Origin of the sequence: Flavobacterium sp. XGLA_31 (assembly GCF_051547105.1) — a bacterium.
In the GTDB taxonomy this organism is placed as follows: domain Bacteria; phylum Bacteroidota; class Bacteroidia; order Flavobacteriales; family Flavobacteriaceae; genus Flavobacterium.
This window is the reverse complement of record NZ_JBPTTM010000004.1, coordinates 171036-274330: the sequence shown is the minus strand read 5'-3', so window position 1 is coordinate 274330 and position 103295 is coordinate 171036. Positions and strand designations below refer to the sequence as shown.

Below are 103295 nucleotides of genomic sequence, written 5' to 3'. Positions count from 1 at the left end.
TAATACCAATGAAGATGCTACAATAACGATTAATTTGTCTGCGATGCCAAATGCGGGAACAGCAGTTACGGTGTCACCGATTTGTAGTTCTATAGGGGTTTTAGATTTGAATACATTATTGACTGGTCAGGATCCCGGAGGTTCTTGGTTGGACAGTGCTTTGCAGCCTGTAACTTCACCAATCAATATTTCGACTTTCATTGCAGGGACTTATACTTATACTTACAGAGTGACTAATGGGTGTGGTAGTGACGAGCGTCAGGTTCAGTTCACCGTTTTACCTACGCCAACTTTAACCTCGTTAAATGTTACCGCAGCCACAATTTGTATTGGAAACAACGGTATAATTAACTTTAACGGTATGACTGACGGTGTTTATACTTTAAATTATGATTTAGGAGGGGTTAATCCACTGGCTAACCAACAAATTACAGTAACAATTATTGGAGGTATCGGAAACTTTACGATTCCAAGTGCCTTGTTGTCAAATTCAGGAATTACGGTTATCTCATTTACAAAAATAACAGATAACGCTACAAATTGTTTTAGTCTGCTAGGAGTTACAACCAACTTATTGGTAAAACCTTTGGCGGATATTACACCGGCCAATTTGAGTATAACCAACGTTTGTTTCGGTAGTCCTGTTATAGTTAATATTAGTGGAGCAAGCGGGTTGTCTGATGGTATTTATCAGTTCAATTATTCTATTCCGGGAGCCAATCCAACCGGAGGGACTACAGTCAATGTTGATATCATAAGTGGTGTCGGACAATTTGTTTTACCGGCTTCATTGTTTGCCAGTTCGGGAACATATACCATCACCATTGTTGGTATAGTAGCGGTGAGTTCAGGCGGTTGTACCAATCCATTAGAAAATGCAGCGGCTAATTTTGCCATTAATCCAATTCCGGATTTACTAGGAGCAACGGTGACTGTACAAACCACTTGTCCGAATTTTGACAGTGTCGCAACCATCAGCGGAGCATTGAATCTGAATGATGGTATTTATAACATTGAATACAATCTTACCGGGGCCAATACTTCCGGTACAGTGACTGCTACTGTTACTATTGCCGGTGGAATGGGGACATTGACTATTCCTGCAGCAAGTTTGGTAAATTCGGGAACAACAACAATTACTATTACATCAATTGTTTCGACAACCACAGGTTGTGGTGGACCTTTAACGACCCAGGGCACGGCAACATTTGAAGTGATAGCTTTAGCTCCTCCAACCTTGATTACTGACGGAAACATCTTCTGTGATGATAATCAGCCTACGGTAGCTAATTTGACAGCAAATATAACAGGAGGTCAAACGGTTATTTGGTACAATGCTCCAACCGGTGGAACCGCTTATAATGAAACTGATTTATTAGTAAATGGGACTATTTATTATGCGGCTGCTGTAGCGTCAAGTGGTTGTGAAAGCACTGCCCGTTTACAGGTAATTGCTGACTTAACAGGTTGTCCTGACATCATAATTCCGGATGGATTCTCTCCAAATAATGACGGAATCAACGACACTTTTGTGATTAATAATTTGCCGGAATTGTATCCGAATTTTAAATTGGAAATCTATAACCGCTATGGAAATTTGGTTTATCAAGGAAATATCAACACGCCAAATTGGGATGGAACTACCACCGAAGGCGGATTAAAATTGGGAACTAATTTATTGCCAACAGGTGTTTATTTCTTTATCATTAATTTCAATGACGGAAACAGAGCACCTCTTCAAGACAGAGTATACTTAAGCAGATAATGAGAACCACTATGAAAAATAAAACTATAAAATATATCCTCTTAGCGCTATTTGCTGTGCTTTGCTCTTCGTTGATGCGAGCGCAGCAGGATCCACAGTTTACTCATTATATGTATAATATGAGTGTGATTAACCCCGCTTACGCAACCGATAATCCAGGCGTGCTTAATCTGGGAGGGATTTACCGTGCTCAATGGGTTGGTATTAAAGGTGCTCCAACCACTCAATCCTTTTTTGCTCACAAACCTTTATCCAAAAAAGTAGAAATGGGAGTTTCTGTAGTTCACGATGAAATTGGTGATGTAGTGAAGGAAAGCAATGTCTTTGCTGATTTTGCTTATGTATTGGATGTTGGAGAGGAGACTAAACTGTCTTTCGGAGTAAAGGGAGGAGTAACACTTTTCAGTACTGATTTTAACGGATTTGTTTATACGGATTCAGCTGTTGATCCGGCTTTTCAAAATAATATTAGCAAAACGTTTCCTAATGTCGGAGCCGGAACTTATTTGTTTGGATCCAATTATTATTTTGGTTTTTCCGCTCCCAATTTGTTGACGACTAAACATCTTGAAAATCAAAACGGAGTCAAAACCACCGGAGTAGAAGCCATTCATTATTTTATGACGGGGGGATATGTATTTACGTTTAACAACAATGATAATTTCAAAGTAAAACCTGCTTTCATGGCCAAAGGCGTTGAAGGTGCTCCGATTTCTTTAGATTTAACCACCAATATTTTGATTAACAATAAATTCGAGGCCGGTGTGGGATATAGATTGCATGATTCAGTCAGCGGATTGGCCAGTTTTTATGTAACTCCAACACTTAGAATAGGGTATTCTTATGACTATACCTTAACCAATTTGAGAAATTTTAATACCGGTTCCCATGAAGTGTTTGTCTTGTTTGATTTAGGTTCAAGCCGAGATAAAGACGGTTCCGGTAAAGGGTATGACAAATCACCACGATTCTTTTAAAAATGAAAATGATGAGAAAACTATACATACTTTTTGTTTTTTGCAGCGTTACCACTCTTTTTGCCCAAAAGAAAGCCAGTGTCAAGGACGGAAATGCATTGTTTCAAACCCGCTCTTATGTGAAAGCAGCTGCTATTTACGAGCAGTTGCCTGCAACTAAAGAGATACTGCAAAATCTGGGTGATTGTTATTATTATAATTTCCAAATGAGTAATGCGGTTAAAGCCTACACTCAACTGTTTACTACCTTCAAAGACAGCGTTCAGAAAGAGGTCTATTTCCGTTTTGCGAATGCGATGAAAGGAACTAAAAATCTTGAGAAAGGAGATTCTATTATGAAAATCTATTTGGGATACGAACAGAATACCCAAAAGTTTATGAAAAGTGCTTCCCGAAATTCAAAAGACAGTTACAAACTGGAAATGATGTCCAAAGGTCAAAACAATGGTGATTTCGGAATTTCATTCTATGGCGATAAAGTTGCTTTTTCCTCCGCTCGAAATGGACAGGGAAAATCTTATGGTTGGAATGATAAACCCTATTTGGATTTGTTTTCGGCTACTGTCAATGAACAAGGACAACTGGTAAATGTGGAAACATTTCCAGATGAGATTAACAGTAAAAATCATGAAAGCTCGGCTACCTTTACCGCAGATGGTAAAACGATGTATTTTAACCGAACTGCCGATAAACAAATTAAAGTAGGTGAGGAAGTAGTGGCCAACATCAAAATTTTCAAAGCGGAACTAAAAGGCGGAAAATGGAGTAATGTCACAATGGTTCCTTTTTCGAGTGATACCTATTCAGTGGAGCATCCTTGTTTGAGTAAAGACGGAAAACAATTATTTTTTGCCAGTGATATGCCCGGGACTTATGGCTCTTTTGATATTTATGTGGTCGATATTAATGAGGATGGGACCTATAGTTTGCCTCGTAATTTAGGCGACAAGATAAATACGCCACATCGGGAACAATTTCCTTTTGTGACTTCAGACGGTACGTTATACTTTGCTTCAGACGGTCATCAAGGAGGAGGGAATTTGGACGTTTTCTCAAGTAAAAAAATAAGCGATACGGAGTACGATAAACCGGTGAATTTAGGTTCCACCATTAACGGTGAAATGGACGATTTCAATTATATTTTGGATGAAGCCAAAAATCAAGGCTACTTTGCTTCCAATCGGGAAGGAGATGATCATTTATACACTTTTGTTAAAGAACCGAATAAGTTGCAATATTTGGTAGAAGGGGAAGTTCGTGACAAAAAAACGATGGAATTATTACCGGGTTCTACGGTAAAACTGTATGATCAAAACGGCACTTTGCTAGAAGAAGTTTTGGTAGGCAAAGACGGCGACTTTACGTTCAATACAGAGCCGAATAAAAAATACAAAATCATGGCCTTCAAAGATTTTTATATTCCGGCCGAATCAGAGTTTGAAACCAGTCAAAGCGGTAAAGTGTATTTAGACCTACAAATGAAAGTAGAGTCTTATTACGATGCGGAAGATATTATCAACAAAAAAGAGGATGGAACGGTATTGATTGAATTGGAAAATATTTATTTCGATTTAGATAAATGGGATATCAAGCCACAGGCAGCCACGGTGCTGGATGTATTGGTAGGTTTGTTGAAAAAGTATCCGTATATGGAAATCCAAATCGGCTCTCATACTGATTCCAGAGCTACTGCTTCTTATAACCTCAAACTTTCTAATAAAAGAGCGGCTTCGGCTTTGGAGTATTTAGTGAAAAACGGAATTGATAGAAAACGATTGTCTTCGGTTGGTTATGGCGAAACAAAACCATTGGTGGTTTGCCCTAAAAATGATTGTACCGAAGAAGAGCATGCCATAAATCGTAGATGTACTTTTATGATTTTGAAATAGCGAGTTAGTTGTTATTATAGTTGTTAAAAATTGGGAATTTTTCAGGTGCATACAAAGTATTGTATGCACTTGTTTTTTATAAACTATTCATCACAATTCTGTATTTTTGTCCATCAAATAATGACTTATGAAAAAGTTTCTCGAGTTAAGCCTTCTTTTTGTTGTATTAACGGTTTCTGCTCAACAGCGCCCCAAACTGGTTGTGGGTATTGTTGTTGACCAAATGAAAATGGAATATTTATACCGTTTTCAAAATGATTTTTCCGATAACGGATTCAAGCGACTGATGCGAGAAGGGTATACTTTTCAGAACACCCATTACAATTATGTGCCTACCTATACTGCTCCCGGACATGCGTCAATTTACACGGGGACTACACCTGCTACACATGGCATAGTAGGGAATGAGTGGTTCAGCCGAAAACTGGGAAAAGAGATGTACTGTACCGATGATGCTTCAGTACAAACCGTAGGTGACGGAATCAAAGAAGAGGGTATGATGTCGCCCAAAAACCTGCAGGCCACGACCATAACAGATGAATTACGATTGGCCACTAACTTCAAAGGAAAAGTCATTGGCGTAAGTCTGAAAGACCGAGGGGCAATACTACCGGCCGGGCATTTTGCCAACGGAGCTTTTTGGTACAGCAAAACCGGAAGTTTTATTTCGAGTACTTTCTATGGGAATGCTTTACCCAATTGGGTTACTGAATTCAATAACGAAAAGCATTTTATGACTTATATCAACAAAGGATGGAATTTGTTGAAATCAAAGGAAAATTATACTGAAAGTTTGGCCGATGAGAACAACTACGAAGGAAAGTTAAACGGTGCCAATCCGGTTTTTCCATATGATTTGAAAGCGATGTATTCAGTTAAAAATGATGCGGGTATCCTGCGTTCAACTCCTTATGGCAATGATTTATTAGAAGAATTTGCTAAAAGAGCAATCGAAAAGGAGCAATTGGGGAAAGACAGCATCACAGATTTCCTGACAGTAAGTTTTTCTTCCACAGATTACATTGGACACATTTTAGGTCCCCGTTCAATAGAGCTGCAGGATACATATATGCGTTTGGATCTTACTTTGGCTGACTTTCTGAAGTACTTAGATCAAACGGTGGGCAAAGGTAATTACTTACTGTTTTTAACGGCTGATCATGCCGGAGCCGAAAATGCGAAATTCTTAAACGATAACAAATACAATGTGATTAATGTGGAATACAAAGACATCGCGAAGAACCTAAAGAAATTTTCAACAGATACTTTTGGTGATGATTTGGTGTTGAATTATTCCAATTTCAATGTGTTTTTTGATAAAGAAAAAATCAAAATCAAAGGATTGGATTTGACTAAAATAAAGCAAATGTTCAAAGAGTATTTGCTGACTCAAGATCAGGTGAAAAGAGTATTTACCGAAGAAGAAATCCTGAACAACAGTGGTAATGATTATTATCTGAATTGTATTGCCAAAGGATATGATAATACTCAAGATGGCGATTTAGTAATCTTGGACAAACCAGGTTATATTGAATACGGCGCTACCGGAACTTCCCATGGAACGCCCTATAGTTATGATACTCACGTGCCTTTGATTTTCTTTGGTTGGAATATTAAAGCCGGAGAAACCCACGACAGAAAAGTGATTACGCAAATTGCTCCCACACTGGCTCAAAAAATCAAAACGGCTTTTCCAAATGGCACCGAAGCGGAGGTATTAACCGAAGTGTTGGATAAATAATCAAAATCAAAAAAGCACCGTTAATCGGTGCTTTTTTAGTTGTGTAGTGTGTAGTTTAGTTATAATTCAATCATAATTTGATTCTGTAGCAAATCTTCAAATCTTTCTCTTTCGCGAATTAAATGCCCTTTACCGTCTTTCCATAGCACTTCTGCGGGTTTAAAGCGAGAGTTATAGTTGGATGACATAGAGAAACAATAGGCTCCGGCATTGCGGAAACACAAAATGTCTCCTTCGTGAATTTCAGAAATTCTTCGGTTGTTGGCAAATGTATCCGTTTCACAGATATAACCAACCACGGTATAGAAACGTTCTTTGCCTTTTGGATTGGAAATGTTTTCAATGGTATGTTGTGAACCGTAAAACATCGGACGAATTAAATGGTTGAAACCACTATCTATTCCGGCAAAAACAGTTGAAGTTGTTTGTTTGATAACATTTACTTTGGCCAAAAAATAACCGGCTTCACTTACCAAAAATTTTCCTGGTTCAAAGGCTAGGGTTAATTCGCTACCGTACTCTTTTTCAAAAGCCAAAAATCGTTTGGTTAGTTTTTTTCCCAGTTCTTCAATATTGGTTTCGATATCGTCTTTTTTGTAAGGCACTTTGAATCCGGATCCAAAATCCAGAAACTCCAGGTTTTTAAATTGTTTAGCGGCATCAAATAAAATTTCGGCTGCATAGAGGAATACTTCGATGTCTAAAATATCAGAACCCGTGTGCATGTGGATACCGTTGATGGTCATTTTGGTGTTTTCCACAATTCGTAAAACATGCGGAATTTGGTAAATAGAAATCCCAAATTTACTGTCGATATGGCCAACGGAAATATTCTCATTGCCTCCGGCCATTACATGAGGATTGATTCGGATACATACCGGAACTTTCGGATGTTTGGTTCCGAAATGTTCCAAAACTGAAAGATTATCAATATTAATTTGAACTCCCAGTTTAGCTACTTCTTCAATTTCTTCAAAAGAAACGCCATTGGGAGTAAAAATAATTTTATCGGGTGTAAATCCGGCGTGTAATCCCAATTGCACTTCTTGGATGGAAACGGTATCTAAGCCTGAACCGAGCTTCTTCAGTAGCTTTAGTATGGTAAGGTTAGACAATGCCTTCATCGCATAATTGATGCGAAGCTTTTCTACTTTAGAAAAGGCAGTGGCTAATCGGTTGTACTGGGATTCGATTTTCCCAGCATCATACACATACAATGGATCTCCAAATTCTTGGGCCAAGGCTACTAATTCTGATGGTTGCATAACTTTGTTTTAATTTTGTACAAAGCTAGGGTGCAGTAGTCTCAAAACCAAAGAAAAAAATAACAGAATTCGTCCATTTTGAAAGTTAATGCACCAAAGTCATGGCAAAACCATCAGCAATGGCTTGGTCAATAACCAGTGTGTCGTTGGTTGTTGAATAACAGCCATATATGGTTCCGTTGATTTTAATACTTTCTCCGCATGGAGAATCCGGATCGTTCACAAATTGATAATTGTACACGCCCGTTTCTAAAACATCCCAAAGTTCTGGATTTGGATTGTTATTGACCACGGTAACGGTTTGTGTAATCGGATTAAAACTCCAGTTGATAACTCCAGGTGAGAAAGTATTGTGGATTCCTGCAAATGTTCCGTCAACGGCAACCAGTTTCCATTGTCCCTGAACAGGGTCGGTATTAGTAGAATTAGAATCAGTACCACAACTACTGAAAAACAATACCAATAAAAAGGCGAAGGGGATGATTAGATTTTTCATTTTTTTTAGTTTTTTGATTTTAAACTAATGATGGGATTTTAAAAAAAGGGTTGCGTTTTCAGAAGCAAAATAATCAAAATCAAGAAATATACTAAATTGGTATACATTTCTTTTAGGTTTGATTCTAATTAATTACTTTTGTGGCACTTTATACTGAAGCTGTTTCAGTGTCTAACAAACAAACTCTTTATTATGAACATACACGAATATCAGGGAAAAGAAATATTGGCAGGATACGGCGTTCGCGTGCAGCGTGGTATTGTTGCTAACAATCCTGTAGAAGCAGTAGCTGCAGCCAAACAATTAACTGCAGAAACCGGAACCGGTTGGCACGTTATCAAAGCACAAATCCATGCCGGAGGAAGAGGTAAAGGAGGCGGAGTGAAATTGGCTAAAAATCTGCAACAAGTTGAGGAATTGGCTGAGCAAATTATCGGAATGCAATTGATTACACCGCAAACCCCACCAGAAGGAAAAAAAGTACATAAAATTTTAGTGGCTGAGGATGTTTATTATCCGGGTGAAAGTGAAACTTCAGAATTCTATATGTCAGTTTTACTAAACAGAGCCAGAGGAAGAAACATGATTATGTATTCTACTGAAGGAGGAATGGATATTGAAGAAGTTGCTGAGCATACTCCTCATTTAATCTTTACTGAGGAAATAGATCCTTCTGTAGGATTGCAAGGTTTTCAGGCGCGCAGAATTGCTTTTAATTTAGGGCTTTCAGGAAATGCGTTCAAAGAAATGGTGAAATTTGTGGATTCGTTATACAATGCTTACATTGGTTCAGACGCTTCTATGTTTGAAATCAATCCGGTGTTGAAGACTTCAGACAACAAGATTTTAGCGGTGGATGCCAAAGTAAATATTGATGATAACGCTTTGTACCGTCAAGTTAAAATTGCTGATATGCGTGATATTCGAGAGGAAAATCCAATTGAGGTGGAAGCAAAAGAAGTTGGCTTAAATTATGTTGACTTAGACGGAACTGTTGGTTGTATGGTAAACGGAGCCGGATTGGCTATGGCTACCATGGACTTAATTAAATATGCAGGTTTTGAACCGGCTAACTTTCTGGATGTTGGAGGAACAGCAGATGCGAAACGTGTGGAGACAGCTTTCCGTATTATTTTAAAAGATCCGAATGTAAAAGCGATTTTAATCAATATTTTTGGAGGAATTGTTCGTTGTGACCGTGTAGCACAAGGAGTAGTAGATGCCTACAGAAACATGGGAGATGCTATCAAAGTACCTATCATTGTGCGTTTGCAAGGAACCAATGCAGAGATTGCCAAAGAATTAATTGATAATTCAGGAATGCCAATTTTGTCTGCAGTACAATTCCAGGAAGCAGCAGACCAAGTAAAAGCAGCTTTGTCATAATCTGATACAATTAAAGTTTATATATGGAAATCCCGGGCACAAACCCGGGATTTTTTATTTTTCAAATTCTCGGTCAAAATAGCGAAATACTCATTTCCTGATTTTTTACCCAAAAGGAAATGCTATTTTTGTTTGCAACAGGAGTAAAAAATTTCCTTGATGAAAAGAATTGAATGTATAGCGATGTATTTGCTGCTGATTTTTTCGGTGGTGAGTGCGGCGCAAAATAAAAAAGCCGATAGTTTAGTGGCAGTTTTGGGTAAAACCAGAAATGATATTGATCGTGCACAATTGTTTAATACTATTGCAGACGAATATAAGGCAAGTGATCCTAAACTAATGCTGCAATATGCCAATCAGGCTTTGGCATTGGCAACGAAAATTAAATTTAATACAGCCAAGGGGAATGCTTTTTTAAATTTAGGAAATGCTAATATTCTTACCGGAGATTATCCTCAGGCATTGCGTTATTTTTCGAATGCACAAAGTGTTTTTGAAGAAGCTTTGGAAAATGCATCCAATGATAACAATAAAGAAATAAAAAATGGTCTGGCTCGTGCATACGGAAGTTTGGGTGTGGTTTTTTCAGAGCAGAGTAATTATGCAAAAGCCTTGCAATTTCATCTGAAAGCGGTAAAGCTTTATGAGGAAAGTAATAATTTGGAAAAATGTGCCCGAGTGTACAACAATATTGGTGTTGTGTACAAATCACAAGGAGAAGATTTTAAAGCCCTGAATTATTTTATTAAATGTTTAAAAACTCAGGAAAAAATCGGCGACAACACGATTGGGATTACCATGACCAATATTGGTACAATATATTTAAACCAGAAAAGTTACCTGAAAGCGTTTGAATATTTCTGTAAAGCGGAAATGCTGTTTGAAAAATATCCGAATCAACGAGGTTTGGGCGAGTTGTATAACAATTTGGGATTGTATTATGTAGCTATTCAAAAACCGGCAGAAGCATTGGTTGCTTACAATAAGGCTATAGCGACTTTTAACAGTATAGATGATAAGTTTGGGCTTTCGGATACCTATTATTTTATCGGGGAAGTTTATTATGCCCAGAAAAATTGGGATGAAGCTTTGACGTATACCAATAAGTCGTTGGCCCTGGCTAAGGAGTTAGACGTATTGGACCAAGTGCAGATTGCTGAAAAACGACTGAGTGAAATTTATGAAAAACTAAACAAACCCAATGAAGCTTTAGCGCACTTCAAGTTGTACAACATAGCCAAAGACAGCATCAGTAATAACGAAAACATTCGAAACAGTGTTAGGGCTGAAATGAACTTTGAGTTTGATAAAAAAGAAGCCTTACAGCGAAAAGAGCAGGAGAAAAGAGAAGTAGTGTATAATGAGGAGTCTAAAAGACATCAACAGCAAATAGTGTTCGTTATTTTGTTCATCCTGCTTGCTTTTGGAATTGCGTTTTTGCTCTACAATCGTTTGCAATTAAAAAAGACATTGACTTTACAGAAAGATTTAGCCGAATACGAACAAAAGGCCTTACACCTGCAAATGAATCCACATTTTGTATTCAATTGTTTAGGGTCAATCTCAAGCTTTATTGTACAGAACGGTACCGACTCTGCGATAAAATATTTGTCAAAGTTTTCAAAGCTGATGCGTTTGACCTTGGAATATTCTAAAGAGTCATTAATACCAATTGATAAAGAAGTAGAGAGTTTGCAAAATTATTTGGAACTCGAACAATTGCGCTTTAATAATAAATTCACTTTTACCATCTATAAAAGTAACGAAATAGAGGACGACATGGCGATTCCACCGCTCTTGTTGCAACCTTTTGTTGAAAATGCCATAATACACGGAGTTATTCCGAAAAAAGAAATGGGAAGTATTGCTATCCGATTTGAAATTGAAAAAGAAAGTTTGCTTTGCACTGTTGAAGACAACGGCATTGGTTTTCAGCAGTCCAAAGCGCAAAAAGTGAACTCAGTTGTGGCTCACAAATCTATGGCATTAGATATTACTAAAAAGCGATTGGAAATGATCGAATCTGTTACAAATCAAAAAGCTAATGTAATAATTGAAGAAGTTACGACAAATAAAGCTGAAGTATTGGGAACTAAAGTAACTTTGCATTTACCGATACAATATGCAGAATAAAATATGATCACAGCTGTACTTATAGATGACGACGAAAATTTACGCAACGGAATGAAATCGTTACTGGCGCGTTACGCTCCGGAAATCAACATAGTTGGGGAAGCCGATAGCGTGGAAAGCGGAACAACACTCTTGTTGCAAAATCAGCCGCAAGTAGTTTTTCTCGACATTCATTTGGGTGACGGTTCTGGGTTTGATTTGCTCGAAGAAGTAAACAAAAAGGGCAAACTGAATTCGCAAATTGTTTTTATTACCGCGCATGAGCAATACGCCATTAAGGCATTTCGTTTTAGTGCGTTGGATTTTTTGTTAAAGCCTGTTGATCCTGATGAATTGAGTAAAGTTATCGGTAAAATTAAAAATGTATTGGATAAAAATGACAGTGTAGCACATATCGATTTGCTTTTGGAAAATATCAGAAAGAAAGTGGATAACTTCAAGCGCATTGCTCTGTCAACTGCTGACGGAATTCATTTGTTTGATGTGAGTGATATTATACGTTGCGAAAGCGAGGACAATTACACTAAGTTTTATATCAAAAACAATAAGCCGGTTTTGATATCCAAAACGCTGAAAGAATATGAAGATTTATTAACCGAACATGGTTTTGAACGCATTCATCAATCGCATTTGATTAATTTGTCTTATTTGAAATCGTATATCAAAAAAGATGGTGGGTATGTGATTATGGCGGACAACAGTAACTTGCCGATATCACAACGAAAAAAGGAACGATTACAGGAGATTTTGATAAAGCAGTTGAGCAGTTAATCGCAAATTCTAATTGAAAACACAGTTATACTCAATTGCTCAAAAAACAATAAATATTTATAATATATTTATACGAGTAATTAAAGTTGAAAATGGTTAAAAATAAAAAATTGGAGTTAAGTTAGAACGTCATTATCCTCTTCATTTGAAGAGGATTTTGAGGTTTTACATCGTCAAAAACCAACCAAAACCAAGATTATGAAAAAACTATATATTTTGCTGCTGTTTTTTGCCGGAATGGTAAATGCGCAGATTGTGAATATACCCGATGCAAATTTTAAGGCACACCTGATTACACTTGGAGCAGATGCAAATGCGGATGGCGAGATTCAAGTAAGTGAAGTCTCTGGAATACCCGCTTTGGACGTTCACAATTTGAATATTAGTGATTTGACTGGGATTGAGTATTTTAGTAGTCTAACTTTTTTAATGTGTGACCACAACCAAATTACATCGCTCGATTTAAGCCAGAATCTTTTATTGGACCATTTGGAGTGTGATAGCAATCCGTTGCAGGCATTATTTATAAAAAATGGTTCAAGTTTAAATACAAACAGTATATTAGGCAATATTCCGTTCATCTGTGCCGATGATTTCGAGATTGCCGGTTTGAGCGCTTTTTATCCTTCTTCATATATTACGTCTTATTGTTCTTTTACGCCCGGCGGCAATTATAATAGTATAACCGGGTCAATGATTTTTGACAGCAACAATAATGGTTGTGATGCTTCAGACAGTCTTCAGCCGAATATCAGAATAAATCTTAATGACGGAACGAGTGCCGGAGCAAATTTTACAAGCAGTTCCGGTACTTATACTTTTTATACTCAAACCGGGAATTTTACTTTAACTCCAAGTATGGAAAACTCGGCATGGTTTAGCATTTCACCAATCAACGCTGCCATTCCGTTTACCGATACCAATAACAATGTGGCTACACAAAACTTTTGCATCACTGCTAATGGAGTTCATCCAGATATCGAGGTTATTGTTACCCCTTTGATTCCGGCTCGACCAGGGTTTGATGCAGTTTATAAAGTGGTTTATCGAAATAAAGGAAATCAAACGGTTTCCGGAAATTTAAGTTTTGAGTTTGATGATGAAGTATTGAATTTTGTTACCGCATCGATTGTCCCCAATAATCAAAGTTTTGGGAATTTAAGTTGGAACTATAACACTTTGTCTCCTTTTGAAAGCAGAAGCATTACAATCACTTTGCATGTTAATACCCCTACCGATAATCCCGCTGTAAATATTGGAGATGTGTTGAGTTTTATAACAACACTCAATCCGTTTGCCGGGGATGAAAATCAGTCAGATAATACATTTGCTTTCAATCAGACGGTAGTTGGGTCCTATGATCCCAATAATATCATTTGTCTTGAAGGGAGTGTAGTACCACCATCTGAAATAGGGAATTACTTGCACTATGTAGTTAACTTTGAAAATACAGGTACTGCAGATGCTGAAAATGTAGTGGTTAGAGAGGTTATTGATATTACTAAGTTTGATGTGTCTTCGTTGCAGGTTCTTGATGCTTCACATCCGATAACAGCTAAGTTAACAGGTAATGTAGCTGAGTTCATTTTTCAGAATCTTAGTCTGCATTCTGGTGGTCATGGGAATATATTGTTGAAAATCAAATCAAAAGGCAACTTGGTAGAAGGTGATATGGTCAGTAAAAATGCCAATATTTATTTTGATTATAATGCTCCTGTATCCACCAATATTGAAAATACAGTATTCCAAACCTTAAGTAATCCGGCTTTTGAAACGGATGTGACGGTTAAAGTTTATCCAAATCCAACCAAAAATACGATTACAGTTCGCGGTAATTTTGCAATTAAATCAGTTCAGTTGTACGACGTGCAAGGGCGTTTGTTACTGACCAAATTGACAGAAGGAAGTGAAGCGATCTTAGACGTAACGGCACATAACTCAGGCGTATATTTTGTTAAAGTCATGACTGATAAAGGCATGAAAGTTGAGCGAATAATTAAACAATAGAGTTGCGTAATTGTGGTAGAGCGCACTTCGGTGCGCTTTTTTTTTGTGTCTATACCAACTTTGCAAAAATTATCACAAATTTAACGAAAACGCTACTGTAATTCTTTTTTATTTCATTTTGAATTCCCTAATTTTGTTAAATTATTAATTTATCAGATTTAATTCCCTTATTTATATCATGTCTAAAACAGCAATATTAGAATTTGATGGCAATAAATATGAGTTTCCGGTGATTGTCGGAAGCGAAAATGAAGCAGCTATCGATATCGACAAATTACGTGCTTTAACAGGCGCTATCACACTTGATCCGGGTTATAAAAATTCAGGTTCGTGTAAAAGTGAAATCACATTTTTGGATGGAGAAGAAGGAATACTGCGTTATCGTGGTTATGCCATCGAGGACCTAGCCGAAAAAGCTGGATTCTTGGAAGTTTCTTATCTGGTCATTTTCGGAGAGTTGCCAACTCAAGAGCAATTGGTACAATTTGAAAATGATATTCGAAAGTACACATTAGTAAATGAAGAAATGAAGAACATCATTGATGGTTTTCCTAAAACGGCTCATCCTATGGGCGTTTTATCTTCGCTTACCAGTGCTTTGACAGCTTTCAACCCGAAAGTGGTTAATGTGGAAAACGAAAAAGAAATGTATGAAGCCGTATGTAAAACCATGGGGAAATTCCTTGTTATTGCCACATGGACTTACCGAAAAATGATGGGCTTCCCATTGAATTACTACGACAATACTAAAGGTTATGTAGAGAACTTTTTGCACCTAATGTTTGAATTACCTACCGGTCCTTATAAAGTGAATCCGGTGGTAGTGGATGCTTTGGATAAATTATTCATCCTACATGCAGACCATGAACAAAACTGTTCTACATCAACAGTTAGAATTGTTGGTTCGTCACATGCCGGTTTATTCGCCTCTATATCTGCCGGAGTTTCCGCGCTATGGGGACCATTACATGGTGGAGCTAACCAGGCAGTTTTGGAAATGCTCGAAGCGATTCAGAAAGATGGTGGTGATGCAGAAAAGTATTTAGCTAAAGCAAAAGATAAAGATGATCCTTTCCGTTTAATGGGATTTGGGCACAGGGTTTACAAGAATTTTGATCCAAGAGCAAAAATCATAAAAAAAGCAGCTGATGAGGTTTTAAATACTTTGGGTGTGGATGATCCTATTTTAGATATTGCTAAAAAATTGGAAGCTTCCGCTTTAGTTGATGATTATTTTGTATCCCGAAAATTATATCCAAATGTAGATTTCTATTCCGGAATCATTTATCGCGCTTTGGGCATTCCAACAGAAATGTTCACCGTAATGTTTGCTATTGGACGCTTGCCGGGTTGGATTGCTCAGTGGAAAGAAATGCGTATTAATAAAGAACCGATTGGAAGACCAAGACAAATTTACACCGGATATCCTTTACGTGATTTTAAACCGATGAATCAGAGATAAATAATACTCCTTTATACAAAAAAAACTCCTTGCGAAAGCAGGGAGTTTTTTTTTGAATGTGATTTTGAAGAAAGAAGCAATGCAAGTTCGGTATCAGCTGCAACTTTTTTTAAATATTGATGTCATTCGGAAAGAAATAATAAGGAAAAGAATAATAGAAATTTATCGATAAAATTTGTTGGTTAATTTAAGATTAACGGTTTTTAAAGGGTAATCTTATTTAATTTATAATTTGTAAGATAAATTCTTTTATATGTATTAAAAAGATGTATTTCATCGATTTTATGTGTATTTTATAGATTATTTATAAAAAAGCAATTTATATTTGAACCATAAAATCAAAGCAAAATGAACTGTGTGTCGACCTACTGATTCGTTCGTTGAAATTTGATGTTAAACCAAATTTATTTGCCCCAAATTATATAAGTTATACTCCATCCTGAACTATAATAATTACCAAATGAGTTTTTAATTGATTTTTAACACTAAATCGTTCAGTTATGAAAATGAAAATTACTTTTTTCTTTACAACATGTCTACTCTTTGGAGCTATGTTTGTAAGCAATGCACAAGTCGCATGTACTTTTGTAGGAGATGGAGCCGGAGCTAGCAGTACGGGAAATTTTAATACGGGTTTTGGGGTGAATGCCTTACTTCAGAATACAGCATTCAGCAACAATGCTTTTGGAATGAACGCTTTAAAATCAGCTACAGGAAGTTTTAACTGTGCTTTTGGAAATGATGCAATGATATCCAATACCTCAGGATCATTGAATAGTGCTTTTGGTACAAGAGCATTATCAGGAAACAGAACTGGTGAACGAAATATTGCTTTTGGACACAGAGCTTTGGAAGCCAATGTAGATGGAAGCCTTAATACCTCAATAGGTTATGCCTCTTTGTTGTCTACAATCGGAAGCGGAAATGTTGCTTTGGGCTATTTTACTCCAAGAAATCTTTTATCAGGGGATTTTAATACCTTTTTAGGGACAGAAACTGCAGTAAACTTATTAAATGGTAGTTACAATGTTTTTTTAGGAAGAGTAATGGTGTCTCCTAATCCATCAGCCGCTGCAGTAGCAGGAAACGATACCAATGGAACCATGATTTTTGCTGACGGTAGAGGAAATCAAAAAATGCTAATCAGTGAGAGCGGGAATGTTGGAATCGGACTCGGAAATAATATCATACCGGCAAACAAAATGGATATCGGCGGAGGAATTGTGATTGGCAGAAATTACGCTTCCAGACCTTATCCTATTCCTACACTTGGGGCTACTGCTCCTTTAAACGGTATGTTAGTTGAAGGAAATGTGGGTATTGGAAATACAAATCCAAAAAACAAATTGGAAATTACACAAGGAACAAACGGAAACTCCGGGCTTCGTTTTACAAATTTGACCAGCGAGTATGTGCCAACCAATACACAAACAGCGACCAAATTCTTGACAGTAAATGGTGCCGGTGATGTGGTGTTACAAAATGTAGTAAACGGTTACCCACAAGTACTTACCCAATCAGGAAATACTATCACACTTTCTGAAGGAGGAGGTTCTTTTACTCTGCCTACTACCACTCCTCAAACCCTTTCCCAATCAGGAAATACCATAACTTTGTCTAACGGAGGAGGGTCGTTTACTTTACCTACTTTTACCGATACTGATTCACAATCTTTAGCTTTAAACGGAAATATACTTTCTATTTCCAATGGGAATAGTGTAACACTTCCCAACGTAATGCCGCAAACTATTTCTCAGTCGGGGAATGTTATTACCTTATCAAATGGGGGAGGTTCTATTACCCTGCCAACGGTAACAACAACAGATACCGATCAACAAACTTTATCACTGACAGGAAACGTTTTGAGTATATCTAACGGGAACAGTATTGTATTACCTGCACACGGACCTCAAACCGTAACGCAAAACGGAGCCATTGTGACTCTGTCTAACGGAGGTGGATCTTTTACCATACCAAATACTGTTGTGACTGCCGGAAACAATGTTACTGTGACCGGGACCGGTGATGCCGCCACTCCTTATGTAGTTTCTGCTACGGATACCAGTCTTTATGCCAATAACGGAACCATTAACTCCGCTACAACTACCAGTGGAAACAGAGTGGTAACGATGAATAATAATAATCTTTGGTTTAAATCAGCAGCCACTGATACCAATGGAAAATTGTATATCGGAACAACGGCGACTTATCCAACAACTACAGGAAATTATAAATTATTTGTAGAAGGCGGCATTATGACTGAAAAAGTAAAAGTGGCTTTGCGCAGTACTGCAAACTGGGCGGATTATGTATTTGATGAAAACTACAAATTGATGCCATTGAAAGAAGTTGCACAATATGTAGAAGTTAACAAGCATTTGCCAGGTATTGACTCTGCTGAACAATTAGCCGAAAAAGGACTGGATGTTGCAGAAATGCAGTCAAAACATATGGAGAAAATAGAAGAATTGACACTTTATATTATTGATCAGGATAAAAAAATAGAAGCACAAAACAAAGCTATCGAAAACAATAATAAAGAAATTGAAGAATTAAAAGCGCAAGTAAAAGCACTAATCGAAAAAACGAAATAAGATGAACAAGGTATTTAAAATAGCGTTCTTTTGCTTGCTGTGCCTTAGTTCTACCAAAATTTCGGCTCAATACAATGAGTATATAAAATCTGAAGAAGATAGAATAACCGCTACACAGCAAACAGAAATAGAAATTCAGAACTTCATTCGCGATAATTTTAATAAATACAAATTGTCACAGGAAGTGAATGAAAAAATATTGAATCACCTTAGAAGTGAGGATGAATTTACTGATGCTGAATTGGAAATAGCAAAATCAGAAGCTAAAAAATATGAGTTGAGAAAACTCTTCTTTGTCGAAAATCCGATTAAAAAGCAAGAGTATATCGCTCGTCAACTGCCTCAGGCGTTATCACAACAGTGTGTGAACGGTGATTTTGAAAGTGGAATTGCAGGATATACTTTTTGGTCAGATGCACATCCGCAGCCAGCCTCTGGAACTGACTTTTTCTTGTCTTGTGCAACTCCCACCGCACTCACTGCTACCAATGTGATTGCACCGGCTACCAATAATTTCAATGCTACAATTACTCGAATAGACAGTAGCAGTCCGGGTTACCAACAATTTGATCCGGTATTGGCCAGCTTTGGAGTAAATATGCCCACGTTACCATCAAACGGTGGAACCAAATGTATCAAACTAAACAATACGGCCGGCCTCGGTTCTTCAGACTTGAGTACAGTTTCCCGTTATTTTCCGAGTATTAATCAGCCTACTATTGATTTCAATTTTTCACTGATTATGGATAATAAACCCGCACATGGTCAGGATATTCAGCCTTATTTCAGAGTGAGAGTATTGAACCAAAATGGGAATGTGGTAGATGAGATTTGTATCATAGCGGATCCTGATAATTGTTTGTTTAACAGAATTAACGTGGCAGCCGACAGAAGGATACTTTACACCGGATGGGTATGTGCTCGCTTGAATGTGGAAGATATTATGAATCAACCCGGAACGATTGAATTCAGTGTGAGTGATTGTCAGCCATCCAAACACTTCGGAACTGTTTACATTGATAATATTTGCGGAACAACCTGTGCTTCTCCTCAATTGGGCGCAGTGAGTATGGCACCAACAAATTTAACTTGTCCTGATGTTAGTAACAATGCGCCTTTTCAGGTATGTGGTACATATACGGCACCGGTTAATGCTTCATTAAATAATATAACACTGGATATAACCCAAAACGGCGTAGTTATTGGAACTATTGCAGCTCCGACACAAATTACTGCAACGACATTCTGTTTTACTGTTTATCCTAGTATTTTTGGAGTTACTCCTACAGGTAATTTTGAGTTTGATCTTCATGCCACTTTTAATGTCAATTGCCCTGCCGGTAACTTTGTCTACGATATCTACGACCATTCGGCCAATGCAGGACCCGATGTGACTTTTGATAATTGCTGTGAAGCCACTTTAACACTGACAGCACCGTTTGACAATACCAATAATTTGGCTCCGGTCATTAATCGTAAAAAAGAACGGTCTAATTGGATTAAAGCTGCCAACATCATATCAGTGGGAGACAATACACAAGCCAACGGGGTGGTTTATCATGCCACTAATTATGTAGAGTTGAATCCTGGTTTTGAAGCCATACAAGGAGCTCAGTTTATCGCTTATCCTGAAGGCTGTACCAGTAACTTTGTGTACAAAAATCAAACAGCAGCAGATGCAGATTCTGACGGCAAAACAAAACATGATCTTGTTGAAGATACAGATGTGAATCTGGAAAGAATAGTCAATACTTTTGCAATTATTCCTAATCCGTCAAGTAGCGCTGTAGAAATTTCTATGAAGCAGGCGATGTTTAATAAAATCAGTATTTCTACCATTGATGGGAAAGTAGTGTATGAACGAACTTTAGAGCCTACTGACAGAGCCAAAGTGGACGTAAGCGGTTATGCAAACGGAATCTATATCATCAATGTGACTTCGGAAGACGGACTATTACTCACCGAAAAACTCATTAAAAATTAAATTAACCTTATTCATTAATACTTATAAACAAAGCTTCTCCTAATCGGGAAGCTTTTTTATATTTGCCTAAAGCCAAAAGCTATTTTATGCTACAATTAAATGTTAAAAACGAAACCTCAAGACTAAGGGCCGTGGTGCTCGGTTCGGCCGTAAATAATGGTCCTACACCTACTGCAGCTGAAGCTTATGATCCTAAATCATTAGAACACATATTAGCAGGGACTTATCCTGCGGAAGCAGATATGGTTAATGAAATGGAGGCCTTTAATAAGGTCTTTCAAAAATATGATGTGAAAGTCTTCCGCCCGGAAATGATTGAAAATTACAATCAAATTTTTACCCGGGATATTGGTTTTGTAATTGATGATATGTTTATCAAAGCTAATATTTTGCCCGACAGAGAACGGGAATTGGATGCGATTCAATACGTGCTGGATCAAATTGACCCGAATAAAATAGTACGTCCTCCAGAAGAAGTCCACATTGAAGGAGGCGACGTGATGCTTTGGAATGACTATATTTTTATTGGCACCTACAAGGGTTCTGATTATAAAGACTATATCACAGCCCGAACCAATATGGAAGGGGTAAATTATATCAAAGCATTATTTCCACATAAAAAAGTGAAAGAATTTGATTTGGTAAAATCAAAATTAGAAGCTCGTGATAACGCCTTGCACCTGGATTGTTGTTTTCAACCGGTGGGTAAAAACAAAGGTATTATCTACAAAAGCGGTTTTCGGGAAGAATCGGATTATGTTTTTTTAGTCAAATTGTTTGGCAAGGAAAACCTGTTCCACATTACTCGTGATGAAATGTATAATATGAACTCGAATGTGTTTTCTATAGATGAAAATGTCGTGGTTTCCGAAAAGAACTTTACAAGATTGAACAACTGGCTGCGAGACAATGGGTTTACCGTTGAAGAAATCCCGTATGCCGAAATAGCTAAGCAGGAAGGGTTGTTGCGATGCTCAACTTTACCATTAATAAGAGATTAAAATGAAACAAACTACCAATTCCATATTGATGATTCGCCCGGTGGCGTTTCGTATGAACGAGCAAACAGCCGTAAATAATTATTATCAAAAAGTACTTGACGGACTTTCGCCGGAAACAGTTAATGCCAAAGCTCAGGCCGAGTTTGATGCTTTTGTAAACAAGCTACGAAAAGTAGGTGTGAATGTAGTAGTGGTAGAAGATACTTTAGAACCCAATACTCCCGACAGTATTTTTCCAAACAACTGGATTTCGTTTCATGAAAATGGTGATGTAGTATTGTATCCTATGTTTGCCGAAAACCGAAGAGCCGAAAGAAGAGAAGATATTCTTGATATCTTAGAAGATGACGGATTTGAAATTAATGAAATCATGGACTATACTCTGGCGGAAGAAGATAATGTTTTCTTAGAAGGCACGGGAAGTTTGTTGTTGGACAGAGAAAACGGAAAGGCTTATTGCGCGCTTTCGCCCAGAGCCGATGAGGAGCTAATGATAGAATTTTGTGAAGACTTCGAATTCACACCTGTAATTTTTGAAGCCTATCAAACTGTAAACGGTGAGCGCAAACTCATTTATCATACCAATGTAATGATGACCTTGGGGGATACTTTTGCCGTGATTTGTGCCGATTGTATTGATGATAAAAAAGAGCGTAAAATGGTACTCGACAGCCTTCGGGGTGATGATAAAGAAATCATTCTGATTACTGAGGAACAGGTAAATAATTTTGCTGGGAACATGCTTGAAGTCAAAGGCAAAAACGATGAGCGTTTTTTAGTAATGAGCGAGTCAGCTTATAAAAGCCTGACAAAAAAACAAATTGCTCAATTGGAAGCGCATGTCGAAATCATTCATTCCAGTTTGGATACGATTGAGGCTTGCGGTGGCGGAAGTGCCCGTTGTATGATGGCCGAAATTTTCCTCCCGAAATCGTAATCGTTTCAGATAAACATCAAAATAAAATCCCAAACTCTGTATTGAATTTGGGATTTTGTATTTAAAATGAGATGGGATTATATTCCTCTGACAATAGCTAAAACGGAACTGATAATGTACTGAATTCCTATGGCAATGGTAAGGAAGCCTACGATTCTGGAAATAGCTACAATTCCCGAGGCTCCCAGGTATTTGGCCAAGTAGTGAGCACTTCTCAAAATAATATAAATCATTACACTTACGGTCAAAATCGCTATGCTGGAAAAAATAATTTCATTGGGCGAATTGTGTTCCTGATAAAATGCAATCAGCAACGAAATTGAACCCGGTCCTGCCAACATCGGCATGGCTAGTGGTGTGAGAGCAATAGCATTGCGACTTTGGATGTCTTCTTCCACTTTTTTGTTGATTCCCCTGTTTTTGCTGAATTTTCCGTTTAATAAAGAAAATCCGGAACTGGCAATAATTATTCCCCCGGCAATTCTAAGTGCTGTTATGGTAATTCCGAAAAAGGATAATACATATTGCCCAACAAAAAAGGAAATGATTAAAATAATAAAAACATTAACGGCGGTCCACAACGAAACTTTGGAACGCTCTTTCTGGTCGTAATCCTGAGTCAGACCCACAAAAATAGGTACTGTCCCAATAGGGTTCAATACTGAAAACAGTGCGGCAAATAAGAAAATAAAAAGCTCCATAGTTTTTTTGGCAAAGATAAATTCTGATGTTAAGTTTATCTATTAAATAGAAGTTAAATATACTTCCTGAAATATAAAGTTAGCATTATCTTTGACACAAGAAACGGAAATCATGAAAAATAAGAAAACGCTGGTGCTTGGCGCCACAGTAAAACCTGAAAAATATGCCAACTTGGCCATTAACCGATTGGTGGAAAAAGGCCATACAGTTCTTGCTATTGGACAAAATACAGGGGAGGTTGCCGGCGTTAAGATTCATACTAAAACTATCCCGCTGAAAAACATCGATACCGTGACTTTGTACTTAAATCCGTTGCGTCAACGCGATTATTACAACTACATCATTGAAACCAAACCTAAGCGTGTTATCTTCAATCCCGGCACTGAGAATCCCGAGTTTTACCAATTGTTGCAAGGAAACGGGATTAAAGTTGAAGTAGCTTGTACATTGGTTTTGTTAGCTACAAATCAATATTAATAGCGCGTGTTTTCAGTCGCCGGTTTGCTGATTAAAAGCAATCCGACGAAAGTAATCAAACCGTTTACAATGATTAATTCTTCGGCAAATTCGTATTTGTCGAAAATTTCTTTCGAATAAAAGCTCAATAAAAAAGTCAATGTTGGTGCTATGATGCAAACTAAGGGAACTAAGTACTCGTTTACGGTTTTGGTTTTTACAAATAATCCAAAAGTGTACAATCCCAAAAGCGGCCCATAGGTTAATGCCGCAATTTTGAATATTAGACTCACCACCGAAGCGTCATTAAAAAAGTTAATCAGAAGAATTACAATGAACATTAAGAATGAAAATCCGATATGCACCAAATGACGTGTTCTGACAATGTTGGGCTTGTTTTGATTTTCGGCTTTGTCCATTCCCAAAAAATCAACACAAAAAGAAGTTGTCAAGGCAGTTAAAGCCGAATCGGTTGTGGCAAATGTTGCTGCGGTCAGCCCCAATAAAAATATTACAGCCGGAATAATGGTCAAATGATTGAATGCAATTTCCGGAAATAATAAATCGGTTCGTGCCACACCATCCACCATAGGTACAGCAATCCCATTTTTCTCGGCATACATATACAGTAGAGCACCAACACTTAGGAAAAAGATGTTGATGACGACAAAAATCCCGGTAAACGTGAACATGTTTTTTTGTGCTTCGCCAATGGTTGCGCAGCTTAAGTTCTTTTGCATCAAATCCTGATCCAGTCCAACCATTGCAATAGTAACAAACATTCCGCCAAGGATTTGTTTGACAAAATGGGTGCTTTTCAACCAATCTTCAAAAAAGAAAATTTTGGAGTAATTACTGTTTTTAACTGCTTCAAATGCCTGTCCAAATGAAAAATTCATGCTGTCACAAATAAAATAGATTGTCAGGAATACTGATGAAACCAGAAAAAATGTTTGTAAGGTATCGGTAATGATGATTGTTTTTAATCCGCCACGGTACGTGTAGGCAAAAATCAACCCCAAGGAAATAAATACGGTAGCATAAAACGGCACTCCGAACGCATCAAAAAGATACCGTTGCAAAACTAAAACCACCAAATATAAGCGGGCAGCTGAACCAATCGTTCGGCTGATTAAGAAAATAAAAGCAGCCGTTTTATAGGACACATTTCCAAGCCTCTGTTCAATGTAACCGTAAATAGAGGTGAGGTTCATTCGATAATATAGCGGAAGCAAAACTTTAGCTATCAGTAAAAAACCAAGCGCATTTCCCAGTACAAACTGAAAATATTTGAATTGGATGTCAGGGGAACCAACTTGTCCCGGCACCGAGATAAAAGTGACCCCGGAGAGCGCTGTTCCAATCATACCGAAAGCGACCAAATACCATTTGGAGTTTTTATTGGCTTTGAAAAAAGTATCATTGTCAGAACTTTTTTTACTGACCAGATTGGAAATCAAAATCAATAAACCAAAATAAAGAATGATGATAATGAGAATAGTAATCGGAGACATAAGCTTAGTTTTACAGTTAGCCAAAATACATAAATTATTTTCAAATTGTATCATTTTCAAATTTTCAAAATGACTACTTTTGTCACATGGAATTTTCATCAAAATTGCTCGAAAATGCAGTCAATGAAATGGCGCAATTACCCGGAATAGGGAAGCGGACGGCCTTGCGGTTAGTGCTGCATTTACTGAAACAACCCGAGGATCAAACCCGTTTTTTGGCCGAAGCTTTGACTACAATGCGAGAAGAAATTAAGTTTTGTACTTCTTGTCACAATATTTCCGATGTCGCAATCTGTGAAATTTGCAACAATCCAAGCAGAAATCACAAAATTATCTGCGTGGTAGAAGATGTTCGCGATGTGATGGCTATTGAAAACACCAATCAGTTCAAAGGCATTTATCATGTTTTGGGGGGTAAAATTTCTCCCATTGACGGTATAGGGCCAAGTCAGTTGAATATCAGCTCGTTGGTGGAAAAAGTAAAACTGGGCGAAACAGAAGAGTTGATTTTTGCTTTGAGCTCAACGATGGAGGGGGATACCACCAATTTTTATATCTTCAAACAAATCAAGGATTTTGAAGTTAAAACGTCTACAATTGCCCGCGGAATTGCCGTTGGTGATGAATTGGAATACGCTGATGAAGTGACTTTGGGACGCAGTATTTTGAACAGGGTTCCTTTTGAGAATTCATTGAAAAATACTTAACAAAATAATACATCACTACATTTTTGTAATTAGAATTGAAAAACTATCTTTGTTTGCTAATTTTTTTAAAGAAATAATGAACAATACCAGATTATATTTATTTATTCTGTTGAGTATTTTAACTGCTTCCTGTGTTCCAACCAAAGATTTGATTTATCTGCAAAATAAGAACGATGCCTCTGCTGTTTCAGTAACACCATCCAATAATAAACCATATCGTCTTCAAACGAATGATGTTGTATCGATTACGATCAAAGCACTTGAGCCCAAATTGGTTGAGATTTTTAATAATTCCAATACAGGAAACGCCAACATTGCCTCAGATCAAGGAATGTATTTTACAGGGTATTCAGTAGATGACCACGGCAACATCAGATTGCCAATGCTGGGTGAAATAAATGTACTGGGTTTTACTACTGATGAAGTTCGTATTAAAATAGAAAATCAACTGAAAGAGCAGTATTTTAAAGAGCAGGCAGGTGTTTTTGTAACGGTTAAACTGTCCGGATTTCGATATACTGTAAACGGCGAAGTGGGAAGTACCGGAACCAAAGTCCTATATCAGGATAAGGTCAATATCATGGAGGCTATTGCCAATGCGGGAGACATTAGTGTTACCGGTGACAGAAAAGATGTAAAAGTAATCCGAAGATATCCTCAAGGAAGTGAGACGTTCAGTATAGATTTGACTACGAATAAAGCCATGGAATCTCCGTGTTATTATCTTCAGCCTAATGATTACATCTATGTAAAACCGTTGAAACAAAAAACGTGGGGCACCGGAAAAACCGGTATAGAATCTTTGACAACAGTCATTACGGCATTATCATTGGCTACCACCATCTATTTATTACTTAAGAATTAATACGCACTTTCATGCTCGACATAAAGGATTTTACTTTTTTTGATGACAAAAACAGTTTTGATTTTAAGGGTTTTCTAATCAAGACAACCAGTTATTGGAAATGGTTTGTGATAGGTCTGATAATTGCTTTTTCTATTGCGCACCAAGTTAATGTGAGAAAGCAAAAAATTTACGGAATTGAAACCACTATTGCAGTAAAAGAAGAGAACAACCCTTTTTTCACGGCCAATACGAGTTTGGTTTTCAATTGGGGAGGGACCTCAGACAAAGTTCAGATGATTTCCACTACTCTGAAATCAAGATCCCATAACGAACAAGTGGTTGATCAATTACAGTTTTACATTGACTACCTCAAACAAACAAAATATTTCCTTCAGGATGTTTACGGACAAGTACCTTTCAAAATTGTTTTGGACAAAGGACAAAATCAGTTGTTTATGCAGCTGATTACCGTTAAAATGATTTCAAAGGATACTTATGAGATTAGAATACCATTTCAAAATACAACTCAAAATGTAATCAACTATAACAATAATTTGATTACTCCTCTAACAGTTGAAAATAAAGAAGTTGTTAAGCGTTACCGAATAGGACAAGATGTAAATCTTCCGTATCTGCATTGGCGATTGGAGTATGCAAATATGTCAATGTTACACCCCGGAGAAGAGATATTGGTTCGTTTCAATTCCTTTGATGATACAGTGGGAAGATGCCAAGGGATTAAAGTATCAATTGATGAAAAAGCCGGCTCTATTCTGAAATTAGGAATGGAAGGAACCAACAAGAACCGCATGGTAGATTATCTCAATGCCACGGTAGATTGTTTGATTAAAAAACAGTTGGATAACAAAAATAAATTTGCTGACAATACCATCAATTTTATCGATAAGACCCTTATTGAAATGGAAGGGCAATTAAAAAATTCGGGCGATGATTTAAAAGATTTCAGCAAAAACAACAGCATCCTTGACTTGGAAGATAAAGGTGCCAGTTTTAAACAACAATTGCTTGATTTTGATGCCCGAAAAGATGAAGTTGAGCGCAAAATAGAATATCTTAATACACTGAAAAATTACCTTAAAAACAGTGTGGATTTTTCAAAACTGCCTGCGCCTACGGTGGCCGGTATCGAAGAACCTAATATTATTTCCAATGTATCAAAATTAATAGCACTCTCTATCGAAAGATCAGAATTGTTGTATTCTGCCAAAGGGCCTGTTTTTTATGAAAGAGTAGACAATGAAATAGCATCTGTTAAACGGGTTTTATTAGAAAATGCCGGTGCATTGAGAGGGGTCTTACAGTTTGACTTAAATAATGTCAATGCCAGATTAAGCGCCATAGAAAACGAAATCAAAAAAATGCCGGAAACTAGTCAGGCTTATTTGAATATTTCAAGAAAGTATGACTTGAGCAGCAGTATTTACAATACTTATTTGCAAAAAAGAAGTGAGGCTTCAATTGTAAAAGCAGCGAATCTTTCGGATATACAATTTATTGATCCGGCCAAAGATGTCGGTGGTGGGTTGTTAGGACCAAAAACCAGTGTTAATTATGTCTTGGCTTTCTTTGTTGGGATTTTGATACCTTTAATTCTGGTGTTCTTGATATTCTTTATCAATAATACCATTCAGAACATTGCCGATATATCGAGTTTGACCCAATTACCCTTATTAGGGATTGTGGGAGTGAAACATTCTGATTCCAATTTGTCGGTATTGGAAAGACCAAAATCTGCTTTGTCCGAATCCTTCAGAGCTATTCGTTCCTCACTTCAGTTTATATATAAAAAGCAAAGTATAGGAGGATCTAAAACCCTGATGTTAACTTCTTCTGTCAGTGGAGAGGGAAAAACATTCTGTTCCATTAATGTCGCTACCGTATTTGCTTTAAGCGAAAAGAAGACCATCATACTTGGACTTGATTTGAGAAAACCAAAAATCTTTGATGATTTCAATATTAAGAATGACACCGGGGTTGTTAATTATCTGATTGGACAGAAAACGTTGGATGAAGTTATTCAGAAAACGCACGTACCTTACTTGGATGTCATTACTTCAGGTCCTATTCCTCCCAATCCTTCGGAGTTGATTTTAGGCGAAAGTATGAAAGAAATGATGACAGAACTCAAGAGTCGATATGATTATATCATCTTGGATACACCACCTGTAGGATTGGTTTCTGATGCTTTGGAATTGGCTCAATTCAGTGATGTAACCCTGTATATTGTTCGTCAGAATTTCACCAAAAAGGAAATGCTGACCTTATTAAACAACAGAGTTAAAAGAGGCGAGTTAAATAATGTCAGCATTGTCTTTAATGGTTATGAAAATAAAGCCAAATACGGAGTAGGCTATGGCTATGGTTATGGCTATGGTTACAGTTACGGTTATGGAAACGGAAGCGGATACCATGAGGAAGAAGAGCCAAGAGGATTCTTCCCGAAACTTTATTACAGCTTGTTCAAAAGAAAGTCCCAAGAATGATAACTACTAATACATCCATACTAATTACAGGAGGTGCAGGTTTTATCGGTTCCAATCTTTGCGATTACTTTTTGGCAAAAAACTATAAAGTAACTTGTCTGGATAATTTTGCAACCGGACACCAACACAATATCGAACCGTTTTTGTCGCACCCGAATTTTAAATTAATCGAAGGTGATATACGAAATTCCGAGACTTGTGCCAATGCTGTTCAAGGTGTGGATTATGTTTTGCATCAGGCAGCTTTGGGCTCGGTTCCCCGTTCTATAAATGACCCATTAACAACCAATGAAGTTAATATTACGGGTTTTTTAAATATGCTGATAGCTTCCCGCGATGCTGGTGTAAAGCGGTTTGTTTATGCTGCCAGCTCATCAACTTATGGGGATTCAGAAAGTTTGCCCAAAGTGGAAGAAGTTATCGGAAAACCGCTTTCACCTTACGCGATTACTAAATATGTAAACGAATTATATGCCGATATTTTTGCAAGGACTTACGGATTGGAAACAATAGGTCTGCGCTATTTTAATGTTTTCGGCAGACGACAGGATCCTAATGGCGCTTATGCTGCTGTTATTCCGAAATTTGTAATGCAATTCATGAAGCACGAAAGTCCGGTAATCAATGGTGACGGAAACTTTTCCCGTGATTTCACTTATATTGACAATGTGATTCAAATGAATGAATTGGCCATACTTACTGAAAATCCGGAAGCTGTGAATACAGTTTATAATACTGCTTTTGGTGACAGAACTACACTAAACCAAATGGTTCATAGTCTTAAAGAATATCTTTCTGAATTTGATGCGACTATTGCAGCGGTGCCGGTTTTATATGGACCTAATCGTGCCGGAGACATTCCACACTCTTTGGCCAGTATTGAAAAAGCTAAAAAATTACTTAATTATACTCCCAAATATTCGTTTCAAAACGGCTTGAAAGAAGCAGTGAAATGGTATTGGGAAAATCTGAAATAAAGAATAAAATGAAGATTACAAATATTTGTTGTATTGGAGCGGGTTATGTTGGAGGTCCTACTATGGCGGTTATTGCTGAAAAATGCCCACATATTAAAGTTACCGTAGTTGATTTAAATGAAAAAAGAATTGCTGCTTGGAATGACAAGGATATCAATAATATTCCAATTTACGAGCCGGGTTTACACGAAATCGTTGCCAATGCCAGAGGAAGAAATTTATTTTTTTCAACCGATGTAGACAAAGCTATTGACGAAGCGGAGTTAATTTTTATTTCTGTAAATACACCTACCAAAACTTACGGAACAGGAAAAGGAATGGCAGCCGATTTAAAATATATCGAACTTTGCGCTCGCCAGATTGCCCGAGTAGCCAAATCGGATAAAATAATTGTAGAGAAGTCAACGCTGCCGGTAAGAACTGCAGAAGCCATAAAATCCATTTTGGATAATACCGGTAACGGAGCGCAATTCCAAATTTTGTCCAACCCTGAATTTTTAGCCGAAGGAACTGCAGTGCCTGATTTGTTAATGCCCGACAGAGTATTAATTGGAGGAGAGACATCTGTTAACGGTCAAAAAGCAATTGATGCACTTGTCGACGTTTATGCTAATTGGGTTCCAAGAGAACGCATTCTGAAAACCAACGTTTGGTCTTCTGAATTATCAAAATTAACTGCAAATGCTTTCCTCGCACAAAGAGTTTCCTCTATAAATGCTATTTCTGAATTATGTGAAAAAACGGAGGCCAACGTAAATGAAGTCGCCAAAGCAATAGGAATGGACAGTCGAATTGGGCCTAAGTTTTTAAAGGCCTCAGTAGGTTTCGGTGGTTCTTGTTTCCAAAAGGATATTCTGAATTTGGTGTATATTTCTAAAGCTTTTGGGTTAAATGAAGTTGCGGATTATTGGGAGCAGGTGATTATCATGAATGACCATCAAAAGAGACGTTTTTCAAAGAACATAGTGCAGACACTTTACAATACCGTTTCCGGTAAAAAGATTGCTTTTCTGGGATGGGCCTTTAAAAAAGACACCAATGATACTCGAGAATCGGCAGCCATTTATGTAGCCGATGATTTGATTAATGAGCAAGCCAATATTGCCATTTATGATCCCAAAGTGTCTCATCAGCAAATATTGTCTGATTTAGATTATCTCGAAACCAGAGCTTCTTCAGAAAATGATAAATATACTACCGCTTTCGAAAATCCTTATGATGCATGTAAAAACGCACATGCTATAGCTATTTTGACAGAATGGGATGAGTTTAAAGAGTACGATTGGCAAAGAATTTATGACAGTATGCTCAAGCCTGCTTTTGTTTTTGACGGACGAAACTTATTAGATGCCGGAAAGATGAAAGAAATCGGGTTTGTCTACCAATCAATCGGTTCAAAATAAATTATATTCGCAAAACTTAGGTTTTAGATTTTTCTAGAAAAATATGGGTACAAAAATCGCAATAATAGGACTTGGATATGTCGGTTTGCCTTTGGCAAGGTTGTTTGCTACGAAATATCCGGTCGTAGGATTTGACATCAATCAAAACAGAATTGACGAATTGAATTCGGGCAATGATGTTACATTGGAAATAAGCGAAGAATCACTGAAAGCCGTTTTAGTAACTTCCTCCACCGCTGAAAAAGGACTTTTTTGCAGCAGTAATCTGGAGGATATAAAAGATTGCAATTATTACATTGTGACTGTACCCACACCTGTGGATAAAAATAATCGTCCCGATTTAACTCCTCTATACAAATCCAGTGAAACGGTTGGAAAGGTTTTAAAAAGAGGCGATATCGTAATTTATGAATCTACGGTTTATCCCGGAGTTACAGAAGAAGAATGCATTCCTGTCTTAGAAAAAACAAGCGGATTGAAATTCAATATCGATTTCTTTGCAGGCTATTCTCCGGAACGCATCAATCCTGGGGATAAAGAGCATACAGTGGAAAAAATTCTGAAAGTGACTTCAGGTTCCACTCCGGAAATTGCCCAAAAAGTAAACGAGTTATACAAATCAGTCATCACGGCCGGAACGCATTTGGCTCCGTCTATCAAGGTAGCTGAGGCTGCCAAAGTAATCGAAAATTCGCAACGTGATATCAATATTGCATTCGTGAATGAGTTGGCCAAAATTTTCAATTTATTGGAAATCGATACGCATTCGGTATTAGAAGCAGCCGGAACCAAATGGAACTTCTTGCCTTTTAAACCAGGCTTGGTTGGTGGCCATTGTATAGGAGTAGATCCTTACTACTTGGCGCAAAAAGCTCAGGAAAAAGGCTATCATCCCGAAATTATTTTGGCAGGAAGAAGATTAAATGACAGCATGGGCGAATACGTTGCCTCGCAAGTAGTGAAACTGATGATAAAAAAAGGGGTTACAATCAATGGAGCCAATTTGTTGATGTTAGGGCTGACTTTTAAAGAAAATTGTCCCGATGTCAGAAATACTAAAATCGTTGATGTCGTAACTGCTTTAACCGATTACGGTATACAAGTGACTATTTATGATCCATGGGCCAAACCGGAAGAAGTTTGGCATGAATATAAATTGAAGACCACAAACTCATTGCCAACAGATACTTTTGATGCTTTGGTATTAGGCGTGGCACATCAAGAATTTGAAACTATTGACTACACTAAGTTGAGAAAAACCAACAGCGTATTATTTGATGTTAAAGGAATTTTAAAAGAACAAGCAGACGGAAAATTATAATGAAAAAAATACTGATAACAGGCGGAGCAGGATTTATTGGGTCACATGTTGTGAGACGATTTGTGACAAATTATCCATCCTATCAAATTTTTAATTTGGATGCGTTAACCTATGCCGGTAACCTTGAAAATATCGCAGATATTGAAAGTTTACCCAATTACAGTTTTGTAAAAGGGGATATTACGGATGCTGATTTTATTAATGATTTATTTCAAAAACACAGTTTTGATGGGGTATTGCACTTGGCTGCAGAGTCGCACGTTGACCGTTCTATAACCGACCCGCTGGCGTTTGTAAAAACCAATGTTATCGGGACGATGAATTTGTTGAATGCAGCTAAAACCAGTTGGAAAGACAATTTTGAAGGAAAACGTTTTTATCATATTTCTACTGATGAAGTTTACGGAAGTTTAGGAGCAACCGGTCTTTTTACGGAAACAACTCCTTATGATCCGAATTCTCCTTATTCCGCTTCTAAAGCGAGTTCAGACCATTTTGTCCGAGCCTATGGAGAAACGTATGGTTTACCCTATGTGATTACAAATTGTTCTAATAATTACGGCCCGAATCATTTTCCCGAAAAGTTGATTCCGTTGTTTATAAATAATATCATTCATAACAAACCATTACCGGTTTATGGTGATGGAAAATATACCCGCGATTGGTTGTATGTTATTGATCACGCTATTGCTATTGATTTGGTTTTTCATAAAGGAGAAAACCATGAGACCTATAATATTGGCGGTTTTAATGAATGGCAAAATATTGATTTAGTGAAATTGCTTTGTCAAAAAATGGACGAAAAATTAGGTCGTGCCCAAGGCGAATCAGAAAAATTGATTGCATATGTCAAAGACCGACCAGGACACGATTTACGCTATGCTATTGATGCTTCTAAAATAAACAAAACATTAGGATGGAAACCTTCTGTTACTTTTGAACAAGGATTGGAAAAAACAATAGATTGGTATTTGTCAAATGAAGCGTGGTTGAAAAATGTGACTTCAGGAGAGTATCAAAAATACTATGAGAAACAATATCATTAGAAACAAATAAAAATGTTACACGAAAAACACATCAAACTTTGGATTGATACTGCCATTGAAGCCGCAATTGAGGCAGGCGCTGTTATCATGAAAATTTACAAAAATGAAATTGAGGTGGTTTTCAAAGCAGATGAATCTCCGCTAACTCTTGCAGACCAAAAGGCCAATGCTTGTATAGAAAGTAAACTAAAGCCTTTAGGAATTCCTATTATTAGTGAAGAAACCAAGCAACTTCCCTTCGACGAACGTAAGAACTGGTCAAGCTGTTGGATTGTAGATCCATTAGACGGAACCAAGGAGTTCATAAAAAAAAATGATGAATTTACAGTAAACATTGCCTTGGTCGAAAATGGGAAGCCTAAATTCGGAGTGATTTATGCCCCGGCATTAGGGGAGTTATACTATGGTCTGGTTGATGACAGAGAGGCATACAAAGCTAAGGTAACTGAAGGAACAACAGTATCAGATATTATACAAAGCAGTCAAAAAATTGGTCCCAAAAAAGATGCAACTACAATTCGTGTTGTGGGAAGTCGTTCGCACATGAATGAGGAGACGACCGATTTTATTGAACAATTAGAGCAAAACTCAGGCAAAAAAGTTAGCTTGATATCGAAAGGAAGTTCCCTGAAATTGTGCTTGGTAGCTGAAGGTGCTGCAGATGTTTACCCGAGATTTGCACCTACCATGGAATGGGATATAGCAGCGGGACACGCCATCTGTAATGCTGTCGGGTTACGGGTTGTACAACAAAATTCAACACAGGAATTGCAATACAACAAAGAAAATTTATTAAACCCTTATTTTTCAATAGCAAATGATTGATAAATCACATAAGCGCCATGTTGCCAAAGCCATTACCTGGCGTATAGTGGGAACGATAGATACTATGCTCTTGGCGTGGTTTATCTCAGGAAATCCCATGATTGGTTTTAAAATCGGGATGACAGAATTTGCCACCAAATTCATTTTGTATTACATACATGAAAGAGTTTGGTTTAAAATTAATCTCTCTAAAGATGGTGTTTTGCGCGAAAGTAAAAAACGTCATATCGCCAAAACTGTGACTTGGCGTTTAGTTGGGTCAATGGATACGATGATGGTAGCCTGGTTCATATCCGGTAATCCTTTTATTGGATTAAAAGTGGGTTTGGCGGAAGTATCGACTAAAATGATTTTGTACTATATGCACGAACGTGTTTGGTATCGCAGTAAGTTTGGTTTACCTCAAAAAGAGAATGTGACTGTTGTTGATACTGCTGAGTTAATTGTGGAAGAAATACCGATTGAAAATGAGCACTAACATTACACAACAAAACTATTCTGTTACCCGGGAACTAAGAAACAAATTAAACCAACATTCATCAATGGTATTATGGTTTACAGGACTTTCAGGTTCGGGGAAATCAACCATAGCCGAAGCCGTAGAGCAGGCACTTTTTGAAATGAAATTCAGAACCTATACCTTGGATGGGGATAATTTAAGAGGAGGTATTAACTCCGGATTGGGTTTTACAGAATCAGATCGCAATGAAAATTTGAGACGCACTGCCGAGATTGCCAAACTTTTTGTCGATGCCGGTATGATAACGGTGGCGGCATTTGTTTCTCCTTTGGAAAAAGACAGAAAAATGGTGAAAGAAATTATAGGCGAAAATGATTTTGTTGAAATTTTTGTAGACACTACTTTGGAAGAATGTGAGCGACGAGATGTCAAAGGGTTGTATCAAAAGGCGCGTCAAGGGCTGATACCTAACTTCACAGGTATAGATTCTCCTTACGAAAGTCCTAAACATCCTGACATTTGGATTAAAACTGATAATGAAAGCATAACAGTAGCCGTGGAAAAAGTTATTACTTTTGTCACGCAAAAAATAGAAACCTTTAGAAATGAGTAAATTTTATTTAAACTATTTAGATGAATTAGAGTCGGAAGCCATATTTATTCTTCGTGAAGTATGGGCACAATTCCAAAATCCGGTAATTCTTTTCTCAGGAGGGAAAGACTCAATTGTAGTGGCTCATTTGGCTAAAAAAGCATTTTTTCCATCAAAAATACCATTTGCTTTAATGCATATTGATACCGGACATAATTTCCCGGAAACAATCCAATTTCGAGATGATTTAATCAAAGAATTGGGAGCAACGTTACTGGTGGGATCGGTACAGGAATCCATTAATACCGGCAGAGTTTTGGAAGAAAGAGGCAAAAATGCCAATAGGAATGCTTTGCAAACGACTACACTTTTAGATGCCATTGCACATCACAAGATTGATTGTGCCATTGGTGGAGGTCGTCGTGACGAAGAAAAAGCCAGAGCTAAAGAACGTTTCTTTTCGCATCGTGATGATTTTGGTCAATGGGATCCTAAAAATCAGCGACCGGAATTATGGAATTTATTGAACGGTAAATATTTTGAAGGAGAGCATTTCAGAGCTTTCCCTATAAGCAACTGGACAGAGATGGACGTATGGAATTACATCAAAAGAGAAAACATTGCTATTCCTTCTTTATATTTTGCACATGAAAGAGAAGTTTTGTGGAGAAACAATTCCTGGATTCCGAAATCAGACTATTTAATACTTGATGGAACAGAAGAAATTCTGACCAAAAAGATTCGATTCAGAACCTTGGGAGATATTACGATTACGGGCGGAATAGAATCCGATGCTGACACGTTGGAGAAAATTGTGGCTGAAGTAGCCTCGCTGCGTCATACTGAAAGAGGGAACAGAGCCGATGACAAACGCTCGGAATCAGCAATGGAAGACCGAAAACGTGAAGGATATTTTTAAGATTTTACCATTAATTAGCAAGCACCAGCATTATGATTATAGATAACAACCAATTATTGCGCTTTACCACAGCCGGAAGTGTTGATGACGGAAAAAGCACCTTGATAGGCCGATTATTATACGATTCGAAATCGATTTTTGAAGATCAATTGGAAGCGATTGAAACCACCAGTAAGCGAAAAGGACATGCCGGAGTAGACTTGGCCTTATTCACTGACGGATTGAGAGATGAGCGGGAGCAGGGAATTACGATTGATGTAGCCTATCGTTATTTCACTACGCCAAAGCGGAAGTTCATCATCGCGGATACTCCCGGACACATTCAGTACACACGAAACATGGTTACGGGAGCTTCAACAGCTAATGCTGCCATTGTGTTGATAGATGCCCGTCACGGAGTAATAGAACAAACCAAAAGACATGCATTTATTGCTTCATTATTACAAATTCCGCACATTATTGTTTGTGTCAATAAAATGGATTTGGTAAATTACTCTGAAACAGTCTTCAATGATATTGTCAATCAGTTTGAGGAGTTTTCATCCAAGTTAAATATTAAAGATATTCGTTTTATTCCCATTAGTGCTTTGGATGGAGACAACGTGGTAAACCGTTCCGAAAATATGGATTGGTATCAGGATTCTCCCTTGTTGCACTTGCTGGAAACCTTACACATCAGCAGCGACATTAACAAAATTGATGCTCGTTTCCCGGTGCAAACGGTGTTGCGTCCGCAAAGTGAAGGCTTTATCGATTACCGCGGATATGCCGGTAGAATTGCGGGGGGGATTTATCGTGTAGGGGATTCGGTTACGGTGTTGCCATCCGGATTTGTGTCCAAAATCAAATCCATCAATGCGGGAGAGAAAGAGATAGAAGAAGCCTTTGCTCCCATGTCGGTTTCAATGACCTTAGAAGATGACATTGATGTGGGTCGTGGGGATATGATTGTAAAGACCAACAACCAACCCGAAATGCAGCAGGAATTTGACGTGATGATTTGTTGGTTCAACAACGGAGCCGCACGTCCCAATGCCAAGTATACCATCATGCATACCAGCAACGAACAAAAGGCCATCATCAAAAATGTGGTCTATAAAATTGACATTAATTCCTACCAACGCATAGAGGCGGATAAAGAATTAAAAATGAACGACATTGCCCGGGTAACTGTTCGCTGTACACAACGTTTAATGTTGGATTCCTACCGAGAAAACAGAATCACGGGAAGCATTATTCTTATAGATGATGCTACGAATGAAACGGTAGCTGCCGGTATGATTGTTTAGGCACAAAATTTTGAAAAAACCAATTAAAAATTATACATAATGAATGGTATTTGGTACTCATTTTCTAAGATTATTATAATTTTTACCAGGATTTTTCTTTTGATGTGGACTTCAAGACATTTATCTCCCCATGATTTTGGTGTCTTTCATGTCTTCAATATACTGATTACACTTTTTATGGAAATCCCCAACACAGGTTTGGGGGCAAGCCTTATTAAGCAAAAGAATGTCAATCAGAATCACATCAATACGGCTTTTTTCTCCTATATGGTTTTTGCCTTGGTTTTTTCAGGGATTCTCTGGTTTGGGAATGGTTTGGTGGCTAACTTTTTCAGTATACCCGAGTTGAGCAATATATTGCAATCTATTTTTTGGTTGCCGTTGTTCATTGCCCTCTCTGCCATTTCACGAAACATTCTGCTAAAGGATTTGGAAGTTAAAAAAATCAGCCTGATTGAGCTTTTTAGCTTTACCTGTATTTACATACCCGGGGTGTTCATTGTTTACCATTATACCCATAATTACTATGCACTGATTTACCCTTTAGTAGCCCAAGTACTTGTAGAATCTACAATTTTTTATCTGGTTAAAACACAAAAATATTTCTTCCGGTTTGACAAAGCAGCCTGGAATGACCTGATACATTTTGGAGGTTGGAATACGGCCAGCCGTGTGGTAGGTATGCTTGGTAACCAATCAGACGGTATTATTATTGGTAGGGTTTTAGGTTCTTATTCTTTAGGAATTTACAATCGTTCGTATAGCATTATGAGTACAATGCAGAACCTGTATGCTCAATATCTGGATAACATTATTTTTGCCGATTTTGCCAAAATGGATGAAGATAAGAAACTGCACCTCAAAAAACTACTTCGAGTAGAATATCTGCTCAATCTGCTCATTTTTCCTGCTTTGTTGATAGTATTAACATCGTCATCTGAAATCGTTTCGATATTACTTGGGAATAAATGGCAACAGGCCGAAGGGCTTTTAAAAGTCCTTACCTTAGGATTGCTTTTTAGGATAAATTATAAGATTACACTACAATATTTGAGGTCACAAGGTTTTATCAAAAATACATTTTATTATTCCTCCTTATACTTGGTGGTAACCGTTTGCCTGATGTATTCATTGTCTTATTTTGGGTTAATCGGCGTAACAGTAGGTTATTCCCTTGGTTTAATATTTCAGTACTTTCAATTGCATTTTAAAGTAAGCAAAGAAATTCCCGGATATACCTGGATTGAATTTCTGAAAGTGAATAAAATTTTGCTGTTAAAATTTGTCTTGCTGTTAATTATTCTTAGCTTGCTTAACTTAATTTTAATTGGAAAAATCAATATTTTTATTACCATAGCCATAAAAGCATTGATAATTGGTTCCTTTTTTATTAAACAAATTTATCATGAAATTAATTCACTTCTTAAAGCAAAAAAATAAAGGCTTAAAGAAAAAATGGAAGTTGGCACGAAACTCCTATTTTGTATTGAGAAAATTAGGTTCTGCCGGAAAAGGTTGTGAAATCAAAGGAAAAATCTATATCTCAAAAAAGGAAAACTTGTTTCTTGGCAGAAATGTTCACATAGGAGACAATGCATACTTCAAAACTGAAGGCGAAATCCACATCGGGGACAATTGCCATTTTAGCCGTAATATAACCATTTACTCGGTCAATCATAATTATGAAGGGAAAGCTTTGCCATATGATAACACCACTATCAAGAAGAAAGTCATCATTGGCAAAAACGTTTGGCTTGGTATGAATGTAAATATTGTTCCGGGTGTTGAAATTGGTGACGGAGTCATTATTGGCATGGGGTCAACCGTAACTAAGAACGTGCCCGAACTAGCCATTGTTGGAGGTAATCCGGCTAGGATTATTAAATACCGTAATAAAGAACATTACGATACTTTAGAGAATAATAAACAATATGGCGGAAGTGGCGGGAAGCCTTTAACAGAATAACAAATCTTTCGGAAATGAAAAAAATATTTGTCATCGGAGGAATGAAATGCGGGACAAGCTCTTTGTACCAAATGTTCAAGTCTAACGATGAAGTTTGTCTCTCTAAATTCAAAGAACCTAGTTTTTTTACCAAGCGATTTCAAAATGGGATGGATTGGTACCAAAACCAGTTTGAGCCCACAGAAAAAGCGAAATACCTGATGGATGTATCACCGAGTTATTCAAAAGTACATTTGTTTCCACATTGTGCCAAACGAATTCACGAGTATGATGCAGATGCTAGGATTATTTATATTGTTCGCGATCCGCTGGAGAGAATTGTTTCCAATATTTATCACGATTTACTCAGAGGTAGATTGACAACGAAACAGATAGTCCAAGTTCTGGCTTCCGATGAAAACTACATCAATACCAGTGCTTATAACTCACAAATCAAACCTTATATTGACCTATTTGGAAAAAAAAATGTATTGATTTTACAATTTGAAGAGTTAAAGTCTAATCTTCCGGAATTCAACAAGAAAATATCAGATTTTCTCGGAATAGATTTTTATGTTGATGTGGTTGCTGCACAAAACGTTTCGGAAAACCGCTATTTAATCAAGTATTATGATGTCATACATTCACGTTTCGGGAACAGTTTTATTTCTAAAATGTATTTTCTTTTGTGGCGCCTTATCAATAAAAAAGTAAGCAAACCAAAACTCAGTCAAGAAGAATTAAATTTCATATACAATAAACTACAATCGGATATCGAAGAGTTTATCCCAAAATTTCAAATCAATGAAAGCCTCTGGAAAGTTTGGAGCGCAGCTAAAAACAATGAATAAATGAAAGTATATATTCACATAGGGCTGCACAAGACAGGTACAACTTACTTGCAGTACAATATTTTTCCCAGCCTGCAGAATTTTCATTACGTGCAATTGCCGCCTTGGCGCATACTGACCAAAAATGATTTAACGGAACAGGAATTGACTCAATATAAAGCGGAAACCTTAAAAGACTGGGATCAACAAAAAAATGTCATCATCAGTAATGAGTATTTCTCGGGTGCCATTGAAAAGTTTACCAAACGGGAAACAGTCCATATTTTAGATAACCTTAAACTAATGTTTCCCGAAGCGCAAATTATCATGGTGTTGCGCAATCCCAAAGGGTATTTCAATTCATTATACAATTTCAGAGTGGTTACCCGAGGTTTTTGCACTAAGTCAATGAGTGAGTATTATAGTGAAAACAGAAAGCATTTTGTTGAAAAATTTGATTATGATTATCTGTTAAAGGCTGTTAGTGAAAGATTCGCAAAGAGGCATATTATCAAGTATGAACAAATAAAAGACAACAATGAATATGTTGCCTTTGTTTGCAGAACGTTGGATATTCCTGTTTTTGAAGTGTCTAATGAGGTTAAAGAAAACACCAGTTCCAAGAAAGGGACACAGGTGAAAACACATTTAGTACTGAACAAAATTTTTATGACGGGCCTTTTAGAGTATTTCCCAGAAAGCCGTTTAAAGAATTACTTAAAAGTAAAATATTTCAACTTCAAACAATCCAAATCGATTAAAAAAATATCGAAAAAGATTGAAAAATCAGGATTTATGATCAACAAAGAAAACAAGTTAACTGCCAAACAAGAGCAAGAACTCGATGCCTTTGTAAAGCGATATGACGAACTCCAATTTTAATCATGACAAAGTTTAGCTTGCCCAATACTGTAGTTACGTATCACGATTTTGTAGACGTTTCTAAATTTGAGAAACAACTTCAGCTTTTGGCACGTCGTAAAGATGTTTTGGTTACTGTTGATGACGGAGATTTGAGTTTTTATGACAAAGCCTTTCCCTTATTGCAACAATATAAAATACCGGCTGTTTTATTTATTATTCCGTCTTTAATAGGTACTGAAAAGCCATTTTGGTGGAACGAAGTATATTATTATTTGGGTCCTAAAGAAGCTTCGGGAGTCATTAAAAGATTAAAATCTATTCCGAATACAGAAAGAATAAATGACCTGGAAAAACTAAGAAAGAACTCTGACAAACCACTGCTAAAACAACGACAACTGACAATTGACCAATTACACGAAATGCAAAAGTTCGGAGTTGTTATTGCTAATCACAGTTTTTCCCATCCGATGTTTGACCAATGCAGTGAATCTGAAATACGTAATGAGTTGCAAAAAACTAAGGTTTTTTTCGAGGAAAACCAACTGAATGGATATGAAATTTTTGCTTATCCAAATGGTAGTCACAATGCTCTGTCTGAAAAAATACTGAAAGAAGAAGGAATAGAATATGCTTTTCTTTTTGACCACAAACTTAATCAAGGAAGCCCTAATCCGTTGCGTATCTCTCGTCTAAGTGTAAATGAAACTACACCGCTTTGGAAATTCAGGTTTATCCTTTCGGGCTGGCATTCCAAAATAGTGCCCTTGACCAAAATGCTTCATAAAATTTTAAAAGGATGAATTATATAACATTCAAACAAAAGGTCTTTTCCCGTTACCGAAAATCAACTTTGATAAGTAAGCTGTATGCCTTTTTCGGCAAAGAGTTGCAACCCCGAAAATGGGTTTTTATTCTGGGCTGTTACAATTCGGGAACGACACTTTTGGCCGAAATTTTCGAAAAGCATCACCAATTGGATGTGTTGCCGGATGAAGGTGTTATGCTAACTGATCAACTACCGAGACCGGAGGATTTTGGATGGCGCAGAATGTGGTGGCAATGTGAAAATGAAATGCAAATTGATAAGAACAAAGCGTCCCAAGCAGCTAAAACCATAAAAAAACATTGGTCCCATTTCCTTAAAACCAATCCGGAGATTGTGGTCGAAAAATCGATAGCTAACGCTACCCGTATTGCTTTTTTTGAAAAGCATTTTCCCAATAGTTATTTCATTTATATCGTAAGAGATGGCTATGCCGTTGCTGAAGGAATTAAAAGAAAGGCAGTAGTTATGCCGGAACACCAGTCTGAATTAGGCAAGGATTACCCGATTGAATTTCCGGCAGAACAATGGCAAAGGAGTTTGGATGTCGTAGCACAACAGAAAGAGAACACAAAATTTTTTTTAGAAATCAGTTACGAGGAATTTACAACTGATGTCAAAGAGACAAGTTTGAGAATTAGCAATTTTTTAGGCATCGACCCGTTTGATGACCAGTTGTTGCAAAGCGATTTTGAAGTACATGGGAACAAAATGAAAGTAACCAATCAAAATCACAAAAGTTATGTGCGTTTAAACGAAGATGAATGGAAAGCCATCAATAAAATTGCTGAAAAAGGATTAAAACAGTACAATTATTTCAGTGAAACCCCCATCCGCTAATGAGAGTATTATTCATACAAGACAGCCTGGGAACCGGAGGCGCTGAAAGATCCAACGCTGAGTTGTGGTATTTTTTGCGTAAAAAAGAGGTGGAATTAAAAGTAGTGGTCTTAGAACATCGCCAAAAAGGGATTGAAAAAGAAATTCTCGAAAATGGTTTTGACGTTGTCTTTATAGATCATCAAAATATTTGGCAACAGGTAAATAACATTGCTGAAATTATCAATGATTTTAAACCGGATATCGTACACTCTGTTTTGTTTAGAGCTACCATGCGGACACGTTTGGCAAAATTTAAAACAAAGTTTTTTCATGTGGAAAGTTTAGTGAATTGTACCTACGACCCAATTCGTTTTTCTGACCCGAAAGTTAATAAATGGACGTTGCATTTTTATCAGTGGTTGGACAAGAATACCCAGATTAAAGGCACGGATAAATTTATTGCCATAACCAATGAAGTGAAGGAGCATTACATCCAAAAGTTGGGAATTAGTTCTGAAAAAATAAGTGTTGTTTTCCGTGGCCGAAAAGAAAATGATTTTATAGCCCATCAAATGGAAATAAGGCAAAAGCTGGCAGAAGAATTGCAGTTTGCCACCGCTGATATTATCATTACTCATGTAGGAAGACAAGAATTTCAAAAAGGGCATCTCGAACTGTTGCAAGCCATAAAAAGCATAGACAGCCAATTGTCACAGTTGAAAGTGCAATTCCTATGTTGTGGCAGAGATGGTAATAATACCAATGAAATTGAAGCTTTTTTGAGCAAAGAAAAATTACAAACTCCGATTCGTTTTTTGGGTCACCGACAGGATGTTAACCAAATTATGGCTGCTTCGGATATTTTTGTTTTTCCTTCTAAATATGAAGGTTTGGGCGGTTCATTGATTGAGGCGCAAGCGGCTGGTTTGCCAATTGTTTGTTCGGATATCAAAGTGTTTAAAGAGGTTGTGAATAAAAATGAAAATGCTTTAATGTACCAACTTGGAAACTGCAACGATTTAGCTGAAAAACTGCTGACACTTATTCATTCAGAAACCTTAAGAGAAAAAATGGGTCAAGCGAGTTTGGTCAATTTTCACAAAAAATTTCAATTAGAAAGCGTAAACTTGCAAATGTTAGAAAGCTATCGTAGCTTCCTGAACTAAATATAAAAACTATGTGGGAATTTATCAAAGCAGATTGTAAAAGGCACGGCAGTAAAAATTATTTTTTGCTGTTCTTTACCAATCCTATTTTGCGATTTAGTGTCCTTTTTAGGTTAAATCAAAAAATAAAAAGATTCAATCCTCTAATTATTTTTTTACGTCTTTGGCTAAAAAATGTCAAGCAGAAATACAATATTCAAATACCAATCCATACCAAAATAGGGAAAGGTTTTTTACTCAATCATTTTGGAGGTATAGTGATTAATCAAAATGTAATTCTCGGCGAAAATTGTAATGTTTCTCAGGGGGTAACCTTAGGAAACGTCAGCCGAGGTAAACTCAAAGGGACACCAACTATTGGTGATAGAGTATGGATTGGGGCTAATGCAGTTGTGGTGGGAAATATAAAAATTGGAGATGACGTATTAATTGCCCCGTTGAGTTATGTGAATTTTGATGTTCCCGATAAAGCGGTAGTAGCTGGTAATCCGGCGGTTATTGTTAACTATAACACGAGTGCCGGCTATCTTAAGAATTTGTCCTAATAAAAAAGCAATTGATTATCTTCCAACTCATACAAAAATTTCAACTTCGGGGAGCCGAAATGTTTGCCGCTCAATTGTCGCAGCATTTGGAGGCCTCCGGAAATCAGGTTTTCTTGGTTTCGCTTTTTCCGGGCACGGTCGAATTGCCTTTTTCGGGAGTCAAAATAAGTTTAAATAGACCGATTGACAAACGTTTTTTTGACTACCAAGGTTGGAAAGAACTATCCGAATTGATTGCCAAACATAACCCTGATGTGATACAGTGTAATGCCGGAGATACTTTAAAGTTTGCTGTATTGTCTAAAAAAATATTCAAGTGGAAGCAACCAATAGTGGCCCGAAATGCCAGTATGGTTAGTCTTTATATTAATAATCCAATAACCAAAGCAATCAATCACTGGCTGTATAGAAACGTTGATTTTGTCATTTCGGTTTCTGAAAATTCCAAAAAAGATTTAAATACGATATTCCCTGAAACGATTGCAAAATCTACCGTAATTCCGGTTGGGATTGATCCCCATGAGTGTAAAGCTGTCGTATGGAGAGGTGGAGCCGATGCACAAAAACACATCATACACGTAGGTGGGTTCAGTTTTGAAAAAAACCATGAGGGGCTGCTTTCGATTTTTAAAAAGTTTGTCGAAAAACGCCCAAATGTTCATTTACACTTATTGGGTGAGGGCCCTAAGAGAGCGGCAATCGAGCAACTTGCCGTTAACCTGAAACTTAACGATAAGATGACATTCTATGGCTGGGTTTCCAATCCGATGGATTATATTTGTAAAGCAGATGTTTTGGTGCTGCCCAGCATTATTGAAGGGTTACCGGGCGTAATTTTGGAAGCAATGATTTCCAAAAAACCGGTTGTTGCTTACAATGTCGGAGGGATTTCTGAAGTTGTTCAGCTGGGTGTGACCGGGTATTTGGTTGAAAAAAATGAGGAATCCAACTTTGCGGAAGCCTTAGAAAAAGCAATTTACCAAGACAATGAAAAGTTGATTCAAAACGCCTATGATTTGGTCAGCCAAAAATATAATAACATCATTATCGCCCAGCAATTTGATCGGATTTACCATCAACTGAAGCGATAAATTAATTGGAGAAACCTGATTTTGGAAAAAATAAAAATACTGCATATTATCAAATCGTTGGGTCGCGGAGGCGCCGAAATGTTGTTGCCCGAGACACTGAAGATACACAATACCACAACCTTTGAATTCCATTATATTTATTTTTTGCCTTGGAAAAACCAAATGGTGTCTGCTATTGAACAGGCAGGAGGAAAAGTAACCTGTTTTCAGGCCAAAAACAATCTTACCTTATTGATGCAATATGCTAAAATTGCAAAGTATTGCAAAGACAATGGCATACAAATTATCCATGCTCACTTACCTTGGGCAGGAGTTGTGGCCCGAATGGCAGGAAAAGTGGCCAAGCTTCCGGTATTGTATACCGAGCACAATAATTTTGATAAATACCATTTTTTGACACGTGTTTTGAGTGCCGTTACTTATAAATATCAAACCAAAGTTTTGGCCGTTTCTGAAGATGCCAAAGAAGCTCTGGAACGACGTCGATTATTTCATGATATTGTTTATGTTCCAAATGGAGTAAATACTGCTTTTTTTTCTAAAGAAAGCAGTTTTAGAAAATTAAATGACGTTGAGACTTTTGTCGGAGAAGACAAAGTTATTGGTACAGTGGCGGTGTTCAGAAAGCAAAAGCGATTGGATGTTTTTGTGGAAGTAGCCCGTTTGGCCCAACAAAAAAACTTGCCTTTCAAATTTTTGATGGTGGGAGAAGGTACTGAAATGCCTTTGGTCAAATCGCTGATTGCACAATATCAGTTACAGAATATTTATCTTGCAGGCTTGCAGGAAAGTCCGGCTGATTTCATGAAATACATGGACGTTTTTTTGATTACGAGCGATTTTGAAGGATTGCCTGTTGCGTTGTTGGAGGCGATGAGTATGGAAATTGTTCCGTTTTGTACTCCGGTAGGTGGTATTCCTAATGTAGTCAAAGACAATCAAAATGGTGTTTTACTGAAGAGTCAAGAGACAACCGAGATAGTATCGCAGTTGGAAGCTAAAGTCTTGGGCGAAATTACTAATTTTGGAAGCTTGCAAAAAGCAGCACGAGCTACCATTGTTGCCGATTACAGTATTCAACGCATGGTTCACCAATTAGAAACGATTTATACCGAAGTGCTTCATGAGCGAAAATAAGTTTGTTTATCAACTGGCTAAGCCTACTGATGTAGAGCAGATCGTTTCACTTTTTGAGCGCTGTCTCGGGTCAGATGGAGGTGCGCCAACTACGGAGTTTTGGAACTGGAAGCACCATCAAAATCCGGCTGATGTTTCGCCTGTGGTTTTGGCTTGGGATGGTGATAAACTAATTGGGATAAGAGCTTTTATGTGCTTTAAATTCCAAGGGAAAGACGGCATGTATAAAGCGTATCGTCCCGTGGATACTGCTACACATCCCGACTACCAAGGAAAAGGGATTTTTAGAAATCTGACGTTATCGTTGATAGAGGATTTAAAGACCACTGACGAAAAAGCGTTTATTTTTAACACACCCAATTCGCAATCCAAACCCGGTTATTTAAAAATGGGCTGGATAGAGTGGGGCAAGCCGCTGTTACAGGTTTTACCGGCATTTCCGTTTTCAAAAAACAGCTTTGACTTAGACCACAGTCGGTTACGAGTATATGATTTTTCAAAAATTAAGCCGATTGCGACAAATCATTTGGCGGTTTACAAAGATTCGGATTATTATAAATGGCGTTATCAGCAAATAGCGTTACAGTCTTATGGTTTGAAGGAGATACAATCAGGAGATGATCAATATGTTATTATTTACCGTCAAAAAAACATCAGATTTTTGAAAGAATTTCGGATTTGTGATGTGATAAAAAACAATAGCAGTTGCTCTGGTATACCGGTTTCGGTTTTTGTAAAACTCTTTTTTGCTTTTGGATTCGGATTTATTTCTTTTATTGATAAAACCCAAATTTGGCTGAGCATAAAGCTTAAGAAAAATGCTCCCATGGTGACTTTCAGAAAAATTAACGACCATGACGATACACTCCGTTTTCAGGAGATTGATTGGAACATTGGTGAACTTGAACTCTTTTAGGTATGTGTGGAATTTTTGGTTGTATCGGAACACTGAATACAGAGCAAAAGCAAAAGGTTACGAGTGCTTTAAAGCATCGTGGGCCTGACGGTCAGTATTTTAAAGAGATTGACGGATTTACTTTTTTTCATGCCCGATTGAGTATCATTGATGTGGCCGGAGGAAATCAACCTTTTGAAACCGATAGAATTGCGATGGTTTTTAATGGTGAAATCTACAACTATAAAGAGCTAATGCAAAAGTATCAACTGCAAATGCGAACGGCTTCAGATACCGAAGTAATTGTGCAGTTGTTTGAAAAAATGGGTACTGCTTGTTTTCAGGAACTGGATGGGATGTTTGCCTTTGCCTTATATGACAAACTGGATAAAAAAATCTTTTTAGTACGGGACCGAGTGGGTAAAAAACCACTTTATTTTTCACAGAAAAACGGTTTTGCTTTTGGTAGTGAGTATAAAGCAATTACTTCTTGTTTTCCCGGATTTCAGATTAATGAAGAACATGTGAAATGGCATTTGCAAAAAGGTTTTGTCGCAGGAGAGAATACTGTGTATCAAGATTTGTTTGAAGTATTACCGGGCCATTTTTATTGTTATAATGTTCACAAAAAAAGCTTACAAAAAGAACAATTTTGGAACTTTGAAAACTACTTTGCCAGTCCGAAAATTAAAAATCAAAATGAGGCGCTGCAACAACTGGATATTCTTTTTGAAAATGCTGTCAGAAAGCGCATGTTATCGAGTGATTTTGAAGTTGGAGCTTTTCTGAGCGGTGGGATTGACAGTAGTTTGGTTTGTGCCATGGCAGTAAAAACCAATCCGAATCTGAAAACCTTCACGGTGAAGAGTAAAGATGGTTTTGACGAGTCGGCAGTAGCGGCAATGATTGCCAAACAATTGAAAACGGAGCATCATGAATTATATGTAGATTATGATTCTTTGCCTAATGATTACGAAAAAATCCTATTATCATATGGAGAACCTATTGTAGATGAAAGTATCATTCCATCTTATTATGTAGCCAAAGCCGCTTCTGAACATTTGCGTGTAATATTGAACGGCGACGGAGGTGATGAGTTTTTTGGCGGGTACAGAAGGTATTCGCTATATAAAAATTACAACAAGTTAAAGGCGGTAAATTCGCTTTCGGGCGGATTGTCAAAATTTTTACCTGCTTCAGACAAGAACAGTCGTTTGGCAAAATTGAATCGCTTGTCGGATTTTTTCAGTTTAAAAGGAGAAGCACAATATTTTAGCGCTTCTACGGATTTGTTTTTTGATGCTCCCGGATTTGAATCGGTTATGGATCTGAATTATATTTCGCAGGCTGATTTTTCGGACTCAAAATATGATGCTTTAGAGCAAACCATGTTGACCGATTTTTATGGAATTTTGCCCAAAGTATTGTTCAAGAAAATGGATATTGCGACCATGCAAAGTGGGTTGGAAGGGAGGTCTCCTTTTATTGATAAATCGTTGATAGAGTGGAGTGCTTCTCTGGATTCCAATCTTAAAGTAAATGGGTTTACTACCAAATATTTATTGCGCGAGCTGAATAAAAAATACATTGACGGGGCGGTGTATAAATTGCCTAAAAAAGGTTTCGAAGTTTCGGTAAAAGATTTGTTGCAACATCAACTCAAAGAATTATATCAGGATTATTTACACAGCAGTAATCCTTATTATGCTACCTTTATCGACAAAAAATATATAGCCGATTATTACCTCAATGCCGGCAAACTTAATGATGTTAAACGATATAAAGGATTGTTAGCATTATTAAATTTGGAAATTTGGCACAAAAACATAACCAAAGTGTAAATGGGATTTGTAGTTTTACTAGTTGTTTTATTTTTCTTAAACGAGCAAATTTACAGGAGAATTGCGGCCAAGAAACCATTGGCTTCTATTAGTTTGTTGAGAAAGCTATTCCTGTATCATTTGTTATTGGCTGGGGTTTATTTTGCTTATGCTTCTTTTAATCCAACCGATTCCAAACACTACTTCAATGTGTTGAGCCAATTGGATATCAGTTGGGGCGAAACGATAGCTTTGACCAATTGGGGTGTTTTCTTTATAGAATTTCCGTTTGTAAAATATCTTGGATTTGATTATCCTCTTTGTATGCTTCTTTTTTCTTGGTTCGGATACATCGGATTTGTTTATGCCTATTTGTTCTTTATCGAAAACATTAAAGAAAAAATCATTGTTTTTCGTAGATATGATTTTTTAACCTTACTGCTGTTCTTGCCTAATATGCATTTTTGGTCAGCTTCTTTAGGAAAAGGATCTGTCATTTTTATGGGAGTCATGATGTTTATTTATGCCATTCAGTTTCCCAAACAAAGAATAGTAATATTGATTTTAGGAGCTTTTTTTATTTATTGTATCCGAGCGCATGTAATGTTTTTTATGATAGTTGGGGTCATGTTCGGACTTTTTTTCGGAAGTGATCAGAAATTGTCAAAAGGGATGAAGTTTTTTTTGATTCTTTCAGGGGTGTTATTTATTTATCTAGCTTCAAGTTCTATTTTGGCGGTTGCCAATCTGGAGAAGTCAGATGATTTAGTAAACGATTTTACAGAGTTTGCTTCCATACGTTCTGAAGGGTTATCAGAGAATGCGGGATCCGGTATCGATATGTCAAGTTATCCGCTTCCGTTCAAATTATTTACTTTTTGGTTTAGACCGTTGTTTGTAGATGTGCCTAATGTATTAGGTTATTTCAGTTCGTTTGAAAATCTACTTTATTTAATGTTGTTTTTTAAAATTTGTAACAAATCCTTTTTAAGTTTTATTAAAAAAGCCCCTTCAGTTGTTAAAATGAGTGTAATGATCTTTTTGCTTACTTCGTTTGCTATGACTTTTGTGATGTCTAATTTGGGGATTATCATGCGGCAAAAATCACAGGTAATGTATTTTGGGTTCTTTGTAATCTATTATTATTTGGCAGATAAAAAAATCAGAGAACGGAATCATTGGGAAAAAATAGAAGCTCAATCGCAAGAAGTTTACGAAAAGCAAAACAAAGAGTTTTTAAATTATTAAAAATATGAAGACAGGAGCTTTAGTTATTTCTCTTGATTTTGAATTGGTATGGGGTATTTTTGATCACATTGAGATAGCCGATAAAGTCTCTTATTTTAACAATACCCTAATAGCAATACCTAAAATGCTCGAGTTGTTTGAGCAACATAATATCAATGTGACTTGGGCTACGGTTGGCATGCTTTTTAATGAAAATTGGGAGGAATGGCAGGCTAATGTTCCGCAACAAATTCCCACTTACGATAAAACAATTTTAAACGCATATGCTTATGGTGAATTGCATAAAAAAAGCGGTTTTGACCAATTCTTTTTTGCTCCTCATTTGATTAAAGCTATTCAAAGTGTAAAAGGACAAGAGTTAGCAACTCATACTTATTCCCATTATTATTGCTTGGAAAAAGGGCAAACTGTCGAACAATTTGAAACCGATATAAAACTGGCTGTTAAAATGGCTGACCAATTTGGGGTTCAATTGCGCTCGCTGGTTTTTCCCCGAAATCAATTTAATAAAGATTATTTACAGGTTTGTACAGAAAATCTACTGACAACAGTACGCAGTAATCCCGGAGATTGGTATTGGGATACCACAAGACCGGATACGTTATTGTCAAAATTGGCCCGTACCGGAGATGCTTATTTTCCAATAGGAAAAAAATCATATTCCATTTATGGTATCGATAAGCAAATGCCTTTTTGTCAACCATCAAGTCGCTTTTTTCGGCCTCAACACAAAATAGAATTACTTAATAAAGCCAGATTAAATCGTATCAAGAATGAAATGATTCAGGCGGCTAAGAGAGGAGAAGTCTATCACTTGTGGTGGCATCCGCATAATTTTGGTATTGATACCCATAATGCTCTCAAAGCTCTTCAGGAAGTCATAGCAATATACCTGGATTGTCAGCAGACTTTTGGTATGCAAAGCCTGACGATGCAGCAACTCAGTGATAGTTTTGTAGGTTAAACAGAATCCTGTGAATGTCGGTTTTTTAACTATACCTACGTTTTAATAAATATTTTTATTTTTGTTTTAAACTGCCCTATAAACCAATATGTAGATAATGATTTTCAACTCATACGCCTTTGCCCTTTTTTTACCGATAGTTTTTGTTCTGTATTGGTTTTTATCAAAAAAAGATATACGCTACCAAAACATATTATTGCTTGTGGCAAGCTATGTCTTTTATGGCTGGTGGGATTGGCGTTTTTTGTTTCTGCTTATTTTTTCCACCTCCCTCGACTATTACACAGGCTTAAAGATGTATCATGCAGCAACAGCTGTAACAAAGCGAATCTGGTTTTGGATAAGTGTAGGAGTTAATCTGGGGTTTTTAGGATTCTTCAAATACTATAATTTCTTCATTACTTCGTTGCATGATTCCTTCAAAAGCGTAGGGGTAGATTTTAATTTTTATACACTGAAAATTATCTTACCAATCGGAATTTCGTTTTATACTTTCCACGGTTTATCCTATGTGATCGACATTTATAAAGACAAAATCAAGCCTGAAAAAGACATCATAACTTATTCTTTATTTGTTAGTTTTTTTCCGTTGTTAGTTGCCGGCCCTATAGAAAGAGCCACTCATTTATTACCTCAGTTAAAAACCAAACGGTTTTTTACTGATAAGTTTTTTCGCGAAGGAATACTCCAAATTGCTATGGGATTTTTTCGAAAAATGGTCATTGCCGATAGTTTGGCCGTATATGTAGACAGCATTTATGGCAATTCAGAAATTCACAACTCCAGTTCGTTAGTCTTGGCTTCCGTTTTTTATGCATTCCAAATATATTTTGATTTTTCGGGTTACTCAGATATTGCGATTGGTACCGCAAAATTATTTGGCATAAAACTGTTGGATAATTTTAACTTACCATATTTCTCAAAATCGCTAACCGAGTTTTGGCGACGATGGCACATGTCTCTTTCTTTTTGGTTGAGAGATTATCTTTATATTTCATTAGGAGGCAACCGAAAAGGAATTAAAATTACTTATCGAAATTTAATGATAACAATGTTGTTAGGAGGTTTGTGGCATGGAGCCTCATGGAATTTTGTGATTTGGGGAGGTATACACGGATTAGTTTTGAGTTTTGAAAAATTTTCTTTTCAAAAATTGAAAATAAACGATTTTGGTTTTTTAGGAGGAATAATAACATTTGCTATAGTAGTTTTGGCATGGGTATTCTTTCGATCACCCGACATACACACGTCTTTATTTATTATTCATAAGTTTTTCTCCTTCGATTACGGAGCACCGTTTATTGGTGACATTAATATTATGATTAACTCAATAGTGGTGTTGCTCATTGGTCTGAGTTTCGATACTTATCTGTTTAAAAAAGAGATTGCTATCGAATCCTTCGGAAGTAGGATAAGTACGTTTAGCTTGGTTGCTTTGGTTTGCTTTTTGACCATGTTGGTTGTGTTGTTTTATTCGAATTCTACTAACTTTATTTATTTCCAATTCTAATGAAATCATTCAAATTATTCATCATCGTTATTTTGTCGATTTTTATATTGGATAAAATTGTCTTTTTCTGTTTGTTGCAGGTAGATAAAAGAGTTTTTGTAGGTGAGGGAGTAGGGAAATTAAACCAATTTTTAAAGCTGAAAGACACTACCGAAATTATCTTTTTTGGGAATTCCAGAACCAATCATCATATCAATCCTAAAATGTTTGGTAAATCGTCCTACAATATGGGGGTTAATGGCAGAAAAATGGCTTTTAGTGCCACGCTAATTCAAACCTTGCCAAAAAACAAAAAACAATTCGTGGTGTTGCAATTGGATCCTAATAATGTTTTCGAAAAAGACTATGCAGGTGATGACATGGATGCTCTTTTGGTGAAATATCATCAGAACAGAATCATTCGAAAGAAACTGATTGAAATGAGCCGGAATAATTATTTTTCAAGCGTCATGTGGTCCTTGGATTATAATGGATTGGTCTTGTCATTGCTGCGGAACTTTGTCAAACCCAAATACAATTATAAGAAGTATAATGGTTATGATCCAATCAAAAACAACAAAGCACAGAAAGCCATTTTTCTTAAAAAATTGAAAAGAAACGGAAGAAAAAACAAATGTGAGGAAACCTATCAAGCTTCTGATATCAACAATACATGTTTGGATGAAATCGTCGCTTTTTGCAAAGTAAACAACAAAGCACTCATTGTCTTTACTTCTCCGGTTTACAAAGACAAATGCAAAAAAGATAACACAGCCATGAAGCAATTAATGGAATCCAAAGGGATTAAATATTACGATTTCACCGATTTTTACGCTAAAAATGACAATCTGGATTATTGGAAAGACGAAGAACATCTGTCAAAAATTGGAGCTGAAGAGTTCTCGGTTTACTTGGCTGATTTTCTTAAAAATGATTTAAAATAAATTAGCATCTTGAAACAAAAACAAGTCATATTACTCTTTCTCTATCATCTGATTTTTATTGTTTTTGCTTATGATTTTAGAGTCTTAAAAGGAATTTCGGATGCGCATTTGTATTGGGCTCAAAACTTTGATATTCATAAATATGTGTGGTTGGATTTTGCCAATTACGGCACCGATTTTATTCTTTTTCTGAACTACCCGTTGCTAAAGCTGGGATTGCCTTTCTGGTCCGGTTTTTTGATATATGGATTGATCGGTTTTTTCGGAGTTTTAAAATGGATGCAATGGGCCGTTTTGGTTTTGGGTAGCAGCACCATATACAAAAAAGTTAATCTTGTCTACCTGTTGGCTTGGTTGCCCAACCTGCATTTTTGGACTGCTAATCTGGGGAAGGAAGCTTTGGTTTTTTATGGATTGGCTGGTATTTTTTATGCGATGGCAAGTCATCATTACAAAACGTTTAGTTTTATTACGGGCTGTCTGTTGGTTTTAATCATTCGACCGCATGTGGCATTGATGCTTTTGACAGCTGTAGCATTGGTTGTTGCGTTTCAAAAAAATCAATCGATGAAAAAGAAAATAATCATGGTCTTTGTTTCGATTTCGGGAATGCTGGTGTTGTTTTATATGGTGTTGCAACTTACTAAAATTCGCTATTTTGATTGGAGCAGAATTCAGCGGTATAACGATTTTTCGGTTTATTCATTCCGGCATTCCGGGTCATACATTCCAATGCAGGAGTATGATTATTTTTCCCGAATTTTCGCTTTTAACTTCCGACCCTTGTTTTTTGACGTTAAGTCTATTTTAGGTGTATTGGCCAGTGTGGAAAATGCATTGGTGCTTTTCGTCTGTTTATTGGGGTTGTTTTTCAGCATTCGATATCTTAATAAGATTCATTATTCTAATTGGATGAAGGTTGCTTTTGGGTTTGCCTTAATCTCAAGTCTGTTATACGTGCAGCGTTATGCCAATTTGGGGATTTTTATGCGAACCAAGATGATGTTTCAGCCTTTTATGATGGTCGCATTATTTTGTATCATTAGTCAAGGTTTGGTGCTTTACAATTCAAAAAAGTAAATGAAAAAACAAAAACTTATCCGGATTACAACAGTTCCTATCTCATTGGACAAACTGCTCACAGGGCAATTGCGTTTTATGAGTGCTTACTATGAAGTTACCGCTGTTTCATCAGAGAAGGAAAACTTAGAGAAAATTGGCAAAAAGGAAGGCGTGAAAACATTTCATGTTGAGATGTCAAGGAAAATTACTCCGTTGGCTGATTTGTTGGCCGTTTTTCGTTTGTTTTTGTTTTTGAGAAAAGAAAAGCCTCTAATAGTACATTCTCATACGCCCAAAGCCGGAATAGTAGGGATGCTCGCGGCACGATTGGCAGGGGTTCCGAATCGATTACATACTGTGGCTGGGTTGCCACTGTTGGAAACCACGGGTTTAAAAAGAAAAATACTCGATGGAGTTGAAAAGTTAACTTATGCTTTGGCAACCAAAGTTTATCCAAATTCCCAAGGATTACAGGAAATTATTATTCAGAACAACTACTGTAAAGCAACCAAATTGAAAGTTATAGCCAATGGGAGTTCTAATGGAATTGATACTGATTTTTTTACTCCGACATTATATTCTGATGAATCGAAGAACATATTGAGAAAGCAGTTGGCTATAGCCGAAACGGATTTTGTTTTTGTGTTTGTTGGGCGATTGGTCAAAGACAAAGGGTTGAATGAGATGATAGCTGCTTTTGAGTTATTACAAAAAACGTATTCTCATGCCAAGCTACTTTTAGTAGGGGATTACGAAACCGATTTAGACCCCTTGTTTCCTGAAACAATGACTGTTATTCAGCAAAACGAGAATATAATTAGCGTTGGGTTTCAATACGATGTACGGCCTTATTTCAGTATAGCTAAAGTTTTGGTTTTTCCGAGTTATCGCGAAGGGTTTCCTAATGTAGTTATGCAGGCAGGCGCTATGGCACTGCCTTGTATTGTATCTGATATTAATGGTTGTAATGAAATTATTGAAGAAGGGATTAACGGGACAATCATTCCAGTCAAAAACAAGGAAGTGCTCCTGGAAAAAATGACTTTGCTCATGGAAAATCAGGAATGGTATCTTCAATTGCAACGTAATTCAAGGCCCATGATTACTTCACGGTATGACCAAAAAGTTGTTTGGGAGTCCATCTTGGCAGAATATCGTAATCTTTAAATAATTAAGTTTTTTTCTTCTCTGTTATTTAGTCTTTCTTAAAAAAAAAGAGAGACTGGATACTGTTTTTTATAGTACATAATAACGAATTATTTAACGCTTCAAATGCATCTTTTTCAAGTGTCTTTAAATGACGAATTTTCTATGCTAAAAAGATTATTTTCTTTGGAGTGAATATGGTACACTTTTTTTAAAAATCAATTAATCGATATTTAATTGCATTTCGTCTAAGCTTAACGACTTAAAATCGTTATAAGTACGCATTTAATCGTTTAAAAAATTTGTTTTTCATAAAAACTATCTCTTCCTTTGTCTGGACTATGGAGACGGAGGATTTTTCTTTTGTTTTTTAGGTTAAGAATCTGTGGGTCAATGATGATTTTACAGTTGAACAAAACGTTTTGTTTGATCTGTAAAAGCATGGCGCTCCGGAATAACGTTTACAAGTCTAAAAATTCTAAATTTTGAGCATATGAAAACATTTTTACTTTCAACCCCAAAAAAAATAAATGTTTTTGGAATACTAGCCAAGAAAGCTGTTAATCAATCATTCCAAAAAGGCTATTTTGTGATGATGCTAATTCTGGGAAGTTTTTCTGTACAGGCGAATGTGGGAATTACTACTGCAACAGGCGGAACCAATATATCTGCGGACAAAGCAGCCAATGCTGCTTCACCGGCTTATACAACTTTAGGAACAATAGTAATTGCTGAAGGTGTTAATAAAGATTTAAAAAATGGAACCTTTATTTTGAGCGCGCCTACAGGTTGGACTTTTAATAATACAGGAGTGTCTGTAACAGGCGGAGCTTCAGGAAGTGTTGCTTATACGAACAGTACAACTATTACCTTAACCATCAGTGGGCTTTCAAACGGAGCCTCCGAATCATTTAATATAGTAGGAGTATCAGTAAGAGCGATTGATGGAGCTAATGTAACTGCTGCAGGAAATATTACTTTTGGAGGTGGTACAATAGTACAAGATGCGACTAATTTAACTGTTGGAACCAATTTAGGAAGCTTGTCACAAACTTTCGGAACGATGACTAAATTATTAGTTACTCTGCCGGGAGAAACTTTTACGGATGGTACTACTGTTGCCGGAAGCGGAAACACAGGGACGCCAACAGCCCAAACGGTAGGGACTTCTTTCAATATCAGTAATCTAAGAGCTATTGATCAATTTTACAATGTAGTAACCTCTTATACAGGAGCTAAAACGATTGCTTACAGTGGACCGGGTACCAGTTCAGGAGGTAGTCCTACTTACACAACCTCGGTTACATTTGCTTCAGGGGTTTCTACAACAACATTGGCAACCTCATTAAGAAAAGCCGAAACTACTACGATAACGGCTACACAAGGAGGTTCTTTTGGTTTAGCAAGTTCGAGCTTTGTTGTCAATGCCAAAGCGTTAACCGTGAGTTCTCCGGCAGTAACTTCAAAAACTTATGATGCTACTACTGCAGCAACAATCACGGGAACTCTTTCCGGTATATTAAGCGGAGATACTGTTACGTTTAATGGAACAGGAACTTTTAATGACAAAAATGTCGGAACCGGAAAAGCAGTAACTTCAACCAGTACTTTGGGAGGGACCGATGCCGCCAATTATACTTTGACACAACCAACAGGCTTAACCGGAACGATTACTGCCAGAGCTTTGACCATTACCGGAGCGGCCAACAGTAAAACATACGATGCAACAACCAGTTCGGCAACGAATCCAACAGTAACTTCAGGAACTATCCAATCGGGAGATACTGCCGCTTTTACTCAAACCTATGATACTAAAAATGTAGGCACCGGAAAAACGATGACGCCTTCAGGAATTGTTACTGACGGAAACAGTGGAAACAACTACAGCTATACTTTTGTAACCAGTACCAACGGAACGATTACCGCCAGAGCTTTGACTATTACCGGAGCGGCCAACAGTAAAACATACGATGCGACCACCAGTTCGGCAACGAATCCAACAGTAACTTCGGGAACTATTCAATCAGGAGATACCGCCGCCTTTACTCAAACGTATGACAATAAAAATGTGGGAACTGGAAAAACCATGACACCTACAGGAATCGTTACTGACGGAAACAGCGGTAACAATTACAGTTATACTTTTGTAAACAGTACTAACGGAACGATTACTGCCAGAGCTTTGACCATTACCGGAGCGGCCAACAGCAAGACGTATGATGCAACAACGGGTTCGGCAACGAATCCAACAGTAACTTCAGGAACTATTCAATCAGGAGATACTGCCGCCTTTACCCAAACGTATGATACTAAAAATGCAGGAACCGGAAAAACGATGACACCGACAGGAATTGTTACTGACGGAAACAGTGGTAACAATTACAGTTATACTTTTGTAACCAGTACCAATGGAACGATTACTGCCAGAGCTTTGACCATTACCGGGGCGGCCAACAGCAAAACTTACGATGGAACAACCAGTTCGGCTACGAATCCAACGGTAACTTCAGGAACTATTCAATCGGGAGATACCGCTGCGTTTACTCAAACGTATGATACTAAAAATGTAGGAACCGGAAAAACGATGACGCCTTCAGGGATCGTTACCGATGGAAACAGCGGAAACAATTACAGCTATACTTTTGTAAGCAGTACCAACGGAATTATTACCGAAGCTGCTTTAACAATTACGGCTGACAATGCCTCAAAGTGTTTTGGTACTACTTATACTTTAGGAACAACAGCTTTTACGACTTCGGCGTTACAAGCAGGGGAAACCGTTGGGAATGTCACTTTGACAAGTTCAGGAGCAGCTTCAGGAGCAGCAGTTGGTTCATATACTATTGTGCCATCAGCCGCAACAGGAGGAACATTCAGTGCTTCTAACTATTCAATTACTTATACAAACGGAACATTGACGGTGAATGCTTTGCCAAGTGCTCCATCAGGAACTGACGGTTCAAGATGTAGTACCGGAACCGTGAATCTTTCAGCCTCTGTCAGCGGAGGAGAAACCGTAGACTGGTATAGTGCGGCTACTGGCGGAACACTGTTGCAAAGCAGTTCTACGTCGTATACAACACCAAGTATTTCTACGACTACAGTTTATTATGCGGAAGCAAGAAATACGACTACAGGTTGTGTTTCGGCAACAAGAACAGCTGTCACAGCCACTGTATATTCTGTTTCAGTAGGAGGAACAGTGACAAACAATCAAACCATCTGTTACGGAACAGAACCGGGAGATTTAACCTTGTCAGGAGAAACCGGTGATATAGTGAAATGGCAAAGTGCCACCGATGCCGGATTTACTTCGCCAACAGATATTGCTGAAACATCAAATACTTTAAGCGGGGTTACAATAGGTACTCTAACTGCCAATACATATTTCAGAGCAGTAGTGCAAAACAATATTTGCTCGGTAGCTTATTCTTCTTCCGTATTGATAACAGTAGATGCTTTGACCGTAGGAGGAACCGTCTCAAATGATCAAACTATTTGTTCGGGAACACAACCTGCGGACTTAAACTTATCCGGTCATACCGGTTCAGTAATTAAATGGGAATCATCCCTAGATGCCGGGTTCACTTCTCCAACAGATATCTTTGTCACTTCAGCTACTTTAACGGGTGCTACTATCGGTACGCTAACTCAGGATACTTATTTTAGAGCCGTAGTTCAAAACGGTTCTTGTGATACAGCAGAATCGGATTCCGTTTTAATTTCAGTGGATGAGGCTCCGGTTGGAGGATCGGTAACGGGAGGTACAGCCATTTGTGCCGGTTCAACCAGTGAGGAATTGACTTTAGGGGGGTATACGGGTAGCATAGTTCGTTGGGAATATTCAGTTAGTCCATTCACAACCTGGACGACGATTGCCAATACTCTTGATACATATACATCAGGACCATTAACTCAAACCACTCAATTCAGAGCCGTAATTGAAAACGGTACTTGCCCGGAAGCTTTTTCCAGTGCAACAACCGTAAGCATTAATACCACTACCTGGAGCAGCGGTGCTTGGTCAAATGGGGCGCCTAATGCTACTACTGCTGCAATCATCTCGGACTCCTACACTTCAGGAGGTGTTGATATGGAAGCTTGTTCTTTAACAGTCAATAATAGTGCTACGGTAAGTATTACTTCCGGAGATAGCGTAACATTGAGCGGACCCATCACGGTAGGAGCAGGATGTTTGGTTACTTTTAATAACAATGCTAATTTAATCCAGTCCGGAACTACAAATACGAATACCGGAGCTGTAATTATCAAACGCAACAGTTCTGCTTTGAAACGTTTGGATTATACTTTATGGTCTTCTCCGGTAGCGAATCAACAGTTGGCGGCATTCTCTCCACAAACGTTAACGAACCGTTTTTATACCTATACTACTATAGATACGAATCCGGCAGCTCCTGATTATACGAATCTGTATGAGCCGATTGATCCAACCACTAATAATTTCGCTACAGCGAAAGGATATTTGATACGAGTGCCAAATAATCATCCGTTGACCGCCACAGTTTGGACAGGGCAGTTTGCCGGAGTTCCGAATAATGGAAATTACAGTTTTAACCTGGTTGATGGGGGAGCAGGAATGCGTTTTAACTTGGTAGGTAATCCTTACCCGTCTCCAATTGATGCGACAGCATTTGTAGGGGATGCAAACAATAGTTCAACAATAACAGGAACCTTATATTTTTGGAGAAAAACCAATAATGCGTTGAGTCCTTCTTACTGTACCTGGACTCTGGGAGGCTTTGTTAGCAATGGCGAAGCACAGGTTTTTGACCCGAATGATATCATCCAAACAGGTCAGGGCTTCTTTGTGGAAGGTACCGGAAGCGGAACAGTAAATTTTGATAATACTATGAGATTGGACAATCATACCGATCAGTTTTTCAAAAATTCAAACACAACTTCTGCTGCTGTGGAAAGAAACAGAATTTGGTTAAACGCTACGAACAGTTCCGGATTATTTTCTCAGGCAATGGTAGGTTATATGACCAATGCTACTCAGGGAGTGGATGCGACTATAGACGGGAAATACATTAATGATGGTGATATTGCGCTGACTTCTTTAATTGATGCAACTCCTTATGCTATTCAGGGAAGAGCTTTGCCTTTTGATGCTACTGATGTGGTGCCGTTAAGCTTTAAAGCCAATGCAGCCGGAAATTATACTATTGCTCTTGATCATGTTGACGGTTTATTTACCGGATCACAGGAGATTTATTTAAGAGATAACACGACTCAAACCATTCACGATTTGCGTGCCGGAAGTTATAACTTCGCTTCAGAAGCCGGTAGTTTTACTTCTCGATTTGAACTTCTGTACCAAATGCCGTTAGGGGTTACTAATCCGGTATTCAATGCAAACCAAGTGGTGATTTATAAAAATCAAACTAATGATTTTGTAATCAATTCAGGAAATGTGACTATGGCTACCGTCAAAGTCTTTGACCTGAGAGGAAGGTTATTAGTAGAGAAAAAAGGTGTCAATGCTACACAAACTACCATAGGAGCAGGATTGGCCAATGAAGTGCTTTTGGTGCAAATCACTTCTGAAGACGGAATCACGATTACCAAAAAAGTGATGCGATAGTTCCTGTAAAAATCAATTGTAAGCCTCAAATTGCCGAAAAGCAATTTGAGGCTTTTTTATATTCTCTTCTTGTACATTTTGTAAAGCCGATGATTTTACTTTTCAGTTGACTGTCAAGCGATTTTTTAAAATAAACAAATAAAATGTATAAGAAAAATAGTTAAAAAGATAAGATTATCAAAAGCACTTGTATTTATGTAAGAAATTAACTTCATTGATTTGTCGATGAAAGACATGGAAAATCGATGAAAGAAATCTAGCGGGTTACTTAACAATAAGTTAATATCTTTTTATGAGGAAGCCTGATTTTATCTATATTTTTGTCTTCAATTAAATACTTATTTATGAAAAACATTTTACTATTGAAAAATGCAAGGCTCTTTCATGTGTTGAGTTTTGCATTATTTTTATTGGTTATTGGTTCAGGAAAAAGTTTTGCTCAAACAACCTTTTTCTTTTATCAAAACACTACAGCAACCATACCAACAGGTTGGGTGTTGACTAATAATGTGACTGCCAATGCAATTGATAAGTCAACTTATTTGCACTTGGAAGCAGGAAATCCTTCGGATCAAATTGTAACTCCTAATTACGATTTGACAGGGTATACCAATGTTACTTTGGCTTATTCTGTTGCAACCTTTGGAACTGTAACAGCGAATCCTGCACTTAAGGTTGAAGTTTCAACCAATGGAGGGACTTCTTGGTCAGCAACAACCTATACTTCTTCTGCGCCTACATCGTCAACCTATGTGAATGGAACGATAAGTATTACGGGGCAGACCTTTACAAGTACAACAAAATTCAGATTTTCAAATACACTTACCTCAGGAACCGGACTAAGAAATCAAAATTTGAAGTTAACAGGTTCTTTACCAGCCGTAAACCCAACTTTTGCATCGTATCCCAATGTTTCCAAAACCTATGGAGATGCCGGGTTTTCTATGGTAGCTTCTTCGGATAGTCCGGGAGCTATATCTTATACGAGTACAAATTCTGCTGTGGCAACGATTAACAGCAGTACAGGAGCAGTAACGATTAAAGGAGTGGGGTCTACCACTATTATCGCCAATCAGGCTGCAGCTACCGGATACAATGCCGGAAGTACTTCTGCAACCTTAACTGTTGCTCAGGCTACAACCGGGTTGACCATTACAGCGAACAATGTTACGAAATCATACGGAACAACATTGAGCAATGGCTCATCCTCAAATTTTAGTGTTTCAGGTTTACTCTATACCGATAGTTTAGGTACCGGAGCTACAGTAACCAATACTTATGGAGCTGGTGCCTCAGGGACTGCTGCTCCCGGAAGTTATGTAGGTTCTATTGTACCTTCTGCTTTGGTCAATGGTACCGGAGCTACTTATAATTCAGCTAACTATGCTGCTACTACTTATGTAAACGGTGATATTACCGTTAACCAAGCATCACAAACAATTTCATTGACTCCTTCGGTAACTAAAACCTACGGAGATGCCGCTTATACTTTAAATGGTGTAGCTACTTCCGGATTGACCGTATCGTACAGTAGTTCAAATACAGCTGTCGCTACTGTTTCAGGAAATACAGTTACCATTGTTGGGGCGGGTACCACTACGATTACCGCTTCACAAGCCGGTGATGCTAACTATAGTGCAGCCACTTCAGTTACTCAAACACTTACCGTAAATGTTAAGAATTTAAATGTAACCGGAATTACAGCTAACAGCAAATACTATGACGGAAACACCACGGCTACCTTAAGCGGTACCGCTGTTTTATCGGGAGTTGTAGGAACAGATGACGTTACTTTGACCGGAACTCCAACCGCTGTTTTTGTCAGCTCATCAGTAGGTACGGGTATCACAGTAAATGTTACCGGATATGCTATAACCGGAGCGGCAGTAGCCAACTACCTGTTGGTTCAACCAACCGCATTGAGTGCTGATATTATTGCCAATACCCCAACCTTGTTTGCCAGCGGGACTTTATCAGCAGTGTCAACTACTTACGGAACGGCAAGTGGAACCACTTCTTTCAGTTTAAGTGCGCAATCTTTAAATGAAGGCGTGCACGTAAGCGCCCCTGCCGGATTTGAAGTTTCTGATGGAGGAGCCTATGCTACTGCGATAACCGTGGGTGGTGCAGGAAGTTTATCTGCTACAACAATTAACGTTCGTTTGGCAGCTACTACCGCAGCCGGAACTTATTCAGGTAATGTTACCTTATCCAGTGATCAGGCTACTACCATTACGGTGGCTACAGTTAGCAGTACCGTTTCACCAAAAGGATTAACCATTTCCGGTTTAACAGGAGTGGACAAAACCTATGACGGGACTACAGCGGCATCAGTTACCGGAATAGCTACTCTTAATGGAGTTGTAGGTTCAGATGATGTTACTCCTAATGGGACTTCAGCGACCTATAATTTTGTAACGGCGACTGCCGGAACCAACAAGTCAATTACCGTTTTAGGATTTACGTTAAACGGGGCTTCAGCAGCTAACTATACCGTGGCTCAGCCTACAGGAATAACGGCTACGATTAATAAAGCAGCTTCTTCTATAGCGGTTACCGGTGCTCTTACCTTTACCTACAACGGAACGGCTCAAGGGCCAAACACTTCCAGTGTAACCGGTTCTACAGGAGCAATAGCGTACAGCTACAACGGAGTTTCACCAACCGTTTATGGTCCTAGTGCAACAAGACCAACGAATGCCGGAAATTACACTGTAGTTGCTACTGTAGCTGCCGATACTAATTACGAAAGTGCTGCTTCAGCAAGTGCTGGTTTTACTATTGCTAAAGCTGACCAAACAATTACTTTGGCCGCTACAGATACTAAAACGACCAATACAACTACTTATACTTTAGCCTTAAATGCCAGTTCAGGTTTAGCGGTAAGTTACTCCAGTTCAAATACAGCTGTCGCTACTGTTTCAGGTAATACCGTTACCATTGTTGGAATTGGTACTACTACCATTACAGCAAATCAAGCCGGAGATGCTAACTATAACGCTGCTCCGCAAGTTACTCAAACTTTAACGGTAACCCAGGGAGCTTCAGTTTTAGCAGGTTGGGATTTCTTTGGACAAAGTTCTCCGGCAACTTTTGCTGCGACTACTTACAACACCAATTTAAATAATACTGCCAGTCAAAGTACAATGACCAGAGGGGCAGGAGCTGCTTCAAGTTCAGGAAGTAATTCATTCAGAACCGTTGGTTTCCAAAATAACGGAATTTCTACGTCTAATACCGATTACTTTGAAGTAAAGGCAACAGCTGTAGCCGGAAAAACCTTAACATTGACAAGAATCGATGCTAATTTAATAGGAACTAATACATTCTATGCTTCACCGGGTGTTACATCTCAGTTTGCTTACAGTTTAAACGGATCTACTTTTACATTGATAGGTTCACCTGTTACCACTACTTCGTTGTCTATTAATTTTGACCTTACCGGAATTACGGCCTTACAAAATGTACCGGCAGGAACTACGGTAACTTTGAGATATTATGCCAGTGGTCAGACTTCTACCGGAGGTTGGGGATTCTCTTCACCTGCAGCAGGAACGAATGGTTTAGCCCTTACAGGATATACGTCTTTACAGCCGGCACCTTCAATCACCAGTGCTTTAACGGCAAGTGGTACAGTGGGAGCTGCATTTAGTTATGCTACAACAGCAACGAACAGTCCTTCTTCGTATGCGGCTTCAGGATTGCCTTCAGGTTTGTCCATAAATACTACATCAGGAGCCATAACAGGTACTCCAACAGTGGCCGGAACATTCAATGTTTCTTTGAGTGCGACTAATTTAACCGGTACCGATACTAAAACTTTAGTAGTTACCATCGCTAAAGCGAATCAAACAATTTCATTGACTTCTTCGGTAACTAAAACCTACGGAGATGCAGCTTATACTTTAAACGGTGTAGCTACTTCCGGATTGACAGTATCTTACAGCAGTTCAAATACCGCTGTAGCAACAGTTTCAGGAAATACAGTAACTATAGTGGGTGCGGGTTCAGCCACCATTACTGCTTCTCAGGCAGGGGATGATAACTATAATGCCGCTACAGCTGTAGACCAGGCATTAGTGGTTAATAAAGCCAATCAAACGATTACGTTTGCGGCTCTTTCTCCTAAGAATGATGTGGACGGTCCGTACACTTTAGCCGCTACTGCTTCTTCAGGTTTAGCTGTTAGTTATTCAAGCTCTAATACTTCTGTATTGACTATCAGTGGAAACACTGTAACTATCGTTGCTCCGGGAACTTCTGTAATCACTGCTTCACAAGCCGGTAATGATAACTACAATGCGGCTGTATCAGTAGATCAGGAACAAAATATCATCAATACTTCATTAGCGAATCAAACCATCACTTTTGGAGCTTTATCTCCGGTTACTTATGGAGATGCACCTTTTGCTTTAACAGGTTCTGTTAATTCGAGTTTGACAATTACCTATACCAGTTCTAATCCTGCCGTTGCCTCAGTTTCAGGAAATACGGTAACCATACATGCACCGGGTACTACAACTATTACCGCTTCACAAGATGGAGACAGTACACACAATCCGGCTCAGGATGTTGCGCAGTCTTTGGTTGTAGCTAAAAAAGGATTGAATGCGGTAAATGTAAGTGTGGCGAATAAAACTTACGATGGTACCACTGCTGCTACCTTAACCGCTGATTTAGACGGTGTAGTAGGTACAGATGACGTGACTTTAAGTAATGCTGCTGCTTTTGCTACAGCTAATGTTGGAACCGGAATAGCGGTTACGGCTAATCTTTCTATCAGCGGTGCTCAGGCAGATCGTTATGTGTTGTCACAACCAAGCGGCTTGTCAGCAGATATTCTTATGGCGGATCAGGTAATTTCATTTGATCCATTAGCTGATAAAACGTATGGAGATGCTCCGTTTACAGTATCCGCTACAGGTGGTGCTTCAGGTGCTCCAATTGTTTTCACAAGTTCTGATCCTTTGATAGCCACTGTTTCTGGAACTACAGTAACTATAGTTGGTGTAGGTACAGTAACGATTACCGCTTCTCAGGCTGGTGACAGCAATTATAATGCAGCTGCAGATGTGTCACAAACCTTTACCGTTAACAAAGCGAATCAAACAATTACTTTCAATGCTTTAGTGAACCGCACAACTGCGGATACGACTTTCACATTGAACGGATTTTCATCTTCTGCGCTTTCAGTAGTTTATTCAAGTTCTAATCCGGCTGTAGCAACTATCGTTGGAAATGTGGTTACAGTTGTTGGTCCGGGAAGCACTACAATTACCGCTTCACAACCAGGTAACGATTTCTATAATGCTGCTGCAGATGTGGCACAAACACAATTAGTGTTGACTGCCATTGCCAAATGGACTTTTGAAGGGGTAACTATTGCTACTCCGGGAAGTACTGCAGTTATTACTGCCGGTTCAGCAGTAGCTGACCAGGGATTACAAACTTCAGGAAGTTTATTCAGCTCAACTCACGCCAGTACTGCCACCATTTGGTCAACTCCGGCCGGAAATGGTTCAACAAAATCAGCAACTTCTGATCATTGGGCTGTTGGCGATTACTACCAATTCAAAGTAAACACTTCAGATTACCATGATTTGGCTATCGCATTCGATCAAACCGGAAGTGCTACCGGGCCTGCCTCATTTAAAGTACAATACAGTTTGGACGGAACCAACTTTACAGATTTAAGTACTTATGCTGTTACTAACGATAGCTGGAGTGCTACGAATTTCAAATCCATTTCAAACCGCACTTTTGACTTAACTGCTCTAACGGCTTTAAATAATAAAACAGCTGTTTATTTCAGAGTTGTAAGTACCGGAACTGTAGCTATTAATGGTAGTGCAGTAGGTACAGGCGGAACTAGTAGAATAGACAATTTTACAGTAACAGGGATTGCTTGTGAAGCAGCTACAGCTGCTATCACTGCTGACGGAGCGACTTCTTTCTGTGAAGGGGGTAGCGTAACGTTAACAGCTAGTGAAGGTCCTAGTTACTTATGGTCAACTGGTGATACTACGCAAAGCATCACGGTTGCTGCTTCAGGAAATTATTTCGTACAGGAATTAAGCGCTAATGGATGTGGCGCCACTTCAAACACGATTGCGGTGACCGTAACACCTAATACAAGCAACACTACTACTGCAACTGCTTGTGACAGTTATGTATGGTCTGTAAACGGACAAACCTATACTGCATCAGGAAATTATACTGTGGTTAACGGTTGTTCTACAGAGAATTTGAACTTAACCATTACACCAAGTACCAGTCATACCACTACAATAACAGCGTGTGACAGTTATACATGGTCATACAATGATCAGGAATATTTTGAATCCGGAACGTATTCAGTAGTTACAGGATGTCATACCGAAATTTTAGCGTTGACCATTACACCAAGTACCAGTCATACTACTACCATTTCAGCTTGTGATTCTTACACTTGGGCAGCTCCTCTGGGAGATGGACAAACTTACAGAGCCAGCGGTACGCATACCTATACTTCAGGATGTCATACAGAAACTTTAGTCTTGACGATTATCCCAAGTACAAACAATGTGACCACTATTTCAGCTTGTGACAGTTATACTTGGTCAAACACCGGTTTAACCTATACAACAAGTGGTACTTATACAGGAACTACGGCTAATTGTGTAACGCAAGTGTTGAACTTGACTATCAATACAACTCCAACGGTTTCTAATGTATTCCCATCGGCTTATAATGTATGTGACGGAGTTACCAGTACGCCACTAACTTTAACTTCATCAACGTCCGGAGATGTTACTTTTGATGTGACCGGTGGAGCTGCAATCGGATTGAATGATCTTACAGATGTTACTGTGGTTCCTCCATTTACTACTACATTAGGAAGTGCTACAATAACTATTACACCAAAATTACACGGATGTGTAGGTAATTCGGTATCGTTTGGAATTACGGTTAATCCTGTTAGCTCTAACACTACTACAATTACAGCAACAGGAAGTTATACTTGGCCTGTTAACAATGAAACCTATACAGCTTCAGTAAATACCATGTATTCAGCTCCAAACAGTTGTCATACAGAATACTTGAACTTAACCATTATTCCGGTAGCTGAAATTACCACGCAACCTGCTAATGCCATTCTTTGTTCAACAGTAGGTGCAACGGTGAATTATACCGTGGCTTCTACGATGCCAAATGCTACTTATCAGTGGCGTTACAGAGTGGCTACGGCTGCTAACCCTAACCCGGCTTGGATTGCGATTACATCAGCGAATGCCGGTCAGGTTTATAGCAACTACACTTCAGCTACTTTAACAGTAACTAAAACGACTACGTTGCCTGCAGTAGGAACACAATACAGTGTGGTGATTTCAGGAGACTTACCAAGTTTAACTTCTGACGTGGCTACGGTTACCGTGTTGTCTACTCCTAAAGGAGGTACTATTACTTCGCCTACATCAGTATGTTTAGGCAGTGATATTACGTTTACTTTAACTAAACAAGCAGGTACTTCATTACAATGGCAGTCTTCACCAATTTCAACTTCGACTGCACCGGGTGTGTTTACTGATATTCCGGGAGCTACAGGTACTTCGTATACTGTGGTAGGAGCTACTGCAGATATGGATAAATCGTATCGTGTAGCCGTATACAGCGAATGCAGTAATACCACAGTTTATTCACCAACTAAAACCATCAAAGTAGATCCGACTTCTGTTGCGGGTAACCTTACTTCAGGTGGTGGTGTAGTTTGTGCAGGAAGCAACGGTACTTTGAAAGTAGCGGGTTATGTTGGAAAAATCCAATGGGAATACTCTACTGACGGAGAAAACTATGTGAATGCACCAAAAGCAGCTGATGGTCAAACTGTACCGTTTGGTACTACCTCTGTCAGCAGCACTGCGGCTACTTACTTAGTAACCGGAATTGCTACTGAGTTGTGGTTCAGAGCCAGAGTGACTAGTGGCGCTTGTTCTTCAAGCTATACCAGCGCTGCTCATTACACTATCGGAACGGCTGCATTGGTAGGTGCTATTACACCGGCCAGTACTACTTTATGTCCGGGTACCGGAACTACTTTAACGTTAAGCGGAGCGGTAGGAGTAATTACTTGGCAAAAATCAACGACTTGGACAGCTGCTACACCAACATGGATTTCTTCAACGAACCATACGGATACGTTTGCTACCGGAAACTTAACAGTTTCTACGGCTTACAGAGCGATGGTTACTATCGGATCTTGTTCTACTGTGTACAGCGATTTAGCTTTTGTATATGTAGTAGCTAAACCATTGGCTAAAACTATCGTAGCCAATACCACTACACCGTCAGGTAAAACAGCGTTAACAGCCATGTGTACTAACGATGCTTCCAAAATCTTAACTGTAGGTGCCGGATCAGTAGGTTCAGTACAATGGCAGTGGTCTACCACTTCAACTACATCAGGATTCACAGATATCGCCGGAGCTACCGATAACAGTTATGTAGTGACTAATCCTGCAGTAGGTGCTAACTACTTCAGAGTTAAAATGAGCAACACTTGTGGTGTTGAAGTATTCGGAACTGCTGTTACAGTTTGGTACAAAGATTGTACACCGGCGAAAGCTGAGGTGAAAGCACCATTCAATGTGGTAGCGTATCCAAACCCTTATACAGCAAACTTCAACTTGAGTCTAACAACTTCAAGTGTGGATACTGTAGGTGTTTCTATTTACGACATGACCGGAAAACTAATCGACCAACGTACGGTGAGACCAAGTGAGGTTTCTGACCTACAGGTAGGTGATCGTTATCCGTCAGGTGTATACAACGTTGTGGTAACACAAGGAAGCGAAGTGAAAACACTTCGTGTGATCAAAAGATAATCCGTATCAATAGATTTATTTTTAAAGCCCTCTCCGGAAACGGAGAGGGCTTTTTTTATGAGTCCACCGCAGGATATTGTTGGCGGGACAGGAGGTGTTGGGAAAAAGATGTACATCATTGGAGTAAAAGATGTACATCTTTTGGGTGAAACATGTACATCTTTTGGATAAAACATATATATCTTTTTAGGGAAACATATATATCTTTTGAATGAAACATATATATCTTTTGAATAAAACATATATATCTTTTGAAAAACACTTACGTACCAATTAAAAAAGACTTCTGCAATTCTCTTCAAACGCCTCCATATTGGTTTAAAAAAATGGTCGGAGCTCACAGGGGCTTGCTATTGATTTAAACAGGGAAGGATAAGCAGTCTGAAAAGGGATGGAAAGCTACAAACTTAAAAGGATTGAATTGGATGCGTTTTGATTTATAAACAATGACTTATAAAATCATCTGTTCCGGCGGTTTTTTAACTATAAATCAATAATTTATCAACACGAAAACGTTTGCGTAGCGCTGCAAGTTCAATTAACAAAATATTTTGTTAATTTTAACATTCCCTAAGTCGCAATAGTATTGTTTTTATTGAGAATGCTCTTTTTTTAGTTTCTTATTTATTAGAAATAGACAAGAAAAAGAATAAAAAATTGAGTATTCTGTAATTGTTACATCTACAATACGGTAATCATTAGTAATCATTATTTAATCCAAAATTTATGAAACAGTTTTACTTGGGTAAAAAAATCCTTTTTACTTTATGGCTAGCACTTATAGGATTAGCTTCATTTGGACAAAACTCGTTTAATTCCGGCGATGGCTGGGGTGCAGGTTGGGGAACAGGAAGCTCATTTTCAAGTAGCGCAGGTTCTTCATTAATTTATACGGCCACCAATTCGAGCGGGGCAGGAAACCGGTATTTCAGATTCTACGGAAACGGAACACCTTGTGGGGAATATGGTCCTTCCGGGTCCAATGATGTACAGTTGTCTCCGGAAACAGCTTATACCGGCACCACCATTACTTGTGGTTCTTCTAAAGCATTTTATTTGGCTGTTGCGAATAGCACTGATAACTGGGTATTCAAATCGGCCGGAATCAGCAGTGCCAAGATGATTATCTTCAGAGTGCAAGGTGCCATTCGTAGCATAACCGGTGTCTCGAGTTCGCTTTCCACGGTATATGCCAATCAGTCTCCTACGATTACCGCCACCCTCAACGGAGCTTTGGCTACAGGGCAGGGCGTATACCTTCGTTATACCAATGATGGCTTTGCGACCAGTACAGTGGTTCCTATGACCAGCGCAACTTCTACCACTTATACGGCTTCCATTCCGGGTCAAATCTCAGGAAAGACAGTCAACTATTATTTGTTTACTGCAGGAACAACCACGCCTTCGGGAGCGGATGCAGACTGGTATACCATAAATTTAAACAACAACGGAGGGTCTAACTATTCGTATACGGTTCAGACACCACCTACGCCTACTATAACACTGGGGACTAATCCGACTGTTTGTCGCGGAGTGACCAGTGCTAATATATCCTATAGTGCCACTACTAACAGCCCAAATCAATACAGCATTACTTTTGACGCTACGGCTTTAGGGCAGGGTTTTGCCAGTGTCTCGAATGCGGCTTTGCCTTCGTCTCCTATTGCTATTACTGTTCCGGCAGCGGCAGCGGCAGGAACCTATAATGGGACTTTAACCGTAAGAAACACTGCAACAGGTGGTGTTAGTTCAAATTATGCTATTACAGTAACAGTGGCCGCCTTGCCCGATGCGGGTTCGCTTAGCGGGACATTGTCTTTTTGTTTAAACGGGACTACTACCTTAACCAGCAGTGGTACTTCGGGAGGCAGTTGGTCCTCTTCCAACACCAGTGTGGCGAGTGTCAATTCCTCAGGTGTTGTTACCGGAGCAGGAGTGGGCACGGCTACAATAACCTATACGGTTACCAATGGTTCAGGTTGTTCGGCCTCCGCTACGGCCAATGTTACGGTGAATGCCAACACTTCGTCGTCTCAAACGGTTACGGCTTGTGATACGTATACCTGGTCGGTCAACGGACAAACCTATACAACGTCGGGTACCTACACTTATGTTAATGCCTGTGATACTAAAACATTAAACCTAACCATTACGCCAAGCAGTAATAACAGCACTACCGCCAGTGCCTGTGGCAGTTATTTATGGTCGGTAAACGGACAGACGTATACGGCAAGCGGCACTTATACTTCAGTGTCGGGCTGTCATACCGAAACCTTGAACCTGACCATTACACCGAATACCAGCAATACTACGACAACATCTGCTTGTGACAGTTATACTTGGTCGGTGAACGGACAAACCTATACGACAAGCGGTACCTATACTTCAGTATCGGGCTGTCATACTGAAATCTTGAACCTGACGATTTATGTGAGTACTCCTTCCAGCCAGACCGTTTCAGCTTGTGACAGTTATTTGTGGAGTGTTGACGGCAACACTTACACTACTTCGGGAACCTATGTTTTTGAGGGAACTAATGCGGCAGGGTGTCCACAGGATCAGACTCTTTATTTGACTATTAACAGCAGTTCGGCCTCTTCACAAACCGTAACGGAATGTGACAGCTACACTTGGTCAGTCAACGGGCAAACCTATACTACCAGCGGAACCTACACCTATGTAGGAACCAATGCTTCGGGCTGTCCGGATACCAAAACGTTGAATTTAACCATCAACAACAGTTCGGCATCCTCACAAACCGTAACGGCTTGTGACAGTTACACCTGGTCAGTCAACGGACAAACCTATACTTCCAGTGGTACTTATACTTATGCGAGTACCAATGCTTCGGGTTGTCCTGATACCAAAACGCTGTATCTTACAGTCACTCCGTCAACCAGCAATACCACAACAATCAGTGCCTGTGGCAGCTATTTGTGGTCCGTTAACGGACAAACCTATACGGCAAGCGGAACGTACACTTCAGTATCCGGCTGTCATACCGAGACCCTGAACTTAACGATTACGCCAAACACCAGTAACACTACTACGGCAGCCGCATGTGACACTTACACTTGGTCTGTGAACGGACAAACGTATACTACCTCGGGAACCTATACTTCAGTATCAGGCTGTCATACCGAAATATTGGCATTAACCATCAATAACAGTACTTCATCCAGTCAAACGGTATCCGCTTGTGATACCTATACCTGGTCAGTGAACGGACAAACCTATACCACGAGCGGTACTTACACTTTTACAGGGACCAATGCTTCAGGCTGTACCGATACTAAAACCCTGAATCTGACGATTAACAATACTACAGCATCCAGTCAAACGGTTTCTGCTTGCGGAAGCTACACTTGGTCAGTGAACGGACAGACGTATACTACCAGCGGGACCTATACGAATGTAGGTACCAACGCTTCAGGTTGTACAGATACCAAGACATTGAATTTAACCGTATCGCCAATCAATAAAAGTAATGCCGGAACCACTTGGGTTAATGGTCAAAATGACAATACTGCCGGATTAGGTGCCTGGAATTTATCTACAGTAGGAACTACAGCCGGTTTCTTTTCGGGCAGTTCTGATATCAATAATGGTGGAACCCGTTCTTGGGGAATGTTTGCCAGCGGAGGAAGTAATGTAGCCAGCGCGGTAAGACCGGTTTCGATGGGAGTAGGGAATACCATATCGTTCTCTATGGATAACGGATTTATTGATACCGGTAAAACCATTGGTTTCGGACTTCAAAACAGTGCCGGGCAGAACCTGGCCGAATTGGTTTTCATTGGAGGACAATCCACTTACAGAATGTTGGATGCCAATTCAGCCAACACATCCATAGGGTATACAGCAGCCGGATTGGATATTTCTTTAACGTACACGGGAACCAATACCTATACCATCACCATAGCGGCCAGAGGAGGTTCATCCGCAACCTATACCGGCAGAACCTTTACCACCCAGTCCGGTGGACAGGTGCCGGCACAAATTCGTTTCTTTAATGCAGGAGCCGGTACCGGTTCAAGTTATGATTTGTTTTTCAATAGCTTGGCCATTACAAATCCGATAATTACCACACAACCTGCTGCAACAGCTCAGAATATTTGCGTAGGAACTACACCAACCAACCTTACAGTAGCTGCCGGCGGAGCCGGGCTGACCTACCAATGGTACAGCAATACCTTAAACGGATATACCGGAGGTACCTCTTTAGGAAGTGCGAACGGAGCCCAAACCGCCACATTGACTCCGCAAAATACAACTCCGGGAATCTTATATTACTATTGTGTTGTAACCGACCCTTGTGGGTCTGCCTATTCGGCTGTTTCCGGTGCGGTAACCGTAACGTCTCCGCCAAATGCCGGAGCCTTAAGCGGTACTCAGGAGGTTTGTGTAAATGGCTTAACTACTTTTTCTACTAACGGAACTACAGGAGGCTCATGGTCTACATCAAATTCAGCAGTAGCAACCGTAAATACTTCCGGTGGCGTAACCGGAATTGCTTCGGGTTCAGCCACTATTACGTATACGCTTAACGGTACCGGAGGATGTAGTAATGCTACAGCTACAAGAACCGTTACAGTGAATGCTTTACCCACAGCCACCATTACGGCTGACGGGCCAACATCTTTTTGTGAAGGTGGAAGCGTAGTTTTAACTGCCGGAGAGAGCACCAGCTACTTGTGGTCAACCGGAGCAACTACCCAAAGCATTACAGTTACTGCGTCGGGGAATTATACGGTTCAGGTGACCAATGCCAATGGTTGTTCTGCGACTTCAGGAGTTACCACAGTGACGGTTACCCCTAATACGACACACACAGTTACCACTTCTGCCTGTGATACGTATACTTGGTCGGTTAACGGTCAAACCTATACCGAAAGCGGAACTTACAGTTCGGTTTCCGGTTGTCATACAGAAGTTTTAGTTTTAACGATTACGCCAAGCACAAGCAATACCAATGTCGTTTCGGCTTGTGATACGTATACTTGGTCGGTCAACGGACAAACCTATACTACCGGGGGAACGTACAATTTTGTTTCCGGTTGTCATACTGAAATTTTAGAATTGACTATCAATCACAGTACTTCATCGAGCCAGTCAGTAGCCGCTTGTGACACTTACACTTGGGCGGTAAACAATCAAACCTATACCGAAAGCGGAACGTATACTTTTGAGGGAACCAATGAAGCAGGCTGTACGGATACTAAGATTTTAATCCTGACGATTAATAAAAGTACCGTTTCAAGTGAATCTGTGACGGCTTGTGACTCGTATACCTGGCCGGTTGACGGACAAACATATACTCAAAGCGGAACCTATACTTATGCGAGTACCAATGCATCAGGTTGTCCTGATACCAAAACTTTGGTGTTGACTATCAATGAAAGCATTACCGACAGTCAAACGATTACCGCTTGTGAAAGTTATACCTGGTCACAAAATAATCAAACATATACTCAGAGTGGAACTTATACTAAGGTAGACGGTTGCACTACGTATGAGTTGAATTTGACCATCAATCCGGCAATTCAAATCAATGCTCAACCGGAAAATACCGTTTTGTGTAGTGATTTAGGCTCAACAGCGGTTGTGGAAGTAGGTCTTTTACAAGGAGCAGCAGGCGTAACTTATCAATGGCAGTTTTCTGAAGATAATGGAGGAAATTGGACTACAATTGATGAATCAAATGCTGCAGGTGTATATACAACATTTACCACTAATTCGCTAACCATCACCAAAACATTGACCATGCCTGTAGATGGTACTCTTTACAGAGTTATTATCAGCGATGGAATTTGTGATGATGTAATATCGAATAGTGCTGTTTTAAGAATTTATGGATTGACAGCTTCCGAACTTTCGGGAGCTACCCGGGTTTGTGCCGGTGATAATTCGACCACATTGACTTTAGCGGCAGGTTCAGTAGGTGATATTCAATGGAAATATTGGGATGAGGCAAATCAGGTTTGGGTTGCATTAGGAGCTTCTGTTCCGGCAGCCTCTTTGGGAGCAATCAACCCTCAAAATACGCTTACTGTTACCAATTTGACGCAAGGAACTTGGTATAAAGTGGTGCTGTCCAATGGTTATTGTCAGCCTATCGAAACGAATTCAGTCAGAATCAGTGTAAGTCAACCGGCTGTAGGAGGTACTATTACCGGTGGGGGAGTTACAGTTTGTTCGGGAGACAATGCAACTACTTTGACTTTGGAAGGTTCTTCCGGGACAAGAGTATGGCAAAAATCTACGGATTATGATGTGAATAACCCAAACAATGCAACTTGGCTTCCGGCAGGCAGCTCAGCGCTTACATTAAATGTAAATAATAGTAATGTGACAACTTGGTACAGAGTGGTTTTGAGCAGTGAAACCTGTCCTACGGCTTACTCTAATGTAGTGACCATTACGGCTGCTCCGGCTTTGGTTAAAAAGGCAGTCTCAGGAACCGCCACAGTTTGTTACGGAAGCAATAGTACCAGTTTAACTTTGGCCGCCGGAACAGTAGGTAACGTGCAATGGCAGTCTTCAACTGATGACGGATTGAACTGGACAAATGCAGGTTCTCCGGTGGCAGCAACAGCACCAACGAATCCGGAAATAACCTATACTGCTGTAGATTTGACTCAAACTACTTTATTCAGAGTATTACTGACCAATGAAGTGTGTACTCCGCTCACTACGGTTACGGCCGAAGTTACGGTAACACCGGCGGTAGTAGCAGGAGAAATTTCAGGAGGAAATGTAAGCGTGTGCAGTGCTAATAATTCTACGGTTTTAAGTTTGCAGAATTATTCAGGTGCCGTGATTCGTTGGCAAAAAGCCACGACACAAACAGGGACTTATACTACCATTTCCGGCGCTACGACAGCCACTTATACTCCTTTGAACTTAACAGCTACGACTTGGTTCAGAGCACAAGTTTCCAGTCCGGCTTGTACAACGGTTTACACAACACCGGTTGTGTTGACTGTGGTTCCTAATGTGAAGGGAGGAACTATTTCCTCTGCCACTTCGGTATGTTTAGGTAACGACATTACCTTTACGTTGACCGGGTATGCAGGTACTTCATTCCAATGGCAGTCTTCGCCAATTTCAACTTCGACAACACCGGGTGTGTTTACCGATATTCCGGGAGCTACAGGTACTTCCTATACCCTTGTAGGAGCTACAGCTGATGTAGATAAATCGTATCGTGTATTGGTTACCAATTCATGTAACAACACTACGGCTTATTCAGCTGTTAAAACCATCAAAGTGGATCCGACTTCCGTTGCGGGTAACCTTACTTCAGGTGGTGGCGTAGTTTGTGCAGGAAGCAACGGTACTTTGAAAGTAGCGGGTTATGTTGGAAAAATCCAATGGCAATACTCTACTGACGGAGAAAACTATGTGAATGCACCAAAAGCAGCCGATGGTCAAACCGTACCGTTTGGTACTACCTCTGTCAGCAGTACTGCGGCTACTTACTTAGTAACCGGAATTGCTACTGAGTTGTGGTTCAGAGCCAGAGTGACTAGTGGAGCTTGTTCTTCAAGCTATACCAGTGCTGCTCATTACACTATCGGAACGGCTGCATTGGTAGGTGGTATTACACCAGCCAGTACTACTTTATGTCCGGGTACCGGAACTACTTTAACGTTAACCGGAGCGGTAGGAGTAATTACTTGGCAAAAATCAACGACTTGGACGTCAGCTACACCAACATGGATTTCTTCAACTAACCATACGGATACGTTTGCTACCGGAAACTTAACCGTTTCTACGGCTTACAGAGCGATGGTTACTATCGGATCTTGTTCTACTGTGTACAGCGATTTAGCTTATGTATATGTAGTAGCCAAACCATTGGCTAAAACTATTGTGGCGAATACCACTACACCATCAGGTAAAACAGCGTTAACAGCTTTGTGTACTAACGATGTTTCCAAAATCTTAACTGTAGGTGCCGGATCTATCGGTTCAGTACAATGGCAGTGGTCTACCACTTCAACTACATCAGGATTTACAGATATCGTTGGAGCTACAGGTAACAGTTATGTAGTGACTAATCCAGCAGTGGGTGCTAACTACTTCAGAGTTAAAATGAGCAACACTTGTGGTGTTGAAGTATTCGGAACTGCTATTACCGTTTGGTACAAAGATTGTACACCGGCGAAAGCTGAGGTGAAAGTACCATTCAATGTGGTAGCGTATCCAAACCCTTATACAGCAAACTTCAACTTGAGTCTAACCACTTCAAGTGTGGATACTGTAGGCGTTGCTATTTACGATATGACCGGAAAACTAATCGACCAACGTACGGTGAGACCAAGTGAGGTTTCTGACCTACAGGTAGGTGATCGTTATCCATCAGGTGTATACAACGTTGTGGTAACACAAGGAAGCGAAGTGAAAACACTTCGTGTGATTAAAAGATAATCTTTATTTAGATTCTATAGAAAAGACCTCTTCGAAAACGAAGAGGTCTTTTGCATTAATTAATTTAATTCAATAGAGGTTGACAACCTTTTTTTGCTAATTTTACACAACAAAAAAAGGAACCTACCGTTGTTATATACCAACTATCTGAAACGACTCTTTGATTTTACCGCCGCTGTAATCGGCTTACTTATTTTATCCCCTGTCCTGTTAATAGTGGTAATATTGCTTTATTTCGCCAATAACGGAAAACCTTTTTTTACCCAATTGCGTCCCGGAAAGAACGGTGTGATTTTTAAAATTATCAAGTTCAAAACCATGAATGATAAAAAAGATGCTCACGGGAAATTGTTGCCTGATGCTGTTCGATTGACAAAAATAGGAAGCTTTGTCCGTAAAACTTCTTTGGATGAAATTCCGCAGTTGTTCAACGTTATCAAGGGAGATATGAGTCTGATTGGTCCCCGACCTCTGCTGCCCAGTTATTTGGAATATTATACTCCTTTTCAGAATCGAAGACACGAAGTGAAACCGGGGATTACCGGTTGGGCACAAGTGAACGGAAGAAACACCATCAGTTGGGATCAGAAATTTGAGTATGATGTTTGGTATGTGGATCACCTTTCGTTTCTTCTGGATGTAAAAATCATTATTAAGACCATTGAAAAAGTAGTCAGAGCCAGTGGGATTTCACCTGAAGATCAGGTGACCATGCCGCGTTTTGACGATTTGCATAAAAAGAATATATGAGAAAAAATATTTTAGTTACAGGAGCAGGTGCTCTGCTCGGTCAAGGGATTCTACGCCTACTGCAGATTGCGGCTTTCGATAAAAAAATCTTTACTGCAGATCCTGACCCGCGTTCTTCCGGACATTGGCTGGGCGATTATGCAATTACCATTCCTAAAGTTAACGAGCAACATTATATTGACGTTTTGAAGAAAGCAGTTGTTGATTACAACATCGATGCTATTTTGGTAGGAACGGATGTGGAGTTACCCATTTTAGCCCAATACAAAGATGAATTTCAAGAGGCTTTCCGCTGTAAAATAATTGTAAGTAGTGAAGAAGTCATCGCTATTGCTAATGATAAATTTTTGACAGCAGCTTTTTTAGCAAAGAACAATTTTCCGTTCCCGGTATCGGTTATGGCAAATGATAAAAGTAAATTGATTGAAATAGAACAGCAATTGGGTTTTCCGTTGTTTGCTAAACCCTTTGACGGAGCCCGCTCTTTAGGCATTCGCAAAATTCACAATCATGAAGAATTGATGGAGATTTACCATCCCGAAAGTAATTTAGTGGTTCAGCAGTATTTACCCGAATCAGAAGGAGAATACACCTCAGGATGCGTAGTAGTGGACGGAAAATGTAAAGTGGTGGTAACCTTAAAGCGGGATTTGAGAGATGGCAACACATATAGGGCCTACCGCGATGCGGAAACATCAAAGTACGATGCATTTATTATTCCGATAGCGGAAAAGCTCAATGCGGATGGACCGGTTAATTTTCAGTTTCGAATTTTTGACGGCAAACCGGTAATCTTTGAAATCAATGCAAGGTTCAGTGGTACGACTCCTTTACGTCATTTTTTCGGTTTTAATGAAGTGGAAGCTTTGTTAGCGTATTATTTGTTTGGCAAAGAAATTCAGGTGCCTGAGTTGCAGAATGGCATAGTGCTGCGCACCTGGTCTGATCTTTTTGTAGATGAAAAGGAATTTAATACACTAAAAGAAGAAGGGAGATTTGAGAAGTTGACTCCGAAGTTTTATAACTTTTCATTAAAAGAATAAGAAATGAAAACAGCAGTAGTAGTTGGGGCCAATGGTTTTTTGGGAAGTGCTTTGGTAAATGAGCTAATTGCCAAAGATTTTGAGGTAACTGCCGTTTACCATTCGGCTACTGACAAAATCAACCCGAAAGCACAGCTGTTAACCAACGAATCCATGCTGAAGTCAGGAACCCAACCGGATTTTATTTTTTATTTATCGGGAAATTATGCTAATCCTCATACTAAATTGTTGGAGATTAATGATACGTTGTATCACTATTCGCTAACGTTTCCCAATGCTAAAATGATTTACATTTCGAGTACCAATGTCTATGGAAATCCCAATGGAGTGGTAACCGAAAACTCACCCTATCACAATCCCGGATTATACGCCCAATCCAAATTAGCAGGAGAATTTATTGTCAAGTCCATGAAACAGTATGCCATTATTCGTTTGGCTTATATTTATGGACCGGGTATAACCAACAGCTCATTTATTCCGGCGATTATAGCATCGGCAAAATCCAACAACAAAATAACCTTGTTCGGACAAGGTGAAAGAGAACAAGATTACATTTATATTGATGATGCTGTGGCTCTTTGTTTAGCTTGTGCCTTAGCAAAAGAAAATCAAACCTATTTAGGGGCTACCGGAATTTCGGTTTCCAATAAAACTGTTTCGGAAGAAATTCAAAAATGGATTCCGTGTAGTATCGAATTTACCGGAGAGGAAACCGGTCAGTCGTTTTATTTTAATCCACAGCAAACTTTTGCTGCATTGAACTGGAAACCACAAATAACGATTTCAGAGGGAATCAAGAAGATGCTGACATGAAAATTATAATTTTTGGGGATGTTCACGGCAATTTGGTTGCATTGGAGCGATTATTTCAATTGGAAAAATCGGAAACAGACGGGTTTATTTGTCACGGAGATGTGGTGAATTACGGGCCTTGGACTAATGATTGTATTCGTTTTTTAAATGATGTTCCCAATTGTGTACTACTCAAAGGCAATCATGAGCACTATTTTACAGATGGTCATTATGATGGGACCAATGTGATAGCACAAACATTTTTTAAACATTGCTATCAAAATTTTGACAAGACACTCATCTCTCAAATTTCAAATTACGGGGTAGCTACTACCATTGGAGATTTCACGGTACAGCATACCATAAACAAGCAATATATTTTTGCCGATACCGATATTTCTGATTTGCTCATCGACAGAAATTATATGATTGGGCATTCTCATCAACAATTTTTCAGGGAAAAGGATAACTTTAAACTTTACAATACCGGAAGTATTGGACAAAACAGGCAATTTATCAATCAGTCTTGTTATCTGAAATATGACACTGATACTCAAAAAGTCGAATTAAAAAGTTTTTTGCATGATATAGATAAAGTCATAAATCAGATGAAAACTGAAAATTATCCTCAACTTTGTATTGATTACTATTTGAGTAAAAAAACTTTATAAGTAAAAGATGCTAAAACGGATTTTTGATATTTTTTTTTCAGCATTTGCTTTGATTTTTTGCTCTTGGATGCTAGTTTTGTTTTGGGTATTATGTAGCATTGACACGAGGGCCAACGGTATTTTTACCCAAGAGCGCGTTGGACAGTTCGGGAAATTGTTCCACATTTACAAGTTGAGAACCATGAAGGTTCCCGATAATAGTATTTCAAAGTTAGGTGCTTTTTTGCGCAAATATAAAATTGATGAATTGCCACAGTTGTGGAATGTGTTTGTGGGGGAAATGAGTATTGTGGGACCAAGGCCTGATGTGCCCGGATATTATGATTTGTTGGAAGGTGAAGAAAGAAATGTTTTGAAATTAAAACCCGGAATTACCAGTTTGGCTTCACTCAAATACGTTGATGAAGAGTGTCTTTTAGCGCAACAACCCCACCCGAAACAATATAATGATGAGGTGATTTTCAGAGATAAAGTCAAAATGAATTTGGACTATTATAATCAAGGAAATTACGTTACAGAAGATATAAAAATTATACTAAAAACGATTGGCTCTTTGGCCAAAACCATAATTAAAAATGAATAATTCAAAAATTTGGCTTTCATCCCCACATATGGGTGGGAGTGAGCAAAAATTTGTTCAGGAAGCTTTTGATACCAATTGGGTAGCGCCTTTAGGGCCCAATGTAAACGGATTTGAAAAGGATTTGGAAAGCTATTTAGGCGATGGCGTTCACGTAGCGGCTTTAAGTTCGGGTACAGCAGCTCTTCATTTGGCTTTGCTGATGCTTGGTGTCAAAACCGGTGATGAAGTGATTTGCCAAAGTATGACCTTTTCAGCCTCCGCCAATCCGATAGTCTATTTGGGAGCGACACCTGTTTTTGTGGACAGTGAACCGGAGACGATGAATATGTGCCCCAGGTTTTTGGAAGAAGCGATTCTTGATGGTATTTCAAGAGGGAAAAAGCCAAAAGCGATAGTGGCTGTTCACTTGTATGGAATGCCTTGTAAAATGCAAGAAATCAGAAAAATAGCTGATGCACACCAAATACCTATTGCAGAAGACAGCGCAGAAGCTTTAGGAAGTACTTATAAAGGAAAAAAATGCGGTACCTTTGGGGATATCAGTATTTTGTCGTTCAACGGAAATAAGATTATTACAACATCCGGAGGAGGCGCTATGGTCACTAAAACGGCGGAACAAAAAAATAAAGCCGTTTTTCTATCGACCCAAGCCCGCGATAACGCACCGCATTATCAGCACAGTGAAATTGGGTACAATTACCGCATGAGTAATATTTGTGCCGGTATCGGCAGAGGACAGATGGAAGTGCTGGATGAACACTTGCAGAGCAGAAGAAAAATGCATCAGTTTTATGTTGATTTATTTGCAGGAGTTGAAGGAGTTAGGGTTTTTACTGAACCCAATGCAGATTTTTATTCTAATCATTGGCTTTCATGCATTGTTTTGGATCCCGAAAAAACAAAAATAACGAGCGAAGACTTAAGGTTAACTTTAGAAAGAGATAATATTGAATCCCGACCTTTGTGGAAACCAATGCATCTTCAGCCGGTGTTTGCAGACTGTGCCTATTTTGGTTCGGATATATCAGAAAAATTGTTTACTAATGGGCTCTGTTTGCCATCAAGTTCCAATTTAACTGACAATGACAGGGAAAGAATTGCTAAAGTGATACGGTCTTTGTTTAATCGCTAACTTTTTTACTATTTTTACCAATAAGTACAAATAACATTAATACGACTTGAATAACAATACTCCAATTAATTTTTTAAAAGATCTGAAAGGGTTTTGGTCTAAAATAAATATAGAATTTAGACTGGAAAACCTTGGGTATTTGCCAAGATGGCTGGTGCTTTTGTTTGATGTGTTGTTGTTGTTTATGGCTTCGTTAATCACGCTTTTGTTTTTCAGAGGGCTGCGATTACACTATGTGAAAAGCGATGTGTTTTTTGATGCTATGGCACTTTATTTCAGCATCAATGTTTTTTTCTTTTGGCTCTACCGAACATACTCGGGAATCATTCGACATTCCTCTTATGTAGATGCTTTAAAATTGTTTTTTGCTCAGTTTTTTTCATTTACCGTTTTGCTGGCAATAAACTATTATTTCTTTTTGTTTCACGACCGAAAATTATTTCTCAACACCGGATTAGTTATTAATGGGTTTTTATCGTTTTCGTTTCTGTTTCTGTATCGGGTAATTGTAAAACAAACCTATGAACGTTACTTCAATACCGGAGACAAAACCAACCTAACGAAAGCCTTAATCTTTGGTACCGATGCCAATGCGATTGCCTTGGCTAATGCCCTAAAGACTGAAATACCGAAACGATTTAAATTGGTTGGGTTTATTGAAAAATCGAATCAGAATACGACCAAGAGAATATTGGATGTGCCGATTTTGCACATGAAAGAAAGTGTTGCGCTACTTTTGAAAGAAACTAAAGCAACGGCACTGATCATTGTAGATAAAAATCTTTCCAAGTCAGAGCGTTCGCAAATAGTGGAAGATTGTTTGGAGTTTGATTTTAAGGTTTATACCATTCCTTTGGTGGCCGATTTGGAAGGGCAAAAGGAGATAACCAAAAGCATTAAGACCTTTGAAATTCAGGATTTGTTGGAACGCAAGCCTATAGTATTGGATAATAAGGCCATTTCTAAGCAGCTCAAAGGAAAAAAAGTGATGGTCACCGGAGCTGCAGGTTCGATAGGAAGTGAAATAGTGCGTCAGGTTTTAAGCTTTGAACCTCGAAAAATTATAGTGCTGGACCAGGCAGAATCTCCGTTGCATGAGTTGAGCCTGGAAATTATGAATGTCAATCCGAATGTGAAGATTGTCAATGTAATTTCTGATATACGGGTAAAAGAAAATATCGAACAGGTTTTTATGAAGTATAAACCTGAAGTGGTGTACCATGCGGCAGCATATAAACACGTGCCTTTGATGGAAGAAAATCCGGCACAAGCCATTTTTACCAATGTTATGGGAACTAAAAACATTGCTGATTTGGCTTTTGAACACGATGTGGAGCGCTTTGTTATGGTGTCTACAGATAAAGCCGTCAATCCGAGTAATGTGATGGGGGCCAGTAAAAGAATTGCCGAAAAGTATGTTCAGTCTTTGGACTATAAACTAAAAATGAAAAATGAAAACGGAATCAGTACCAAATATATTACTACTCGTTTTGGTAATGTATTGGGTTCCAATGGTTCAGTTGTGCCGCTTTTCACCAAGCAAATACAGGAAGGTGGGCCAATAACCATTACCCATCCGGAAATCATTCGTTATTTCATGACTATTCCCGAAGCTTGTCAGCTGGTGCTTGAAGCAGGAGCCATGGGAAAAGGAGGAGAGATTTTTATTTTTGATATGGGTGCTCCGGTTAAGATTATTGATTTGGCCCGAAAGATGATTCGTTTAGCAGGATTTATTCCGGAAAAAGATATTGAAATTAAGATAATCGGACTTCGTCCCGGCGAAAAATTATACGAAGAATTGTTGAATGATACTTCAAAAAATCTGCCAACCCACAATGAAAAAATACTTATTGCACACGAAGGCATAGTAAAATATGATGAGATAAATGAATTGGTTTTACAGCTCATCGATACGGCCAAGCAAAAATCCAACAATGCAATAGTAGCCAAAATGAAAAAAATTGTTCCGGAGTATAAAAGCCTCAATTCCATTTATCAAGAACTAGATGGAATGTAATGCTGTTTTCCCAAATCTTTTTAAAGTATTAGCCCAATTAATTCAGACTTCCTTGCTGAATTAAAAAATGGAATTGTAGATTTGCACGACCAAAAATTGAATTTATATACCGAATACCGTTAACAAATAAACCTGTTGAATTATGATTAAAAAGTTGTTTTTGTTATTAATCGCTTCCTTTTTTATCCAATCGTGTGCCAGTAAAAAAGACGTACTGTATTATCAGGATATAAAAAGTGATTCACAGGATAATATTAGCTATTTGAACAGTAAACTTCAGGTAAATGATATATTGTTCATTAAGGTATCCGCTTTAATTCCTGAGTCGGCCGAACCTTTTAATATTCAATTTAACTCAATGAGTAATATCAATATTGAGACTTATAAAATTCAAGGATATTTAGTGTCACAAAAGGGGTCTATCACATTTCCTATTTTAGGAGAGATTGAGGTAGCCGGAAAAAATGTTGAAGAGGTTCAGCTTTTAATTGCAAAAATGCTTAAAGACAACGGATATATAAAAGACCCTACGGTAAGCGTGCGAATAATTAACAGTAAGGTAACCGTCTTAGGAGAAGTGAAATCACCTGGGACTTATAGTTTTGATGAGCAAAACATTTCTTTAAACCAAGCTATTGGTTTTGCTGGAGATTTAACCATGAACGGGGTAAGAAAGGATGTACTTTTAATACGTGAAATCAACGGTACCAGAACGTATGTGCATTTAGATTTAACATCATCTAAATGGTTCAATGGTCCGTATTATTATGTAAAGCAAAATGATATTATTATTGTTAATCCAAACGGACCGAAAGTGATGACTTCGGGCTATTTAACAAATATAGGTAGTGTTTTAGGTGCCTTGTCTTTTGCTATTACCATCGTCTTTTTATTAAAAAAATAATTTATGGATAATCATAACGACTCAATTGATACCGGAAGTAACTTTAATATTATTGAAGAGTTTTTCAAATATTTCAGGTATTGGTATTATTTTTTAATTTCAGTAATAGTATGCTTTTTTGCCGTTAAGTATTATCTTAACCATACAATTTCCATATATGAATCCCAGACCAGTGTGAAAATTATTGATAATTCACAAAATAATTTTGCACTTCCGAGTACAGGATTATCTCTTTTTGGTCGATCAAAAGTAAATTTAGACAATCAAATAGAAGTCCTCAAATCGTACAAGTTACTGGAGCAGGTTGCTAAAAGTTTAAACCTGAATACCCAATATTATAAAGTGGGTTATTTTAATAATATAGAGTTATGGAAAAATCGTCCATTCAATGTAGAATGGATGAGTTCGTCTGTAACCATGGAAAATAAGGACATTGCTCTCGAAGTTGAGTTGGAGAAAGACGGATACAAAATTGTAGAAGTTAACGGCAATGATGATAATCGTTTTGTTCGCTACAATGAGGTACATACAATTAAGGGAATTCCGTTTCGTCTGTCTCTTCAGGTTGGGGCCAATCTTAAAAAAATCTACGGAAACAAATATTTGATTCAAAGGAGTTCATTAAATGCGTCGGTGGTTAATCTTTCCAGAGGATTGAAGATTGTCAACAAAAATGAAAATTCAGATATACTTAATATTTCAATCAGCGGTGCTAACAAAGATAAATCAGAAGCGATTTTGAATGAAATCGTTAAACAGTTTGATATTGATGGATTGAATGACAGACGATTAATTTATCAAAAAACAATCGAATTTGTTAATGATCGTTTTAAATCCATCGAAATTGATTTAGATTCGATAGAAACCAGAAAGGCAAGATATAAAAGTAACAATGAGTTGACCTTTATTGAAAGTGATGCTTCGGCGGTAACCGAAACTAAAATCAGCGCCAAAAATGATGTATTCCACATAGAAACTCAAATTGCGTTGTCTAAGCTTTTGGATCAGTCCGTTAGAGCCGATAAAAATCTGACATTGTTGCCAACCAATATTGGTGTTGAAAATACAGATATTAATGAGTCAATAAACTTTTTCAATACAGTGGTGCTTGAGCGTGATCGTTACTTGGTTAGTGCAGGGGAGCGAAACCCTAAAGTGATCATGGCAAATGAAAAGTTGGAAGATTTAAAAAATAACATTCTTAAAACCATAAAAGATTATCAGGAAGAATTAGAAGTTTCGCTTTCTAAGAATAATGATGTAAAACAAGCCACGATTGCTAAATTCAGTCATTTACCGTTTGATGAGAAAGTATTGAATGGTATTGAAAGAAATAAAAACATCAAAGAGGCTTTGTATATTCTTTTGTTACAAAAAAGAGAAGAAGCAGCGGTGAACTTAGCAATTACTTCATCATCTATAAAAGTGATTGATTATGCTTTAACCAATTCGGTACCGGCATCACCTAAACGGGCAACTTATATTATCGGTTCTATTATTGCAGGTTTGTTACTTCCTTTCTTGATTATTTATATCAGCTTTTTATTGGATGATAAAATTCACAATTCCGAAGATGTTTCCAAACTGGCCAAAGGAAAAATCATTCTTTCTGAAATACCACATATAGCGGATAGTGAAAAGCTTACTACCTTCAATGACCGCTCTATTTTGGGAGAGTCTTTCAGGATTCTCCGAACAAATTTGTCTTATGTACTGCCGCTGAAAGTAGATAATAATTTGGGACAAACCATTCTGGTATCTTCAACTGTTAAAGGGGAAGGGAAAACCTTTACCGCAATCAATTTGTCCATCTCTTTTGCTATCATGAACAAAAAAGTACTGTTGATTGGTGCCGATTTGAGAAACCCGCAATTACACCAGTATTTGGGTACTACTAAAAACGAGATAGGGCTACAGGATTATTTACATGATGTATCTGTTGATTGGCATTCTATCATCAAGAAAAACCAATTGGGCAACCCTAATTTAGACATTATTCTTTCCGGAAGTATACCACCAAATCCGGCTGAATTACTCTCAAACGGAAGAAAAGAAATGTTGATTAAAGAAGCGCGAAAAGAATACGACTTAATTATTATTGACAGTGCACCGACTCTTTTGGTTACGGATACACTTTTGATATCTCAATTCGTAGACGCTACTTTATACGTGGTAAGAGCTGACTTTACTCCAAAGAAATTAATTCCGTTCTCTGTGAATTTGAGCAACCGAGAGAAATTGAAAAACATGAGTTATGTAATCAATAATGTTGGATTGAATTACGGCTACGGTTACAAATACGGTTACAGCTATAAATACAAATACAACTACGCGTACGGTTACGGTTATGGCTACGGAGCTGATGAGGCTCAAGATAAGAAGTCATTTATAGACCGATTAAAAGGGCTATTCAATAAGCCTAAAAATGAGGTTTAAAAATTGAAAAAAGAGTTGTTTTGAAAGGCAGAAGGTAAAAACTTGTGATTTTTTAAAACAACTTTTTTTCTTATAAAATCCAGGTGTCGGCTGTGATGCACATCGGAACCCACAAAATCAATCAATCCTTTTCCCAGAAGGTAGTCAGCTGCTTTGGCTACATTAGGACCATAATAACCTGTTGCAGAAAGCATGTTCAGTTGAAAATCGCAACCGGCATCTTTTAGTTTGTGATATTCATTCAGATTGTGATGGTAAAAATTGTAACGTTCAGGATGAGCCAATACCGGTTTGTACCCCTGAGTTTGCAATTCAAAAAGTGTTTCAAACAACTGAAACGGAGGACTCAAATAAGACATTTCTACCAGAACGTAATTATCGCGCAAGGTTAGCAGTGGTTCTTTGGCAAAAAGTTCTCTGAAAGCGGCATCCATCATATATTCAGCGGCGGCTTTGAAATGGTTTTGTAATCCCGGAACTTTCAAATCGGCAATCGTTTTATCTTTTGTTTCCTGAATCCCTGCGGCCGTATTATTCCATACATCACTCATAATATGTGGTGTACTTATAAATTTTGAGAATCCTAAACTTTGTAAACCATCAATCAACTTAGCTGTAGTTTCAATGTTGGGTGACCCATCATCAATTCCAGGCAATAAATGGGAATGAATATCCACATATCCGTCGGGAATGAAGTCCATTAAAAAAGGCTTTGGCTTAAAAAAATGTATCAAAATGTTTACTTTTTAGGGTGCAAAATTAATCAATTAAAATTCGTTTTGTTCAATTATGTTGCATTACTGAATAAATCAACACTTTTGTTTTTGTAAGGATAGCCTAATTTATATATTTGCAAGTAGCACAAAAGGAAATTTTAACCCAAAAAACAAAATGGAAGGCAAAAATCAATCGCAAGATTGGGATTTAGTAATTAAGGGACACACGTCACTTTTTGATGTTAAATTCAAAGATGTTTGGAATTATAGAGATTTGCTTTTGCTGTTTGTTAAAAGAGATTTTGTCAGCTTTTATAAGCAAACGATATTAGGACCGCTTTGGTTTTTCATTCAACCTATTTTCACCACACTGGTCTTCACTTTTGTTTTCGGAAACCTGGCCGGCATCAGTACTGATGGCTTGCCACATCAACTTTTCTATTTGTCCGGAATTACCGCTTGGAATTATTTTTCTGATTGTTTGACTAAAACCAGTACCGTTTTTAAAGACAATGCCAATATTTTCGGAAAAGTTTATTTTCCAAGACTTATTATGCCGTTAAGTATAGTGGTGAGTAATTTGGTTCGTTTTGGGGTGCAACTTTTGCTGCTGATTTTAATGATGACTTATTATTGGTTTTTTCCGGTAGCCAATGCTGATTTTCACGTAACATCCGGGTTGTTTTTATTTCCGGTATTGATACTTTTAATGGCATTACTTGGGTTGGGAATGGGACTAATCATTACAGCAGTTACCACCAAATACAAAGACTTAACTTTTCTGGTTACCTTTGGTGTTCAGCTTTTAATGTATGCTACCACTGTAATTTATCCTTTAAGTGCTGCTCCGGTCGCGTATAAAAAGTATATTGAACTTAATCCCATGACCGGAATCATTGAAGCATTTCGTTATGCCTTTTTGGGAAAAGGAGAATTCACCGCCTGGAGCTTGGGTTATTCGACCCTAGTTACTTTTGTCATTTTATTTTTCGGTATCATTATATTCAATAAAACCGAAAAGAATTTTGTTGATACTATCTAATGAGTAAACCAATCATAAAAGTAGAAAACCTGTCCAAAGCCTATCAAATCGGACAAATCGGAACGGGAACAATCTCTCGGGATTTGGAACGCTTTTGGTTGACCAAAGTCATGGGTAAAGAAGACCCGTTTCTGAAAATTGGGCAAACTAATGACCGTAGTGTTAAAGGAGATAGTGATATTGTCTGGTCATTAAAAGATATCAACTTTGAAATCAATCAAGGGGAAGCAGTAGGTATTATCGGCAAGAACGGTGCCGGAAAAAGTACGTTGTTAAAATTGCTTTCTCGTGTTACCGCTCCAACTACAGGGTCAATAAAAGTAAAAGGACGAATTGCCAGTTTACTTGAAGTGGGAACCGGATTTCATCCTGAATTATCAGGGCGGGAAAATATCTATCTCAACGGAGCCATCCTGGGCATGCGCAAAAAGGAAATCACAAGAAAGTTGGATGAAATTATTGATTTTTCTGGTGTAGAAAGATATATAGATACGCCGGTAAAAAGGTATTCTTCAGGAATGTATGTGCGTTTGGCTTTTGCCGTTGCCGCACACTTAGAAAGTGAAATCCTCATTGTAGATGAAGTATTGGCTGTAGGAGATGCCGAATTCCAAAAAAAATGTTTGGGGAAGATGGGCGATATCAGTAAAGGGCAGGGGAGAACAGTTCTTTTTGTAAGCCACAATATGGCTGCTGTGAAGAGTTTGTGTTCCAGGGGTATTTTTTTAGAAAACGGTTTAGTTAAAAAAGATGACAGTGTAGAAAGGGTTGTAGCCGCTTATCTGAGCGGTGATTCGGAAGCTCAAAACCAAAAGACATTCTCAAGTAATTACGATAAAAAGGAGTTTACCCTGCATCAGATTAGTATCAATCCGGTTGATAATGAAGAGGAATATATTCTTGATGAGTTTCAGGAAATCGAAATTAACACCACCATTACGGTAAAAGAAATAGATCAGAGTCTTCATTTTACCTATGTGTTGAATAATGAATATGGTGAAGCATTATTTACTTTTTCACATACAGCAGCAGGGATTCAGTTACAATTGGGTATGAATAAGATAAAATGTTCATTGCCCAAGGGGTTCTTAAATATCGGTTCTTACTTTTTGTCTTTTTATGTTATTCAAAATGCCAAGAAAACAATTTTTGTAGAAAAAGATATTATGACATTTAATATACAAGAAGGGGAAAGACCGATAGGATCATGGATGGGTAAGGAGCCCGGATTTATTAAACCAGTTTTTGATTGGTCAAAAAAATAGCAATGAAAAAGAAAGGGAAAAAAATATTTTTCAAATTAACACAATCGCTTTTCAATAAGCTGGGTTATGAAAGAAAAAAGGGATTACATGAACGAGAATTCTACAGCAAAAAAATGTTGCTGGAAACTTTTTTTACCAATTTAAAAAGTATGGGATTGTCGCCAAAACACATCGTTGATGTTGGAGCCAATCACGGGACCTGGACCAGAGAAACCCTGCAGTATTTTCCGGAAGCACATTATACACTTATTGAACCGCAAGAATGGCTGCAACCGTCTTTTCAGGATTTGTTGGATGCCAATTCTAAAATAACCTACTTGCCGGTGGGTGCCGGTTCACAAAAAGGGTCGTTTAAGTTTACAATTGTTGACCGGGATGACAGTTGTTCGTTTCGGTACAGCCAAGAAGAAGCTGAAAAATTAGGACTTAAACAATTGGATATTCCTATCATAACCCTGAATGATATAGTAAATTCAAGTACTGCTCCTTTTCCGGATATTGTAAAAATTGATGCGGAAGGCTTAGATATTGAAGTGCTTAAAGGAGCCAGTGCTCTTTTTGGGAAAACAGAAGTATTTATGGTAGAGGCCGGAGTAGTTATCAAGGAATTCGAAAACAGCTTTTTGAAAATGATTAATTTTATGGATGAAAAAGGCTATCGGTTGTTTGAGATTACGGATTTGAACCGACCATTCCATCCAAAAGTTTTGTGGTTGGTAGAACTCGCCTTTGTTAAGAAAAACGGAATTATTGATTCCTATAAAATTCAATAAAAAATGATTAATGTAACCAAAACGTTTTTACCACCCATTGATGAATACCAGCACCATGTTCAACGTGCCTGGAAAAATGAATGGTTAACAAATCGTGGTGAATTGGTTTTGGAGTTAGAGGAAAATTTAAAAAAGTACCTCTCAGTTTCAAATATTATTATTACCAACAACGGAACCATTCCTTTGCAAATTGGAATGAAGTTGTTGGGAAAAGGAGGCGAAATCATCACGACGCCTTTCTCTTATGTGGCCACTACGGCGGCTATAGTTTGGGAGAATTGCACTCCTGTTTTTGTAGATATTCACCCGGAATACCTGACGATTGACGAAACCAAAATAGAAGCAGCAATTACTCCAAAAACTACTGCAATTTTAGCCACCCATGTTTTTGGAAATCCATGTCATTTGGAAGCCATTGAAGCCATCGCCTTAAAACACAATTTAAAAGTTATTTACGATGCCGCTCATTGTTTTGGCGTAACCTATAATCAAAAATCTGTTTTTGATTTTGGAGATATGAGCACTTGCAGTTTTCACGCCACCAAATTATTCCATACCGCTGAAGGTGGTGCTATGTTTTGCAATGATGCAGAGTTGTTCAAACAGTTGTATTACAGTCATAATTTTGGACATAAAACCAATATAGACTTTCACGGGATTGGTATTAACGGGAAAATATCAGAATTGCAGGCAGCCATGGGGTTAGCGGTATTGCCTCATATGGATTTGATTTTGACAGAGAGAAAAAAAGTGGTTGACTATTATAACCTGCATTTGAATTTTTCAAAACTAAAAGGACTTAGAATTCGGGAAAATACCCAATGGAATTACAGCTATTATCCAGTGATTTTTGAAACCGAATCGGTACTGCTCGAGGTAGAACAAAAGCTGAATGCACTCAAAATTTTTCCAAGAAGATATTTCTGCCCGTCACTGAATACCATTGAATTTACCAACGGAAAACCGATGCCGATTTCGGAGAGTATCGCTTCGAGAATCTTGTGTTTGCCTTTATATGTTGGGTTATCCACTCCGGAATTGGACCTTATTATTGCAACTATCAATACCAATCAATAATGAAACTGGCGGTCATGCAACCCTATTTGTTTCCGTATATAGGCTATTTTCAGTTGATTAATGCCGTGGATAAATTTGTGGTTTATGACGATGTGAATTTTATCAAACAAGGTTGGATAAACAGAAATAATATACTCGCGTCAGGCAAGCCGCTGTTATTTTCGGCTCCCTTAAAAAATCAAAGCTCTTTTCAAAAAATCAATGAAACAGAACTTAATGAACGGTTGTATGATTCTTGGGCCAAAAAGTTTCTAAAAACAATAGAACAGAATTATAAAAAAGCACCTCATTTTGAAACTGTCTTTCCATTGCTCAAAGAGGTATTGGAAACAGAAGAAAAAAAAATAGCTCAAGTTGCGGTAAACGGACTGAGAATGGTAGTAGATTATCTTGGAATTGATACAGAAATAGTAGATTCTTCAGTGAAATATCACAACCAAGAGCTGCATTCCCAAGCCAGAATTTTAGATATTTGTGCTTTGGAAAATGCCAGCCAATACATCAATCTGTCAGGAGGTATGGCTTTATACTCCAAAGAAGATTTTGCAGCAAAGGGAATTGCGCTGCATTTTATTCAAAACGAGAAGATAACATATCGACAGTTTACGGATGATTTTGTGCCGAATTTGTCAATTATAGACATATTAATGTTTAATAACATTACTGAAATACAAGGGTTTTTAAACCAATATAAATTACTGTAGCAATGGAGAAGATAATCATATTCGGTGTGAGCCAATTGGCCAGTTTAGCACATTTTTATTTTGAGCATGATACCCCGCATCAGGTGGTGGCTTTTACGGTTGACAGAGATTATATTGAAGAAAATGAATTCAGAGGCTTGCCCGTTGTGGCATTTGAAGATATAGAAGAGAAGTATCCGCCTTCAGAATTCAAAATGTTTTTGCCTATTAGTTTCAAGCAAATGAGTTTTTTGCGCAAAGCGAAATATGAAGAAGCCAAAGCCAAAGGATACCAATGTGTGAGCTATGTGTCATCAAAAGCAACTACTTGGCCCGATTTGAATGTTGGAGAGAATTGTTTTATTTTCGAAGATAATACCATACAGCCTTTTGTTGAAATAGGTAATAACTGTGTGCTTTGGAGCGGCAATCATATTGGGCACCATACGGTAATTAAAGACCATGTTTTTATTACGTCTCATGTTGTAATTTCAGGCTGTTGTGAAATAGGAGAGAACTCTTTTTTTGGCGTCAATGCCACCGTACGGGATGAAACCATAATAGGAAAAGGTTCTTTGATAGGAATGGGAGCCATTATTACTAAAGATACGCCGGAGTTCAGTATTTGGCTTGGGGCCAAATCAACAATGCGAGAAGGGAAAAGTATCGATATCGACAGTATTTCTCATAAAACCAAAGGATAGTTATGTGGTTAAAAAAAGGGGTTCTGTTGTATGTTGACCATTTCAATGATTGGATGATTTCACATGCCTGTGTGCCAACGGCAATACAAATAGATGCAGATACCATCCGAATTTATTACGCTCCCCGCAACCAAAAGGGGAAAAGCATTCCAACCTATTTTGATGTTGATGCCCATAATCCGGAGAAAGTGAAATACATACACGACAAACCGATTTTAGAATTGGGTCAGCTCGGTACTTTTGATGATGATGGTATTATGCCCTGTTCGGTAGTTCGAGTTTCTGATACCGAAATGTATTTGTATTATGTAGGTTGGAATCCCAGTGTTTCCGTGCCTTATCGCAATGCCATCGGATTAGCAGTCAGTCATGATAACGGATCAACGTTTAAAAGAGTTTTCCAGGGAGCCATCGTTGAGAGAAATCAAAATGAACCGTTCTTTACGGCTTCACCTTTTGTTTTGAAAGAAGGCGATAAATGGCACTTGTGGTATGCTTCTTCAACGGGATTTGTTAAGGTAAACGGAAAGCCCGAACCGTTATATGAAATCAAATACGCTCACTCAACTAACGGAATTGATTGGGTGAGAACTAATATTACCTGTATTCCGCCTTCAAAAGAATATGAATGTACGGCCAGACCAACGGTTGTAAAAGAAGGCAACGTATATAAAATGTGGTTTACTTTCAGAGGTTCTTTTGATTATCGAGACGGGAAAGACAGCTATCAAATTGGTTATGCTGAATCTGAAGACGGTATAAATTGGTTTCGGGATGACCAAAAAAGCGGTATCGGATTGTCTGAAACCGGTTGGGATTCAACCATGCAAACCTATCCGTCAGTCATTGTGATTGGAAATAAAAAATATTTGTTTTACAATGGTAATGGTTTTGGAAAAACCGGTATTGGCTGGGCAGAATGGAAAGAGGTATGAGAAAAAAAGTGAGTTGCCATGTGATTACTTATAATCAGAAAAATTATATAGCGCAGTGTATTGAAGGGATACTGATGCAACAGGTTAATTTTTCTTTTGAAATCATCATTGGTGACGATAATTCGACGGATGGAACCCGGGATATTTTGCAAAAATATGCCGAGAAGTTTCCCGAAATCATAAAATTAAATCTCAGACAAGTGAGAGGAACCGGAATTCCCGGTAAAGAAAACTTTGTCACAACACTCGCCATGTGTACTGGAGAGTACATTTCGTTGTGCGACGGAGATGATTATTGGACCGACCCGCTAAAACTTCAGAAGCAAGTTGATTTTTTAGAAAAAAACAGCGACTATGTTCTGTGTTTCCACCAAGTTAATATACTCCAACCGAACGGATCTATACACGAAGATTTTATTACCATTGTTCCCGATGAACACGAAACTTTTAAGGATTTAGCCCTTTCTGGGAATTACATACATACTCCTTCTGTAGTTTTCAGAAATATTATACAACCGCTTCCTTTCGAGTTTGAGTATGCCCCGATAGGTGATTATTTTATTTACATGATATTGGCTCAACATGGGAAATTGAAGTATTTAAAAGAAACCATGGCCGTTTATCGTTATGGTGTCGGGGTTTACTCGGGGGCCAAAACGTTGCAAAATATCAAAAGCAATTTGAAATTATTTACCTTACTGCTCTCATATCATACCGATGAAGAAATAAAGAAAATCATATGGACACGACAGCAAAGAGCTGCAGGCGTGCTCGAAGATTTTTTGAAAGGAGAAGAAAAAGTTCTTTTTATTACCAAAAACCAATGGAAAAGAATTTTTAAAAAAATCAAAAAAAGTGTGGGATGATTATGTTGGCAGTCGTAATTCCATATTATAAAATAAACTACTTCGAAACTACCCTACAGTCTTTGGCAAACCAAACTGACAAAAGGTTTACGGTTTACATTGGTGATGATTGCAGTCCCGAAGGGCCCAATGAAATTCTAAAAAAGTATGAAGGGCAATTCCAGTTTGTCTATAAAAGATTTGATTCAAATTTGGGAGGCATTTCTTTACCGAAACAATGGCAACGCTGTCTCGATTTGGTGAGAGAGGAAGAATGGATTTTATTGTTGGGTGATGATGATGTTTTAGGCGAAAATGTGGTAGCAGCTTTTTACCAATCTTTAGATACCATACAGCAAAATAATTACAATGTAGTTCGGTTTGCGACCCAAAAAATTGACAAAGATACTCGCTCGTTCTCCGAGGTGTACAAACATCCCGAAGTTGAAAAATCAACAACATTTTTGGCTCGGTTGTACTCCGGTGGCAGCAGAAGTTCATTGAGCGAATATATTTTTAACAAGCAAAAATTATTTAAAATAGGGATAGCCAACTTTTCTTTAGGCTGGCACTCAGATGTTACACTGGTACTGCGTTTGTCTGATTTCAGGGAAGTCTATACAATTAACGGCGCTTTGGTAATGGTCCGAATCAGCGAGGAAAGTATTTCGGGTTCGGTGCAATACCAGAAAGAAAAAAGGAAAGCCGATGCTCAGTTTGGAGTCTTTCTTGTACACCATTTAAATCGATTTGAAAAATCAGAAAGAGAATTGTTAATCGCCCGAATGGAAATTAAATATTTGAATAATATGAAGGCTTTTCGTTTCGGATTTGCTATCTTTTCCTATTATTTAATTAATTTTAAATTTGGTGATGCTCTTTCGCTTTGCCGTAAAGTTTTAAAAAAAATATAATTCATGCGCTCAGGATTCAATCCGGAAAAAATAAAAGAAGAAAAGAATGTCCTGAAACCCCACAGAGTAGTGGTGGTTTTCTATATTCCGGAGATAGAAAGCGATTATTACAGAGAAGCCGGTAAAGTCTTGGATGTTTGTTTGGATTCCCTAATCAAAACCATCAATCCCGAAACGACTAACATCACCCTAATCAATAACAATTCCACTCCCAAAGTTGAGGCTGTCGTTGAAAAATACCGTTCTCATCTCGATAAATATGTGTTTTATAACGAAAACAAAGGGAAAGTTTTTGCGGTCCTAAATGAAGTCCGTGGCGTTTTCGAACCTTTTGTAACCATCACCGATTCGGATATGTTATTTTATTCCGGATGGGAAAAATCGGTTTTTGAAGTATTTCGACAATTTCCGCAAGCCGGCGTGGTGAGTCCTATTCCGTTGCCTTACCTTACATTTCATTACAATCAGAATGTCTTTGGTTTTCCTTCGTTTTCAGGTCAGATACAGTATGGCAAATTTGTAGACGATGAAGACATTGAGCTGTATTTAAAAGGAACCAATTTGCCGAATCTGATTAACAGAAAAGCCAAATACAACTGGAAAGAAAAACAATTTGTCTTGAAGAAGAAAAATGGTTTTACGGCTGTAATAGGTGCCTATCATGTAGTTTCAACCTACCGTACGGACCAGTTTCGCAATGTGTATACCTTCCCGGAATTGAAATTTCAGAATTCTTATGAAACCAATTTTATTGACTGTCTGGCCAATCCAAATGGGTTTTTCCGGTTGTCAACCATGAAAACCTTTGCCTATCATATCGGAAATAATTTGGATGATGTTGTGGAAAAACACCAATTTGATGATAGCCTGTTGATTTCTCCCGATGAAATTGATAAAGTGGTGAAAAAACAACACTATTCAAGCTGGTATATTTTATGGAATCGATTTATTGGTAAATTGTTGATAAAACATTTATGGAATAAATGAAATTAGATTATTTTCGAACCAATCCAAAAAAATAACTCATAAACAGACAATGATTTCTCAAACAAAGAAAGTTTTAATTTGTTTTGGCACCAGACCGGAAGCCATAAAAATGGCACCTCTTTTTCATGAGTTAAAAGGCAATCCCAATTTTGAAGTCAAATTGTGTGTTACGGCACAACATCGGAAAATGTTGGATCAGGTACTGCAGTTTTTTGAAATCGTACCCGATTACGATTTGAATTTGATGAAAGAAAATCAAACTCTAAACAGCCTAAGTGCTACAATTTTGGCTGGTATGGATGCCGTTTTGGTTGCAGAAAAGCCTGATGTGGTTTTGGTTCATGGAGATACTACAACTTCCTCAATGGTCGCTTTGGCGGCATTTCATCGCAATATAAAAATAGGTCATGTCGAAGCCGGATTAAGAACTTACAATAAAAAAGCACCTTTTCCGGAGGAAATAAACCGACAAATCACAGGCAGAATAGCTGATTTTCATTTTGCACCAACGCTTTTAGCTAAAAATAATTTACTGCAAGAAGGAATCGATAATGAGGATATTGCGGTGACGGGAAATACCATTATTGATGCGTTGTTATGGACCCAAAAGAAACTGGACGGTGGTTTTACCAATCGGCAAATTGAGGATTTCAAATTTCTTCAAAACAAAAAATTCATTTTGGTAACGGGACATCGCAGAGAAAGTTTCGGGCAAGGGTTTATTGATTTTTGTGAAGCTTTGAAAACCATTGTTAAGGAACAAAATTGTCATGTTGTTTTTCCGGTACATCTCAATCCGAATGTTCAAAAACCGGTAAACGAATTGCTGGGAAATGATGACAATATTCACCTGCTGGAACCTGTAGACTATCCGGTAATGGTATGGCTGATGAAAAACTGTAGTTTGATTATTTCTGATTCGGGCGGTATTCAGGAGGAAGCTCCTACATTCAAAAAGCATATTTTGGTTACCCGGGAAGTTTCCGAAAGACCGGAAGGAATTCAGGAGGGTTTTTCTACTTTAGTAGGAACCAACAAAACGCTGATAATACAAAAAGCAAAAGAATACTTAGGTAAAGGTTTTGAACCGACAAACCAAAACCCTTATGGAGATGGCAATGCTTGTAAAGCCATAGTGAAATATTTATTACATTCGCAGGTATGAAGATTTTAGTCATATCAGAGTCGATAAACATTGAAGACAGTAGTGCCTCTAAGGTAAATGTGGCTTTAATTACCAATTTGAAAAAGGCCGGTTTTACAATTAAGGTTTTGCATTATTCTCATAAAAAAATTGATTTAGACGGTATCGAGTGCCTTTTGATTAAAGAAAATAAATTTGGGTTGTTGTATTTACTTTCCCGAGTGGTAAGGGTTTTTCAACGGTATACCCATATTTACATCAATAGAGATATTGAAAAAATATTTGGTTTTTCGTTTACCCATACCAACGATACCAACAGCATTGTACGCGGGATAAAAAAAGAAAACCAATTCAATCCTGATTTGATTCTGACATTGAGCAAAGGAGGTAGTTTCAGACCTCACAGAGCCATGTTAAAACTCCCGAAACTACAATCCAAATGGATGGCTTATATCCATGATCCTTATCCTTTTCATATGTATCCCAGACCCTATAATTTTGTAGAGAAAAGCTATAGTCATAAAGAAAAGTTTATGCGATTGGTTTCAGAAAAATCCAAGTTTATGGCATTTCCTAGTTTGTTGCTCAAAGAATGGATGCAAAGTTATTTTCCTGCTATAGCTGATAAAAGCGTGATAATTCCACATCAAATTAATTTGAGTCAGGAGATGGCATCACTTCCCGATTTTTTTGATAAAAACCAGTTTTCATTATTACATGCTGGGAATTTGTTGAAACAAAGGAATCCGAAGTTTTTATTGAAAGCCTTTCTCATTTTTTTGGAAAACTACCCAGACGCAAAGGCTAAATTGTATCTGATAGGCAATCACGACAGTCATAAAGAATTGCTCAGTAAATATGCTAATCATCCTGATATTGTTGTTCAAAAACATCTGGAATATAACATTGTTCAGGCTCTTGAAAACAATGTTTCTGCCAATATTATTCTGGAAGCCATTTCGGAAATCAGTCCGTTTCTGCCCGGTAAATTTCCTAATTGTGTTGTGGCCGACAAGCCCATTGTTATTTTGGGACCTTACTATAGTGAGGTGAGACGATTGCTAGGCAATGATTATCCGTATTGGTCAGAAGCCAATGATGAAAAAGCCATAGAGAAAATCATTACGAATCTCTATAAAATATGGGAAACAAAACCTGAAAGTTTGGCTTTAAACCGCAAAGATTTGGTTGATTATGCTACAGAGTTGTATTTGAAAAGTACCATAGAAAATCTGAATTGGCATGAGTCAAACTAAATTTTCCATACTGATTACCACCAAGGATAGACGAGAGGATTTAGTCTTTACACTGCATAGAATAAAGCATTTGTTTAGCAAAAATGTTTCCTGCGTTGTTTTTGACGATGGTTCATCCGACGGAACTTTTGAAACAGTGCAAACCCAATTTCCTGAAATTACACTCTACCGCAATCAAGTTTCCAAAGGGTTAATGTATTGCCGCAATGTTATGCTCAATGAAACCGATGCTGATTTTGCTGTTTCCCTCGATGATGATGCCCACTTTTTGACGGACAACCCTATTGAAATCTGTACCGATTATTTTGAGAAACATCCGGAATGTGCATTAATAGCCTTCAGAATTTTTTGGAGCAAAACAGCTCCGGTTTCCTTTACTACTACTGAAACTGTTCAGAAAGTCAAATCCTTTGTTGGCTGCGGTCATGTTTGGCGTATGACGGCTTGGCGTCAAATTGCCAATTATCCGGAATGGTTTTTATTTTATGGAGAAGAGAGTTTTGCTTCTTTGGAATTAACGAAAAGGAAACTGGAAATCCATTATGTGCCCGAAGTTTTGATTCAGCACCGTGTTGACCTAAAGCAAAGAGCCACGGAGGTCAAAGATTTTGCCGTTCGGTATCGGAGATCGGTTCGCGCTGATTGGTACATTTTTTTCTTGTTTTATCCCATCAGCGAAATTCCTAAAATGCTGGGTTATTCGGTTTGGATGCAGTTTAAATCTAAAATTTTCAAAGGTCATTTTAAAATAATCGGCCCTTTATTTTTGGCATTTTTAGATTTACTTATATCGTTCCCGAAGCTCCTGAAGCAAAGAAATGCACTCACTCTTCAAGAATATCAAGACTACCTCAAATTAAACGAACCCAAAGTATATTGGATACCGGAAAAATAGTTATTTTTACTGTCATTTGAATACTTTTTTGATGAGAAATATTGCTGTTATTCCTGCTCGTGGTGGTT

General features: G+C 38.2%; 76 protein-coding genes (2 of these 76 cut by a window edge). 70 read left to right on the top strand and 6 right to left on the bottom strand.

The window, feature by feature from the left end:
• From ACSVH6_RS09940 to pafA, 4 genes are all read left to right on the top strand, one after another.
• Positions 1–1765: gliding motility-associated C-terminal domain-containing protein (locus ACSVH6_RS09940; protein WP_438078009.1), on the top strand; the 1765-nt coding region annotated here is incomplete at its 5' end.
• Between the two features lie 11 nt (positions 1766–1776).
• Positions 1777–2742, top strand: coding sequence for a PorP/SprF family type IX secretion system membrane protein (locus tag ACSVH6_RS09935; RefSeq protein WP_438078007.1), 966 nt, complete (start codon positions 1777–1779; stop codon positions 2740–2742).
• A gap of 8 nt (positions 2743–2750) precedes the next feature.
• Positions 2751–4631, top strand: a complete 1881-nt coding sequence (locus ACSVH6_RS09930; protein ID WP_438078005.1) for an OmpA family protein — start codon at positions 2751–2753, stop codon at positions 4629–4631.
• Between the two features lie 127 nt (positions 4632–4758).
• Positions 4759–6372 carry an alkaline phosphatase PafA gene (gene pafA / locus ACSVH6_RS09925; protein WP_438078003.1) on the top strand — a complete coding sequence of 538 codons (1614 nt, stop codon included), beginning with the start codon at positions 4759–4761 and terminating at the stop codon, positions 6370–6372.
• Positions 6373–6431: 59 nt separating this feature from the next.
• Here the strand turns inward: pafA and lysA are convergent, their stop codons facing one another.
• Positions 6432–7637 (bottom strand): diaminopimelate decarboxylase, encoded by a 1206-nt coding sequence (gene lysA, locus ACSVH6_RS09920; protein ID WP_438078001.1) that lies wholly within the window; start codon positions 7635–7637, stop codon positions 6432–6434.
• An 85-nt stretch (positions 7638–7722) separates the two neighbouring features.
• On the bottom strand, positions 7723–8133 hold the full coding sequence (locus ACSVH6_RS09915) for a hypothetical protein (RefSeq protein WP_438077999.1): 411 nt from the start codon (positions 8131–8133) through the stop codon (positions 7723–7725).
• Positions 8134–8325: 192 nt separating this feature from the next.
• On the opposite strand from ACSVH6_RS09915, the gene sucC reads away from it, so the two are divergent.
• The 9 genes from sucC (at position 8326) to ctlX (ending at position 22408) form a co-directional block, all read left to right on the top strand.
• A complete protein-coding gene (gene sucC, locus ACSVH6_RS09910; protein WP_438077997.1) occupies positions 8326–9519 on the top strand; it encodes an ADP-forming succinate--CoA ligase subunit beta in 1194 nt (397 codons plus the stop codon).
• Positions 9520–9678: 159 nt separating this feature from the next.
• On the top strand, positions 9679–11652 hold the full coding sequence (locus ACSVH6_RS09905) for a tetratricopeptide repeat-containing sensor histidine kinase (protein WP_438077995.1): 1974 nt from the start codon (positions 9679–9681) through the stop codon (positions 11650–11652).
• Positions 11653–11655: 3 nt separating this feature from the next.
• On the top strand, positions 11656–12423 hold the full coding sequence (locus ACSVH6_RS09900) for a LytR/AlgR family response regulator transcription factor (protein ID WP_438077992.1): 768 nt from the start codon (positions 11656–11658) through the stop codon (positions 12421–12423).
• A gap of 198 nt (positions 12424–12621) precedes the next feature.
• A complete protein-coding gene (locus ACSVH6_RS09895; protein ID WP_438077990.1) occupies positions 12622–14430 on the top strand; it encodes a DUF7619 domain-containing protein in 1809 nt (602 codons plus the stop codon).
• 178 nt (positions 14431–14608) lie between these two features.
• The gene (locus ACSVH6_RS09890) at positions 14609–15892 is read left to right on the top strand and encodes a citrate synthase (RefSeq protein ID WP_438077989.1); all 1284 of its coding nucleotides are present in this window, start codon (positions 14609–14611) and stop codon (positions 15890–15892) included.
• Between the two features lie 500 nt (positions 15893–16392).
• The gene (locus ACSVH6_RS09885; RefSeq protein ID WP_438077987.1) at positions 16393–18486 is read left to right on the top strand and encodes a hypothetical protein; all 2094 of its coding nucleotides are present in this window, start codon (positions 16393–16395) and stop codon (positions 18484–18486) included.
• 1 nt (position 18487) lies between these two features.
• Complete coding sequence (locus ACSVH6_RS09880; protein WP_438077985.1) at positions 18488–20470, top strand: 3-coathanger stack domain-containing protein; 1983 nt, start codon at positions 18488–18490, stop codon at positions 20468–20470.
• 86 nt (positions 20471–20556) lie between these two features.
• On the top strand, positions 20557–21471 hold the full coding sequence (locus ACSVH6_RS09875) for a dimethylarginine dimethylaminohydrolase family protein (protein ID WP_438077983.1): 915 nt from the start codon (positions 20557–20559) through the stop codon (positions 21469–21471).
• Position 21472: 1 nt separating this feature from the next.
• Positions 21473–22408 carry a citrulline utilization hydrolase CtlX gene (gene ctlX, locus ACSVH6_RS09870; RefSeq protein WP_438077981.1) on the top strand — a complete coding sequence of 312 codons (936 nt, stop codon included), beginning with the start codon at positions 21473–21475 and terminating at the stop codon, positions 22406–22408.
• A 77-nt stretch (positions 22409–22485) separates the two neighbouring features.
• Here ctlX and ACSVH6_RS09865 read toward each other — a convergent pair whose 3' ends face one another.
• Positions 22486–23109, bottom strand: coding sequence for a MarC family NAAT transporter (locus tag ACSVH6_RS09865; RefSeq protein ID WP_438077979.1), 624 nt, complete (start codon positions 23107–23109; stop codon positions 22486–22488).
• A gap of 112 nt (positions 23110–23221) precedes the next feature.
• On the opposite strand from ACSVH6_RS09865, the gene ACSVH6_RS09860 reads away from it, so the two are divergent.
• Complete coding sequence (locus ACSVH6_RS09860) at positions 23222–23587, top strand: CoA-binding protein (protein ID WP_438077977.1); 366 nt, start codon at positions 23222–23224, stop codon at positions 23585–23587.
• Here the strand turns inward: ACSVH6_RS09860 and ACSVH6_RS09855 are convergent.
• Positions 23584–25080, bottom strand: coding sequence for a sodium:solute symporter (locus tag ACSVH6_RS09855; RefSeq protein ID WP_438077975.1), 1497 nt, complete (start codon positions 25078–25080; stop codon positions 23584–23586). The two genes, ACSVH6_RS09860 and ACSVH6_RS09855, sit on opposite strands and share 4 nt — an antisense overlap.
• Before the next feature lie 86 nt (positions 25081–25166).
• On the opposite strand from ACSVH6_RS09855, the gene recR reads away from it, so the two are divergent.
• From recR to ACSVH6_RS09645, 42 genes are all read left to right on the top strand, one after another.
• Positions 25167–25787, top strand: coding sequence for a recombination mediator RecR (recR, locus tag ACSVH6_RS09850; protein ID WP_438077973.1), 621 nt, complete (start codon positions 25167–25169; stop codon positions 25785–25787).
• Between the two features lie 76 nt (positions 25788–25863).
• A complete protein-coding gene (locus ACSVH6_RS09845) occupies positions 25864–26652 on the top strand; it encodes a polysaccharide biosynthesis/export family protein (RefSeq protein ID WP_438077971.1) in 789 nt (262 codons plus the stop codon).
• Positions 26653–26663: 11 nt separating this feature from the next.
• Positions 26664–29138 carry a polysaccharide biosynthesis tyrosine autokinase gene (locus ACSVH6_RS09840; RefSeq protein ID WP_438077969.1) on the top strand — a complete coding sequence of 825 codons (2475 nt, stop codon included), beginning with the start codon at positions 26664–26666 and terminating at the stop codon, positions 29136–29138.
• A complete protein-coding gene (locus ACSVH6_RS09835) occupies positions 29135–30115 on the top strand; it encodes an SDR family oxidoreductase (protein ID WP_438077967.1) in 981 nt (326 codons plus the stop codon). Before ACSVH6_RS09840 ends, ACSVH6_RS09835 begins: the two co-directional genes overlap by 4 nt.
• A gap of 8 nt (positions 30116–30123) precedes the next feature.
• On the top strand, positions 30124–31518 hold the full coding sequence (locus ACSVH6_RS09830) for a UDP-glucose 6-dehydrogenase (RefSeq protein WP_438077965.1): 1395 nt from the start codon (positions 30124–30126) through the stop codon (positions 31516–31518).
• A 43-nt stretch (positions 31519–31561) separates the two neighbouring features.
• The gene (locus tag ACSVH6_RS09825) at positions 31562–32839 is read left to right on the top strand and encodes a nucleotide sugar dehydrogenase (RefSeq protein WP_438077963.1); all 1278 of its coding nucleotides are present in this window, start codon (positions 31562–31564) and stop codon (positions 32837–32839) included.
• Positions 32839–33885: a dTDP-glucose 4,6-dehydratase gene (rfbB, locus tag ACSVH6_RS09820; protein WP_438077961.1), complete on the top strand. Its 1047-nt coding sequence runs from the start codon at positions 32839–32841 to the stop codon at positions 33883–33885. The genes ACSVH6_RS09825 and rfbB overlap by 1 nt, the downstream gene beginning before the upstream one ends.
• 12 nt (positions 33886–33897) lie before the next feature.
• The gene (cysQ, locus tag ACSVH6_RS09815; RefSeq protein ID WP_438077959.1) at positions 33898–34710 is read left to right on the top strand and encodes a 3'(2'),5'-bisphosphate nucleotidase CysQ; all 813 of its coding nucleotides are present in this window, start codon (positions 33898–33900) and stop codon (positions 34708–34710) included.
• On the top strand, positions 34703–35188 hold the full coding sequence (locus ACSVH6_RS09810) for a DUF2061 domain-containing protein (protein ID WP_438077957.1): 486 nt from the start codon (positions 34703–34705) through the stop codon (positions 35186–35188). The genes cysQ and ACSVH6_RS09810 overlap by 8 nt, the downstream gene beginning before the upstream one ends.
• Positions 35178–35783: an adenylyl-sulfate kinase gene (cysC, locus tag ACSVH6_RS09805; protein ID WP_438077955.1), complete on the top strand. Its 606-nt coding sequence runs from the start codon at positions 35178–35180 to the stop codon at positions 35781–35783. Before ACSVH6_RS09810 ends, cysC begins: the two co-directional genes overlap by 11 nt.
• The gene (gene cysD / locus ACSVH6_RS09800) at positions 35776–36681 is read left to right on the top strand and encodes a sulfate adenylyltransferase subunit CysD (protein WP_438077953.1); all 906 of its coding nucleotides are present in this window, start codon (positions 35776–35778) and stop codon (positions 36679–36681) included. The genes cysC and cysD overlap by 8 nt, the downstream gene beginning before the upstream one ends.
• Before the next feature lie 32 nt (positions 36682–36713).
• Complete coding sequence (locus tag ACSVH6_RS09795; RefSeq protein WP_438077951.1) at positions 36714–37970, top strand: sulfate adenylyltransferase subunit 1; 1257 nt, start codon at positions 36714–36716, stop codon at positions 37968–37970.
• Between the two features lie 39 nt (positions 37971–38009).
• Positions 38010–39410: an oligosaccharide flippase family protein gene (locus ACSVH6_RS09790; protein ID WP_438077949.1), complete on the top strand. Its 1401-nt coding sequence runs from the start codon at positions 38010–38012 to the stop codon at positions 39408–39410.
• Complete coding sequence (locus ACSVH6_RS09785; protein WP_438077947.1) at positions 39376–39936, top strand: acyltransferase; 561 nt, start codon at positions 39376–39378, stop codon at positions 39934–39936. The genes ACSVH6_RS09790 and ACSVH6_RS09785 overlap by 35 nt, the downstream gene beginning before the upstream one ends.
• A 14-nt stretch (positions 39937–39950) precedes the next feature.
• A complete protein-coding gene (locus ACSVH6_RS09780) occupies positions 39951–40766 on the top strand; it encodes a sulfotransferase family protein (protein ID WP_438077945.1) in 816 nt (271 codons plus the stop codon).
• A complete protein-coding gene (locus tag ACSVH6_RS09775) occupies positions 40767–41627 on the top strand; it encodes a sulfotransferase (RefSeq protein ID WP_438077943.1) in 861 nt (286 codons plus the stop codon).
• A 2-nt stretch (positions 41628–41629) separates the two neighbouring features.
• The gene (locus tag ACSVH6_RS09770; RefSeq protein WP_438077941.1) at positions 41630–42409 is read left to right on the top strand and encodes a polysaccharide deacetylase family protein; all 780 of its coding nucleotides are present in this window, start codon (positions 41630–41632) and stop codon (positions 42407–42409) included.
• The gene (locus ACSVH6_RS09765; protein ID WP_438077939.1) at positions 42406–43272 is read left to right on the top strand and encodes a sulfotransferase family protein; all 867 of its coding nucleotides are present in this window, start codon (positions 42406–42408) and stop codon (positions 43270–43272) included. Before ACSVH6_RS09770 ends, ACSVH6_RS09765 begins: the two co-directional genes overlap by 4 nt.
• Complete coding sequence (locus ACSVH6_RS09760; protein ID WP_438077937.1) at positions 43272–44420, top strand: glycosyltransferase; 1149 nt, start codon at positions 43272–43274, stop codon at positions 44418–44420. Before ACSVH6_RS09765 ends, ACSVH6_RS09760 begins: the two co-directional genes overlap by 1 nt.
• A 257-nt stretch (positions 44421–44677) precedes the next feature.
• On the top strand, positions 44678–44965 hold the full coding sequence (locus ACSVH6_RS09755; RefSeq protein WP_438077935.1) for a serine O-acetyltransferase: 288 nt from the start codon (positions 44678–44680) through the stop codon (positions 44963–44965).
• 11 nt (positions 44966–44976) lie between these two features.
• Complete coding sequence (locus ACSVH6_RS09750; protein WP_438077932.1) at positions 44977–46056, top strand: glycosyltransferase; 1080 nt, start codon at positions 44977–44979, stop codon at positions 46054–46056.
• Positions 46057–46077: 21 nt separating this feature from the next.
• Positions 46078–47193 (top strand): glycosyltransferase, encoded by a 1116-nt coding sequence (locus ACSVH6_RS09745; RefSeq protein WP_438077930.1) that lies wholly within the window; start codon positions 46078–46080, stop codon positions 47191–47193.
• The gene (locus ACSVH6_RS09740) at positions 47180–48109 is read left to right on the top strand and encodes a GNAT family N-acetyltransferase (RefSeq protein ID WP_438077928.1); all 930 of its coding nucleotides are present in this window, start codon (positions 47180–47182) and stop codon (positions 48107–48109) included. Before ACSVH6_RS09745 ends, ACSVH6_RS09740 begins: the two co-directional genes overlap by 14 nt.
• Before the next feature lie 2 nt (positions 48110–48111).
• Positions 48112–49929 carry an asparagine synthase (glutamine-hydrolyzing) gene (asnB, locus tag ACSVH6_RS09735; protein WP_438077926.1) on the top strand — a complete coding sequence of 606 codons (1818 nt, stop codon included), beginning with the start codon at positions 48112–48114 and terminating at the stop codon, positions 49927–49929.
• Positions 49930–51156, top strand: a complete 1227-nt coding sequence (locus ACSVH6_RS09730) for a hypothetical protein (RefSeq protein ID WP_438077924.1) — start codon at positions 49930–49932, stop codon at positions 51154–51156.
• Positions 51157–51160: 4 nt separating this feature from the next.
• Positions 51161–52120, top strand: coding sequence for a polysaccharide deacetylase family protein (locus ACSVH6_RS09725; protein WP_438077922.1), 960 nt, complete (start codon positions 51161–51163; stop codon positions 52118–52120).
• Between the two features lie 295 nt (positions 52121–52415).
• A complete protein-coding gene (locus ACSVH6_RS09720) occupies positions 52416–53630 on the top strand; it encodes an MBOAT family O-acyltransferase (protein WP_438077920.1) in 1215 nt (404 codons plus the stop codon).
• Entirely contained in the window at positions 53630–54553 is a 924-nt protein-coding gene (locus ACSVH6_RS09715) for a hypothetical protein (RefSeq protein ID WP_438077918.1), read from the top strand. The genes ACSVH6_RS09720 and ACSVH6_RS09715 overlap by 1 nt, the downstream gene beginning before the upstream one ends.
• A gap of 9 nt (positions 54554–54562) precedes the next feature.
• Positions 54563–55633, top strand: a complete 1071-nt coding sequence (locus tag ACSVH6_RS09710; protein WP_438077916.1) for a hypothetical protein — start codon at positions 54563–54565, stop codon at positions 55631–55633.
• Positions 55634–56782 carry a glycosyltransferase family 4 protein gene (locus ACSVH6_RS09705; protein WP_438077914.1) on the top strand — a complete coding sequence of 383 codons (1149 nt, stop codon included), beginning with the start codon at positions 55634–55636 and terminating at the stop codon, positions 56780–56782.
• A 472-nt stretch (positions 56783–57254) separates the two neighbouring features.
• Entirely contained in the window at positions 57255–62366 is a 5112-nt protein-coding gene (locus ACSVH6_RS09700) for a beta strand repeat-containing protein (RefSeq protein ID WP_438077912.1), read from the top strand.
• Between the two features lie 344 nt (positions 62367–62710).
• Positions 62711–71227 carry a YDG domain-containing protein gene (locus ACSVH6_RS09695; RefSeq protein WP_438077910.1) on the top strand — a complete coding sequence of 2839 codons (8517 nt, stop codon included), beginning with the start codon at positions 62711–62713 and terminating at the stop codon, positions 71225–71227.
• Positions 71228–71953: 726 nt separating this feature from the next.
• Positions 71954–79660 (top strand): T9SS type A sorting domain-containing protein, encoded by a 7707-nt coding sequence (locus ACSVH6_RS09690; protein WP_438077908.1) that lies wholly within the window; start codon positions 71954–71956, stop codon positions 79658–79660.
• 129 nt (positions 79661–79789) lie between these two features.
• Entirely contained in the window at positions 79790–80410 is a 621-nt protein-coding gene (locus tag ACSVH6_RS09685; RefSeq protein ID WP_438077906.1) for a sugar transferase, read from the top strand.
• A complete protein-coding gene (locus ACSVH6_RS09680; RefSeq protein WP_438077904.1) occupies positions 80407–81453 on the top strand; it encodes an ATP-grasp domain-containing protein in 1047 nt (348 codons plus the stop codon). The genes ACSVH6_RS09685 and ACSVH6_RS09680 overlap by 4 nt, the downstream gene beginning before the upstream one ends.
• Before the next feature lie 3 nt (positions 81454–81456).
• Positions 81457–82266 carry an NAD-dependent epimerase/dehydratase family protein gene (locus ACSVH6_RS09675; RefSeq protein ID WP_438077902.1) on the top strand — a complete coding sequence of 270 codons (810 nt, stop codon included), beginning with the start codon at positions 81457–81459 and terminating at the stop codon, positions 82264–82266.
• The gene (locus ACSVH6_RS09670) at positions 82263–82916 is read left to right on the top strand and encodes a metallophosphoesterase family protein (RefSeq protein WP_438077900.1); all 654 of its coding nucleotides are present in this window, start codon (positions 82263–82265) and stop codon (positions 82914–82916) included. The genes ACSVH6_RS09675 and ACSVH6_RS09670 overlap by 4 nt, the downstream gene beginning before the upstream one ends.
• Before the next feature lie 7 nt (positions 82917–82923).
• Positions 82924–83499: a sugar transferase gene (locus ACSVH6_RS09665; RefSeq protein WP_438077898.1), complete on the top strand. Its 576-nt coding sequence runs from the start codon at positions 82924–82926 to the stop codon at positions 83497–83499.
• The gene (locus ACSVH6_RS09660; RefSeq protein WP_438077896.1) at positions 83492–84631 is read left to right on the top strand and encodes a DegT/DnrJ/EryC1/StrS family aminotransferase; all 1140 of its coding nucleotides are present in this window, start codon (positions 83492–83494) and stop codon (positions 84629–84631) included. Before ACSVH6_RS09665 ends, ACSVH6_RS09660 begins: the two co-directional genes overlap by 8 nt.
• Before the next feature lie 46 nt (positions 84632–84677).
• On the top strand, positions 84678–86651 hold the full coding sequence (locus ACSVH6_RS09655) for a polysaccharide biosynthesis protein (protein WP_438077894.1): 1974 nt from the start codon (positions 84678–84680) through the stop codon (positions 86649–86651).
• A gap of 142 nt (positions 86652–86793) precedes the next feature.
• Positions 86794–87555: a polysaccharide biosynthesis/export family protein gene (locus ACSVH6_RS09650; protein WP_438077892.1), complete on the top strand. Its 762-nt coding sequence runs from the start codon at positions 86794–86796 to the stop codon at positions 87553–87555.
• A 3-nt stretch (positions 87556–87558) separates the two neighbouring features.
• On the top strand, positions 87559–89991 hold the full coding sequence (locus tag ACSVH6_RS09645) for a GumC family protein (protein WP_438077891.1): 2433 nt from the start codon (positions 87559–87561) through the stop codon (positions 89989–89991).
• Here ACSVH6_RS09645 and ACSVH6_RS09640 read toward each other — a convergent pair.
• On the bottom strand, positions 89988–90692 hold the full coding sequence (locus ACSVH6_RS09640; RefSeq protein ID WP_438077889.1) for a tyrosine-protein phosphatase: 705 nt from the start codon (positions 90690–90692) through the stop codon (positions 89988–89990). The genes ACSVH6_RS09645 and ACSVH6_RS09640 overlap by 4 nt on opposite strands.
• Before the next feature lie 190 nt (positions 90693–90882).
• Here ACSVH6_RS09640 and ACSVH6_RS09635 point away from each other — a divergent pair, with 190 nt between their 5' ends.
• The 13 genes from ACSVH6_RS09635 to ACSVH6_RS09575 are packed head-to-tail and all read left to right on the top strand — an operon-like array spanning position 90883 to position 103227.
• Complete coding sequence (locus ACSVH6_RS09635; protein WP_438077887.1) at positions 90883–91749, top strand: ABC transporter permease; 867 nt, start codon at positions 90883–90885, stop codon at positions 91747–91749.
• Positions 91749–93014 carry an ABC transporter ATP-binding protein gene (locus ACSVH6_RS09630; protein ID WP_438077884.1) on the top strand — a complete coding sequence of 422 codons (1266 nt, stop codon included), beginning with the start codon at positions 91749–91751 and terminating at the stop codon, positions 93012–93014. The genes ACSVH6_RS09635 and ACSVH6_RS09630 overlap by 1 nt, the downstream gene beginning before the upstream one ends.
• A 2-nt stretch (positions 93015–93016) precedes the next feature.
• The gene (locus ACSVH6_RS09625; RefSeq protein ID WP_438077882.1) at positions 93017–93787 is read left to right on the top strand and encodes an FkbM family methyltransferase; all 771 of its coding nucleotides are present in this window, start codon (positions 93017–93019) and stop codon (positions 93785–93787) included.
• Positions 93788–93790: 3 nt separating this feature from the next.
• Positions 93791–94864: a DegT/DnrJ/EryC1/StrS family aminotransferase gene (locus ACSVH6_RS09620; protein WP_438077880.1), complete on the top strand. Its 1074-nt coding sequence runs from the start codon at positions 93791–93793 to the stop codon at positions 94862–94864.
• Positions 94864–95568 carry a WbqC family protein gene (locus ACSVH6_RS09615; RefSeq protein WP_438077878.1) on the top strand — a complete coding sequence of 235 codons (705 nt, stop codon included), beginning with the start codon at positions 94864–94866 and terminating at the stop codon, positions 95566–95568. Before ACSVH6_RS09620 ends, ACSVH6_RS09615 begins: the two co-directional genes overlap by 1 nt.
• A gap of 2 nt (positions 95569–95570) precedes the next feature.
• Positions 95571–96251: an acetyltransferase gene (locus tag ACSVH6_RS09610; protein WP_438077876.1), complete on the top strand. Its 681-nt coding sequence runs from the start codon at positions 95571–95573 to the stop codon at positions 96249–96251.
• A gap of 2 nt (positions 96252–96253) precedes the next feature.
• The gene (locus ACSVH6_RS09605; RefSeq protein WP_438077874.1) at positions 96254–97186 is read left to right on the top strand and encodes a hypothetical protein; all 933 of its coding nucleotides are present in this window, start codon (positions 96254–96256) and stop codon (positions 97184–97186) included.
• Positions 97183–98052, top strand: a complete 870-nt coding sequence (locus ACSVH6_RS09600) for a glycosyltransferase (protein ID WP_438077872.1) — start codon at positions 97183–97185, stop codon at positions 98050–98052. Before ACSVH6_RS09605 ends, ACSVH6_RS09600 begins: the two co-directional genes overlap by 4 nt.
• The gene (locus ACSVH6_RS09595; RefSeq protein ID WP_438077870.1) at positions 98049–98945 is read left to right on the top strand and encodes a glycosyltransferase family 2 protein; all 897 of its coding nucleotides are present in this window, start codon (positions 98049–98051) and stop codon (positions 98943–98945) included. The genes ACSVH6_RS09600 and ACSVH6_RS09595 overlap by 4 nt, the downstream gene beginning before the upstream one ends.
• Positions 98946–98948: 3 nt before the next feature.
• The gene (locus ACSVH6_RS09590) at positions 98949–99932 is read left to right on the top strand and encodes a glycosyltransferase family A protein (protein ID WP_438077868.1); all 984 of its coding nucleotides are present in this window, start codon (positions 98949–98951) and stop codon (positions 99930–99932) included.
• Between the two features lie 49 nt (positions 99933–99981).
• Entirely contained in the window at positions 99982–101097 is a 1116-nt protein-coding gene (gene wecB, locus ACSVH6_RS09585; RefSeq protein ID WP_438077866.1) for a non-hydrolyzing UDP-N-acetylglucosamine 2-epimerase, read from the top strand.
• Positions 101094–102332 carry a UDP-glycosyltransferase gene (locus ACSVH6_RS09580; RefSeq protein WP_438077864.1) on the top strand — a complete coding sequence of 413 codons (1239 nt, stop codon included), beginning with the start codon at positions 101094–101096 and terminating at the stop codon, positions 102330–102332. The genes wecB and ACSVH6_RS09580 overlap by 4 nt, the downstream gene beginning before the upstream one ends.
• Positions 102319–103227, top strand: coding sequence for a glycosyltransferase family 2 protein (locus tag ACSVH6_RS09575; RefSeq protein ID WP_438077862.1), 909 nt, complete (start codon positions 102319–102321; stop codon positions 103225–103227). Before ACSVH6_RS09580 ends, ACSVH6_RS09575 begins: the two co-directional genes overlap by 14 nt.
• Positions 103228–103239: 12 nt before the next feature.
• Here ACSVH6_RS09575 and ACSVH6_RS09570 read toward each other — a convergent pair whose 3' ends face one another.
• A protein-coding gene (locus ACSVH6_RS09570; protein WP_438078023.1) for a hypothetical protein crosses the window boundary here: on the bottom strand, positions 103240–103295 show its 3' portion. 4 nt of this gene lie beyond the right edge of the window; 56 of the gene's 60 nt are visible here — the last part of the coding sequence; its start codon lies off the right edge, out of view — the gene reads right to left on this strand; it ends in the stop codon at positions 103240–103242.
• A protein-coding gene (locus ACSVH6_RS09565) for a cytidylyltransferase domain-containing protein (RefSeq protein WP_438078021.1) crosses the window boundary here: on the top strand, positions 103277–103295 show its 5' end (the start). The gene runs 641 nt beyond the window's last position; the window shows 19 of its 660 coding nt (coding positions 1–19); its start codon is at positions 103277–103279; its stop codon lies beyond the right edge, outside the window. The two genes, ACSVH6_RS09570 and ACSVH6_RS09565, sit on opposite strands and share 23 nt — an antisense overlap.

Excerpts from the sequence above, each read along its gene's own strand:
- ACSVH6_RS09935 (WP_438078007.1), top strand. The coding sequence starts at position 1,777 with ATGAAAAATAAAACTATAAAATATATCCTCTTAGCGCTATTTGCTGTG.
- ACSVH6_RS09930 (WP_438078005.1), top strand. The coding sequence starts at position 2,751 with ATGATGAGAAAACTATACATACTTTTTGTTTTTTGCAGCGTTACCACT.
- pafA (WP_438078003.1), top strand. The coding sequence starts at position 4,759 with ATGAAAAAGTTTCTCGAGTTAAGCCTTCTTTTTGTTGTATTAACGGTT.
- lysA (WP_438078001.1), bottom strand. The coding sequence starts at position 7,637 with ATGCAACCATCAGAATTAGTAGCCTTGGCCCAAGAATTTGGAGATCCA.
- ACSVH6_RS09915 (WP_438077999.1), bottom strand. The coding sequence starts at position 8,133 with ATGAAAAATCTAATCATCCCCTTCGCCTTTTTATTGGTATTGTTTTTC.
- sucC (WP_438077997.1), top strand. The coding sequence starts at position 8,326 with ATGAACATACACGAATATCAGGGAAAAGAAATATTGGCAGGATACGGC.
- ACSVH6_RS09905 (WP_438077995.1), top strand. The coding sequence starts at position 9,679 with ATGAAAAGAATTGAATGTATAGCGATGTATTTGCTGCTGATTTTTTCG.
- ACSVH6_RS09900 (WP_438077992.1), top strand. The coding sequence starts at position 11,656 with ATGATCACAGCTGTACTTATAGATGACGACGAAAATTTACGCAACGGA.
- ACSVH6_RS09895 (WP_438077990.1), top strand. The coding sequence starts at position 12,622 with ATGAAAAAACTATATATTTTGCTGCTGTTTTTTGCCGGAATGGTAAAT.
- ACSVH6_RS09890 (WP_438077989.1), top strand. The coding sequence starts at position 14,609 with ATGTCTAAAACAGCAATATTAGAATTTGATGGCAATAAATATGAGTTT.
- ACSVH6_RS09885 (WP_438077987.1), top strand. The coding sequence starts at position 16,393 with ATGAAAATGAAAATTACTTTTTTCTTTACAACATGTCTACTCTTTGGA.
- ACSVH6_RS09880 (WP_438077985.1), top strand. The coding sequence starts at position 18,488 with ATGAACAAGGTATTTAAAATAGCGTTCTTTTGCTTGCTGTGCCTTAGT.
- ACSVH6_RS09875 (WP_438077983.1), top strand. The coding sequence starts at position 20,557 with ATGCTACAATTAAATGTTAAAAACGAAACCTCAAGACTAAGGGCCGTG.
- ctlX (WP_438077981.1), top strand. The coding sequence starts at position 21,473 with ATGAAACAAACTACCAATTCCATATTGATGATTCGCCCGGTGGCGTTT.
- ACSVH6_RS09865 (WP_438077979.1), bottom strand. The coding sequence starts at position 23,109 with ATGGAGCTTTTTATTTTCTTATTTGCCGCACTGTTTTCAGTATTGAAC.
- ACSVH6_RS09860 (WP_438077977.1), top strand. The coding sequence starts at position 23,222 with ATGAAAAATAAGAAAACGCTGGTGCTTGGCGCCACAGTAAAACCTGAA.
- ACSVH6_RS09855 (WP_438077975.1), bottom strand. The coding sequence starts at position 25,080 with ATGTCTCCGATTACTATTCTCATTATCATCATTCTTTATTTTGGTTTA.
- recR (WP_438077973.1), top strand. The coding sequence starts at position 25,167 with ATGGAATTTTCATCAAAATTGCTCGAAAATGCAGTCAATGAAATGGCG.
- ACSVH6_RS09845 (WP_438077971.1), top strand. The coding sequence starts at position 25,864 with ATGAACAATACCAGATTATATTTATTTATTCTGTTGAGTATTTTAACT.
- ACSVH6_RS09840 (WP_438077969.1), top strand. The coding sequence starts at position 26,664 with ATGCTCGACATAAAGGATTTTACTTTTTTTGATGACAAAAACAGTTTT.
- ACSVH6_RS09835 (WP_438077967.1), top strand. The coding sequence starts at position 29,135 with ATGATAACTACTAATACATCCATACTAATTACAGGAGGTGCAGGTTTT.
- ACSVH6_RS09830 (WP_438077965.1), top strand. The coding sequence starts at position 30,124 with ATGAAGATTACAAATATTTGTTGTATTGGAGCGGGTTATGTTGGAGGT.
- ACSVH6_RS09825 (WP_438077963.1), top strand. The coding sequence starts at position 31,562 with ATGGGTACAAAAATCGCAATAATAGGACTTGGATATGTCGGTTTGCCT.
- rfbB (WP_438077961.1), top strand. The coding sequence starts at position 32,839 with ATGAAAAAAATACTGATAACAGGCGGAGCAGGATTTATTGGGTCACAT.
- cysQ (WP_438077959.1), top strand. The coding sequence starts at position 33,898 with ATGTTACACGAAAAACACATCAAACTTTGGATTGATACTGCCATTGAA.
- ACSVH6_RS09810 (WP_438077957.1), top strand. The coding sequence starts at position 34,703 with ATGATTGATAAATCACATAAGCGCCATGTTGCCAAAGCCATTACCTGG.
- cysC (WP_438077955.1), top strand. The coding sequence starts at position 35,178 with ATGAGCACTAACATTACACAACAAAACTATTCTGTTACCCGGGAACTA.
- cysD (WP_438077953.1), top strand. The coding sequence starts at position 35,776 with ATGAGTAAATTTTATTTAAACTATTTAGATGAATTAGAGTCGGAAGCC.
- ACSVH6_RS09795 (WP_438077951.1), top strand. The coding sequence starts at position 36,714 with ATGATTATAGATAACAACCAATTATTGCGCTTTACCACAGCCGGAAGT.
- ACSVH6_RS09790 (WP_438077949.1), top strand. The coding sequence starts at position 38,010 with ATGAATGGTATTTGGTACTCATTTTCTAAGATTATTATAATTTTTACC.
- ACSVH6_RS09785 (WP_438077947.1), top strand. The coding sequence starts at position 39,376 with ATGAAATTAATTCACTTCTTAAAGCAAAAAAATAAAGGCTTAAAGAAA.
- ACSVH6_RS09780 (WP_438077945.1), top strand. The coding sequence starts at position 39,951 with ATGAAAAAAATATTTGTCATCGGAGGAATGAAATGCGGGACAAGCTCT.
- ACSVH6_RS09775 (WP_438077943.1), top strand. The coding sequence starts at position 40,767 with ATGAAAGTATATATTCACATAGGGCTGCACAAGACAGGTACAACTTAC.
- ACSVH6_RS09770 (WP_438077941.1), top strand. The coding sequence starts at position 41,630 with ATGACAAAGTTTAGCTTGCCCAATACTGTAGTTACGTATCACGATTTT.
- ACSVH6_RS09765 (WP_438077939.1), top strand. The coding sequence starts at position 42,406 with ATGAATTATATAACATTCAAACAAAAGGTCTTTTCCCGTTACCGAAAA.
- ACSVH6_RS09760 (WP_438077937.1), top strand. The coding sequence starts at position 43,272 with ATGAGAGTATTATTCATACAAGACAGCCTGGGAACCGGAGGCGCTGAA.
- ACSVH6_RS09740 (WP_438077928.1), top strand. The coding sequence starts at position 47,180 with ATGAGCGAAAATAAGTTTGTTTATCAACTGGCTAAGCCTACTGATGTA.
- asnB (WP_438077926.1), top strand. The coding sequence starts at position 48,112 with ATGTGTGGAATTTTTGGTTGTATCGGAACACTGAATACAGAGCAAAAG.
- ACSVH6_RS09730 (WP_438077924.1), top strand. The coding sequence starts at position 49,930 with ATGGGATTTGTAGTTTTACTAGTTGTTTTATTTTTCTTAAACGAGCAA.
- ACSVH6_RS09725 (WP_438077922.1), top strand. The coding sequence starts at position 51,161 with ATGAAGACAGGAGCTTTAGTTATTTCTCTTGATTTTGAATTGGTATGG.
- ACSVH6_RS09720 (WP_438077920.1), top strand. The coding sequence starts at position 52,416 with ATGTATCATGCAGCAACAGCTGTAACAAAGCGAATCTGGTTTTGGATA.
- ACSVH6_RS09715 (WP_438077918.1), top strand. The coding sequence starts at position 53,630 with ATGAAATCATTCAAATTATTCATCATCGTTATTTTGTCGATTTTTATA.
- ACSVH6_RS09705 (WP_438077914.1), top strand. The coding sequence starts at position 55,634 with ATGAAAAAACAAAAACTTATCCGGATTACAACAGTTCCTATCTCATTG.
- ACSVH6_RS09700 (WP_438077912.1), top strand. The coding sequence starts at position 57,255 with ATGAAAACATTTTTACTTTCAACCCCAAAAAAAATAAATGTTTTTGGA.
- ACSVH6_RS09695 (WP_438077910.1), top strand. The coding sequence starts at position 62,711 with ATGAAAAACATTTTACTATTGAAAAATGCAAGGCTCTTTCATGTGTTG.
- ACSVH6_RS09690 (WP_438077908.1), top strand. The coding sequence starts at position 71,954 with ATGAAACAGTTTTACTTGGGTAAAAAAATCCTTTTTACTTTATGGCTA.
- ACSVH6_RS09680 (WP_438077904.1), top strand. The coding sequence starts at position 80,407 with ATGAGAAAAAATATTTTAGTTACAGGAGCAGGTGCTCTGCTCGGTCAA.
- ACSVH6_RS09675 (WP_438077902.1), top strand. The coding sequence starts at position 81,457 with ATGAAAACAGCAGTAGTAGTTGGGGCCAATGGTTTTTTGGGAAGTGCT.
- ACSVH6_RS09670 (WP_438077900.1), top strand. The coding sequence starts at position 82,263 with ATGAAAATTATAATTTTTGGGGATGTTCACGGCAATTTGGTTGCATTG.
- ACSVH6_RS09665 (WP_438077898.1), top strand. The coding sequence starts at position 82,924 with ATGCTAAAACGGATTTTTGATATTTTTTTTTCAGCATTTGCTTTGATT.
- ACSVH6_RS09660 (WP_438077896.1), top strand. The coding sequence starts at position 83,492 with ATGAATAATTCAAAAATTTGGCTTTCATCCCCACATATGGGTGGGAGT.
- ACSVH6_RS09650 (WP_438077892.1), top strand. The coding sequence starts at position 86,794 with ATGATTAAAAAGTTGTTTTTGTTATTAATCGCTTCCTTTTTTATCCAA.
- ACSVH6_RS09645 (WP_438077891.1), top strand. The coding sequence starts at position 87,559 with ATGGATAATCATAACGACTCAATTGATACCGGAAGTAACTTTAATATT.
- ACSVH6_RS09640 (WP_438077889.1), bottom strand. The coding sequence starts at position 90,692 with ATGGACTTCATTCCCGACGGATATGTGGATATTCATTCCCATTTATTG.
- ACSVH6_RS09635 (WP_438077887.1), top strand. The coding sequence starts at position 90,883 with ATGGAAGGCAAAAATCAATCGCAAGATTGGGATTTAGTAATTAAGGGA.
- ACSVH6_RS09630 (WP_438077884.1), top strand. The coding sequence starts at position 91,749 with ATGAGTAAACCAATCATAAAAGTAGAAAACCTGTCCAAAGCCTATCAA.
- ACSVH6_RS09625 (WP_438077882.1), top strand. The coding sequence starts at position 93,017 with ATGAAAAAGAAAGGGAAAAAAATATTTTTCAAATTAACACAATCGCTT.
- ACSVH6_RS09620 (WP_438077880.1), top strand. The coding sequence starts at position 93,791 with ATGATTAATGTAACCAAAACGTTTTTACCACCCATTGATGAATACCAG.
- ACSVH6_RS09615 (WP_438077878.1), top strand. The coding sequence starts at position 94,864 with ATGAAACTGGCGGTCATGCAACCCTATTTGTTTCCGTATATAGGCTAT.
- ACSVH6_RS09610 (WP_438077876.1), top strand. The coding sequence starts at position 95,571 with ATGGAGAAGATAATCATATTCGGTGTGAGCCAATTGGCCAGTTTAGCA.
- ACSVH6_RS09605 (WP_438077874.1), top strand. The coding sequence starts at position 96,254 with ATGTGGTTAAAAAAAGGGGTTCTGTTGTATGTTGACCATTTCAATGAT.
- ACSVH6_RS09600 (WP_438077872.1), top strand. The coding sequence starts at position 97,183 with ATGAGAAAAAAAGTGAGTTGCCATGTGATTACTTATAATCAGAAAAAT.
- ACSVH6_RS09595 (WP_438077870.1), top strand. The coding sequence starts at position 98,049 with ATGATTATGTTGGCAGTCGTAATTCCATATTATAAAATAAACTACTTC.
- ACSVH6_RS09590 (WP_438077868.1), top strand. The coding sequence starts at position 98,949 with ATGCGCTCAGGATTCAATCCGGAAAAAATAAAAGAAGAAAAGAATGTC.
- wecB (WP_438077866.1), top strand. The coding sequence starts at position 99,982 with ATGATTTCTCAAACAAAGAAAGTTTTAATTTGTTTTGGCACCAGACCG.
- ACSVH6_RS09580 (WP_438077864.1), top strand. The coding sequence starts at position 101,094 with ATGAAGATTTTAGTCATATCAGAGTCGATAAACATTGAAGACAGTAGT.
- ACSVH6_RS09575 (WP_438077862.1), top strand. The coding sequence starts at position 102,319 with ATGAGTCAAACTAAATTTTCCATACTGATTACCACCAAGGATAGACGA.